Source organism: Rhodococcus sp. BL-253-APC-6A1W, assembly GCF_012843405.1.
GTDB lineage: Bacteria > Actinomycetota > Actinomycetes > Mycobacteriales > Mycobacteriaceae > Rhodococcus.
The window spans coordinates 229,552-344,894 of sequence record NZ_JABAFB010000001.1 but is presented as its reverse complement, the minus strand read 5'-3'; the positions used below and the strand labels follow the sequence as shown (position 1 = coordinate 344,894).

102 protein-coding genes, 3 pseudogenes and 2 riboswitches (2 of these 107 only partly in view) are annotated in these 115,343 nt (G+C 67.1%); of the genes and pseudogenes, 45 read left to right on the top strand and 60 right to left on the bottom strand.

Annotated features, from left to right (window positions below; all coding sequences use genetic code 11):
- The 3 genes from metE to aceA all read right to left on the bottom strand — a co-directional run.
- A protein-coding gene (gene metE / locus HF877_RS01455; RefSeq protein ID WP_169619315.1) for a 5-methyltetrahydropteroyltriglutamate--homocysteine S-methyltransferase crosses the window boundary here: on the bottom strand, positions 1 to 1,048 show its start. It extends 1,244 nt beyond the left edge of the window; 1,048 of the gene's 2,292 nt are visible here — the first part of the coding sequence; its start codon is at positions 1,046 to 1,048; the stop codon falls past the left edge of the window.
- Positions 1,049 to 1,155: 107 nt separating this feature from the next.
- The gene (locus HF877_RS01450; RefSeq protein ID WP_169619314.1) at positions 1,156 to 2,052 is read right to left on the bottom strand and encodes a 3-hydroxybutyryl-CoA dehydrogenase; all 897 of its coding nucleotides are present in this window, start codon (positions 2,050 to 2,052) and stop codon (positions 1,156 to 1,158) included.
- 120 nt (positions 2,053 to 2,172) lie between these two features.
- Positions 2,173 to 3,462: an isocitrate lyase gene (gene aceA, locus HF877_RS01445; RefSeq protein WP_169619312.1), complete on the bottom strand. Its 1,290-nt coding sequence runs from the start codon at positions 3,460 to 3,462 to the stop codon at positions 2,173 to 2,175.
- Positions 3,463 to 3,922: 460 nt separating this feature from the next.
- On the opposite strand from aceA, the gene ramB reads away from it, so the two are divergent.
- From ramB to atzF, 11 genes are all read left to right on the top strand, one after another.
- Entirely contained in the window at positions 3,923 to 5,335 is a 1,413-nt protein-coding gene (ramB, locus tag HF877_RS01440; protein WP_169619310.1) for an acetate metabolism transcriptional regulator RamB, read from the top strand.
- A gap of 195 nt (positions 5,336 to 5,530) precedes the next feature.
- Positions 5,531 to 6,811: an urea ABC transporter substrate-binding protein gene (gene urtA, locus HF877_RS01435; RefSeq protein ID WP_169619308.1), complete on the top strand. Its 1,281-nt coding sequence runs from the start codon at positions 5,531 to 5,533 to the stop codon at positions 6,809 to 6,811.
- A 34-nt stretch (positions 6,812 to 6,845) separates the two neighbouring features.
- The gene (gene urtB, locus HF877_RS01430) at positions 6,846 to 7,721 is read left to right on the top strand and encodes an urea ABC transporter permease subunit UrtB (protein ID WP_169619306.1); all 876 of its coding nucleotides are present in this window, start codon (positions 6,846 to 6,848) and stop codon (positions 7,719 to 7,721) included.
- Positions 7,721 to 8,848: an urea ABC transporter permease subunit UrtC gene (gene urtC, locus HF877_RS01425; RefSeq protein WP_169619304.1), complete on the top strand. Its 1,128-nt coding sequence runs from the start codon at positions 7,721 to 7,723 to the stop codon at positions 8,846 to 8,848. Before urtB ends, urtC begins: the two co-directional genes overlap by 1 nt.
- Positions 8,845 to 9,651 (top strand): urea ABC transporter ATP-binding protein UrtD, encoded by an 807-nt coding sequence (gene urtD, locus HF877_RS01420; RefSeq protein WP_169619302.1) that lies wholly within the window; start codon positions 8,845 to 8,847, stop codon positions 9,649 to 9,651. Before urtC ends, urtD begins: the two co-directional genes overlap by 4 nt.
- Positions 9,651 to 10,343: an urea ABC transporter ATP-binding subunit UrtE gene (gene urtE / locus HF877_RS01415; RefSeq protein WP_169619603.1), complete on the top strand. Its 693-nt coding sequence runs from the start codon at positions 9,651 to 9,653 to the stop codon at positions 10,341 to 10,343. The genes urtD and urtE overlap by 1 nt, the downstream gene beginning before the upstream one ends.
- Positions 10,343 to 11,032, top strand: a complete 690-nt coding sequence (locus HF877_RS01410; protein ID WP_169619301.1) for a GntR family transcriptional regulator — start codon at positions 10,343 to 10,345, stop codon at positions 11,030 to 11,032. Before urtE ends, HF877_RS01410 begins: the two co-directional genes overlap by 1 nt.
- 19 nt (positions 11,033 to 11,051) lie before the next feature.
- Positions 11,052 to 11,585: a carboxymuconolactone decarboxylase family protein gene (locus HF877_RS01405; RefSeq protein WP_169619299.1), complete on the top strand. Its 534-nt coding sequence runs from the start codon at positions 11,052 to 11,054 to the stop codon at positions 11,583 to 11,585.
- Positions 11,586 to 11,684: 99 nt separating this feature from the next.
- Positions 11,685 to 12,380, top strand: coding sequence for a GntR family transcriptional regulator (locus HF877_RS01400; protein WP_169619297.1), 696 nt, complete (start codon positions 11,685 to 11,687; stop codon positions 12,378 to 12,380).
- 37 nt (positions 12,381 to 12,417) lie between these two features.
- Entirely contained in the window at positions 12,418 to 16,026 is a 3,609-nt protein-coding gene (gene uca / locus HF877_RS01395) for an urea carboxylase (RefSeq protein ID WP_169619295.1), read from the top strand.
- Positions 16,023 to 17,777, top strand: a complete 1,755-nt coding sequence (atzF, locus tag HF877_RS01390; protein ID WP_169619293.1) for an allophanate hydrolase — start codon at positions 16,023 to 16,025, stop codon at positions 17,775 to 17,777. Before uca ends, atzF begins: the two co-directional genes overlap by 4 nt.
- Positions 17,778 to 17,789: 12 nt before the next feature.
- Here atzF and HF877_RS01385 read toward each other — a convergent pair.
- Positions 17,790 to 18,889 (bottom strand): annotated as a pseudogene (locus HF877_RS01385) (acyl-CoA desaturase).
- A gap of 507 nt (positions 18,890 to 19,396) precedes the next feature.
- Between HF877_RS01385 and HF877_RS01380 the strand changes: the two are divergent.
- The 3 genes from HF877_RS01380 (at position 19,397) to HF877_RS01370 (ending at position 22,037) form a co-directional block, all read left to right on the top strand.
- On the top strand, positions 19,397 to 20,011 hold the full coding sequence (locus HF877_RS01380; RefSeq protein ID WP_169619291.1) for a TetR/AcrR family transcriptional regulator: 615 nt from the start codon (positions 19,397 to 19,399) through the stop codon (positions 20,009 to 20,011).
- Positions 19,995 to 20,678 (top strand): hypothetical protein, encoded by a 684-nt coding sequence (locus tag HF877_RS01375; protein WP_169619289.1) that lies wholly within the window; start codon positions 19,995 to 19,997, stop codon positions 20,676 to 20,678. The genes HF877_RS01380 and HF877_RS01375 overlap by 17 nt, the downstream gene beginning before the upstream one ends.
- Positions 20,679 to 20,948: 270 nt before the next feature.
- On the top strand, positions 20,949 to 22,037 hold the full coding sequence (locus HF877_RS01370) for a hypothetical protein (RefSeq protein ID WP_206036427.1): 1,089 nt from the start codon (positions 20,949 to 20,951) through the stop codon (positions 22,035 to 22,037).
- Between the two features lie 789 nt (positions 22,038 to 22,826).
- Here HF877_RS01370 and HF877_RS01365 read toward each other — a convergent pair.
- The 13 genes and pseudogenes from HF877_RS01365 to HF877_RS01300 all read right to left on the bottom strand — a co-directional run bounded on the left by HF877_RS01365 (position 22,827) and on the right by HF877_RS01300 (position 35,963).
- Positions 22,827 to 23,864, bottom strand: coding sequence for a hypothetical protein (locus tag HF877_RS01365; RefSeq protein ID WP_169619287.1), 1,038 nt, complete (start codon positions 23,862 to 23,864; stop codon positions 22,827 to 22,829).
- Between the two features lie 1,193 nt (positions 23,865 to 25,057).
- Entirely contained in the window at positions 25,058 to 25,402 is a 345-nt protein-coding gene (locus HF877_RS01360; protein ID WP_169619285.1) for a helix-turn-helix transcriptional regulator, read from the bottom strand.
- Complete coding sequence (locus tag HF877_RS01355; protein WP_169619283.1) at positions 25,399 to 26,589, bottom strand: site-specific integrase; 1,191 nt, start codon at positions 26,587 to 26,589, stop codon at positions 25,399 to 25,401. The genes HF877_RS01360 and HF877_RS01355 overlap by 4 nt, the downstream gene beginning before the upstream one ends.
- Before the next feature lie 151 nt (positions 26,590 to 26,740).
- Positions 26,741 to 27,028: pseudogene (locus HF877_RS01350) on the bottom strand (acyl-CoA desaturase); the annotation flags it as partial.
- A 40-nt stretch (positions 27,029 to 27,068) separates the two neighbouring features.
- Positions 27,069 to 27,856: pseudogene (locus HF877_RS01345) on the bottom strand (iron-sulfur cluster-binding domain-containing protein).
- Between the two features lie 102 nt (positions 27,857 to 27,958).
- Positions 27,959 to 28,294, bottom strand: a complete 336-nt coding sequence (locus tag HF877_RS01340) for a cupin (RefSeq protein ID WP_169619281.1) — start codon at positions 28,292 to 28,294, stop codon at positions 27,959 to 27,961.
- A 190-nt stretch (positions 28,295 to 28,484) separates the two neighbouring features.
- The gene (gene lpdA / locus HF877_RS01330) at positions 28,485 to 29,888 is read right to left on the bottom strand and encodes a dihydrolipoyl dehydrogenase (RefSeq protein WP_169619279.1); all 1,404 of its coding nucleotides are present in this window, start codon (positions 29,886 to 29,888) and stop codon (positions 28,485 to 28,487) included.
- Between the two features lie 79 nt (positions 29,889 to 29,967).
- Positions 29,968 to 30,603, bottom strand: a complete 636-nt coding sequence (locus HF877_RS01325) for a response regulator transcription factor (RefSeq protein WP_169619277.1) — start codon at positions 30,601 to 30,603, stop codon at positions 29,968 to 29,970.
- The gene (locus HF877_RS01320) at positions 30,600 to 31,835 is read right to left on the bottom strand and encodes a sensor histidine kinase (protein WP_346765031.1); all 1,236 of its coding nucleotides are present in this window, start codon (positions 31,833 to 31,835) and stop codon (positions 30,600 to 30,602) included. Before HF877_RS01320 ends, HF877_RS01325 begins: the two co-directional genes overlap by 4 nt.
- A 99-nt stretch (positions 31,836 to 31,934) precedes the next feature.
- Positions 31,935 to 32,690 carry an ABC transporter permease gene (locus HF877_RS01315; RefSeq protein WP_169619273.1) on the bottom strand — a complete coding sequence of 252 codons (756 nt, stop codon included), beginning with the start codon at positions 32,688 to 32,690 and terminating at the stop codon, positions 31,935 to 31,937.
- Positions 32,687 to 33,595, bottom strand: coding sequence for an ABC transporter ATP-binding protein (locus HF877_RS01310; protein ID WP_169619271.1), 909 nt, complete (start codon positions 33,593 to 33,595; stop codon positions 32,687 to 32,689). Before HF877_RS01310 ends, HF877_RS01315 begins: the two co-directional genes overlap by 4 nt.
- 80 nt (positions 33,596 to 33,675) lie before the next feature.
- Positions 33,676 to 34,536 (bottom strand): SDR family oxidoreductase, encoded by an 861-nt coding sequence (locus tag HF877_RS01305; RefSeq protein ID WP_169619269.1) that lies wholly within the window; start codon positions 34,534 to 34,536, stop codon positions 33,676 to 33,678.
- 89 nt (positions 34,537 to 34,625) lie between these two features.
- Positions 34,626 to 35,963, bottom strand: a complete 1,338-nt coding sequence (locus HF877_RS01300) for a wax ester/triacylglycerol synthase domain-containing protein (protein ID WP_169619267.1) — start codon at positions 35,961 to 35,963, stop codon at positions 34,626 to 34,628.
- 33 nt (positions 35,964 to 35,996) lie between these two features.
- Between HF877_RS01300 and HF877_RS01295 the strand changes: the two genes are divergently transcribed.
- The gene (locus tag HF877_RS01295; protein WP_169619265.1) at positions 35,997 to 38,009 is read left to right on the top strand and encodes a prolyl oligopeptidase family serine peptidase; all 2,013 of its coding nucleotides are present in this window, start codon (positions 35,997 to 35,999) and stop codon (positions 38,007 to 38,009) included.
- A gap of 1 nt (position 38,010) precedes the next feature.
- On the opposite strand, the gene HF877_RS01290 is transcribed toward HF877_RS01295, so the two are convergent.
- The gene (locus HF877_RS01290; protein ID WP_169619263.1) at positions 38,011 to 38,868 is read right to left on the bottom strand and encodes an alpha/beta fold hydrolase; all 858 of its coding nucleotides are present in this window, start codon (positions 38,866 to 38,868) and stop codon (positions 38,011 to 38,013) included.
- Positions 38,869 to 38,877: 9 nt separating this feature from the next.
- Entirely contained in the window at positions 38,878 to 39,918 is a 1,041-nt protein-coding gene (locus HF877_RS01285; protein WP_169619261.1) for a patatin-like phospholipase family protein, read from the bottom strand.
- Between the two features lie 166 nt (positions 39,919 to 40,084).
- Here HF877_RS01285 and HF877_RS01280 point away from each other — a divergent pair, with 166 nt between their 5' ends.
- Positions 40,085 to 40,405 (top strand): hypothetical protein, encoded by a 321-nt coding sequence (locus HF877_RS01280; RefSeq protein WP_169619259.1) that lies wholly within the window; start codon positions 40,085 to 40,087, stop codon positions 40,403 to 40,405.
- A gap of 21 nt (positions 40,406 to 40,426) precedes the next feature.
- Here the strand turns inward: HF877_RS01280 and HF877_RS01275 are convergent, their stop codons facing one another.
- Complete coding sequence (locus tag HF877_RS01275; protein ID WP_169619257.1) at positions 40,427 to 41,281, bottom strand: nitroreductase family protein; 855 nt, start codon at positions 41,279 to 41,281, stop codon at positions 40,427 to 40,429.
- Between the two features lie 181 nt (positions 41,282 to 41,462).
- Between HF877_RS01275 and HF877_RS01270 the strand changes: the two genes are divergently transcribed.
- Complete coding sequence (locus HF877_RS01270) at positions 41,463 to 41,663, top strand: PspC domain-containing protein (protein ID WP_169619255.1); 201 nt, start codon at positions 41,463 to 41,465, stop codon at positions 41,661 to 41,663.
- On the opposite strand, the gene HF877_RS01265 is transcribed toward HF877_RS01270, so the two are convergent.
- Positions 41,630 to 42,538, bottom strand: coding sequence for a LysR family transcriptional regulator (locus HF877_RS01265; protein WP_169619253.1), 909 nt, complete (start codon positions 42,536 to 42,538; stop codon positions 41,630 to 41,632). The two genes, HF877_RS01270 and HF877_RS01265, sit on opposite strands and share 34 nt — an antisense overlap.
- 84 nt (positions 42,539 to 42,622) lie before the next feature.
- Between HF877_RS01265 and HF877_RS01260 the strand changes: the two genes are divergently transcribed.
- A complete protein-coding gene (locus HF877_RS01260) occupies positions 42,623 to 43,612 on the top strand; it encodes a bile acid:sodium symporter family protein (protein ID WP_169619252.1) in 990 nt (329 codons plus the stop codon).
- A 613-nt stretch (positions 43,613 to 44,225) separates the two neighbouring features.
- Here HF877_RS01260 and HF877_RS01255 read toward each other — a convergent pair.
- From HF877_RS01255 to HF877_RS01220, 8 genes are all read right to left on the bottom strand, one after another.
- Complete coding sequence (locus tag HF877_RS01255) at positions 44,226 to 45,227, bottom strand: alpha/beta hydrolase family protein (RefSeq protein ID WP_346765030.1); 1,002 nt, start codon at positions 45,225 to 45,227, stop codon at positions 44,226 to 44,228.
- A gap of 313 nt (positions 45,228 to 45,540) precedes the next feature.
- Complete coding sequence (locus HF877_RS01250) at positions 45,541 to 46,575, bottom strand: alpha/beta hydrolase family protein (RefSeq protein WP_240951855.1); 1,035 nt, start codon at positions 46,573 to 46,575, stop codon at positions 45,541 to 45,543.
- 338 nt (positions 46,576 to 46,913) lie between these two features.
- Positions 46,914 to 48,539 (bottom strand): chaperonin GroEL, encoded by a 1,626-nt coding sequence (gene groL / locus HF877_RS01245; RefSeq protein ID WP_169619250.1) that lies wholly within the window; start codon positions 48,537 to 48,539, stop codon positions 46,914 to 46,916.
- A 222-nt stretch (positions 48,540 to 48,761) separates the two neighbouring features.
- The gene (locus HF877_RS01240) at positions 48,762 to 49,274 is read right to left on the bottom strand and encodes a DUF6764 family protein (RefSeq protein WP_169619248.1); all 513 of its coding nucleotides are present in this window, start codon (positions 49,272 to 49,274) and stop codon (positions 48,762 to 48,764) included.
- Positions 49,275 to 49,394: 120 nt separating this feature from the next.
- Entirely contained in the window at positions 49,395 to 50,171 is a 777-nt protein-coding gene (locus tag HF877_RS01235; RefSeq protein ID WP_169619246.1) for an HAD-IIA family hydrolase, read from the bottom strand.
- Positions 50,172 to 50,298: 127 nt separating this feature from the next.
- Positions 50,299 to 52,224 carry a molecular chaperone HtpG gene (gene htpG / locus HF877_RS01230; RefSeq protein ID WP_169619244.1) on the bottom strand — a complete coding sequence of 642 codons (1,926 nt, stop codon included), beginning with the start codon at positions 52,222 to 52,224 and terminating at the stop codon, positions 50,299 to 50,301.
- 49 nt (positions 52,225 to 52,273) lie between these two features.
- Positions 52,274 to 53,527, bottom strand: coding sequence for a formamidase (fmdA, locus tag HF877_RS01225; protein ID WP_169619242.1), 1,254 nt, complete (start codon positions 53,525 to 53,527; stop codon positions 52,274 to 52,276).
- A 64-nt stretch (positions 53,528 to 53,591) separates the two neighbouring features.
- On the bottom strand, positions 53,592 to 53,882 hold the full coding sequence (locus HF877_RS01220; RefSeq protein ID WP_169619240.1) for a zinc ribbon domain-containing protein: 291 nt from the start codon (positions 53,880 to 53,882) through the stop codon (positions 53,592 to 53,594).
- Positions 53,883 to 54,060: 178 nt separating this feature from the next.
- Here HF877_RS01220 and HF877_RS01215 point away from each other — a divergent pair, with 178 nt between their 5' ends.
- Positions 54,061 to 55,299, top strand: coding sequence for an FAD-dependent oxidoreductase (locus tag HF877_RS01215; protein WP_169619238.1), 1,239 nt, complete (start codon positions 54,061 to 54,063; stop codon positions 55,297 to 55,299).
- Here HF877_RS01215 and HF877_RS01210 read toward each other — a convergent pair.
- Positions 55,250 to 55,819: a PadR family transcriptional regulator gene (locus HF877_RS01210; RefSeq protein ID WP_169619236.1), complete on the bottom strand. Its 570-nt coding sequence runs from the start codon at positions 55,817 to 55,819 to the stop codon at positions 55,250 to 55,252. The genes HF877_RS01215 and HF877_RS01210 overlap by 50 nt on opposite strands.
- A gap of 107 nt (positions 55,820 to 55,926) precedes the next feature.
- On the opposite strand from HF877_RS01210, the gene HF877_RS01205 reads away from it, so the two are divergent.
- Positions 55,927 to 56,421, top strand: a complete 495-nt coding sequence (locus HF877_RS01205) for a DUF1707 domain-containing protein (protein ID WP_169619234.1) — start codon at positions 55,927 to 55,929, stop codon at positions 56,419 to 56,421.
- Here HF877_RS01205 and HF877_RS01200 read toward each other — a convergent pair.
- On the bottom strand, positions 56,366 to 56,800 hold the full coding sequence (locus HF877_RS01200; RefSeq protein ID WP_169619599.1) for a pyridoxamine 5'-phosphate oxidase family protein: 435 nt from the start codon (positions 56,798 to 56,800) through the stop codon (positions 56,366 to 56,368). The two genes, HF877_RS01205 and HF877_RS01200, sit on opposite strands and share 56 nt — an antisense overlap.
- A 179-nt stretch (positions 56,801 to 56,979) precedes the next feature.
- Here HF877_RS01200 and HF877_RS01195 point away from each other — a divergent pair, with 179 nt between their 5' ends.
- The 12 genes from HF877_RS01195 to mnhG all read left to right on the top strand — a co-directional run bounded on the left by HF877_RS01195 (position 56,980) and on the right by mnhG (position 72,670).
- A complete protein-coding gene (locus HF877_RS01195; RefSeq protein ID WP_169619232.1) occupies positions 56,980 to 60,459 on the top strand; it encodes a bifunctional RecB family nuclease/DEAD/DEAH box helicase in 3,480 nt (1,159 codons plus the stop codon).
- Positions 60,460 to 60,563: 104 nt separating this feature from the next.
- Positions 60,564 to 61,028 (top strand): SRPBCC family protein, encoded by a 465-nt coding sequence (locus tag HF877_RS01190; protein WP_169619230.1) that lies wholly within the window; start codon positions 60,564 to 60,566, stop codon positions 61,026 to 61,028.
- 123 nt (positions 61,029 to 61,151) lie between these two features.
- Positions 61,152 to 61,880 carry a phosphatidylserine decarboxylase gene (locus HF877_RS01185; RefSeq protein WP_169619229.1) on the top strand — a complete coding sequence of 243 codons (729 nt, stop codon included), beginning with the start codon at positions 61,152 to 61,154 and terminating at the stop codon, positions 61,878 to 61,880.
- A gap of 59 nt (positions 61,881 to 61,939) precedes the next feature.
- Positions 61,940 to 62,794: a phosphatidylcholine/phosphatidylserine synthase gene (locus HF877_RS01180; protein ID WP_296550311.1), complete on the top strand. Its 855-nt coding sequence runs from the start codon at positions 61,940 to 61,942 to the stop codon at positions 62,792 to 62,794.
- A 20-nt stretch (positions 62,795 to 62,814) separates the two neighbouring features.
- Positions 62,815 to 65,004 carry an AAA family ATPase gene (locus HF877_RS01175; RefSeq protein ID WP_169619226.1) on the top strand — a complete coding sequence of 730 codons (2,190 nt, stop codon included), beginning with the start codon at positions 62,815 to 62,817 and terminating at the stop codon, positions 65,002 to 65,004.
- Between the two features lies 1 nt (position 65,005).
- On the top strand, positions 65,006 to 66,187 hold the full coding sequence (locus HF877_RS01170; RefSeq protein WP_169619224.1) for a hypothetical protein: 1,182 nt from the start codon (positions 65,006 to 65,008) through the stop codon (positions 66,185 to 66,187).
- A gap of 281 nt (positions 66,188 to 66,468) precedes the next feature.
- Entirely contained in the window at positions 66,469 to 69,306 is a 2,838-nt protein-coding gene (locus HF877_RS01165; protein ID WP_169619222.1) for a Na+/H+ antiporter subunit A, read from the top strand.
- Positions 69,306 to 69,950, top strand: coding sequence for a Na(+)/H(+) antiporter subunit C (locus HF877_RS01160; RefSeq protein ID WP_169619598.1), 645 nt, complete (start codon positions 69,306 to 69,308; stop codon positions 69,948 to 69,950). The genes HF877_RS01165 and HF877_RS01160 overlap by 1 nt, the downstream gene beginning before the upstream one ends.
- A complete protein-coding gene (locus HF877_RS01155) occupies positions 69,947 to 71,536 on the top strand; it encodes a Na+/H+ antiporter subunit D (protein WP_169619220.1) in 1,590 nt (529 codons plus the stop codon). The genes HF877_RS01160 and HF877_RS01155 overlap by 4 nt, the downstream gene beginning before the upstream one ends.
- Positions 71,536 to 72,081: a Na+/H+ antiporter subunit E gene (locus tag HF877_RS01150; RefSeq protein WP_169619597.1), complete on the top strand. Its 546-nt coding sequence runs from the start codon at positions 71,536 to 71,538 to the stop codon at positions 72,079 to 72,081. Before HF877_RS01155 ends, HF877_RS01150 begins: the two co-directional genes overlap by 1 nt.
- Positions 72,081 to 72,341: a monovalent cation/H+ antiporter complex subunit F gene (locus HF877_RS01145; protein WP_169619218.1), complete on the top strand. Its 261-nt coding sequence runs from the start codon at positions 72,081 to 72,083 to the stop codon at positions 72,339 to 72,341. Before HF877_RS01150 ends, HF877_RS01145 begins: the two co-directional genes overlap by 1 nt.
- Positions 72,338 to 72,670, top strand: a complete 333-nt coding sequence (mnhG, locus tag HF877_RS01140; protein ID WP_169619210.1) for a monovalent cation/H(+) antiporter subunit G — start codon at positions 72,338 to 72,340, stop codon at positions 72,668 to 72,670. The genes HF877_RS01145 and mnhG overlap by 4 nt, the downstream gene beginning before the upstream one ends.
- Before the next feature lie 13 nt (positions 72,671 to 72,683).
- On the opposite strand, the gene HF877_RS01135 is transcribed toward mnhG, so the two are convergent.
- From HF877_RS01135 to HF877_RS01120, 4 genes are all read right to left on the bottom strand, one after another.
- Entirely contained in the window at positions 72,684 to 73,805 is a 1,122-nt protein-coding gene (locus HF877_RS01135) for a glutamate--cysteine ligase (RefSeq protein WP_169619208.1), read from the bottom strand.
- A gap of 91 nt (positions 73,806 to 73,896) precedes the next feature.
- Complete coding sequence (locus HF877_RS01130) at positions 73,897 to 74,553, bottom strand: superoxide dismutase family protein (protein ID WP_169619207.1); 657 nt, start codon at positions 74,551 to 74,553, stop codon at positions 73,897 to 73,899.
- A 115-nt stretch (positions 74,554 to 74,668) separates the two neighbouring features.
- Positions 74,669 to 75,268 (bottom strand): LytR C-terminal domain-containing protein, encoded by a 600-nt coding sequence (locus HF877_RS01125; protein ID WP_169619205.1) that lies wholly within the window; start codon positions 75,266 to 75,268, stop codon positions 74,669 to 74,671.
- Between the two features lie 32 nt (positions 75,269 to 75,300).
- Positions 75,301 to 75,660: a DUF3263 domain-containing protein gene (locus tag HF877_RS01120; RefSeq protein ID WP_169619203.1), complete on the bottom strand. Its 360-nt coding sequence runs from the start codon at positions 75,658 to 75,660 to the stop codon at positions 75,301 to 75,303.
- A gap of 129 nt (positions 75,661 to 75,789) precedes the next feature.
- Between HF877_RS01120 and HF877_RS01115 the strand changes: the two genes are divergently transcribed.
- From HF877_RS01115 to HF877_RS01105, 3 genes are read left to right on the top strand one after another with little or no spacing between them, the layout of a single operon-like run.
- A complete protein-coding gene (locus HF877_RS01115) occupies positions 75,790 to 76,386 on the top strand; it encodes a peptide deformylase (RefSeq protein WP_169619201.1) in 597 nt (198 codons plus the stop codon).
- Positions 76,376 to 77,365 (top strand): GNAT family N-acetyltransferase, encoded by a 990-nt coding sequence (locus tag HF877_RS01110; protein WP_169619199.1) that lies wholly within the window; start codon positions 76,376 to 76,378, stop codon positions 77,363 to 77,365. The genes HF877_RS01115 and HF877_RS01110 overlap by 11 nt, the downstream gene beginning before the upstream one ends.
- Before the next feature lie 34 nt (positions 77,366 to 77,399).
- The gene (locus HF877_RS01105; protein WP_169619197.1) at positions 77,400 to 78,212 is read left to right on the top strand and encodes an exodeoxyribonuclease III; all 813 of its coding nucleotides are present in this window, start codon (positions 77,400 to 77,402) and stop codon (positions 78,210 to 78,212) included.
- A 78-nt stretch (positions 78,213 to 78,290) separates the two neighbouring features.
- On the opposite strand, the gene HF877_RS01100 is transcribed toward HF877_RS01105, so the two are convergent.
- A complete protein-coding gene (locus tag HF877_RS01100) occupies positions 78,291 to 78,653 on the bottom strand; it encodes a GNAT family N-acetyltransferase (protein ID WP_206036473.1) in 363 nt (120 codons plus the stop codon).
- Between the two features lie 151 nt (positions 78,654 to 78,804).
- Between HF877_RS01100 and thiD the strand changes: the two genes are divergently transcribed.
- Positions 78,805 to 79,650: a bifunctional hydroxymethylpyrimidine kinase/phosphomethylpyrimidine kinase gene (thiD, locus tag HF877_RS01095; protein WP_169619195.1), complete on the top strand. Its 846-nt coding sequence runs from the start codon at positions 78,805 to 78,807 to the stop codon at positions 79,648 to 79,650.
- Between the two features lie 16 nt (positions 79,651 to 79,666).
- On the opposite strand, the gene HF877_RS01090 is transcribed toward thiD, so the two are convergent.
- From HF877_RS01090 to thiO, 6 genes are all read right to left on the bottom strand, one after another.
- The gene (locus tag HF877_RS01090; protein WP_169619193.1) at positions 79,667 to 81,190 is read right to left on the bottom strand and encodes a M20/M25/M40 family metallo-hydrolase; all 1,524 of its coding nucleotides are present in this window, start codon (positions 81,188 to 81,190) and stop codon (positions 79,667 to 79,669) included.
- A 40-nt stretch (positions 81,191 to 81,230) separates the two neighbouring features.
- Positions 81,231 to 82,013 (bottom strand): ABC transporter permease, encoded by a 783-nt coding sequence (locus HF877_RS01085; protein WP_169619191.1) that lies wholly within the window; start codon positions 82,011 to 82,013, stop codon positions 81,231 to 81,233.
- Positions 82,013 to 82,942, bottom strand: a complete 930-nt coding sequence (locus HF877_RS01080) for an ABC transporter ATP-binding protein (protein WP_169619189.1) — start codon at positions 82,940 to 82,942, stop codon at positions 82,013 to 82,015. Before HF877_RS01080 ends, HF877_RS01085 begins: the two co-directional genes overlap by 1 nt.
- A 50-nt stretch (positions 82,943 to 82,992) precedes the next feature.
- Positions 82,993 to 83,793 carry a thiazole synthase gene (locus HF877_RS01075; protein WP_296550902.1) on the bottom strand — a complete coding sequence of 267 codons (801 nt, stop codon included), beginning with the start codon at positions 83,791 to 83,793 and terminating at the stop codon, positions 82,993 to 82,995.
- A complete protein-coding gene (gene thiS / locus HF877_RS01070) occupies positions 83,786 to 84,016 on the bottom strand; it encodes a sulfur carrier protein ThiS (RefSeq protein WP_169619187.1) in 231 nt (76 codons plus the stop codon). Before thiS ends, HF877_RS01075 begins: the two co-directional genes overlap by 8 nt.
- A complete protein-coding gene (thiO, locus tag HF877_RS01065) occupies positions 84,013 to 85,077 on the bottom strand; it encodes a glycine oxidase ThiO (RefSeq protein WP_169619185.1) in 1,065 nt (354 codons plus the stop codon). Before thiO ends, thiS begins: the two co-directional genes overlap by 4 nt.
- Positions 85,072 to 85,186, bottom strand: a riboswitch (TPP riboswitch). (Overlaps the previous gene by 6 nt.)
- A gap of 28 nt (positions 85,187 to 85,214) precedes the next feature.
- Here thiO and thiE point away from each other — a divergent pair.
- Complete coding sequence (gene thiE / locus HF877_RS01060; protein ID WP_169619183.1) at positions 85,215 to 85,907, top strand: thiamine phosphate synthase; 693 nt, start codon at positions 85,215 to 85,217, stop codon at positions 85,905 to 85,907.
- 10 nt (positions 85,908 to 85,917) lie between these two features.
- Here thiE and HF877_RS01055 read toward each other — a convergent pair whose 3' ends face one another.
- On the bottom strand, positions 85,918 to 86,772 hold the full coding sequence (locus tag HF877_RS01055) for an NUDIX hydrolase (RefSeq protein WP_169619181.1): 855 nt from the start codon (positions 86,770 to 86,772) through the stop codon (positions 85,918 to 85,920).
- 133 nt (positions 86,773 to 86,905) lie between these two features.
- Here HF877_RS01055 and HF877_RS01050 point away from each other — a divergent pair, with 133 nt between their 5' ends.
- The 3 genes from HF877_RS01050 to HF877_RS01040 are packed head-to-tail and all read left to right on the top strand — an operon-like array spanning position 86,906 to position 91,519.
- Entirely contained in the window at positions 86,906 to 88,261 is a 1,356-nt protein-coding gene (locus tag HF877_RS01050) for a hypothetical protein (RefSeq protein ID WP_169619180.1), read from the top strand.
- The gene (locus tag HF877_RS01045; RefSeq protein WP_169619178.1) at positions 88,258 to 89,229 is read left to right on the top strand and encodes a glutamate ABC transporter substrate-binding protein; all 972 of its coding nucleotides are present in this window, start codon (positions 88,258 to 88,260) and stop codon (positions 89,227 to 89,229) included. The genes HF877_RS01050 and HF877_RS01045 overlap by 4 nt, the downstream gene beginning before the upstream one ends.
- Before the next feature lie 7 nt (positions 89,230 to 89,236).
- Positions 89,237 to 91,519: a serine/threonine-protein kinase gene (locus tag HF877_RS01040; protein ID WP_240951854.1), complete on the top strand. Its 2,283-nt coding sequence runs from the start codon at positions 89,237 to 89,239 to the stop codon at positions 91,517 to 91,519.
- Between the two features lie 53 nt (positions 91,520 to 91,572).
- Here HF877_RS01040 and HF877_RS01035 read toward each other — a convergent pair whose 3' ends face one another.
- The 3 genes from HF877_RS01035 to fgd all read right to left on the bottom strand — a co-directional run bounded on the left by HF877_RS01035 (position 91,573) and on the right by fgd (position 95,944).
- The gene (locus HF877_RS01035) at positions 91,573 to 92,763 is read right to left on the bottom strand and encodes an acetate kinase (RefSeq protein ID WP_169619594.1); all 1,191 of its coding nucleotides are present in this window, start codon (positions 92,761 to 92,763) and stop codon (positions 91,573 to 91,575) included.
- Positions 92,764 to 92,777: 14 nt separating this feature from the next.
- Positions 92,778 to 94,862, bottom strand: coding sequence for a phosphate acetyltransferase (gene pta / locus HF877_RS01030; RefSeq protein WP_169619174.1), 2,085 nt, complete (start codon positions 94,860 to 94,862; stop codon positions 92,778 to 92,780).
- Positions 94,863 to 94,930: 68 nt separating this feature from the next.
- A complete protein-coding gene (gene fgd / locus HF877_RS01025; RefSeq protein ID WP_169619172.1) occupies positions 94,931 to 95,944 on the bottom strand; it encodes a glucose-6-phosphate dehydrogenase (coenzyme-F420) in 1,014 nt (337 codons plus the stop codon).
- 518 nt (positions 95,945 to 96,462) lie between these two features.
- On the opposite strand from fgd, the gene HF877_RS01020 reads away from it, so the two are divergent.
- Together HF877_RS01020 and HF877_RS01015 are read left to right on the top strand one after the other, a co-directional pair.
- Positions 96,463 to 97,110 carry a DUF998 domain-containing protein gene (locus HF877_RS01020; protein ID WP_169619170.1) on the top strand — a complete coding sequence of 216 codons (648 nt, stop codon included), beginning with the start codon at positions 96,463 to 96,465 and terminating at the stop codon, positions 97,108 to 97,110.
- Positions 97,111 to 97,163: 53 nt separating this feature from the next.
- Positions 97,164 to 97,937: a sulfite exporter TauE/SafE family protein gene (locus tag HF877_RS01015; protein ID WP_169619168.1), complete on the top strand. Its 774-nt coding sequence runs from the start codon at positions 97,164 to 97,166 to the stop codon at positions 97,935 to 97,937.
- 22 nt (positions 97,938 to 97,959) lie between these two features.
- Here the strand turns inward: HF877_RS01015 and cobU are convergent, their stop codons facing one another.
- From cobU to HF877_RS00980, 7 genes are all read right to left on the bottom strand, one after another.
- Positions 97,960 to 99,297 carry a bifunctional adenosylcobinamide kinase/adenosylcobinamide-phosphate guanylyltransferase gene (gene cobU, locus HF877_RS01010; protein ID WP_169619593.1) on the bottom strand — a complete coding sequence of 446 codons (1,338 nt, stop codon included), beginning with the start codon at positions 99,295 to 99,297 and terminating at the stop codon, positions 97,960 to 97,962.
- Complete coding sequence (locus tag HF877_RS01005; protein WP_169619166.1) at positions 99,297 to 100,109, bottom strand: ABC transporter ATP-binding protein; 813 nt, start codon at positions 100,107 to 100,109, stop codon at positions 99,297 to 99,299. Before HF877_RS01005 ends, cobU begins: the two co-directional genes overlap by 1 nt.
- Positions 100,109 to 101,068, bottom strand: coding sequence for an iron ABC transporter permease (locus tag HF877_RS01000; RefSeq protein ID WP_240951912.1), 960 nt, complete (start codon positions 101,066 to 101,068; stop codon positions 100,109 to 100,111). The genes HF877_RS01005 and HF877_RS01000 overlap by 1 nt, the downstream gene beginning before the upstream one ends.
- Before the next feature lie 62 nt (positions 101,069 to 101,130).
- Positions 101,131 to 102,024, bottom strand: a complete 894-nt coding sequence (locus tag HF877_RS00995; RefSeq protein ID WP_169619164.1) for an ABC transporter substrate-binding protein — start codon at positions 102,022 to 102,024, stop codon at positions 101,131 to 101,133.
- An 87-nt stretch (positions 102,025 to 102,111) separates the two neighbouring features.
- A riboswitch (cobalamin riboswitch) is annotated at positions 102,112 to 102,262 on the bottom strand.
- A gap of 28 nt (positions 102,263 to 102,290) precedes the next feature.
- Positions 102,291 to 103,514 (bottom strand): O-succinylhomoserine sulfhydrylase, encoded by a 1,224-nt coding sequence (locus HF877_RS00990; RefSeq protein WP_169619162.1) that lies wholly within the window; start codon positions 103,512 to 103,514, stop codon positions 102,291 to 102,293.
- A complete protein-coding gene (locus HF877_RS00985) occupies positions 103,511 to 103,921 on the bottom strand; it encodes a rhodanese-like domain-containing protein (RefSeq protein ID WP_169619159.1) in 411 nt (136 codons plus the stop codon). The genes HF877_RS00990 and HF877_RS00985 overlap by 4 nt, the downstream gene beginning before the upstream one ends.
- Positions 103,922 to 103,969: 48 nt before the next feature.
- The gene (locus HF877_RS00980) at positions 103,970 to 104,404 is read right to left on the bottom strand and encodes a hypothetical protein (RefSeq protein ID WP_169619157.1); all 435 of its coding nucleotides are present in this window, start codon (positions 104,402 to 104,404) and stop codon (positions 103,970 to 103,972) included.
- A gap of 290 nt (positions 104,405 to 104,694) precedes the next feature.
- Between HF877_RS00980 and HF877_RS00975 the strand changes: the two genes are divergently transcribed.
- Positions 104,695 to 106,092, top strand: coding sequence for an FAD-dependent oxidoreductase (locus HF877_RS00975; RefSeq protein WP_169619156.1), 1,398 nt, complete (start codon positions 104,695 to 104,697; stop codon positions 106,090 to 106,092).
- A gap of 188 nt (positions 106,093 to 106,280) precedes the next feature.
- Complete coding sequence (locus HF877_RS00970; protein WP_169619154.1) at positions 106,281 to 107,357, top strand: alkene reductase; 1,077 nt, start codon at positions 106,281 to 106,283, stop codon at positions 107,355 to 107,357.
- Positions 107,358 to 107,399: 42 nt separating this feature from the next.
- Here HF877_RS00970 and HF877_RS00965 read toward each other — a convergent pair whose 3' ends face one another.
- The 7 genes from HF877_RS00965 to purT all read right to left on the bottom strand — a co-directional run bounded on the left by HF877_RS00965 (position 107,400) and on the right by purT (position 113,530).
- Positions 107,400 to 108,455: an ABC transporter substrate-binding protein gene (locus tag HF877_RS00965; protein ID WP_169619152.1), complete on the bottom strand. Its 1,056-nt coding sequence runs from the start codon at positions 108,453 to 108,455 to the stop codon at positions 107,400 to 107,402.
- 40 nt (positions 108,456 to 108,495) lie between these two features.
- Complete coding sequence (locus tag HF877_RS00960; protein WP_169619150.1) at positions 108,496 to 109,242, bottom strand: ABC transporter permease subunit; 747 nt, start codon at positions 109,240 to 109,242, stop codon at positions 108,496 to 108,498.
- Positions 109,239 to 110,009: an ABC transporter permease subunit gene (locus HF877_RS00955; protein WP_346765029.1), complete on the bottom strand. Its 771-nt coding sequence runs from the start codon at positions 110,007 to 110,009 to the stop codon at positions 109,239 to 109,241. Before HF877_RS00955 ends, HF877_RS00960 begins: the two co-directional genes overlap by 4 nt.
- Positions 110,006 to 110,842 carry an ABC transporter ATP-binding protein gene (locus HF877_RS00950; protein WP_169619148.1) on the bottom strand — a complete coding sequence of 279 codons (837 nt, stop codon included), beginning with the start codon at positions 110,840 to 110,842 and terminating at the stop codon, positions 110,006 to 110,008. Before HF877_RS00950 ends, HF877_RS00955 begins: the two co-directional genes overlap by 4 nt.
- 8 nt (positions 110,843 to 110,850) lie before the next feature.
- Positions 110,851 to 111,681 carry a TauD/TfdA family dioxygenase gene (locus HF877_RS00945; RefSeq protein ID WP_240951852.1) on the bottom strand — a complete coding sequence of 277 codons (831 nt, stop codon included), beginning with the start codon at positions 111,679 to 111,681 and terminating at the stop codon, positions 110,851 to 110,853.
- Between the two features lie 164 nt (positions 111,682 to 111,845).
- The gene (locus tag HF877_RS00940) at positions 111,846 to 112,328 is read right to left on the bottom strand and encodes a DUF456 domain-containing protein (RefSeq protein ID WP_169619144.1); all 483 of its coding nucleotides are present in this window, start codon (positions 112,326 to 112,328) and stop codon (positions 111,846 to 111,848) included.
- Complete coding sequence (purT, locus tag HF877_RS00935; RefSeq protein WP_169619142.1) at positions 112,325 to 113,530, bottom strand: formate-dependent phosphoribosylglycinamide formyltransferase; 1,206 nt, start codon at positions 113,528 to 113,530, stop codon at positions 112,325 to 112,327. The genes HF877_RS00940 and purT overlap by 4 nt, the downstream gene beginning before the upstream one ends.
- Positions 113,531 to 113,575: 45 nt before the next feature.
- On the opposite strand from purT, the gene HF877_RS00930 reads away from it, so the two are divergent.
- Positions 113,576 to 115,343: the 5' portion of a vitamin B12-dependent ribonucleotide reductase gene (locus HF877_RS00930; protein WP_169619140.1), read on the top strand. The gene runs 1,001 nt beyond the window's last position; 1,768 of the gene's 2,769 nt are visible here — the first part of the coding sequence; its start codon is at positions 113,576 to 113,578; its stop codon lies beyond the right edge, outside the window.

Below are 115,343 nucleotides of genomic sequence, written 5' to 3'. Positions count from 1 at the left end.
GGATGTCGTACTCGACGAGCAGGTCGTACGGAACGTGCAGCAACGAGCACGACGTCGAGACGACGAGGTCCGGTGCAACCGCCGCGATCGACTGGATGTATTCGAGAGTGCGACGCCGATCCGTCTTCCAGACGTTGCGTCCGTCGACGACACCCGCGTAGATCCGCTTCCGCTTGAGACCGGGCACAGCCGCGAACTCGTCGGCGCTCATCCTGCCGTTGACGAGATCGAGACCGATCGCCTCGACCTTCGACGACGCCAGGATGGGGAGCGCTTCACCGAACGAGCCGTACGGTCCTGTGACCAGGATGCGCGGACGCAGTGGGGCATGCGCCAGCACGTCGTATGCGCGGCGCAGCGCGGCCAGTTCGTCGTCGCTGCGATCCTCGGTGAACGACGGCTCGTCGAGCTGGACGCACGTGGCGCCGGCGCGCGCGAGCTGCTCGAACAGCTTCTCGTACTGCGGGAGCAGCGAATCGAGAAGGTCGAGGGTCCGGAAACCGTCTCGAGCGGAGGTCGGCGCGACCTTGGACAGCAGCAACAGCGACACCGGGCCGAGCACGACGGGCCGGAGTTCGATGCCGTCGGCCTTCGCCCGTTCGAACTCGTCGAGAACCGCTGCCGAATTCAGCTCGAAGACCGTGTTCTCGTCGAGTTCCGGCTGGCGGTAGTGATAGTTGCTGCCGAACCAGCGCACGAGCTCGAGGGGCGGGAAATCCTCACGCCCGCGGCACATCGTGAAGTAGAAATCGAGCGGGTCGAGTTCACCCAGCAGTGGGCGGAACCGCTCGGGGACCGCGCCGAACAACAGGGCGTTGTCGAGCACATGGTCGTAGTAGGAGAACGTGTTTCCGGGGACCTGGGTCAGGCCGGTCGCCGCGAGCTCGCGCCAGGTGTCTTCCTGGATGTCGCGAGCGACGGCGACGAGTTCGTCGCGCGTGCTCGTGCCGTGCCAGTAGGACTCGAGAGCACGCTTGAGTTCACGGCGGGGCCCGATACGCGGATACCCGAGGATGCTTGACCCGTATCCGTCGGCAGGAGTTGCCATGTCGGAGTCGACCTTTCCCTCATGCACTTCGCGCCCGTGCACCGGCAGCCGGTGCGTGAAGCACTGCTGTCGGAGCACGGGCGCCGAAGTACGGTGGTGCTGACTGGCTAGCTGGCCTTCTTGATCGCGCGGCCCTTGTCGGCGTATTCGTAGAAGCCGGCGCCCGACTTCTTTCCGACGAGCCCTGCCTCGACCATCCGCTGCAGCAGCGGCGGTGCGGAGTACAGGGGCTCCTTGAACTCCTCGTACATCGAGTCGGCAATCGCCTTCACCGTGTCGAGTCCGACAAGGTCGGTCAGTGCGAGGGGGCCCATCGGGTGAGCACAGCCCAGCACCATCGTCTTGTCGATATCGTCCTTGGTTGCGAACCCGGATTCGACCATCCGGATCGCCGACAGCAGGTACGGCACGAGCAGCGCGTTCGCGATGAAGCCGGCACGATCCGACGAACGGACGACCTGCTTACCGAGTACATCCGCAGCGAACGCCTCCGCGCGCCGAGCGACCGTGGAGCCGGTCTTCAGCGTGGTGACCAGCTCGACGAGCGGGAGCACGGGCACCGGGTTGAAGAAGTGCATCCCGATGACTCGCTCGGGAGCCGCGGTCGCGATGCCGAGCTTCATGATCGGGATCGACGACGTGTTGGATGCCAGCACCGCGTGGGGATCGGTGACGATCTTGTCGAGTTCGGCGAAGATTTCACTCTTCACCTTCTCGTCCTCGACGACGGCCTCCACGACGAGCTGACGGTCGGCGAAGTCACCGAGGTCGGAGGTGAAGCGCAACCGCCATGCAGCCTGCTCCCGCTCGCGTTCGGTGATCTTGCCGGTGCTCACCCCACGGTCGAGCGACCGGAGGATGCGGGCGCGTCCGGCTGCCGCGAGTTCGCGGGTCTGCTCGAACACGAGTACGTCGACATGAGCGCGTGCGCACACCTCGGCGATACCTGCGCCCATGATGCCGGCGCCGATCACGCCGACGCGCTGAATCTTTTCGCTGGTCACGTCAGCTCCTTCTCGTTTGTGGGGTCGTGAGAGGTCGTCGCTGGATGCGCGCGCACCCCGCGGCGGGATATCGGGGACCTGAGGGATCCCGCCGCGGGGTGGACCTGGGTGGCGCTGTTCCTAGTGGAACTGGCCTTCCTCGGTGGAGCCCTTCAGGGCAGCCGTGGAGGTGTTGGGATCGACGGTGGTGGCGATCGAATCGAAGTAGCCGGCGCCGACCTCACGCTGGTGCTTGATGGCGGTGAAGCCACGCTCTGCAGCAGCCTTGAACTCGCGCTCCTGCAGGTCGACGAAGGCGGTCATGCCCTCGCGGGCGTAGCCGTGCGCCAGGTCGAACATGCCGTAGTTGAGCGAGTGGAAGCCCGCCAGCGTGATGAACTGGAACTTGAAGCCCATCGCGCCGAGCTCCTTCTGGAACTTCGCGATGGTCGCGTCGTCCAGGTGTGCCTTCCAGTTGAAGGACGGGGAGCAGTTGTAGGCGAGCAGCTGGTCCGGGAACTCGCTGCGGACGGCCTCGGCGAACTTCTTCGCAACCTCGAGGTCCGGCACGCCGGTCTCCATCCAGATGAGGTCGGAGTACGGGGCGTAGGCCTTGGCGCGAGCGATGCAGGGCTCGATGCCGTTCTTGATGCCGTAGAAGCCTTCGGCGGTACGGGTGCCGTCGAGGAACTCGCGGTCGCGCTCGTCCACATCGGAGGTGATCAGCGTGGCTGCCTCCGCGTCGGTACGGGCGATGACGACCGTCGGGACGTCGGCGACGTCGGCTGCGAGGCGAGCCGAGGTCAGGGTGCGGATGTGCTGCTGGGTGGGGATGAGCACCTTGCCACCGAGGTGGCCGCACTTCTTCTCGGAAGCGAGCTGGTCCTCCCAGTGGGAACCGGCAACGCCGGCCGCGATCATGGCCTTCTGCAGCTCGTAGACGTTGAGCGCGCCACCGAAGCCGGCTTCGCCGTCGGCGACGATCGGTGCCAGCCAGTTCTCGACCGAGGTGTCACCCTCGACCTTGGCGATCTCGTCGGCGCGCAGCAGTGCGTTGTTGATACGGCGCACGACCTGCGGGACCGAGTTCGCCGGGTACAGCGACTGGTCCGGGTAGGTGTGACCCGACAGGTTCGCGTCGCCGGCAACCTGCCAACCGGACAGGTAGATGGCCTTGAGGCCGGCGCGGACCTGCTGCACAGCCTGGTTGCCGGTGAGGGCGCCCAGGGAGTTGATGTAGTCCTCGTTGTTGACGAGATCCCAGAGGATCTCGGAGCCGCGACGCGCGAGGGTGGCCTCTTCGACGACGGTGCCCTGCAGCTTCGCGACCTGCTCGGCCGTGTAGTTACGGGTAACCCCGTTCCAGCGGGGGTTGGTGTCCCAGTCCTTCTGAATTTCCTCAGCGGTCCTCGGGGTGCCGGTAGTCGACATCAAAAAGCTCCACTCTCTCGATCTGAATCCGCTATGAACGCTCAGCAGTACATACGTACGGCTTCACATCCTTTGCGTTCCTTTCGGATGTACTCCATGACAATGACACAGCCGAAAAACCCCGTCTACCTGTTGCTAATGCCAATCTTGGCTAGGTTCGAACCGGCCCTTGCAAAGGTTGCTAATAAGTGGCCTCGCCAACGACCGGGTTTTTTACCCTTTGGTTACCCGCCGGTAGGTTCCTACCTCGGCTTATGCCGGAAAAGTAATGTGGCGACGACCGGAGCCGGAGGACGCGCCACCGAGCCCGGCACTCACCACCGAACCCGCGCCTCTGTGAGCGCACTCACAGGACCGGCACCGGCCGGGTCCGCCTCCCCGGCGCTCAACCGACGCCTTCTCTTAACAACCTGCGAACAACACATTGCGAAGCACCCCGACCGGGCTTTACCCTGGGCGAATGGCCAAGACCTTCGTCGGCGCCCGCTTGCGCCAGCTACGCACCGAGCGGGGACTGAGCCAGGCCGCGCTTGCCAAGACGCTCGAGATCTCCGCCAGCTACCTGAACCAGATCGAACACGACGTCCGGCCTCTCACCGTGCCGGTACTCCTGCGCATCAGCGAAGTGTTCGGCGTCGACACCACGTTCTTCTCCTCCCAGGACGACACCCGGCTCATCGCAGAGATGCGTGAGGTCGCGCTCGACCAGGAGATGGGCATCGACACCGACGCCCAGGAGATCGCGGAGATGGTCGCGGCGCATCCCAACCTGGCGCGCGCCATGGTCAACATGCACCGCCGGTTCCGGAACACCACCGCGCAACTCGCCGCGGCCACCGAAGACCGCTACAGCGACGGCAGCGGCAGCGGCGCCATCACCATGCCGCACGAAGAAGTGCGCGACTACTTCTATCAGCGCCACAACTACCTGCACGATCTCGACACGGCAGCGGAGGAACTCGCCAACCGGATCCGATTCCACCGTGGCGACGTGGGCGGGGAGATCGCCAAGCGCATGCAGACCGCGCACGACGTCCAGATCGTCAAGCGCATCGACCTCGGCGAGAACATCCTCCACCGCTACGACCCGGAGACCCGGATCCTCGAGGTAGCGCCCCAGTTGTCGGGTGGCCAGCAGGTGTTCAAACTCGCCATCGAGCTGGCGTACCTCGAATGCGGAGACCTCATCGACCGCCTCGTCGACGAAGGTGCGTTCACGAGCGACGCGTCGCGCACTCTCGCCCGCTTGGGCCTGGCCAACTACTGGGCAGCCGCACTGCTCCTGCCGTACACGCAGTTCCACGAGATCTCCGAGAACTTCCGGTACGACATCGAGCGGCTCTCCGCTTTCTACGGCGTGAGCTACGAGACGATCACCCACCGCCTCTCCACACTGCAGCGGCCCAAGCTGCGTGGCGTCCCGTTCTCCTTCGTCCGGGTCGACCGCGCCGGCAACATGTCGAAACGACAGTCGGCGACCGGATTCCACTTCTCGACGAGCGGTGGCACCTGTCCGCTCTGGAACGTGTACGAGACGTTCGCCTACCCCGGCAAGATCATGACGCAGATCGCACAGATGCCCGACGGCCGGCGCTACCTCTGGGTTGCCCGCACCGTCGAGCGCCGCGCGGCTCGCTACGGGCAGCCGTCCAAGACCTTCGCGATCGGGCTGGGCTGCGAACTGCGCCACGCCCACCGTCTCGTCTACGCCGACGGTCTCGACCTCGACGAAAGCAATCCCGGCACCCCGATCGGGTCGGGCTGCCGCGTGTGCGAGCGCGTGAACTGCCCGCAGCGGGCGTTCCCGCCCCTCGGCAAGGAGATCGACATCAACGAGCACCGCAGTTCGGTGTCTCCGTATCTCGTCCGCTGACGACGCGTCACCGACTCGCACACAGCGCTGTAAGGACGATGTAACACACTCGTCACCCGCGTCACACAACTGTGACCGGGAGATATTCTGGCGCAACAACGCCCTTCTAGTGTTTGGCCTCGCGGATACAGAGTTGTATACGCCGCCGGATACACCGGTCCTCTCCGGTCCCACCTTCGAAGGAAGGGCACCTTCATGTCAGTTGCCAGGTCCAAGTTCGCCACTCGCGCCATCGCGGCGCCTGCAGCGCTGGTCGCCGTCGGTCTCGTCCTGACCGCCTGTGGAAGCCGCGCGGGAGACACGCCCGACTCGTCGGCGGGCGCCTCCGGTGGCACGTCCTGTGTCGACACCTCGGGCGACACCATCAAGGTCGGTTCGCTGAACTCGCTCTCGGGCACGATGGCGATCTCCGAGGTCACCGTGCGTGACTCGATCGCCCTCGCCGTGGAAGAGATCAACGCGGACGGCGGCGTCCTCGGAAAGCAGATCCAGGTCGTCGCGGAAGACGGTGCGTCGGAGCCGACGGTCTTCGCCGAGAAGGCCGAGAAGCTCATCAGCTCCGATTGTGTCGCAGCGGTATTCGGAGGATGGACATCGTCCAGCCGCAAGGCGATGCTCCCGGTGTTCGAGGATCGCAACGCATTGCTGTACTACCCGGTCCAGTACGAGGGCCTCGAATCGTCGTCGAACATCTTCTACACCGGTGCGACCACCAACCAGCAGATCGTGCCGGCGCTGGACTACCTCAAGGAACAGGGCGTGAAGTCCTTGTACCTGGTGGGCAGCGACTACGTGTTCCCGCAGACCGCGAACCGGATCATCAAGGCCTACGCCGAGGCGAACGGCATCGAGATCAAGGGCGAGGACTACACCCCGCTCGGGTCGACCGACTTCTCCACCATCGTCAACAAGGTCCGCACCGCCGACGCGGACGCCGTATTCAACACGCTGAACGGCGATTCCAACGTCGCGTTCTTCCGTGAGTACACCAACGCGGGTCTCGACGCGAAGGACATGCCGGTCGTCTCGGTGTCCATCGCCGAGGAAGAGGTCGTGGGTATCGGCGCGCAGAACATCGAAGGCCAGCTCACCGCGTGGAACTACTACCAGACCGTCGAGTCCCCCGAGAACGCGTCGTTCGTCGAGGCGTACAAGGCGAAGTACGGCGCGAACAAGCCGACGTCCGACCCGATGGAAGCTGCTTACACCTCGGTCTACCTGTGGAAGAACAGCGTCGAGAAGGCCGAGTCGTTTGCGGTCGAGGACGTCGTGAAAGCTTCCGACGGAGTCTCTTTCGACGCTCCTGAAGGCACCGTGACGATCGACGGCGACAACCACCACATCACCAAGACCGCCCGTATCGGTGAAATCCGCGGCGACGGCCTGATCTACACCGTGTGGGAGTCGGACGGCGCCGTCGATCCCGATCCGTACCTCGAGTCCTACGACTGGGCTGCCGGACTCTCCGGAAACTGACGCTCACGACCGGGAAGCCGACCAGGGAGGCACCATGGATGTCCTTGTAGGACAGTTGTTCACAGGATTGAGTATAGGTTCGATCCTGCTGCTGGCGGCACTGGGCCTGTCGCTGACCTTCGGGCAGATGGGCGTGATCAACATGGCCCACGGCGAATTCATCATGGCCGGCAGCTACACCGCCTTCGTGGTCCAGCAGGTGATCTCGTCCGCGGGTGTGTCCCTGTTCGTCTCGCTGCTCGTCGGCTTCCTGGTCGGTGGGGCGATGGGTGTCCTGCTCGAGCTCACCCTCATCCGCCGCATGTACCACCGGCCCCTCGACACCCTGCTCGTCACGTTCGGTGTGGGCCTGCTGCTCCAGCAGGCCGCCCGCGACATCTTCGGCGCACCCGCCGTCAACGTCGTGGCCCCGGCCTGGCTGTCGGGCGGTGTCGAGATCCTGGGCGCGGTGGTACCGAAAACCCGCCTGTTCATCTTGGCGCTGTCGGTGATCTGCGTGATCGCACTCATCGCCTCGATGAAGTACACCCCGATGGGCCGCCGGATCCGCGCGGTCGTGCAGAACCGCGACCTCGCGGAAACCGTCGGGATCTCCTCGCGCCGCACCGATATCACCACGTTCTTCCTCGGTTCGGGCCTCGCGGGCCTTGCCGGCGTGGCGCTGACGCTGATCGGCTCGACCATCGGGCAGGCGTACCTGATCGACGCGTTCCTCGTCGTCGTCATCGGCGGCCTCGGCAGGATCGAAGGCGCCGTGCTCGCCGCCGTCGCCCTGGGTCTGCTCAATTCGTTCATCGAATACTCCACCACCGCTTCGATCGCGAAGGTGATCGTCTTCGTGATCATCGTGATCTTCCTGCAGGTCCGTCCCCAAGGCCTGTTCGCCGTCAAGACGAGGAGCCTGGTCTGATGTCTGTGACGTTCTCCCCCCGGTCCCTGACACAACCCGGACCCGTCCGCACCGCAGCAGGATTCGCGCTCGCCGCGCTCGTGTTGTTCGGCATCGCGCCGGCGTTCCTGTCCGACTTCCGGCTGGGCCTGCTCGGCAAGTTCCTGTGCTTCGCGATCGTCGCCGTCGGAATCGGGCTCGCATGGGGGCGCGGCGGCATGCTGACCCTCGGGCAGGGCGTGTTCTTCGGGCTCGGCGCATACATCATGGCAATGCATCTCAAAATTGCCGACGCACAGTTGCGTGAGGACTCCGTCCCCGACTTCATGCAGATCGCGGGAATCCGTGAGCTACCGGCATATTGGGTGCCGTTCACCTCACCGTTCGTCGCGATCCTGGCGATCCTCATCGTCCCGGCGCTCGTCGCGGCACTGCTCGGGCTCGGTGTGTTCAAGCGACGTGTGAAAGGCGCCTACTTCGCGATCCTGTCCCAGGCCCTCGCCGCCGCCTTCGCCATCCTGCTCGTCGGTCAGCAGTCCACCGGCGGTTCCAACGGCCTCAACCGGTTCCGCACCTTCTTCGGCTTCGAACTCTCCGATCCCGTCAACAAGCGGATGCTGTTCTTCATCGTGGCGGCCATCCTGCTGCTCGTCGTCGCCGCAACCCGGCAGTTGATGCAGTCCCGCTACGGTGAACTACTCGTCGCGGTGCGCGACCAGGAGGAACGCGTCCGGTTCCTCGGCTACGACCCCGCCAACATCAAGGTGGTGGCCTACACCGTCGCCGCGTTCTTCGCCGGCATCGCCGGAGCGATGTTCGTTCCCATCGTCGGCATCATCTCCCCCGCCGACATCGGCATCGTTCCGTCCATCGCCTTCCTCATCGGCGTCGCCATCGGAGGCCGCAGCACCCTGCTCGGGCCGGTCCTCGGCGCGATCGGAGTCGCGTGGGCCCAGACCGCGCTGTCGGAGAACTTCCCCTCGGCCTGGACCTACGCTCAGGGACTGCTGTTCATCGTGGTGGTCGGCTTCTTCCCCGCCGGCCTGGCCGGACTCGCCACCGTATGGCGCCGGCGCCGCCGGTCCCGGCCCGCACCACCCGCCGACGACGTACCCGCAGCGACGACCGAATTGGAGCCGGCACGATGAACGCACCCGTCTACGGCGGCAACGCCGGCATGGCCAGCGACTACCTCGAAATCCGCGATCTGCGAGTCACCTTCGACGGCTTCCACGCCGTCGACGGAGTGAACCTCACACTCCTGCAGGGAGACCTGCGCTTCCTGATCGGACCCAACGGCGCGGGCAAGACCACCCTCGTCGACGCGGTCACGGGCCTGGTCCCCGCAACCGGTTCCATCACCAAGTCCGGAATCGAACTCGTCGGCAAGAAGACGCACAAGATCGCCCGCCTCGGCGTCGGCCGGACGTTCCAGACCGCGTCGGTGTTCGAGGAACTGTCGGTGCTCCAGAATCTCGATATCGCCGCAGGTGCCGGGCGCTCCCCGTGGCAACTACTGCGCCGCCGTAAAGATGTGCTGCCCGAAATCGAGGAAGCCCTCGAGACGATCGGCTTGTCCGCCCACCGCGACACGCCGGCAGGCATCCTCGCGCACGGCCAGAAGCAGTGGCTCGAGATCGGAATGCTCCTCGTCCAGAACGCCGACGTGTTGCTGCTCGACGAGCCGGTCGCGGGCATGAGCGGCGACGAACGCGAGGAAACCGGCCGGCTGCTGCGCCGTATCGGCGCGCAGCGCACCGTCGTGGTGGTCGAACACGACATGGACTTCATGCGTGCGTTCGCGACCTCCGTGACCGTGCTGGCCCGCGGCAAGGTCATCGCGGACGGCACCGTCGAAGAGGTGCAGAACGATCCGCAGGTCCAAGAGGTCTACCTCGGCACCGCAGCTGCGGTCGGTTCCGACGGCACCGACACGTTCCAGGAGGCATGATGCTCGAACTCGTCGACGTGCGAGCCGGTTACGGCCGCACCGAAGTCATCCACGGTGTCTCGGTCACCGTTCCCTCCGACGGAGTCGCCGCCGTGATGGGCCACAACGGCGCCGGCAAGACCACGCTGCTGCGCGCCGCCGTCGGCCTGCTTCCGATCTCCTCGGGCAAGATCCTGTTCGACGGGCACGACATCAGCGGGCTCCGGCCGGCAGCACGCGTGGCCCGGGGACTCGCCTACGTGCCGCAGGGCCAGCAGTCGTTCGGGCAGCTCACCTGTAGCGAAAACCTGCAGGTCGTCGCGGACGGCCGCAAGAACGGCAAGAAGCTCGTCGCCGATATGCTCGACCTGTTCCCCGCGCTCGTCCCACTGCTCGACCGTCGCGCGGGGCTGCTCTCCGGCGGCCAGCGTCAGCAACTCGCGATCGCGCGCGCTCTGATCACCGAGCCGCGCATGCTCATCCTCGACGAACCGACCGAAGGCATCCAGCCCTCGGTGGTCGCCGAGATCGAGAACACCATCGTCGAACTCAGTCGCGGCGGAAACCTCGGTGTCCTGCTCGTCGAACAGCACATCGGCTTCGCCCTCGACAACGCGCGCCACTACTACGTGCTCGAATCCGGGCGCGTCACCTCCACCGGAGAGGGTGGCGCGGACGCCGCGACAACCGTCCGCGCGGCGATGGCGATCTGATGCGTCCCGGCGTCACCCGGCGAGAGCAGGTCTACCGGGCCTTGCGCACCGACCTGATGTCCGGCGACCTCACCCCCGACGAACGCCTCAGTGAGGAACGGCTCGCCGAGCACTACGGGGTGTCGCGCACCCCGGTGCGCGAGGCGCTGGCTCGCCTCGTGTCCGACGGTCTCGTCGAACGTCGCGAGTACGGGTTGTTTCCGTATCGCCCGCGCCTCGAAGATCTCGCGGGCCTCTACGAACTCCGGATCACCCTGGAACTTCGCGGAATCCGGCGCGCGCAGGACGACGACTCCATCCGGCACGACCCCGACATTCTCGGTCCCGAACTCGACCGCTGGTACGGCATCCGCCGAAATCTTCCGGAACCCGACGCAGGATTTGTGACCCTCGACGAGCAATTCCATCTCACGATGCTGGCGGCGTCCGGAAACCGTGCGCTGTGCGACGCACTTGCCGTGGTCAATCAGAAAGTGCGGCCGGTGCGCATGTTCGACTACCTCACCCCGGACCGGATCTCCGACACGGTCGACGAGCACATCGCCGTCGCGGAACTCGTCCTGGACAACAGACTCGACGACGCGCACCGCATGCTCCTCGAACACATCGGCACCTCCCGGACCGTAGTCGTACGGCGCTCGGAGGAAGCCCTGAACGTGGCGCGGCTTGCCCGGGCGGTCCGTGAGTGATCGTGCGACACTGGCGGGTATGACGCCCCGCATCCGGCCCGGACGTTTCAGGGAACTCGGTCCTCTCAACTGGGCCGCATGGAAAGCGCTCTCCGCGGCGGCGGGGACCACCGACGCCCATCTGTTCAGCACGCTCGGACGGACGGGGCGGTTGTTCCGGGGATGGCTGCACTATTCCGGCATGTTGATGCCCTTCGGCAGGCTCGGCCGCTTCGAGGGCGAGATGATCATCCTGCGGGTCGCGCACTTGCGGGGCAGCGCATACGAGACCGACCATCACACCCGGCTGGGCCGGCGCGCCGGCATCACCGACGACCTCCGTGCGCGCATCGTCGCCGGGCCGGACGCCGAGGGCTGGAGCCCCCGTCACCGCGCGATCCTCGGCGCCGTCGACGAACTGGTCGCGACGAAAGATCTCTCGGACGAGACGTGGTCGACGCTCGCGGATCACCTCGACGATCGAAAGCTCATCGAATTCTGCTTGCTGGTCACCCAATACGACGGTCTGGCCACCACGATCGGCACTCTCCGCCTCGAACGCGACTTCGGTTAGTCACCGGCACCTGCTCACACGGTGAACGTGAGCATCCTCTAACCCGGCCGTAACACGGCGTCACAACGGTGTCATCGCAGGTCAATAGCGTATACAGCTATGTCGACAGAAACGGACACAGGGACACCGGAGCCGCTGCGGCTCCAGGTCTACCGCCAGTTGCGTGACGATGTGATGAACGGGTCGGTCCGTGTCGGCGACCGTATGACGGAGCCGAAACTCGCTGCACGGTTCGGTATCTCACGCACTCCGGTACGCGAAGCACTCGCGATGCTCGTCTCCGACGGTCTGATTCGCAGAGAAGACTACGGATTCTCACCCCAGCCGCCGAGCATTCCGCGCATCCGGAATCTGTACGAACTGCGAATCACCCTGGAATTGCAGGGCATCACCCGCGCACTCGACGATCCGGCCGTGCGGCACGACCGGACGGCACTCGAATCCGAACGTACGCGGTGGCGGGCACTTGCCGACGACCCGCCGGCGCAGGAACCGGGCTTCGTCGTCGCCGACGAGGAGTTCCATGTAGCGCTGCTGGCGTCGTCCGGGAACACCGAACTCGTGAGCGCGCTCGAGTCCGTCAACTCCCGGATTCGCCATGTACGGATGTACGACTTCATGGTCAACAGCCGCATCGAAACGTCGATCGCAGAGCATCTCGGCATCCTCGACGCCGTCCTCGACGACGACCTTCCTACCGCTCGCACCCTGCTCCACCGCCATATCGGCGAATCTCTCTCCGTTGTTCTCGACAGGGTGACCCGCGCGGTCACCGCGATGTCGCTGGCCGACTGACAGCGCTGCCGTCCCGCCCCTATCCGAGGAGCTCGCCTTGACCTACGCCTTCGATACCCTGCTCGTCGCCAACCGCGGCGAGATCGCCTGTCGCATCATGCGTTCGGCTCATCTGCTCGGCCTCAAGACCGTCGCCGTGTACTCCGATGCCGACGCCTCTGCCGCACACGTCGAACTCGCCGACGTGGCCGTGCGACTCGGCCCGGCCCCCGCAGCCGAGTCGTATCTGCGCGCCGATCTGGTGATCGAGGCCGCCCAGGCGACCGGCGCCGGGGCGATCCATCCGGGCTACGGATTCCTCTCCGAGAACGCCGATTTCGCTGCCGCGTGCGAGGCGGCGGGTATCGCGTTCGTCGGGCCGACTCCCGAGCAGTTACGCGTGTTCGGTGACAAACACACCGCGCGAGAGGCCGCGCGCGCCGTGGGAGTTCCGCTCGTGGCGGGCAGCGGACTACTCGGCTCGCTCGACGACGCCCTCGTCGCGGCCGAGGACATCGGATATCCGGTCATGCTCAAAGCAGTCGGTGGCGGTGGGGGCATCGGCATGCAGGCGTGCTTCGGTCCCGACGATCTCCGCTCCGCCTACGAACGGGTGCTGCGCCTCGCGTCGGCCAATTTCTCCTCGTCCGGTGTGTTCCTCGAACGATTCGTGGCACATGCGCGACACATCGAAGTGCAGGTGTTCGGCGACGGGCACGGCCGCACTCTCAGCCTCGGCACCCGCGACTGCTCCCTGCAGCGCCGCAATCAGAAGGTCGTCGAGGAAGCACCCGCTCCGAACCTGCCCGACGAGATCGTCGAACAGTTGCTGTCGTCTTCCCGCGCGCTCGCGGACTCCGTGCACTATCGGTCTGCGGGAACGGTGGAGTTCGTCTACGACATCGACCGAGGTGAGGCATCCTTCCTCGAAATGAACACCCGGCTCCAGGTGGAACATCCTGTGACCGAAGAGGTCACAGGCGTCGACCTCGTCGAATGGATGCTCCGGCTCGCGCGCGGCGAGACCGACATGCTCGACGCGCTGCCCGACACCGGACCCGCGATCAGCGGCCACGCAGTGGAAGCGCGGGTGTACGCCGAGGACCCCGGACACGACTACCGGCCGAGCGCGGGCCTGCTCACCCAGGTGGAGTTCCCCGCACACACCCGGATCGAGACGTGGGTGGACACCGGGACCGAGGTCAGCTCGTTCTACGACCCGATGCTCGCCAAGGTGATCGTGCACGGCGAGTCCCGCCGCACCGCCTTCGCGGCATTGGCCGACGCGCTCGACGACACCCATCTCTACGGGGTCCAGACGAACCTGCCCCAGCTTCGCCGTATCTGCACGGCCCCTTCGGTTCTGGCCGCCGAGCACGCCACCTCCACCCTGGCGGGACTGCGCGCGACCGGGCACCGTATCGACGTGGTGCGGGCGGGCACGATGACCACCGTCCAGGACTTTCCCGGCCGTACCGGGTTGTGGGAGGTGGGAATCCCGCCGTCCGGGCCGATGGACGACCTGTCGTTGCGTGCGGCGAACGTGGCCGTCGGAAATCCCGAGGGCGCTCCCGGACTCGAATGCACGCTGCAGGGCCCGCGCCTCGAGTTCTCCGACGCCACGTTCGTGTGTGTCACCGGCGCCCCGGCCGAGGTGACGCTGGACGGCGAGCCGGTGCCGATGTGGGAGCCGATCGAGGTTCCCGCCGGTGCGGTGCTCGACGTGGGTGCCCCCGCCGACACCGGCCTGCGCACCTACGTCGCTGTGCGCGGTGGCCTGGACGTACCGCTGTACCACGGCAGCGCGTCGACCTTCACGCTCGGCGGCTTCGGTGGCGTCACCGGGCGGGCCGTGGCCACCGGCGATGTCCTGGGCGTCGCCGACACCGCCACCGACCGCGAGCCCGCTCCCGTGCCGGCCGAGGGGCGGCCGGAGTTCACGCACACCTGGCACCTCGCGGTCACCGAAGGTCCGCAACCGGCACCCGACTACTTCACCCCCGAAGACATCAGCCAGTTCTACGACACCACCTGGACGGTGCAGAGCCACGCCAACCGGACCGGTATCCGGCTCGACGGCCCGAAACCCACCTGGTCTCGCACCGATGGTGGCGACGCCGGTCTCCACCCGTCGAACCTGCACGACAATCCGTACAGCGTCGGCGCTCTCAACGTCTCGGGTGACACCCCGATCCTGCTCGGTCCCGACGGTCCCAGCCTCGGCGGGTTCGCGTGCCCGCTCACCGTCGTGTCCGGTCACCGCTGGAAGCTGGGACAGATCCGGCCGGGTGACTCGTTGCGGTTCGTCCCGGTGACCGACGCCGGTGCGGCCGCCTTGCGCACCGCCACCGTCCGCGGAGCGGACCTTCCGCCGGTGGAACGGCAGACCACGTCCGACGGCGGCCGACTGGGCCGGACGGAGGCCGTCCTCGACCGTCCCGAGGCCGTCTATCTGCGCGGCGGCGACGACAACATCCTCGTCGAGTACGGGGACATGGTGCTCGACCTGGGGCTGCGCATGCGCGTGCACGCACTCTCCGAGGCTCTCGCAGCGACAGGTCTTCCGGGAATCGTGGACGTGACGCCCGGCGTGCGGTCGCTGCACATCCACTTCGATCCTGATGTGCTGCCGGCCTACCGCCTGCTCGGTGTGCTGCAGGATCTCGAGACCGAACTCCCCGCGACACGCGACCTCGTGGTTCCGAGCCGCACCGTGCGTCTTCCGCTCTCGTTCGACGACCCGTCGATCTCCGAGGCGATCTCCCGGTACCGGAGCGGTGTCCGCGACGAGGCGCCCTGGCTGCCGTCGAACATCGAATTCATCCGGCGCATCAACGGATTGGAGTCCGTCGACCAGGTGCGTGACGCCGTCTTCGACGCCGAGTATCTCGTCCTCGGACTCGGCGACGTGTATCTCGGTGCTCCCCTTGCGGTTCCCCTCGATCCCCGGCACCGCCTCGTGACCACCAAGTACAACCCGGCGCGCACCTGGACCCCGTCCGACGCCGTCGGTATCGGTGGCAAATATCTGTGTGTCTACGGCATGGAGTCGCCGGGCGGGTACCAGTTGGTCGGCCGGACCGTCCCCATCTGGTCCGGCTACCGGCAGACCGGGCCGTTCGAACAGGGCAAGCCGTGGCTGTTCCGGTTCTTCGACCGCATCGTCTGGGAGCCGGTGACACCGGAGCAGTTGCTCGAGTACCGGGCCGCGTCGAAGGCCGGCCGGTTCGACGCCGACGTCTCGGACGGCACGTTCGTTCTCGCCGACCATCTCCGATTCCTCGAAGACAATGCCGAGTCGATCGCAGCGTTCGACGAGAAACAATCCGTGGCGTTCGAAGTCGAGAAGCGCGCGTGGCACGCCGCCGGTGAGTTCGACCGCGTCGATGCCGAACCCGTCGAGGTGTCCGCACCCGTCGACCCCCTCGCCGGAATGCCTGCGGGCGCGACGGTCGTGGAGGCACCGATGGTCGGCAACGTCTGGCGGGTCGAGGTGACCGAAGGTGACCACGTGGCCTCCGGTACCACCGCAGTTATTCTCGAAGCGATGAAGCTCGAGATGCCCGTCCTCACCGACGCGGCGGGAACAGTTCTGAAAGTCCTCGTGGAACCCGGTAGCAAAGTGGCGCCCGGTACCCCACTCCTCGTGATCGGAGCAGCAGCATGACCGTGAGTACCGGCAGCGCAACGAACGACAGTGCGGCGCTCGCCCCGGGCAGCGCGATCACCGCCACCGAACGAGCCCGGAATGCATTGCGCCGCATCGAGGAAGTGGATCGGCCCGAGGTGTGGATCACCCTCCGCGACGCCACCGGTATTCTCGCCGACGCCGCAGCGGTCGACGCACGCGTCGCCGCGGGTGAGAGCCTGCCCCTCGCGGGCCTGCTCGTGGCCGTGAAGGACAACGTGGACGTCGCGGAGCTACCCACGACCTCGGGGTGCCCCGAATTCGCCTATACCCCCGAGACCACCGCCACCGGCGTCGCGCGACTCGTCGAGGCCGGTGCCGTGGTGCTCGGCAAGACGAACCTCGACCAGTTCGCGACCGGGCTGGTGGGTTCCCGCAGTCCGTACGGTGCAGTGCGGAGTGCGTGGGACCCGGAGCGCGTCTCGGGCGGATCCAGTTCGGGTTCGGCCGTCGCGGTGGGCCTGGGCATTGCCGACATCGGGATCGGCACGGACACAGCCGGATCCGGAAGGGTGCCCGCAGCGTTGAACGGCATCGTCGGCATCAAAGCCACGCTCGGTGTCATCCCGACGTACGGAGTCGTTCCTGCCTGTATCGATTACGACTGCTTGACCGTGCTCGCGCGAGACCTCGATCTCGCCACAGCCGCGGCGGCGGTGATGGCGGGCCCGGACCCTCGCGATGCACGCAGCCGTTCCTGGCCCGCCGACGTCCGACTGGCCGCGTCGTCGGCGATTCGCCTGGCCGTGCCGCGGCCGGAGGACCTCGACGCACTGTGCGACGAGTATCGCGAAGCGTTCGCCCTCACGGTGGTCGCGGCCCAGCAGCGCGGAATCGACGTCGACGAGGTGGACATCTCCCCTCTCCTCGACGCGGCAACTCTGCTCTACGACGGCGCGGTGGTCGCCGAGCGCTACGCCGCGGTGGGCGAGTTCCTCTCCGCCGCGCCGGCCGGTGCGGACCCGACGGTCGCCGCTATCGTCGCCGGCGCGAGAAAGCCTGCCGCGCACGAACTCGTCGCGGACCTCGACACCCTCACCCGTACGAAGGCTCAGGCGGTGCGTCTCCTCGAAGGGTTCGACGGACTGCTACTGCCCACGACGACCGAACATCCGACTATCGCTGCGGTACAGGCGGATCCACTCGGAATCAACCGCCGCATGGGGACGTACACGAATTTCTGCAACCTGCTGGATATGGCGGCGGTGGCGGTGCCCGGACAACCCACGGCCGCGGGCAACCCGTTCGGCGTCATGGTGGTCGTACCGGCGTTCCACGACCAGATCGCGATCGACGTCGCGGCGGCACTGACGGGCGGCACGGCTCCGCTCTTCGTGGATTCCGGCGTGGACCTCGCCGTGTTCGGAGCACACCTGCGTGGGCAACCGCTCCACTTCCAGCTCGAGAATCTCGGAGCGCGCTTCACGGAAGAGATCCGCACGTCCGATGCGTATCGCCTGATGGCACTGGACACCACACCGCCGAAGCCGGGCTTGGTGCGCCACGGTGCCGGAGCAGGGGCCTCGATCGCGGGCGAACTGTTCCGCATCTCCGAAGCGGGACTGGGCCGTTTTCTGGCGGCCCTGCCCGCCCCGATGACGCTGACGAGTGTGGAACTGTCGGACGGTCGCGCCGTCGTCGGGTTCGGGTGCACGCACGACGCAGCCGCCGACGCGGTGGACATCACCGAGTTCGGCGGCTGGGTCGCCTACCGCCAGTCGGGGCGGTAGAAGACGGACGGGTCAGCGGGGCGGCGGATCGACGGCGACGCCGCCGCCCTCGTGCTCCGGGCCTGCGGCGGGGTGGTCCGACGGCATCCGCCGACGGAAACGGGCCGCCTCGCTCGGGGCGGCTTCTCCCGTCGGATCAGCGGAACTGCGGTAGGGGCCGGGCTTCGGGCGTGCCTTGCCGCCGGGGAACGCGAGACGTGCGATGGTGCGGTGCACCATCCACCACTGCTGCCCGAACCGCCCGGTGTTGTACGGCAGGTCGTAGCGCTCACAGATGTCCTTGATCTTGGGCGCCACCTCGGAGTACCGGGTGCTCGGCATGTCGGGGAACACGTGATGTTCCACCTGATAGCCGAGGTTGCCGCTGATGACGTGGAACAGCGGACTTCCCTCGATGTTCGCCGAACCCACGAGCTGGCGGACATACCAGCCGCCGCGCGACTCGTTCTCGACTTCCTTCTTGGAGAACGTGTACGTCTGGTCCGGGAAATGGCCGCAGAAGATGATGGCATGCGCCCACACGTTGCGGATGATGTTGGCGGTGACGTCCGCGGCCAGGGTCGACAGGAACGTCTTCTCGACGCCGGGCAGCCACCGGTCGGCGATGTCGGCGCCGGCGCCCCACCTACCGGATCGGCGTAGCCATCCGCCACGCGGGACGTCTTCGGCTGCGGCAGCTTTCCGCGCATCGCGACCTGCGCCAGACCGAACACCGCGGCGCTGACGAGCGGCCACCCCACATAGTCCTTCACGAATTGGGCCTTCGCCTTTCCGGCGATGCCCTTGAGCTCTTCGAGTACCTGCGTGGGCGACTTCTCGCCCGCCCAGAGCGCCTCGAGATCCAGGTCGTGCAGGGCGACGCCCCATTCGAACAGCACGGTGAGCAGGGCGTTGTAGAACGGTTGGGCGAGGTAGACCGGTTGCCACCGCTGTTTCGGGTCGATCCGCATGATCTCGTATCCGAGATCCTTGTCCAGGCCCCGAATGTTGGTGTACGTGTGATGGACGTAGTTGTGCGAGTGCTTCCACGCTTCAGCCGTGGACGCGGTGTCCCAGTCCCACACGGAGGAGTGGATGTCCGGGTCGTTCATCCAGTCCCACTGGCCGTGCATGACGTTGTGTCCGATTTCCAAAAGAGAACGGGTTCGCCGATTCCTGAGGCCCTTGTCACCGGAACCCGACACCAATCGGTGACGGAAGTTGCCAACGTGAGCATGTTTCTCCGGCTGCCACTTGGACTGCACGGCCACCTTGTTCGTCCCGATCAGTAGGTTTCCGTGATCAAGACGTGTCCTATGTGTGCCGTTGATGAGGTTTGTCGTTCGTTTCGGCTACTACTTCCTGTTGCCGTGCCTATCGCCAGGAGGAAGCCGGTGATAGGCACGGTGCGACTTCCGGGACGATCCGCCTGCCGATCCCGGCCATTGGTTCTGAACGCTCTTTCGGTCACACCCGATGTCCCACCCGGAGCGATCGTCGGCCGGGACGCCGTTCGTGAGGCCCGGTTCGCCACCACCGATCGGCGGTCCGCTCTCGGCCGCAGCCGAAATGGAGGTGAGAGCCGCGACAGCCCCGATCATTAATTGACTAATCGATCGGTTAATGATTGACTGGGGGTCATGGCGAGAACCGTCGATCCCCAACGTGTGGCAGAGCGTCGCGCCGCTATCCTCACCGCCGCGGCATCCCTGTTCGCCTCGAATGGGTTCGAGGGCACGACCATCGCGGCCGTCGCTCGAAAGGCCGGGATGAGTCCAGGGAACGTCTTTCACTATTTCCCAGACAAGGCGGCACTGTTCCGGGGATTGTTCGAGCAATCAATCGTCGAATTCGCGGAGTTGGTGGAGCAGCATGCGCACCGTCCGGATCCGGTGCCGGCGCTGCTCGATCTCATCGAAGCGCAGGTCGGCGAAGCCCTGGATCCCGTTGCCCCCGGCTTGATGGTCGAGGTGCTGCGCAGGGTGGGTCACGATGACGAACTCACCCGCCTGGTGACAGCCGAGGAAGAACTAGCATTCACCACCTACCGGGCGCTGCTCGAGCGCGCCGATGCAGCCGGAGACATCGATTCTGGCTTCGATCTCGACGCCACCGCCCGCTGGCTCATCGCCATCGTCGACGCTGCGTTCCTTCACGCCGATCCGGACAACTCTGCCGATCCGCGCCCCCTGGTGCGTCTGACCATCACCCGCCTTCTCACCGCAAGGACAGAATTCAATGACCAACACCGCTGACATCGAGCTTCGTCCGCGTCACGGATGGACCATCGGATTTGTGCTGATCGGCCTGCTTCTCGGGTGCGGTGTCGGATTCATCCTGAACCCGGTCGGCTCATGGGTCCTCGAGCTTCTCGGAGGTGTTCCCGCACCGGTCCGTATCGCTATGACGTTGCCGCTGGTGTGGCAGGTTCCGGTTCTCGGCATTCTCGGTGCCTTGCTGGGGCTGTTCATTGCCGCCGAAGGCGAGAAGGAGGCGTTGAAGTTGACCGTGTCCGATGACCGCCTGATCCTCGACCAACACGGCCATACCCGTGTGGTCCCCCGCGGGGCGATTTCTGCGATCTTCGCGGACGGGAAGGATTTTGTCGTCGACGGCGCCGAGGGCAGACAGATCGTGCGGTACAAAGCGACCGATATCTCGATCGACGCCGCTGCGGACGCACTTCGCGCTCATCGATACCCGTGGATAGGGGCAACAGACCCGCACGCGCACAAGTACTCGCCCTGGATCGACGGCAACGGAGATTCCACCGACGACGAGGACCACGCCTTCCGCGCCCGGCGGCGTGCTCTCGAGAAGAAGGACCGACAGGAGGCAGAGGCGGCCCTCGAACGCCTTCAATCCTTCGGCCTCGTCGTGCGCGATCGCCAAGGCGGCCAGGAGTTTCGACGCTTGGACTAGGAGTAGGTCGATACACCTTTGCCTGGACCGCGAGCAGCGCGAGACATGCTCGACACCTGATGCAGGTGCGGCACGCGTAAACGAGTAACGATGCCCAACACGCAGTATCGCCGCTACCCGAACGCAGTTGTCTGCCGCGACACAACATTCGCACGTGCATTCGGTTCAACCGCAACGCATCGCCTGTCCTGTGCCGCGCCTCGCGGCGGGAGTCGACGTGGCGTCGTGAGCTGCCGGGGCTACCAACGACCGTTGAAGGAGTGACACACCATGTGCGAACAACCGCCCGCATCGACACCACACCACCGCGGCCTCGTCGCGGCGTCCGCCGAGGAGCCTGGGACAAGGCGCCGTCTGCGCGGGGTGGTTCAGGTCGGTGGATGTGTCGTGCTCAGCGCGGTAAGCGCCGAACTGCTTGCAGCGTATGCGGACAACACCGGAAGACTAGGCCCCATCATGTTCGCAGTGGTCTTCTTCACTGCGCTTTACGGCGCACCGGCCCTGCTCGTGCGCGAGATCACCCGCCGGGCCGGCTGGGGCTGGGATTCGATGCTGCTACTAATGTTGAGCTTGGCGATCGCGCAGGCCTGTCTCATCGACCAGTCCCTCTTCAGCGAGGACTACCAGAACTACGACGGCTGGACCGAAACCTATCAGGCCACACTCATCCCGGCCGTCGGGGTGAGCGTCTACAACGCGTTCAACTTCATCCTCGGGCACGTGATCTACAGCTTCGGTGCGCCCATTGCCTTGGCAGAAGCATGGAAGCCGCACAAGGCCGAGGACCCGTGGCTCAAGGCGCCCGGACTGATCCTCGCCGCCGCCGCATACTTCGTTGCCGCCGGCCTGATCATCAGCGATCCGGAATCACAGAATGCGTCGGTTTCCCAACTGCTTGGGGCGAGCCTCCTGGTGATTGCCTGTGTGGGATGTGCATACGCTTTGGGCAAGCGCCACCAGAAGAAGGCAAGTCACGGCGCCGACGAGGGCGCGTCGGCGCCGGCAGTCGCCACCGTGTTCGCCGTGATGTTGGCACTTGCCTGCCTACTCAACCTCACAGGAGAAGACTGGTGGGGAGTAGCTATGGCCGTCGCAGTCACCACAGTGGGGGGAGCACTCATCGTTGTGAGTGCCCGGCGGAGAGGGTGGGGGCTTCGCCACGTAGCTGCGGTGGCGCTCGCATTCCTTGTCAGCCGTGGCGTTCTGGCGTTCACCTACGAGCCGCTGACAGGCACGGTGGCGGCATGGTCGAAGTACACCCACAACGCCGTCATGCTCTCACTTGTTCTGGTGGCCGGATGGTGTGCCCTCAAAATCCCAGGACCGTCCTCAACGCCCGGCCGGTCCGCCTCCGCGTGACTTCTTCCGCCGTGGATGCCGTAGCTCTCCGCCGTGATCCCGCCGCACCCGATCGGCGCGGCGGCTCTCGTCGCGCCCTGGCTAAAGCCGACGATCAGCCCGCTGCGCGGCTGATGCGAATCGCCAGGGAGCGGGAGTCATCTCACCACTCTGATGGCTCGGGCCGATGCGTTGACCAGCGGTCCGCGACGCGGGATCGAGATGAAGCCGCCATCGGCGCCCCGGCCCGGCCCGCTAACCGGGACCGAACCGGTATGCACGGGTCGTTGTCGCGTTTGCGAGCAGCTGCGGATGCGTGCTCGGGCCGCCGCGGCGGCGACCGACTCCGTGCGCGGCGGTGCTGACCCCGCCGGGGAGAAGGGCTGTGCAGGTGCGGGCTTGCCGGCCAGAGGGCTCAATCGGCAATCAGCGACTGCGCCGAGTATCGAGGCCGGATCGGCATTCCTGTGCCCTCGTCCCGGCTCGCACTGCCGCGAGGTTCTGCAGGGCCTTCCGGGGGGCGACAACGCTAGTGGTCCACGCTCATCCCGTACCCCTCCCCGATCTAACACAGAACCTCGCGAATGAGGGGCCAAACGAATAGGAATTTCTGGCTCTCGTGGTGCGGATGGAGCACGTCGAGAACCTGTTCGCTCCGATCTGCCCAGACCCAGTGTGGATGCGTAGCGCAACGCCCGCGACATCCAGATACGTGACCGATGAACCCTTCGGCCTCGGGAATTTCATGACCGCTGACATTTGATGATGGCCGAGCTTGACCTCCATCTGACGATGCCGTCAGACCATCGACTATCGGGTGGGTGTTGTGCGGTGCGGGTGTGCTGCCTGTAAGTAGCGCATGGCGGTGGGAACGGTGATGCCGAACAGGCTGATGAGCAGGACTGGGTCCTCGGTTGTGGTTGCTTCGTGCAGGATTCGGTCGCTCCGGACGCGGCGGGACTGCAGACCCAGCCGCCGGAAGGTATTCGTGATGGTGAGGGCGGCGAGGGGTGGGGTGTTGGCCGCGTGCGCGCCGTGTGAGGAGATCAGCAAGTGAGGGTTCGGGCTGGCCGGCCACAAGGCGTGGCGGTGGCGGAGCCACCTGACGATCAGTGTTCGAGTGAGTTCGTCGAGATAGAGGATTCGGGTGCGGCCTCGTGGCCGCACGACGGTGAGGGTGCCTGCGCGGTTGTCGAGCGAGTCGGTTCGCAGTGCACGGACCTCTTCGACGTTGAGGGCGTGAACCGCGACGAGGGCGACGATCAGCTGCGCTCGTGGATCCTCGGCGCGTTCTATAAGGCCGCGGAGTTGATCATCTCGCAGCGGGGTGGGAAGCGGAAGTGCGCGGGAGTTCGCGATGCCGCGGGTCGGGTCGTGGGGCAGGATCCGTTCTGACTTCAGCATTCCGAAGATGCTGCGAAGGCCGGCCAGGTGGTGGTGTGCGGCTGATCCGGTGACCTCGCGAACTCCATCGCGGATGTGGTCTTCGGTGACGTCGCGGAGGCTCCGGTGCCGGGCACTCCAGGTGTCGAGCAGTGGTCGAACTGCGTAGAGGTGGTTCTGGATCAGCTTCCACGAGCGGGGCTTCCGTCTGCGCCGCCCTAAGCCCCGCATCGCCTGGACCCACACGCGGATCTCGGTGGCGATATGGTCGGGATACTGGTCGACGTGAGTGATGACCCAGCGTTCGGTGGACGTAATCGAGGACTCTGGCGCGAGTAGGCCGTGGGCGGAGAGGAAGGCCAGGGCACGGTTGCCGGTCCCCTTGTAGAGCGTGCGGCGCAGAGCTCGGATGTCAGCTTCACGGATGGGCATCTCGGCGCCGATCCAGCTCAGGAGCACCGTCAACGTCCGCACACTCAGCGTCGTTGTGGTTGGGTCCCACCGTCGCTCACGCGCGAAGACACACATGGCCTCGATCAGGACCTGCGATTGGTCTGTCAGGGCCGGCAAGGTCTCGCCGGCGGGAAGGCGCGTCCAGTCCCGCTCGCAGTCGAACAGGCACAGCTGATCTGCTCGAACCAGGTGCTCAGAGACAGAGCGTGGAGGTATTGCCACTCTTGCACGCTGGTTGACCTCAGCCCTCAATGTGAGTCGCGGGCCAAGCACGCCACCGAAAGTGAGCTGAATGGGCGCGAGGTCGTCGCGGCTGTCGGTTCGGTGTTGTCGTGCTATGACGCACATCCGACACAACGAGATGCCGGTCCTCTCGGCGATGGCGATCGGCTCACGCCGGCACCAGGCGCAGCGCCCGGCCTGGTGTTTGAGTCGCCAGGATCGGCACGGCGCGCACACGGGTTCGTTTCCCCAGCTCAAGCAGTCCGGACAGGACCGGGGGGCAGTGTTGACGAACCTCCCTGGTCCGGGGTCGACGAGCCCGAAGGGAGCCAGGACTGCGTAGGCATCGGTTCCGCGGGGTGCGGTCCTGATCCAGGACCGTGGTACTCGTTCCAGCCCGTCCGCGCGGGCGGCGGCGAGAAGCAGGTTCGCCATCCGCCTGGTGCCCTGGCGCCTGATCGTGTCGTGGCCGAGCTCGCGGGCCCGCCGCTTGACCTCGGCGGCAACGATCTCGAACCCGGGCGCCCACCGTCCGTCGATCCGCTCCCCGAGTGAGTGCAAGAAGCGGCGCGGTGGTCGGACCAGCATCAACTGGCCCGGTTCCAGCGGCGGGCAGATCGACTCGTCATCGACGGGAGGGGTGGTCGATGACCATACCCATGGTGGCCGTGGATGGCGAAAGGCGGACCGCTCGGGTCGGCCGACACCCGGAAGGATCAGAATCAGTTGTGCGGGCGGCAAAGACCGTCGATCGCGACGAGCATCGACATTGTTGACGAGGTAGCACAGCCGACAGACATGATGAGGGTTGACTGTCTCAGTGAATCCACACCGATTGCATTGTCCAATAATCGAATTCGTTCGAGCCCAGACCTTGCACGGAGGGCATCGACCGTCTGCACCGACCGGTCCCCATCCGTGACAGACCAGGCATTCGCCGACGGCGCGTTCTCTTCCCACCCTCGTCCCCAGCCGGTCGCAGGTCAGTTGGGCGGCAAGGCGCGGGGTCCGCGCTTGTCGCGTTGGGGCGTCGGCCGAACAGGATGGGATCCGGCGCCTGGTGTCGAGTGATTGTCTCCGCCGCTGACAGCTCGCTCCTCACCGACTCGGGCTACGGGTTCGGGCTCGAGAAGGTCCGAGATGCTGCACTCCAACGCGGCACAGATCAGGTCGAGCTCGTCGAGGCGCAACGAGATCGGCTTCTTGCTCCACAGCTGCGCCACCTTGCTCAACGACGGCTCGAACCCGACCTGCCTGAACGCGACCAACAATTCGCTGGGGCGCCAGATGTCGCGCCGGGCGGCCGCCCATCGTAGATTCCATTTCATCCCAACCTCCCAGGATCGATCATCAGTCGCTGGACCGCCCGACCGGACGACGCCAGGCTGGCCTGCTCAGGGTCGGCTCGGGCAGTAGACAGGTATCCGACCGTCGTCGTCGCCCGCTCATGACCGAGCAGGCGCTGTACCTCCCACAGTCCCATCCCACGTTCGTAGTTGTGGGTCGCACAGGCATGACGCAGCAGGTGTGGGTGCAGCCTCGGCACTGGCCCCGTCAGAAACTGTGTACTCGCTCGATGCAGAGCGCGGCGGAACGTCGCCGACGTCACCGGGGACGCCGCGGTAACAGCACCGGTCGTGCTCAGCGCTGTCGGTATCCGCTCGGAGGGAAACAGGGGCGCGCGGGGGTCGTCGGGGTCGTCGCTGAACTCGCCGCGGACCTGCTCGACATACCACCACAGCAATTCTCGCCCGACCTCGAAGAGGTAGGCGAATCGATCGCGCGGTCCCGAGCCATGGGAACCCTTCCCGTGCACCATGATCCGACCCCACTGCCCCAACTCCCAGTGCACGTCGGTGATCCTCATCGCGCACAGCTCGGCCGAACGGACACCTGATATGTATGCCAGTCGGGCCATCACATAGTCACGGCAGGAAACGGACCACTTTCGGGCCGAGGCCAGGGACTCACGCCATCGGGCGAAGAACTCACGCATCGCCCGCTGCGACGGCGGCACACGCAGACCGAAGTCACCCCGGTGCACCGGCCGGTTGAACTCGTCGACCGGCGACTCGACCACCACACCGAACCGGCTGCTGATCTCCGCCCCGTAGCGTTGTTCGAGGAACGCGAAGTAGCCGTCGATGCGGCTCATCTTTAACCTGACGGTGCTCGTGGCCCTCTTCCCCGGCCCTGAAAAGTATTGATCCAACTGCCGAGGCGATAGCCGCCACGGCACGTCGTTGAAGTACTCACACACCTCGACTACCGGCTTCACCAGCTGGTCGAGCGTGCTGCGAGCCAAACCCGCAGCATCACGTGCCCATTGATATTCCGCGACCGTGTCGACGAAGAACCGGTGTTCCAGGTCGCCAGCAGATCCGCCGGGCCGCGGCTGGTGGAGCGCCACCACCTCGGCCAACGCAGTGGTGTCGCCGATCAACTCGGGCTCGTCGAGACGCAATTCCTGGACATCCAACACCGCACTCAGGTGTCGACTATCGGAATCCGTCATGAAGCGGCAGATTACTGCAGTAACTCTTGGATTTCATGACTTTCGGGCGAAATTCAATGCCCACAACCTGGCGGCCGGTGCGGCCTTCCTACCTGGCAGAAGCCTTCGGACACCTCATCAGGACGCCGGAAGGAACCTGCACGTACTCCGATATGTTCTCGAGGATCTTCGCCATCCCGAGGCATGCCGTCCCGGCCACCCAGGCGGGCTTCGACGAGGACGCGAACAAAATGACTCTGCCGGCCACGACGAGCTGGCGCTGCGCTGCGATGACGGACTTGATGTACTTGCGGTCCTTCTCGCCGAGGCTTGCGTACACCTCGTCGTGGATCGCATCGAATTCTTCGGCCAGACGATCGAGTGTCTCTGCGCTCAGATGGCCGAGCGGGCTATCCACTTCCGGAGACGCGGGTGCGGTCGCCTCTTCGGTGTTCGTCATACGTGCCCCATTCGTCGGGAGCTGTCGCAGCCCTCGCCGCTCACAGCTCTATTTCGATGTCACCCTCCACGGTGTGGATGCAGGTACGCACCGAAGCCCCGGTGGGTTCGCTCACCTCGTCGGTTCGCAGGTCCCGGAGTTGCCCGGAACGCAACGTGCCCACGCAGGTGTGGCAGATACCGATACGGCAGCCGTACGGCAACTTGAGGCCGGCGTTCTCGCCCGCGACCAGGATCGGGGTTCCCCCGTCGCACTCGACGTCCTGTTCGCTGTCGAGGAAGTGGATGGTGCCGCCCTCGCCGCTTCCCGCATTCCCCCCGATAACGGGCTGGAAACGGGCGTGATGCCGCTGCCCGCGCTGATGAACAGCAGCTGGGCCGGGACCGGATCGGGGAGGGTGAAGACACCTTCCACCTCGCCGAGGCGCACGATCTCGCCCGGGGCGATCTTCCGTACGAGGTAGGGCGACACGACCCCGCCCTCGACGACTTTCGGCGTGACGCTGATGAGTCCGTCCCGGGGGTCCGGATCGGACGTCAGGGAGTAGGCCCGCCAGTGGTAGACGCCGTCGATGATGACTCCGAGCCGGACGTACTGGCCCGGTTCGTGCCCGGGCCACTCGTACGCGGGCCGAATGAGGACCGAGGCGGTGTCCTCGCTCTCCGGCACCACCCGCTCCACCCGTCCGCGGAGCTCACGGGTGGACCAAAGTGGGTTGATCATCTCGAGGTAGTGGTCCGGTTCGAGAGGTGTGAACAGTCGCCGCACCGCGTGCAACAGCCACTTGCGAACCGGGTGTACATGGGGCCGAGCTCCGCGTTCCGCCATTTCGTCACCTTAACGCGCGGTGCCGCCGGCTCTGCGACAAACCGGACGGCTCCGCCGCGTCGTCACCTGGAGATCACGGACATCACCGCGGGATCGTCGACATCACCGCAAGATCGTCAGCATCACTACCGAGTCGATATTCGCGTAGAGACGGTGCACGATGCCCGCGTCGACGTGAACGGCGGTGCCGGGCACCAGCGAGACGGTCTGCTCCTCGGTCCCGAAGGAAATGTCGCCGACGACCGTCTGCACCACGATGGGAAACATCGCCTGATGATCCGCCATCGTCTGCCCCGCGGTGAAGCTGATACGGATCACCGTGGCGCCCGTCCCCGACGCCAGTTTCTCGATGCGCGGGGTGTCGCCGGTCTGAGGGTTGAGGGTCGCGAGACCTTCGATGACGGTGAGCTTGCCGTCCTTACCGTTCGTTGTCGTCATGCCGCCTTCTTTCGTGCGATGACCTCGATCGCCACGAGGTTCTTCGTGTACTTCGTGAACGTGGAGCGTATCTGCAGCACCCGGGCGCGGGCATCCCTCGAAGCGACGTCAGCCCGGGACGACGGTCGAGTCGCCCCGGGCTGAGCCGGTACATCCGAACGGGTCCGCCCGACCGGAAGGTTTCGAAAGATCAGAAGTTGATCATGTGCCCTGCGAGACCGTGAATGGCCTCCTGCAGCGCCTCGCTGAGCGTCGGGTGCGTGTGGACGTTGCGCGCCAGTTCGTTGACGGTCAGATCCCACTTCTGGGCGAGGGTCAGCTCGGGGAGCAGCTCCGAGACGTCGGGGCCGATGAGGTGGCCGCCGAGAAGTTCACCGTGGGTCTTGTCGGCGATGAGCTTGACGAAACCGGTGGGGTCGGCGAGTCCGTGCGCCTTGCCGTTCGCGGTGAACGGGAAGGTCGCGACCTTGACGTCGTAGCCTTCGTCCTTCGCCTGCTGCTCGGTGAGTCCGAAGGACGCGACCTGCGGCTGGCAGAACGTCGCGCGGGGCATCATCCGGTAATCGCCGAGCTCGAGGGTCTCGGCACCACCGATGGTCTCGGCAGCGACGACGGCCTGAGCCTCGGCGACGTGGGCGAGCTGGAGCTTTGCGGTGACGTCGCCGATGGCGTAGATGCCGTCGACGTTGGTGCGCATCCGTTCGTCGATGGCGATGGCGCCGCGATCGGTGAGCTCGACTCCGGTCTTCTCGAGGCCGTAGCCTTCGACGCGCGGGGCGAATCCCACCGACTGCATGACCTTGTCGACGGTCATCGTCTCGACGTTGCCGGACTTGTTGTCCTTGATCTCGACGGTGACGTCCGAGCCGTTGTCGGAGATCTTCTGGACCGCGGCACCGGTCTTGATGGTGATGCCGAGCTTCTTGTAGGCCTTGGCAATCTCCTTGGAGACGTCCGCGTCCTCGTTGGGCAGTGCCCGGTCGAGGAACTCGACGATGGTGACGTCGACCCCGTAGTTCTTCAGGACGTAGCCGAACTCCATGCCGATGGCACCGGCACCGACGATGACGATCGATCCGGGAAGGTCGCGGGTGAGGATCTGCTCCTCGTACGTGACGACGTTCTCGCTGAGTTCGGTTCCCGGCAGGAGCTTGGTGACCGAACCCGTCGCAATGATGACGTTGTCGAAGGTCACCTGCTCGGTTCCGCCCTTGCTGAGCGAAACCTCGATGGTCTTGGCGTCGACGAACGAGCCCTTACCGTCGTACTCGGTGATCTTGTTCTTCTTCATCAGGAAGTGCACGCCCTTGACGCGACCGTCGGCTACCTTGCGGCTGCGGTCGTAGGCGGCACCGAAGTCGAAGGACACGTCTCCCGACATACCGAAGGTCTTGGCCTCTTTGGTGAAGAGATGTGCCAGTTCGGCATTTCGGAGAAGTGCCTTCGAGGGGATGCAGCCGACGTTCAGGCAGACACCGCCCCAGTACTTCTGCTCGATGATGGCGGTGCTCAATCCCAGCTGTGCCGCGCGGATAGCAGCGACGTACCCACCGGGACCGGCTCCGAGGACAACGACGTCATAGTGTGAGGTCACAGCCATACAGGGTAGTCCTGCCCCATTCGGCTGTCTGCCGATGGTCCGGTTACCCACCGGTAGGTACGAAGCGGACGCTTCAGCCCAGGATGCCGCGGTCGTACGCGGTCGCCACCGCCGCGGCGCGATCCGCCACCTCGAGCTTCCCGAAGATGTGGGTCAGATGCGTCTTGACCGTCGCCTCGCTGATGAACAGTTCCTGCGCGATCGCGCGGTTCGACGTGCCCTTCGCCACCAGGGTCAGTACCTCACGCTCCCGCGCGCTGAGCGTCCTCGATGCGGCCGGGGCGCGCACGCGCGACAGCAGTCGCGACGCCACCACCGGCGAGAGGACGGTGCGTCCCTCCGCGACAGCGCGCACCGCCGCGAACAGTTCGTCACGGGGCGTGTCCTTGAGCAGGTAGCCGATCGCTCCGGCCTCGATAGCCGAGAAAGCGTCGGCGTCGGTGTCGTATGTCGTGAGGACGAGTACGCGGCTCCGGACCTTGCGGGCGGTGAGTTCGGCGATCGCCTCGACTCCCCCGCCCCTCGGCATCCGTAGGTCCATCAGCACCACATCCGGATCCAGCGCCACAGTCACCACCACAGCCTCCGGTCCGGACGACGCCTCTCCTACGACCGCGAATTCGGTTGACGCGGCGAACATCCCACGCAGGCCGTCGCGGACGACCGGATGATCGTCGGCGATCAGCACTGTGATCGCGTCGGCGCTCATTCCGCTGCTCCCACCCGCACCAGCGGAACCCGCACCGAGACCGCCGTCCCGGCACCGCGCTCCGACTCGACAGTCACTTCGCCGGCAACGCGGGCCGCCCGGGACTGCATGCCCCTCAAGCCGAACCCGCGAACCGATCCTGCGGACGGATCGAAACCGCATCCGTCGTCTCGCACATCCACGCTCACCTCGTCCTCCATATACGAGACCGTGACGCCGACACGTCCCGCCCCCGCATGCTTGCTCACGTTGGCGAGTGCCTCCTCGGTGATGCGCAGGAGCGTCGCGCCGATGTCGTCGTGCAACGGCTCGGCTGTGCCGGTCACGGTGAATACGGCGGCTACCCCGGAGTCCGCCTCCCACATCTTCACCACTCGGCCCAGCACCTCGTCGAGTGTGCCGTGCTCGAGCGCCTGCGGGAGCAGATTCTGCACGGAGCGACGGGCTTCGGACAGGCTACGGCGAGCAAGTGCCGCGGCCCGCTCCACATGCCCCCCGGCCACGACCGGGTCGACGGTGTTCTGCGCCGCCTGCAATTGCGTGACGATCCCCGTGAGACCCTGCGCCAGGGTGTCGTGGATCTCGGCGGCGAGACGTCGCCGCTCGTCGTCGATGCCGGCCTCCCGCGCGCGCAGCACGAGCTGCGCGTGGAGTGCCTCGTTTTCGGAGAGAGCCTGTTCCAGACGGTGATTCGTGCGTTCGAGTTCCGCGATCGCGTCGATCCGTTCCTGCGTCAGCGTCTCCTCTCGCGCACTGATTCGGAGCATCATCATCACGATCGAGGAGTTGATGACGAACAACGCACCGAACGCGATCCACATGGTGAGGCCCGACGGCGGGAGACCCCCGCTCTGGGATCCCGCCATCGTCACCGCTGTCGAGAGCAGCCCCACTCGCATCCAACGCTCGGGGAGCAACCGCTCTGCGTCGAAGTACCCGATGAAGGCGTAAAACGCGAAAAACGGATTGAGCCAGGTCAGGACGAACGCAAGAACAGTGCGCCCGGTGAAGTACACAGCGTCCTTGTCGCGACGCCACCACCAGCGCTCCCAGCACACTGCGGCGCCAACCAGCACCAGAGCCGAAACACGTTCTGCCGGCGTCATGAGCAGGTTCGCGGAGGCCAGGGACAGGATCGTCCCGACCGCGAGCAGCACCCACGGTCCCCACCTGTAGATACGCTCCCAGTACTCGTCTGTCGGGGGCGCTGCCATCGCGGTGTCCGTCGCCACGTTGTTCAGCATGACGGGTGCCGCCGTCGTTGCCAACGGAATGTCGTCGTTGCCAACGGAATGTCACTGCCGACCGGTGTCACTGCCGCGGACCGATCTCTACTGCCAGCGAAACCAGCGTGCCGCTGCGGCCGTCAATGCCACCGCCCACAACGCCACCACCATCAGACCACCCGCACTGGGCCACTCCCCTCGGGCCGCCTGGTCGAGGATCTGCGAGGCCGCACCGAAGGGCGTCACCTCGACGATCCGCTGCAGCAGATCCGGCATGGTCTGGACCGGGAGCCACACCCCGGCACAGAACATCATCGGAAAGAAGACGATGGTGCCGATCGTCTGCGCGATCCGTGTGGTCCCCGAGACGGCGGCAATCGCAGCGCCCATGCTCAGCGCCGCCGCAAGCGTGAGGAGCACCGCCAGCGCGTAGCCCCACGGCTGCTCCGGGAATGCCACTCCGAACACACCACGGCCGACGAGCAGGGCGAGCACGACCGACCCGGCCACGGCCACGGCGTGAACCACGATCTGCGCCAGCAGAAGTGTCACCGGCCGGGCCGGGGTCACCGACAGCCGGCGCAGGATTCCGCGTTCGCGGTACGACGACAGCACAGCAGGCATCGTCTGGATACCCGCGACGATCATCGACAGCAACACCACGGTCGGAACGTAGAGATCGATCACCCGGCGTCCCCCGAGACTCGCGTCCGCCTCCCGGAAGGCAGGGATGAGGCCGAGAATCGTCAGCAGGACGACAGGGAAGGCGAGGATCCAGAACATCGCGCCGGGTTCGCGGACGAACAGGCGCGCTTCGGTGCGCACTACCGCGGTCACGGGATTCGTATCGGTCGTCGTCATGGCCGTTTCTCCGGGGTCGTGATATCGAGGAATGCGTCGTCGAGCGTGGCTTCCGTGATGCGGAGCCGTCGAGCGGAGATGCCGTCGCGGGCGAGGAGCGCGAGCACCGCATCGACCGAGTCGTCGTTGCCTTCCACGACCAGCCGGTCGTGGTCGTGACGCACTGCCAGGACTCCGGGCAATGCCGTCAGGGCGTCCGGATCGAGCGGAGCCGACGGGCGGAACGAGACGACGACCGCTGTCGAGGTGCGGGCGATGAGTTCCGAGGGCGTGCCCAGCGCCTTGATCCTGCCGGTATCGAATACCGCGACCCGGTCGCACAACCGCTGCGCCTCTTCCATGAAATGGGTGACCAGCAGCACCGTGACCCCCGAGTCCCGGATCTCTTCGATCAGCGACCATGTCTCGCGGCGGCCACGCGGATCCAAGCCCGTGGTGAGTTCGTCCAGCACTACCACCCGCGGCGATCCGATCAGCGCGAGCGCGATGAAGAGGCGCTGTTGCTGTCCCCCCGACAACTTCGCGAACCGGGTGTCGAGCACGTGCTCGAGGCCGAGCCGTTCGGCCAGCGCCGTCCCGTCCGCGGGACGCGGGTAGAACGATGCGTAGAGGTCGAGAGCCTCCTGCACGGTCAGCTTCGGCTGGAGTTCGCTCTGCTGTAGCTGAGCCCCGAGCAGTTCCGTCAGCACGCGGCGGTCGGCGACCGGGTCGAGCCCGGCGACGCGTACGGTCCCTTCGTCCGGTGCCCGCAAGCCGGAAACGCATTCGGCCGTGGTGGTCTTCCCAGCCCCGTTGGAGCCGAGAATTCCGAATATCTCTCCTTCTCGGACATCGAAACTCACGCCGTCGACGGCGGCGCGGTCGCCGTACCGTTTGTACAGGCCTTTCACTTCTACGATGGGCATGGTCCGAGCTTGCCCGGCGGGGGCGGGCCGCCACATCGCCCGACGGTCTCAGACGGCATCAACCGATCGGGGGATGCGGGTCAGTCGCCCGAGGTACCGGTTCTGCGAGCGAAAGAGCGCATCCGGCGCAGGTATCCGGGTATCGACCGGAACGGCACGCGAACCGGCCAGTCGTCCGGCCGGAAGTATGCCTCGGTGCCACCGTCGACAACCACCACGCTGCCGGCCATGAAGTCGGCGGCCGGGGACACCATGAACTCGACCCACTGCGCGATCTGTTCGGCGTCGCCGAATCCGCCGAGCGGAACAGGGAAGCTCTCGACCGCCCTCTTCAACGGACTGTCGAGTTGTGCGTCGAGCAGTGGTGTGGAGATGGCACCCGGCGCGAGCACGTTGAGGCGGATGCCGGAGCCCGCCCATTCCGGCGTCACCGCTGTGCGGCGAACCCAGCGTGTCACCGCGATCTTGGACGCTGCGTAGGTGAACGGCGGCCCCGATTTGGCGATCCTGGTGGCCCGCGCGACGCCCTTGTCCATGTCGCCCGCGAGAAACGCCTTCACCGCAGAATTCGGTACGCCCGGCGTGGTCGTCGTGGAGTTGGAGCCGAAGACCACCACCTTGCTGTTTCCGGCCGCGGCGAGTGCCGGGCGCCAGCCCACGAGCAGATCGATCACACCTCGCACGTTGACCTGGGCGATGAGCGGTTCCCTACCGGGAGTGGGGCCGAGGCCGGCGGCGAGAACCGCACCGTCGAGCGTGGCTCCGGCCCGATCGAGGGTGCCGCGGATGGCGTCGGACCGCCCCTGCGGAGTCGAGAGGTCGGCCACCACATCGGCGTCCCGGATGTCCACACCGATCACGGTGTGGCCTGCGGCGCGCAGTCTTTCCGCGCTCGCCCTGCCCATACCCGACGCTGATCCCGTTACTACGTATACGCCCATGACCGTGCTGCCCCCGCCTCGCCGATTCGATTGCTCCCCTGCACGGTACATGCGCGGGACCGCAGCGGCCGGTGCTATTCCACCGGCGCTCATCTCGCCGGGGAGAGCGCCGCGCCGACCTCGGCGACGGCGTCGCGCACCATCTGCTCGTACGCATCGAGATCGGGAATCACCCGACTGCCCGCGGCCACACCGATCGTGACCGTCTCTCCGAGTCCGTATACACCGTGGGTCAACGCCATGGCCGGCGACAGTGCCGGGAATCCGGCGCTGAACACCACCGGCCCACCGGCGAGGGCGAGGTCGGCAGAACCACGGAAGACGCTCGACACCACGGTGTTTCCCGTGACGGTGACGGGACGCGGCGACGCGTACCGAACGATCCCGAACCGCGACAGAGGGGCCGGAACATGCTCGGCTGCCGCGTCGCGCTGCGCGAACAGCGGATCGGTCACTCTCTCACGACGCGCACCCAGATCGGCAGCGATGCGGGCAGCCCGGACACCCAGGTCGGATTCGGTGACGAACAGGTCGACGCCGACATTGCGATAGTTGTTGTTCGCGGAACCCACGGCCCCGACCGCCACGGTGACCTCCACACCTAGCCTGTCCGGCACGCTCTCGCCGCGCGTCTCGAGAAACCTGGACAGCGCCACCGAGATCGCCGTCAATGCGACGACGGTGACGGTATGTCCACCACCGCGGAAGGCAGCGGACCTGAACACCACGGCGCGGACGCTGCGCTCGGTACCCGGATCGCAGTTGACGCCGACGAGTGGCCGCCCGGCGGCCGGTGCCGGTATCTCACCTGCCGCGGTCGCGGCGTCGAGAGCGCGTGCCGCAGCGGCCGCACGCCGACCCGACCGCGCCAGGCGAACGACCTGCGCGGGAAACCGGGCGGCGGCACGAACGACCATCTCCCACGCGACGGGCCCTCGATCCGGACGCGGGGACGCCGGTGGCTCGTCCGCACCGAACAGCGCCCTGGCCAGGGCGGTGGCCCCACGGCCGTCCGCGAACGCGTGCGAGACCTGCCAGACGACCACCAGGGCGGCACCGTCACACAGGGGCGCGCCGCGCACTCCGGTGAATACGTGCAGGCGCCACGGGCTCACCCGAGCATCGAGCACCGTCGCAACGAGCGCCCCCAGTGCGTTCTGCACGTTCCCCCACGACGGATCGTCGAGCCGGTACTCGGCGACGAGGTCGTCGCCGAAAGGTCTCGGACACCAATACGGGTAGTCCAGATGCCGGGGAACGTCCCGGACGCGGCACAGCAACTTCCCCATGACGTCGGTACGCCTGCGCACCGCCTCGCGCACCTCGTCCACACCGGCGTCGGTAGCGAAGCAGAAGAGCAGGAACTGGTCGTTCGGCATTCGATCGGAGAGCCAGTACATCTGCGCGTCCGCGGGGGTGAGCTGCACCTCGGCAGCGTAATGCCGGGTAGAAATGAAGTCATGAGCGACACCACCACCGACCCGTACCTCTGGCTCGAGGACGTCACGGGCGAGAAGCAGCTCGACTGGGTCCGCGCCCACAACGACCGCACGGTCGACGCCTATACCCGCAGCACCGGTTTCGGCACACTCGAAAGCCGGATCCGCGAAGTTCTCGACACCGACGCTCGCATTCCGTATGCCCGGCGCCGCGGCGAGTACCTCTACAACTACTGGCGTGACGCCACTCATGTGCGCGGGCTGTGGCGACGCACCACGATGGACCAGTACGTACGCGACAACCCGGAGTGGGACGTCCTGGTCGACCTCGATGCCGTGGCCGAAGAGGAAGGCGAGAACTGGGTGTGGTCGGGTGCCCAGGTCCTGCGTCCGGACCAGACGCGCGCGCTCATCAGCCTCTCGCGCGGCGGTGCCGACGCCACGGTCGTTCGCGAGTTCGACCTCGTCACGCGGCAGTTCGTCTCCGGACCGGACAGCTTCGAAGTGCCGGAGGCGAAGACCGACATCGGGTGGATCGATGCCGATACCGTCTATGTGGGAACAGATTTCGGCGAGGGATCACTGACCGACTCCGGATATCCCCGCATCGCCGCGCGCTGGCGGCGCGGGACGAGGCTGGCCGACGCGGACACGGTCTTCGAGGGCGAAGCGGGCGATGTCGCGGTGTCCGCGTGGTACGACGACACCCCCGGTTACGAGCGCAGTTTCGTCGATCGTGCTCTCGACTTCTACCGGGCCCGGCGGTTCGAACTGACGGCGACCGGCAAATTCGTCGAACTCGAAGTTCCACACGACGCGCGGGTGAGTGTGTACCGCGATCACCTGCTGATCCGTACCCGCTCCGAATGGCTGGGGCACCCCGCCGGCGCGTTGCTCGCTGCCGACTATCCCTCGTTCCTGTCGGGCTCGCGGGACCTGACGGTGTTGTTCACTCCCGACGAGCACACATCGCTCGAACAGTACGCGTGGACGCAGAACCATCTGCTCGTCGTCACGTTGCGCGATGTGCAGACCCAGATGCGGGTGCTCACCCCCGGCGCCGACGGCTGGTCGGACGAGGAATTGCCCGGGGTGCCGGACGCGACGTCGACATCGATCATCGACGTGGATCCGCTCACCGGCGACGACTTCTTCCTCAATTCGAGCGGTTTCACGATCCCGGCGACACTGCTGTCCGGCACGGTGGGTGGCCGGATCGAGCCGATCAAGTCCGCGCCGTCCTTCTTCGACGCCACCGGCATTTCGGTGGTGCAGCATTTCGCGACATCCGACGACGGCACACAGATTCCGTACTTCGTGGTGGGACGCAATACCACGAGCCCGTCACCCACCCTGCTGTACGGCTACGGCGGATTCGAGAACTCGATGGTGCCCGCCTACAGCGGAGGTATCGGCCGCGCGTGGCTCGAGAAGGGCTACACGTACGTGATCGCCAACATCCGCGGCGGTGGCGAGTACGGTCCGGGCTGGCACACCCAAGCGCTCAAGGAGAACCGGCACAAAGTCTTCGAGGACTTCGCCGCCGTTGCGAAAGACCTTGTGGCGCGGGGTATCACCACGGCAGAGCAGCTCGGCGCGCAGGGAGGCAGCAACGGTGGACTCCTGATGGGCGTGATGCTCACCCGGTACCCGCAGTTGTTCGGCGCGATCGTGTGCCAGGTGCCGTTGCTCGACATGAAGCGCTACCACCTGCTGCTCGCCGGTGCTTCCTGGATGGCCGAGTACGGCGACCCCGACAAGCCCGAAGAATGGGAGTTCCTCAGCGGATACTCGCCGTACCAGAACACCGACCCGGATGCGACGTACCCGCCGATCCTGGTGACGACCTCCACTCGCGACGATCGCGTCCACCCCGGCCATGCCCGCAAGATGGTCGCCCGCCTCGAGGAGGAGGGTCACGAAGTCTGGTACTACGAGAACATCGAAGGTGGACACGGCGGTGCAGCCGACAATGCGCAGGCGGCATTCAAGTCGGCGCTGACCTTCACATTCCTGGCGGACAAACTCACGTGACCTAGCGGTCGCGTAACCACGCGGCGACCTTCGCCGCCGTGTCGGCGTTGTCGCGGATCCAGCCGTTGTGCCCGAGCTTCCGGGGGTTGTGCCACGTCGTGATGTCCGCGGCGGACAGTTTGCCCAGCAGGTGGCGGGCCGACTCCACCGGCGTCAGCTCGTCGCCCTCGATGGTGATCGACAGGACCGGCAGGGTGAGGCGGGCAAGCCGCTCCTCGTAGTCGATGTCGGCGCCGGCCGGATCGAACCGGCCTCCGCGCGCGAGCCGCGCCCAGTCGGAAATCAGGACGCGGGACTGCCGGCCGAATCCTGCCACGTCGATCCGGTCGCCCGGCCAGAAACCCGCGACGCTCGATGTCAACGACATCGCCGCCGAGCCCAGCAGGAGTCCGGGGCGGCGGGCACCGCGGTAGTGCCGGTAATACGGGGTGCCCGCAGCGACGAGAATCAGCCCGCCGAGCCGGCCACGGATCCGCGACGCGTAGAGCACGCCGAGTTGGCCTCCCATCGAATGCCCGAGCAGATAGGGCGTCGAATCCGGAAAGCGCTCCCGCACCACCTCGAACACGGCGGGCAGATGCACGGCGACGATGTCGTGGTAGCCGTAGGTGCTCTCCGGTCCGGGCCGGGGGCGGCTGTCCCCCTGCCCCGCCAGTTCGCAGATCGCCGCATCGAACCCGTACCCGGTCAGCGCCTCGGCGAACGATTCGTAGTATCCGGCGGGAACGCCGAGTCCCGGCACGATCACGACCACTGCGCGTGACGAATCGCGACGGGATTCGTGCTCGTGATCGGGGCCCGCGAACAACCGCACCGGTGTCGTGGTGCCGTCGGGTAACTGGATCGGTACGGTCTGCACCGGCTCAGACTAGGCCGATCCGGGCTCGTCGTTCGCCGGTTCGGGCGCGACCTCCCGCGTGGCGGGGTCCGGGATGCCGGCGTCGTCGAGCGCCGCCGCGGTGAGCGCTCTTCCCAGAGCGATCATGTCCGCGGCCCTGTGGAAATCGAGACTCCGGCACGCGGTTCGCGGGACCTCGACGAACACGTCCGGCGGATAGGCGGCGAGCTGGAACCGCGACAGGGCCGACTGCATGATGTCGAGCGACCGGTTCATCACCGCAACGCGTCCGAACTTCGGCGTCGGCGCGTCGTGCGTTCCGGTATCCGCCTCGGGGACCGTCGTGTCCGCGAACGAGTCGTCGTTGTCTACGCTGCTCGCGGAGAACCGGTTGACCACCGATCGCACGATGTCGGTTTCGAGCACCGAGGCAGCGCTACGACGGAAACGTCCCATCCATTCCTCGGCAGGCCGCGGTTCCGAACTCGCGTTCTCGGGTGAGTGCGGCCGACCGCCGTCCTCTCCGGCGAGACTGACGCCGATCGTGAGATCAGCGTGCATTCCGACGGTCGGGGCGATCGGCAACGGCGACAGTGTGCCTCCGTCGGTGAGGACCCTGCCGTTGAGCACCACGGGAGTGATGACGCCGGGAATTGCGATCGACGCTCGGATCGCCGCGTCGACGGGACCCCGCTGGAACCACACCGCGCGTCCCGCCGCGAGGTCGGTGGCAACGGCCGTGAACGGGATCGGCAGATCCTCGATCGAGACCTCTCCGAGTATGTCGCGCATCTTCGACAGGATCCGCTCGGCGTGGATGGCGCCGGGAGCCGACACCGACACGTCGAGCAGCCGCACGACATCCATCTGGGACAGGCTCAGCGCCCACTGCGTGTACGGCTCGAGTTTGCCCGCCGCGTAGACACCCCCGACCAGCGCACCCATCGAAGCGCCTGCCACGCCGACGATTTCGAGGCCGCGTTCCTCGATCACCTGGATCGCGCCGATATGCGCATACCCCCTGGCGCCCCCGCTCCCCAGCGCAAGCGCCACCCGTGTCCGTCCCGCCATGGACCCGATCGTACGCAGACCCACCCGCATCGCACCCCGGATTCCGCTCGACCCCGAGGTCGAGTTCAGGGTCGAGATGGGGGACGCGCCCGGATGTGTTCGGGTGCATGTCCGGCGCACGATAGACGTGTTCGTTTTCGCGGGTCACTCACCATCGGGAGAATTCATGCGCACCAGGGTCATTGCAGCACTCTTCGCCGGCGCGGCGGCCGTCGCTCTCGGAACAGGCACTGCCACAGCACAAACCATTCCCGTCGTCGTCGGCATGAGCCAGCAGTCGGCGGTCGAGCTTCTCACCGAACGCAACATTCCTCATTCGATCACGAACCGGTCGGGCAATCTGTCGGGTCATTGCGTCGTCACCGAGCAACGCGACAAGGGAAACCGCGTCGAGGTCGACTACGAATACGACCACGAGGACGGGGCCTTCGAGCGCGTCGAAACCGAGGTCTGGCGCGGAATCGGACTCACCGTCGTCTGCCGTTGAGCACTGCCCACGGACGAGTCCTCACTCGAATCCGAACCCTCGCTGCAACAACGCTTGCCGCAGACCTTCCCTGTGCCCCAGCGCACCCGGTGCGGCAAAACGACCGAGGACGCGCTCGCTCCAACTGTCCGGTAAGCCCTGGCTCCGGTAGAACTGCGCAATGGCGTCCTCGTACGCGGCTACCCCTTCGTCCTCCGCATCCTGCGCGCCGGACCCGTACTGCTCTCGGTGCAGCACGACGTCCTGACCGAGCCGCGGCTTGACCTCCGGATACTCGGCCGGGTCGGGACGGCCCACCACCAGCCCGACCACGGCGAAACTGTGGTCGGGCAAGGCCAGTTCGGAAGCAAGGTCGGTCGGGTGGTCACGGAGCGCCCCGATGAATACCGTGCCGAGCCCGAGTGATTCCGCGGCGAGTGCGGCGTTCTGCGCAGCCAGGGTCGTGTCGACGATCCCGAGCACTGCCGATTCGAGATAGCCCGCGTTGACGAGCTCTCTGCCACGCCTCGTCGCCAACCGAGCCGCACGCGCCAGATCCGCGACCCACACCAGGAGAAGAGGCGCGCTGCGCACCGACTCCTGGTTGCCGGCGAGTTCCGCTATGCGGCCGAGGCGCTCACTATCGGTCACCGCGATCACACTCCACAACTGCAGGTTGCTGGAACTGGCAGCCGACGAAGCCGCCGCGACGATCGCACGGAGGTGGTCTTCGGACACCTTCTCGGGCAGGAACTTCCGTACCGACCGGTGCGCGAGCTGAACCGCAAGAACGTCGTTCCACAACAATGGGTCGATGCGGGCGCCTACACGTTCGGCTTCATCGGCGCCGTAGCGGCGAAGCAAGGCGACGAGACGACGATCGCTGACGGTGTCCATGGTCGGGAACTCCTTTCTCGAAAACATGACGAACACCGAGTCTGCTCTTCCCGATCACGACCGGCGATACTTGGCCTCATCCTGATCCTGGGTCTCGCTCGCACCCCCGAGAGAAAGATCAGGGTAGAGATCCGGGTTCGTCCCCGATGTGCGGAAGGCTCACAACCGGCACGATCGAATCATGACATTCGAGAACAACACCCCCCGTCCCTTCGCCCGCTCCTCGTCGCAGCGCATGCTCGGTGGCGTCTGCGGAGGCCTCGCCGAATACTTCGGCCTGGACGTCAATCTCGTCCGCGCGGGCGCGGTGCTCGCAGCGTTCGTCACCGGTGGCACGGCAGTGCTTCTCTACCTCGCCCTGTGGATGCTGCTGCCGGAATGAGGGTCGGTGTCGTGGGTATCGCGCACCAGCCGGTCGGCGTTGGCCAGAATCGCTGCACGGAGCGCACGCTCCGGCTCACTGAGCACGCTTCGGCGGGCGACGAGCACGAAATCGAGATGACCGGCATCGGGTAACCGGCGGGTTGCGGACCGAACAGGAACGAGACCCGCCGGTGGGAGCCGGCTCGCATGCAGAACGACACCCAGCCCCGCCAGTGCTGCAGCGCTCAACCCGATGAGACTGTCGGCGACGCATGTCACCCGCGCTCCGTATCCGCACCGCTGGAGCACGTCGAGCGCGATCTCCCGGGTCAGCGACGGGTGGGGATAGGTGACGAGCGGTATCGGTCCCTCCGGGTCCGGCACGAAGCCGGGTGCGCCGAGGAACTCGAGCTTGTCACGGAAGATCAGTTCGCCGTGACGCTCGCCGGGCCGGCGCTTTCCGAACATGAGATCGAGATCGCCGTCCTCCAGGCTGCGGTGCAGGTTCTCACTGAGTCCGACGGTGAGTTCGAAATCCACACGCGGATGCCCCCGCCGGAACTCGGCGAGGATCGCGGGGAGTTCGTGGAGCACCAGATCGTCGGACGCGCCGAACCGCACGCGCCCACTGACGGTGGATTCGGTGAAGTAACGCTGGGCGGCGTGGTGACGCTCGAGGATCTCGCGGGCGAATCCGAGCATCGCGCTTCCGTCGGCGGTCGGCTCGACGGTGTGGGTGTCGCGCACGAACAGCCGACGACCCGCAGTCGCCTCGAGTTTGGCGACGTGCTGACTCACGGTGGATTGCCGCAGGCCCAGGCGCCGCGCCGCCGCCGTGAAACTGCGTTCGCTTTCGACGGCCAGGAAACTACGGAGGTGGACGGGATCGAACACCCCTGCATTCAATCACAATCTGTGATCACAGTGATCGCGGTAATCGGCTTCTCGAATCAGCCCACCATGGCCTAGCGTCGAACCATGCTGGCGAAGATCCCGTTTCTCAATCGACTCGACCCGTTCCTTGTCGGAATCGTGCTGACAGTTGCCGTCGCCGCGGCCCTGCCCGCACACGGCGTCGGGCTCGATGTCTTCACATGGGCATCGAAGATCGCGATCGGCCTTCTCTTCTTCCTGTACGGCGCGCGCCTGTCTACCGCCGAAGCCGTGGCGGGCCTGAGACATTGGCGGCTGCACGCGACCATTCTCGCGGTCACCTTCGTGATCTTCCCGCTCCTCGGCCTTGCTGCCAAGGTCTTCGTTCCGTGGCTGCTCACCGAGCCGCTCTATCTGGGTGTGTTGTACCTGTGCCTGCTGCCCTCGACAGTGCAGTCCTCGATCGCACTGGTCTCCGTTGCTCGCGGCAATATCCCCGGCGCGGTCGTCTCGGCATCTGCCTCGAGCCTGCTCGGAATCCTGTTCACCCCGGCACTCGTCGCAGTGACGATGAGTACGCAAGGAGTGACCTTCAGTTCCGCGGCAGTGCTGGACATCGTGCTCATGTTGCTGGTCCCCTTCGTCGCGGGCCAGGTCATGCGCCGCTGGATCGGGGGCTGGGTCACGGCACACGGCAAGCCCCTCAAGCTCGTCGACCGCGGTTCCATTCTGCTCGTCGTCTATGTCGCGTTCAGTCGCGGCATGAACGAGGGCATCTGGACCCAGTTGTCTGTTCTGCGTCTGCTTGCACTCGCCGGAGTGTGCATACTCCTGCTGGCGATCGTGCTGGCGCTCACCTGGTACGCGCCCGCCAAACTCGGATTCTCGTACGAGGACCGGACGGCCATCCTCTTCTGCGGTTCCACCAAGTCGCTCGCCACCGGCCTGCCGATGGCCACGGTTCTGTTTCCCGGAGAACCCATCGGACTGATCATTCTTCCCCTCATGCTGTTTCACCAGATTCAGCTGCTGGTGTGTGCAGCGATCGCCGCCCGACTCGCGAAGCAATCGGCCGAGCCGGCGCTGCAAAGCTGATCAGGCCGGAGGGAACCGGCGGTCCGGCGCTGACGAACGCGCCCACGAAACGGAAGAGGCCGTGAGCCCCGAACCTCGGGACTCACGGCCTCATAATCCACTCTTTACAGCGAGCCGGTCAGCAGTACCGGCGCGATCACCAGGATCAGTTCGACGAACTGGCTGATGGCTTCGAAACCACTCGAGATGCTACCCATGTTTCCTCCAGATTCCTGCCGGAGACGTCATGCCCCCGGGCGTCGGATAGAGCGACGATCGACGGTCAGGTACAACCAGCGATCGGGTACAGCGGCGATCGGGTTATGCGGCGATCAGCTGATGAACTGCGCGGTCTGCAGGAGCAGCGAGAAGAAGAAGTTGATGATCTCGGTGATCGTTGTGCTACCCATGTGTCCTCCTGGAGACGATGAAACAGATCGGTTGCGGCACAGTAAATTTCGGATCCGAGCGGGTGCCGTGGGGCCAACCATACTGTCCGGTACTTAAAGCGTCAATGGTTTTTGTGGAGAAGTCGTGAGCGCTAATGATTCGCTAATCCGCTGCGCATCAACATAATTCGCACGGTAGATCGCGGTGCGCCCATAACAGGTGAGCGCACCCGACTGTGCAAATATCAGCGCGTCTCCATAGCCCTCGCAAGCATGGGCCACGAGTTGTGCAAGTCGTCTTCCCAGTAGCCCCAGGAATGCGTTCCGGTCGGGCGGAACTCGAAAACAGCGGGTATATCCAGCTCTTCGAGCCTGGCTGCGAGACGCCGTGTGCAGTCGTCGACCGCAGCCTCGATCACGCCGCCCATCACCACCTGGTTCAACAGCAGAGCCGGGTCGTTCCCGACCGAACGGGCGCCGAGGTGCTCATGCTTGCCCGGGAGTCCGGTAGCCGAGGAGACATAGAGGTCGATACCTCGCAACTTCTCGGCGTTGACGTACGGGTCGTTCTCGACCCATCCGGGACCGTCGAGCGGGCCCCACATGTTTTCCACATCGGCTCCTCCGCGGCTTTCGACCACGGTCCGGATATAGAGTTGCCCGAGTTCTGTACTCGTTTCGGCACATCCGCTGTAGGCGCCTACCGCCCGGTACAACGTCGGCTTCGCGATGGCGAGGCCCAACACCGACGTCCCCGACATCGACAGCCCCGCGATGGCATTCACACCCGTCGTACCGAAGGCGGCATCGATGACCGGAGGAAGCTCACGCGTGAGGAAGGTGGTCCACTTGTTGCGGCCGAGTACCGGATCGTCCCGTCGCCAGTCGGTGTAGTAGCTGAATGATCCGTCCAGCGGAGTCACGACGTTGACGTTCTTGTCGGCGAAGAATTCGTCGATGTCCGTCTGCTCGTCCCAGGTGGCCACCCCCTGCCCTCCGCCGGCCCCGTTCAGCAGATAGAGCGTGGGGGCGGCGTGACTCGTGTCGGCCGGTGTGCGCACACGAAGCGGCACGACCCGGTCCATCGCCGCGGAGTACACGTGGGCCACCACCGCGCGTTCGTTCTCGACAACGATGTGGGACAGATACGAAACATTCTGTGCGGACGCAATATTCGGCAGCGCGACGAGAACCGTCGCCGCTACCCCCACCACCGCAAGTATCCGCTGGAACAACGCCGAGATCACTCGACCCTCCCTGATGCTTCGTCGACGCACGCGGCGACGCCCGATGACCGCCTCCGAATAGTCCGGAGACGCATCAATAGATACACCACGAGAAGGAGGAATAGTGCGAAACGGACATTCCGGTGGGAGCCAGCCCAGTTTCCCAGGCGTGCACCTGGGGTCCGGCCACATCGGACCCACCCGGTCATCCGTCGACAGCGACGCCAACGACGGATTTTGTCCGCTGCCGCGAACCGCCGTATACGACGAACCGGTCATCACCATCGAAGGTGATGACCGGTTCGTCAAGTGCGCGCACCGGGTCGGTGTCGTCTCAGCTCACCTCGAGTGCGTTCGCAAGCATGGGCCACGAGTTGTGCAGATCGTCTTGCCAATAACCCCAGGAATGCGTTCCCGCCGGACGGAAGTCGAACACAGCGGGAATTTCCAGCTCCTCCAGGCGCGCAGCCAACCGGCGCGTGCAGTTGTCGACCGCCGCCTCGATCACGCCTCCGACAACCACCTGGTTCGCCAGCAGGCCCGGATCGTCGCCGACCCAGGTAGAGCCGAGACGATCATGCTCACCCGGCAGCCCGGTGGCCGAGGAGATGTAGAGATCGATGCCCCGCAACTTCTCGGCGTTGACGAATGGATCGTTCTGGACCCAACCGGGGCCGCCGTACGGGCCCCACATGTTCTCCGCGTTCGCTTCTCCGCGACTCTCCACCACTGCCCGGACATAAAGTTGCCCGAGTTCGGTGCTCGTTTCGGCACAGCCGCTGTAGGCACCCACCGCTTTGTACAGTGTCGGCTCCGCGATCGCGAGACTCAGAACCGAAGTCCCCGACATCGACAATCCCGCGATCGCATTCGTGCCGGTCGTGCCGAATTCGGCATCGATGATCGGCGGCAGTTCACGAGTGAGGAACGTCGTCCACTTGTTCCGGCCCAGAATCGGGTCGTCCTCGAGCCAATCGGTGTAATAGGTGAACGAGCCGTCCAACGGAGTGACCACGTTGACGTTCTTGTCGGCGAAGAACTCGTCCATGTTCGTCCGCGCATCCCAGGTGGCTACCCCTTGCCCGCCACTGGCGCCGTTGAGCAGATAGAGCGTCGGACTCGGCACGCTCGTGTCCGCCGGCGTGTACACGCGCAGCGCCACTTCACGATCCATCGCTGCGGAGTACACGTGGGCCACCACGACGCGATCGCTCTTGACCTCGACGCGGGACAGATGCGAAACAGGCTCGGCGGAAGCAATGCCCGGTGCTCCGAGGAGAACCAGCACCCCTATCCCTACAGTGGCGATCGCTCGCCGGAACAACGCCGAGATCACTCGACCGACCTCCCGTGTGCTTTCGTCAGCCAAACGGCGACGCTGAGTTACCGCCCTGAATAATCGAGGGCTCTGTCAATTGATACACCATAGACCTCCCAATGGGAATGGATCGGACATCGGGTTCGGCGGTGGGATTTCGGGTCTCGAAGGTCAGGGTCGCGGCCGGAAGGACGGGGCCGGGCCGTGTACGCACCCCGGGCACTCAGCGGCCGCGAGTTACGCAGGTCGTCCGCTCGGTAATCCCGGGAATGCGTTCCTGCCGAACGCATCAGGAACAACGAGGCTCCCCGGACATGCCGCGAGGCCCGAACCCATCGAGATGGGTTCGGGCCTCGCGGAGGACTACCTGGCGTATGCCGGGGGCTGGATCAGAAGTCCATGCCGCCCATGCCGCCGGTCGGATCGCCGGCCGGAGCAGAAGACTTCTCCGGCTTGTCGGCGACAACGGCCTCGGTGGTCAGGAACAGAGCCGCGATGGACGCTGCGTTCTGCAGCGCCGAGCGGGTGACCTTGACCGGGTCGTTGATGCCTGCAGCGAGCAGGTCGCCGTACTCGTTGGTCGCGGCGTTGAGGCCGTGGCCCGCGGGCAGGTTGCGAACCTTCTCGGCAACGACGCCGGGCTCGAGGCCGGCGTTGAAGGCGATCTGCTTCAGCGGTGCTTCGAGAGCAACGCGGACGATGTTCGCACCGGTCGCCTCGTCGCCCTCGAGCTTGAGCTCGTCCAGAGCCGGAGCGGCCTGCAGAAGTGCAACGCCACCGCCGGCGACGATGCCCTCTTCGACTGCTGCCTTGGCGTTACGCACGGCATCTTCGATGCGGTGCTTGCGCTCCTTGAGCTCGACCTCGGTCGCAGCGCCGGCCTTGATGACGGCGACGCCACCGGCCAGCTTGGCCAGGCGCTCCTGCAGCTTCTCGCGGTCGTAGTCCGAATCCGACGCCTCGATCTCGGCGCGGATCTGGTTGACGCGACCGGCGATGGAGTCGGGATCGCCCGCACCCTCGACGATGGTGGTCTCGTCCTTGGTGACGACGACCTTGCGTGCCTGGCCGAGGAGCTCGACGCCGGCGGTCTCGAGCGAGAGGCCGACCTCTTCGCTGATGACCTCGCCACCGGTGAGGATGGCGATGTCGGCGAGCTGAGCCTTACGGCGATCGCCGAAGCCCGGAGCCTTGACGGCGACGGACTTGAAGGTGCCGCGGATCTTGTTCAGCACCAGGGTCGACAGGGCTTCGCCCTCGACATCCTCGGCGATGATCAGCAGCGGCTTGCCCGACTGGATGACCTTCTCGAGCAGCGGCAGCAGGTCCTTGACCGTGGAGATCTTGGAGCTGACGAGCAGGATGTAGGGATCCTCGAGCACTGCCTCCTGACGCTCTGCGTCAGTGGCGAAGTAGAGGGAGATGTAGCCCTTGTCGAAGCGCATGCCCTCGGTCAGCTCGAGCTGAAGGCCGAAGGTATTCGACTCCTCGACGGTGATGACGCCTTCTTTGCCCACCTTGTCGATGGCCTCGGCGATGAGCTCACCGATCGCGGGGTCACCGGCGGAGATGCCGGCGGTAGCAGCGATCTGCTCCTTGGTCTCGACCTCCTTGGCGGTGTCGAGCAGCCGGGCCGTGACAGCCTCGACGGCCTTCTCGATGCCGCGCTTGAGGCCGAGCGGGTTCGCTCCTGCTGCAACATTGCGCAGACCCTCGCGCACCAGCGCCTGGGCGAGAACGGTGGCGGTGGTGGTGCCGTCACCCGCAACGTCGTCGGTCTTCTTGGCGACTTCCTTGACCAGCTCGGCGCCGATCTTCTCGTACGGGTCCTCGAGCTCGATCTCCTTGGCGATGGACACACCATCGTTGGTGATCGTGGGAGCGCCCCACTTCTTCTCGAGAACGACGTTGCGACCCTTGGGGCCCAACGTCACCTTGACTGCGTCGGCGAGGCTGTTGAGGCCCCGTTCGAGGCCGCGACGAGCCTCTTCGTCGAACGCGATGATCTTGGCCATTGCGAAGTGATCCTCCGGGTATGGGGGTGACACGCTTGCCGGCCGGGTTCAGTGCCCGCGACGGACGACCAGGGAGTGTCGTTATTCCCGGTCTCACCGTCCCGACCTGGCACTCACGTGTTGCGAGTGCTAAGTGCATTCTTAGCACTCGGGGGTGGTGAGTGCAAGATTACAGACACTCACCACCCCCGTCACAGTGCAGCGGAAAAACGCGGAAGAAAGTTATCGACCCACGGCGCACCACTGACCGGTCGCCGTGTTGACCGCGAACGACTGGGCACCCACGCAGGTCACGCCGGTCGTATCGGCGGTCGCACCCGAGCCCCAGCCCGCGACCGACACCGTCATGGCCGGTCCCTCGGCCCACGAATGACTCAGCCCGCCGCCGAGCGCGTACGCGTAGGAGCGGCCTCCGTCGGCGGCCCCGCTGAGCGCAGTGCCGAATCCGGTTGCGTGGGACTCGGCAGCTCCCCCTCGCTCCGCGACGGACACCGCGGTGCCGCTGTCGGCAGCCGACGCGCGCGCCGTGGCGCCCGGAGCGGCCGTCGCGCCGCAACTCGCGGCGTCCGAGACGAGGATCTGGTTTGCGGACGGCGGAGACAGACACGTCACCGGAGCGGCCGCCGCGGTCCCGGTCCCCATGAAAGCGGCCGACGCCACGCCGAGGGCGACGAGCACACCGGCGCGTGCGACACGGCGGCCGGAGAGAACGGAACGGAAGGATCGAATGGACAAAGAGCACTCCTCTGCGCTGGATTGCCTCTACAGGAGACGGTGAGGGCTGATCCCCCGGCGGTAGGGTACCGATCACACCGGACGGGCGCGAGGAACCACCTCACAGGTGGACGGGCCTCCTCAGAGGGCGTCGAGCAGTGCCGGCAGATCGGCCACCGAGTCGATCACATGGTCGGGCTCGTCCACCGAGAGATCGAGCACCGACTGGCGAAACTTCCCGGTACGTACCAGAACTCCGGTCATACCGAGTCGCTGACCGGGAACCACCTCACCCGCGAGGTCGTCACCGACCACGACGATGGAGTCGGGTTCCGCGCCCATCAGGTCCGCCGCGACGAGGAACCCGCGCATCGAGGGCTTGCCTACCGTCACCGCGGTCCGGCCGGTCAACTCCTCGAGCCCGGCGAGGTACGACCCGGTGTCGAGGCGCAACCCGTCGTCCGTCTGCCACGACATCGCCCGGTGCATCGCAACGACAGGCACTCCGCCGAGCATCAGGTCCGCGACCCTGCTCAGCGAGCGGTGGTCGTAATGACGACCTGCTCCACCCAGGACGACGACCTCGGGATCGACGTCGTCCTGCACGATGCCCTCGAGATCGTCCTCGATATCACCGTCGTTCAGTACCCAGCAGCGGCGACCCGGGTAGGTCTGCCGGACGTATTCCGCGGTGAGTCCCGCGGCCGTCACTATTTCGTGCGGATCGACCGGCATTCCCAGATCGGTGAGCGAGCGCGCGATCGCGGAGCGCGTGCGCGAAGTGGTGTTGGTGAGAAATGCCCGGGTCACGCCGTCCTCGCGCAACCGGGCCAGCACGTCGGCGGCCCCCGGCACCGGCTTCCACGAGGTGACGATCACGCCCTCGATGTCGAACAGAACTCCACCCACGTCACTCATGAACCGACCCTATCGATGACGTGGCGGGCAGAGCCAGGGGGGCGGAAGCGGACGTCGGTTCCGCACCGCCCCCCGGGCCCGATCACACCGCCCCCCGGGCCCGATCACACCGCCCCCCTGGGCCCGACTACACCGTGCGGGCGAGGCGGTCGGCGAGGAGCCGTGTGAAGCGCGCCGGGTCCTCGACCTCACCGCCTTCGGCGATCAGCGCCATCCCGTACAGCAGTTCCGCGGTCTCGGCGAGCGCGGGATCGTCGTTGCGTTCCGCGTGCGCCGTGCGAAGACCCGAGACGAGCGGATGTCCGGCGTTGAGTTCGAGGATGCGCTTGGTTCGCGGGATCGGCTGGCCCGATGCCCGGTACATGCGTTCGAGCGCCGGCGACATGCTGAAGGTGTCGCCGACGATGCAGGCGGGCGATGTCGTGAGGCGCGACGAGAGCCGTACCTCCTTGACGTGTTCGTCGAGGGTGTCCTTCATCCACGTCAGGAGGTCGCCGAACTCTTTCTCCTGCTCCTCGCGTTCGGCTTCGGCTGCCTTCTTCTCGTCGTCGGTGTCGAGATCGACCTCGCCCTTGGCGACGGAGCGGAACGGCTTGCCGTCGTACTCGGGAACCGACGTCACCCACATCTCGTCGACCGGGTCGGTCAGCAACAGCACCTCGATGCCCTTCGCCGCGAACGCCTCCATGTGCGGGGAGCTTTCGAGCAGCTGCCGGGACTCGCCGGTGATGTAGTAGATCTCGTCCTGGCCGTCCTTCATGCGTTCGACGTATCCGGCGAGCGTCGTCTGCTCGTCGTCACTCGCCGTCGAGTCGAAGGACGCGATCTCGAGAAGCGTGTCGCGGTTGTCGGTATCGGAGATCAGGCCTTCCTTGAGGACGCGGCCGAACTCGTTCCAGAAGGTCCGGTACTTCTCGGCGTCCTGCGTCGCCATGTCCTTGACCGTCGACAGGACCTTCTTCGTGAGCCGGCGGCGGATCGCGCGGATCTGCCGGTCCTGCTGCAGGATCTCGCGGGAGACGTTGAGCGAGAGGTCCTGCGCGTCGACCACACCCTTGACGAACCGCAGGTACTCGGGAACGAGATCCTCGCAGTCGTCCATGATGAAGACGCGCTTGACGTAGAGCTGGATGCCTGTCGTCCGCTCCCGGGCGAACAGGTCGAACGGCGCATGGCTCGGAATGAAGAGCAGCGCCTGGTACTCGAAGGTCCCCTCCGCGCGCATGGGAATGATCTCGAGGGGTTCGTCCCATGCGTGCGCGACGTGCTTGTAGAACTCGGTGTACTCCTCGTCGGACACCTCGTCCCGCGAGCGCGCCCACAGTGCCTTCTGCGAATTGAGCGTCTTGGTCTCGACGCCGACCTCGTCGGTACCGTCCTCACCCTTGGTGGTGCGCGTGACCTCCATACGGATCGGCCAGGCGATGAAGTCGGAGTACTTCTTGACGATCTCCTCGAGCTTCCACTGCGAGGTGTAGTCGAAGAGGTGGTCGTCGGCATCCTCCGGCTTGAGGTGGAGGGTGACGGACGTGCCCTGCGGGGCGTCGTCCACGGTCTCGATCGTGTAGGTGGATTCTCCGCTCGATTCCCACCTGGTTCCCGAGGCTTCGCCCGCCTTGCGGGTGACCAGCGTGACCTTGTCGGCGACCATGAACGAGGCGTAGAAACCGATGCCGAACTGGCCGATCAGTTCCTGGGATGCGGCGGCGTCCTTGGCTTCGCGCAACTTCTGCCGCAGTTCACCGGTGCCCGAACGCGCGAGCGTGCCGATCAGATCGACGACTTCGTCGCGCGTCATGCCGATGCCGTTGTCCCGGACCGTGAGGGTGCGGGCCTCCTTGTCGACCGCGAGTTCGATGTGCAGGTCGGACGTGTCGACCTGCAGATCCTTGTCGCGGAAGGACTCGAGCCGGAGCTTGTCCAGCGCATCGGAGGCGTTGGAGATCAACTCACGAAGGAACGTGTCCTTGTTGGAGTAGATCGAGTGGATCATCAGATCGAGCAGTTGGCGCGTCTCGGCCTGGAACTCACGCTGTTCGACGTGTGTGCTCATTCTTGTCCCCTTCGGCAGCAGAACTTTCGAACGGGATCTTAGGACGTGTTTACGCCGGCGAGCGGGGCGCCCCCGCACCCGGATCGATCCGGAACGGGCCGTCGGCGCTCGGGCTGACGGGGAAGTCGAAAATCGACGTCGGGATATAGACCGTGGCGCACGAGTTCGGGATGTCGACCACGCCCGACAGCCGACCCTCGATGGGCGCGGCGCCGAGCAGAAGGTAGGCCTGCTCCGGGCTGTAACCGAACTTGGTGAGGTAGTCGATCGCGTGCAGGCACGCGCGCTGGTACGCCAGTTGCGAGTCCAGATAGCGCTGCTCACCGTCGAGCGTCACCGAGGTTCCGGAGAACGCCAGCCACTCCGAGAACTGTGGGTCGGTGTTGCCCGGCATGAAGATCGCGTTCTCACTCACCCCGTAGGTCGTCATCCCGCCAGGAATGAGATCGACGCGGAGATCGATGAACCCGCCCATCTCGATGGCGCCGCAGAACGTGATCTCGCCGTCGCCCTGCGAGAAATGCAGGTCGCCGACCGAGAGGTTCGCGCCGTCGACGAAGACGGGGTAGAAGATACGGCTGCCCTTGGTGAGGTTCTTGATGTCCTGGTTGCCGCCGTTCTCGCGCGGCGGTGCGGTACGAGCGCCCTCCCCCGCGACCCGATCGAACTCGGGGCCTGTCAGAGCGCCGAGAATCGCCCCGTTCGGCTCCGGCGGAAGTGCCAGCGGCGGAACACGATCCGGGTCCGTCGCGATCAGCGCGGCCTCACGGGTGTTCCATGTCGAGAGCAGGTCGTGCGACGGGGCCGTGCCCATCAGTCCCGGGTGCACGATGCCCGTGAAAGACACGTGCGGAATATGCCGGCTCGTTGCCGTCTGACCGGAGAAATCCCAGACCGCCTTGTACGCGTCGGGGAACTGGTCGGTGAGGAACCCGCCGCCGTTCGGCTTGGCGAAGATGCCGGTGTACCCCCAGCCCTGTCCGGCCAACGGCCCGGAATCCTCCTGCGGGATCGGCCCGAGGTCGAGGATGTCGACGATCAGCAGATCCCCGGGTTTCGCACCTTCCACCGCGAACGGCCCGGACAACGCGTGCACGGTGTGCAGCGGAGCATTGCGGATGTCGTCGGCGCTGTCGTCGTTGTGGATCTCCCCGTCGAACCACTCGCGGCAGTGCACCCGGAACGAGTCTCCCGGCTTGACCGTCGCGACGGGCGGAATGTCGGGGTGCCAACGGTTGTGGCCGATCTTCTCCTGCTCGGTGAACTTGCGAGTGGAGTCGAGCGGGAAGATGACGTCGGGCAAGGGAACCTCCTGGAGTGAGCACCGGGGGCTGAGCGACCGGGGGTGCGAGCCGTATTTCGGCCGGTCAGGGCCGGGGAAGCATTCGATGACGAGGATCGGTGGTGACCGGACGCGGCGGCGTGCGCGGACGACCGGGTATCGCACCCGACACCACAGCGGGTTCGGACGCGGTGCGCGCGGTGGAATCGAGCACGCGCATCGCCGCCGTGCGGCCGCGCCCGAGTCGTGGCGCGGTCACCGCGCGCGGTGACTCGGCGGCACACGCGGGGCACGCGGTGGTGGGGCGGACGGCGCTCATCGGAGCGGATACGTCGAACGGACCGCAGTCGACGCAGCGGTATTCGTAGAGCGGCATCGGCAACAACCCTTCGCGCATGGGACTGCGCCGACCGTAACCGACAATCCCCCGCGACACCGGTCTCCGGCGAAACTCGTTACCTGGCAGTAACACTCCCGTTGCTCACCGCGATTCGCGGCGCGCGCCGCCGGGGTCCATCATGGTGGCGGGGTCACTCGAACGACGGGAGTGCGTCATGGCAGTTCGTCGGGTGGTGGTTGTCGGCGCGGGCATGGTCGGGCTGTCGACGGCGTGGTTCCTCCAGGAACACGACCTCGAGGTGACGGTGCTGGACCGTACCGGCGTGGCAGCCGACGCCTCGTGGGGCAATGCCGGTTGGCTCGCCCCGGCACTGACATTGCCGCTGCCGGAACCGTCCGTGCTGAGGTACGGGCTTCGTTCGGTGCTCACGCCGTCATCGCCGGTATACGTGCCTTTCACCACGGACCTGCGGCTTCTGCGGTTTCTCGCGGATTTCGCCCGGCACTGCACCACGCGGCGCTGGAAGCGCTCGGCGGAGATCTTCGCCCGCACCGACCGGATCGCAACCGAGGCGTACGACGTCCTCGCAGCCGGCGGCGTGGCCGAACGGACACGGCAGGCAGACCCGTTCCTCGCCGCGTTCACGAGCGAATCCGACCGCGACCACCTGATAACGGAGTTGGACCACTCACGGGCAGCAGGCGGAGAGGTCGACTTCGATCTGCTGGATGCGGACAGCCTGCACGCGCTGGCCCCGGCGCTCGGCGACCCGGTGTGCGCGGGGTTGCGCATCCGGGGGCAGCGGTTCCTCGATCCGCCCCGCTTCATGTCGGCGCTCGCCGAGTCCGTTCGCGTCCGGGGCGGAGAGGTGGTGGCGGGCTACGAGGTGACGGCGGTACGCGACTCGGGTGGCACGGTCGAGGTCGTCTCGGCGGACGGGCGGCGGGCGGCCGCCGATGCCGTCGTGCTCGCAACCGGAGCGCGGCTCGATGCGCTCGCGCGTCCGTTCGGTGTCCGCACGCGAGTGCAGGCCGGGCGCGGTTACAGCTTCACCGTTCGTCCGGAGGAGCCACTCGACCATCCCGTCTACTTCCCTGCCCAGCGCGTGGCGTGCACGCCGCTGCACGACCGGCTCCGCATCGCCGGAATGATGGAGTTCCGCAGTCCCGACGCCCCGCTCGATCCGCGGCGGATCACGGCGATCGTCGACGCGACCCGTCCGCTCCTGCCGCGGATCGACTGGGACCGGCGGCACGAGGAGTGGGTGGGGTCGAGACCCTGCACCGCCGACGGCCTGCCCCTGATCGGAGGCACACGTTCACCTCGGGTCTTCGTTGCGGGCGGGCACGGCATGTGGGGCGTCGCGCTGGGACCGATGACGGGCCGGATGCTGGCGAATGCGATTACCGGACATCAGGATCCGTTGTCGGCGTATTTCGATCCGCTGCGTTGACCCCTCCGCCGAGTCGCTCGTCCATGCCGCGAAGCCAGCTCAGGACCGCGCGCTCGTACGCGATGCCGAATTCGACGGTAGCGGCCGGATAGTCCGGCAGTACGTGGCTTGCCAGCAACTGTTCGTACTCGGAGAGTTGCCGTTCGTGCTCGGCCCGATAGTGGGCGAGGATCTCGACCAGCCTGTGCGCCGGCAGATGCTCGGCGAAAGCCACGGTGAGCAGAAGAGGATGCCGGATGTTCTCCGGCCCGGGATCACGCTCGAGCCAGTCGGCGAACGCGCGCCGGCCGTCGTCGGTGAGAGCGTAGGGCTTGCGGGCTCGCGGTCCCGTCTCTCCCGCTTCGATCAGGCCGTCGCGTTCCATCGCCGAGAGTTCTCGATAGACCTGGCTGGTGGTGAGCGACCAGAACTTCCCGATTCGCTCCTGCGCCGTGGTGACAAGGTCCCAACCCGTTTTGGGGCCTTCGTGGAGAAACCCCAGGAGGGACGCCGCTGTGGCGTTGAGGGGACGTCCGGCCATGCGTTTTTCCTGTCGTCGAGGGGTTGACATTCCACTGTGGCATATCCACCATGGACACACCGACATTCCACAATGGAATCTCCCTCGGAATCCTCCTGGAGGACCCCATGTCCACCGAGAATCTGCGGATATCAGAACCCGAGCGCGCGCGGTACGTCGACGAACTCGTCCGTCATGTCGGCGCCGGTCGCCTGACGGTCGACGAATTCGACCGGCGAGCAGCCCGTATCTACGCGTCCGACACCGTCGCCGAAGCACGCGAACAGTTCACCGGCCTTCCGGTGAGCATGTCGCCGGAACGCCCCTCGGCGGCCGGCCGCTCCCGCCGCCGGCTTTCGGCACACCAGCGCATCGAGTGGTCCATATGGGCGAGTGTGGGCGCGATCAACGTCCTGGTCTGGGTACTCGTCTCGCTCGCCACGACCTCGCTGGTCTACCCGTGGCCGATCTGGGTGATCGGACCGTGGGGACTCGTACTCCTCACCCGAACGGTGCTCGGCATCGAGAGCCCGTCGCACGCGCACGCCCTGCGGCACGTACGCGCTCTCAGTGGCCCCGGCGGAACTTACGGAAGTCCCAGCTGGCGATCGACTCGGGGGTGACCCGGAGCCAGGCATGCCGCCCGTCGGCAACGAATTCGTCTCTGCCCGTGTATTTCCGGGCGAACGCCAGTTCGACCCCGTGAAGCGTGCCGTCCGGATCCGTTCCGCGGGGCACATCACCGACAGCCCGTACGGCGCCTCGGATCTCCACTCCCCGCAGGTCTCCGAACTCGACCCCGCCGTCGACGACGACGGCAATACGCGGATCGCGCTCGAGATCGGTCCACCGCTGGCTTCGCACCACCGAATTGAGCCAGACGAAAGTCCCGTCCCACACGAACCACAGCGGAGCCACATGCGGACTGCCGTCCTTACCGACGGTCGCGACCCGGCACGTCCTCTCTTCCGAGAGAAAGGCGTCGATCTCCTCTGCGGTCATGGCGATCGCCCGACCCCGCCGCTGCTGCCGGACCACTCCGTCAGACGTCACACGAGCCTCCCAAGAATCGTATTCTCCATTTTGGGATAGATGCTCTCACCGCAACGGCGCCGACACAACGGCAACCGTGTCGGCGGTCTCTGCGATAGTCGGTGACATCACACGGGGGAGGCGGCGCGATGTTCCTGCTCGACAACGTACTGGTCTACAGTGCCCGCGATCTCGCTGCCGCAGCCTCGTGCGAGTTCGCCGTGCTCTGCGAACTCGACGCCGTTCTCGGGCTCGCGCAGCAGGCCCCGGCTGCCGACGATCCGATGCTCGAACGCACCGCGCGACTCGGCAGTCGTCACGAACAGCGGATACTTGCCGACTTCCGTGCCGAACACGGGTCGGGCGTCGTCGAGATCCCCCGCCCCGAGTACACGACAGGTGGGCTGGCCGAGGCTGCCCATGCCACCCTCTCGGCCGTCCGCGACGGTGCCCCCGTCGTCTACCAGGGCGCGTTCTTCGACGGGCGCCTCGTCGGGTTCTGCGATTTCCTCGTCCGGGAAGGCGACGCCTACGCGGTATACGACACCAAGCTCTCCCGGCACGCCAAGGTCGAGGCGCTGCTGCAACTCGCCGCGTACGCCGATGCACTCGAGGGCAGCGGGGCGCCCGTCGCCACGCACACCCGTCTGATTCTCGGTCAAGGAATCGTGTCCTCCCACTCGTACGCCGATATCGCCCCGGTATACAAGCGTCGGCGTGCCCATCTGGAGACACTCGTCGACGAGCACCGCCGCGTCGGCGCACCCGCCCGGTGGGAAGCGGGGCACCACACTGCCTGCGGACGATGCGACACGTGCCGCTCACATCTCCGGACGCACCGCGACCTCCTGCTCGTCGCGGGGATGCGGGCCACCCAGCGCGCACGCCTGCGCACCGGCGGGGTGTCGACCATCGACGACCTCGCCGCGCGGAGCGAGCCGGTGGAAGGGTTGTCGCACCGGGCATTCGGATCGCTGCGTGCGCAAGCCAGGGCACAGCTCACGCAAGAGCGGACGGGTACCCCGTTCGCCGAGGTATTCGACGCCGCTCCTCTCGGCTCGCTTCCCGCACCCGACGACGGCGACATCTTCTTCGACTTCGAAGGCGATCCGCTGTGGTGCGAGGACGGCAACCCGGACTGGGGGCTCGAGTATCTGTTCGGAGTCGTCGAAGGCCGCGCAGGAACCCTTGCCTTCCGCCCGTTCTGGGCGCACAACCGCAGCGACGAGCGACGGGCGCTGCTCGACTTTCTCGAATACGTCGCCGAACGCCGCCGGAAACACCCGAGAATGCACGTCTACCACTACGCGGCATACGAGAAGTCTGCGTTGCTCCGACTGGCCGGGCGGCACGGAGCCGGAGAAGACGCGGTCGACCAACTCCTACGTGACGGCGTACTCGTCGACCTGTATCCCCTTGTGCGCGGGTCGATCCGGATCGGAGCATCGTCGTACAGCATCAAGAAGCTCGAACCGCTGTACATGGACGGCCGCGGAGGAGACGTGGTCGATGCCGGTGCCTCGATCGTCGCGTACGCCGACTACTGCGACCTGCGCGACGCAGGACTGTCGGATCGGGCGCAGCAGATGCTCGACTCCATTGCCGCATACAACGAGGCCGATTGCGTCTCCACGGTGAAATTGCGGAACTGGCTGCTCGACCGGGCCCGCGAACACGGCATCGCGCCGACGGGCGCTGTCCACGATGAAGCGAGGCCGGAAGCCGAACCGCGCCCGGAGGAAACGCGTCTTTTCGCCTACGCGGGTGACGCAACGACGGGCAATCGCACCCACGACCAGCAAGCGGCCGCGCTCATGGCGGCCTCGCTCGGATACCACCGCCGTGAGCGGAAACCGTTCTGGTGGGCGCATTTCGATCGGCTGGCGGCGCCGGCGGACGAATGGGCCGACACCGGCGACACCCTGATCGCGTCGTCGGTCACGCTCGACGCCGACTGGCACAAGGCCACGCCGCGACAGCGGAAATTGCGACGGCGTGTGCGTCTCGTCGGCGATTTCGATACCGGAAGCACACTGCGGCCGAAGGACAAGGTGTTCCTGCTGTACGAGTCTCCCGGCCCGGAGGGACTGCCCAGCGGAGGCGCGGGCACTCGGTCGTGGTCGAGCGCCGAGGTGGTGGAACGGACGGTCGACCCGCATTTCCACGATGTGCTCGTCGTCGAGGAACTGCTGCAGGGCGACGAGCACTCGTCGCTGCCGATGGCGGTGACGCCCGGAAGCCCGATCCCGTCGACCAGCCTCGAGGCTGCGATCGAATCGGCCGCCTCGGCAATGTGCGACCAACTGCCCACACTCCCCCGCACGGCGGCCGTGGACGTGCTGCGCCGCATCCCGCCGCGTACCCGGTCGGGGGCCGGGCTGCCCGAGGTCGAGGACGCCGATTTCGCGGCAGCGATCACCGCCGCGGTTCTCGACCTCGACGAGTCGCACCTGGCGGTGCAGGGCCCACCGGGCACCGGAAAGACCTACACCGGATCGCGGGTCGTCGCAGCGCTGGTGCGCGAACACGGATGGCGCATCGGCGTGGTCGCCCAATCGCACTCGGTGGTCGAGAACATGCTGGACGGCATCGTCGCTGCCGGGGTCCCCGGAGACCGGGTGGTGAAGGCCAAAACCAAGACCGCCGACCCGGCGTGGACCGCGGTGCCCGATGCCCGGAGTGTGGCCTCGTACCTGAACGCGAGCGAGGGTGGATGCGTCGTCGGCGGTACGGCATGGGATTTCACCAACCCGCAGTGCATCGAGCCCGGCAGTCTCGATCTGCTCGTCGTCGACGAGGCGGGACAGTTCTGCCTGGCGAACACGGTTGCGGTCGCTCGCGCCGCACAGAACCTGCTGCTCCTCGGCGACCCCCAGCAGTTGCCCCAGGTCAGCCAGGGGACACATCCGGAAGCGGTGGACGAATCCGCTCTCGGGTGGCTCGCGGAAGGACACGGCGCACTCCCCGCGGAGCGCGGTTACTTCCTGTCGCTGACATGGCGCATGCATCCGGACCTCTGCGCGCGAGTGTCCGACCTGTCGTACGACGGCAGACTGCTGTCCAAGACAGAGGTGACGTCCGCGCGGGCACTCGACGGGGTGCTGCCCGGCGTCCACACGGTCCGGGTCGACCATCGGGGCAACGCCACCTGCTCCGAGGAGGAGAGCACAGAAATCGTCAGACAGGTCGACAAGTTGCTGGGTGCTGCATGGACGGGCGACCCCGATATGCCGGCGCGTCCCCTCGACGAGGCCGACATCCTCGTCGTGGCGCCGTACAACGCGCAGGTCGCCTCCATCCGCACGGCACTGTCCGCTGCCGGTCTCGAGCGCGTCCCCGTCGGAACCGTCGACAAATTCCAAGGGCGACAAGCGGCGGTGGTCCTGGTATCGATGACCGCGTCTGCGCTCGAGGACGTTCCTCGGGGCATGTCGTTTCTGTTGTCGAGGAACAGGCTGAACGTGGCCCTGTCGCGTGGGCAGTGGTGCGCGATCGTCGTGCAATCGGGAGTTCTGACCGACTACCTTCCGACAACTCCCGACGCGCTCGCCGAACTCGGCGCATTCCTTCGCCTCACCGGCGGTTGCGATGACCCGGCTACGTCGCCACGCCCGGAGGCGCGCCGGTGACCCGCGACACAATGTCCGCTACGATCGACGCACATCTGTAACCGGAAGTATCAGATATCGGCGCCGGTAGACCGGAACCGAACCGACGAGCACAGGAGTCCCCCGTGTCCCAGACCCTCGAAGCCACCGTCGACATCGCCGCATCACCCGAGCGTGTATGGAGTGTGATCTCCGACCTGAAGCGCATGGGCGAGTGGAGCCCTCAGTGCCGAAAAATGATCATTCGGGGTGGCACCGTCGCGCGCGGCACCAAAACGATCAACATCAACAAGAAGGGCCTGCTCGTGTGGCCCACCACCTCGAAGGTCATCGCCTTCGAACCCGGACGCGAACTGCGGTTCCGCATCAACGAGAACCGGTCGATCTGGTCGTTCACCCTGGAGCCCACGGCGACCGGAACGCGGATCGTGCAGCGTCGCGAAGCACCGCAGGGCACCAGCAAGGTGTCGCAGACCCTCATCAAATACGTTCTGGGGGGCAGCGAACCGTTCGACGACGACATGATCCAGGGAATGAACGCGACCCTCGCACGCATCAAGAACGAGGTCGAAGCCGGAGCCACCGTCTGACGCTTCGGCTCCGCGCATCCCCGACGTCGCTCACGTACCCTGTGGTAGCCCAAGGCCTTGCGGCCGGGTAGCCCGCGGCCCCCGGCCGTGGCGACACACCGAACGCGACACATAAGAGGAGCCGTGGCACGTAAGCCGTCCCCCGCCGGAGAACCCCCCACCAGCGGTATAGCCCACGTCGTCGATCTGGTCCGGCACGTGATTCCGCCGCTCCACCCCGGAGGCGTCCCGTTCGTCGCCGCGCCCCTGGCGGTAGCCGCTCTCGGCCGCCGCCACAAGTGGGTGCGGCGCGCCGGCCTGGCGTCTGCGGCTGCCACAGCCACCTTTTTCCGGCATCCGCATCGGGTACCGCCGAACCGGGTCGGCGTCGTCGTCGCTCCCGCCGACGGCGAGGTCGCGCTCGTCGATACCGCAGCGCCTCCCGCCGAACTCGGCCTCGGCACAGAGCCCCGCCCGCGGGTGAGCATCTTCCTGTCGGTGCTGGACGTGCATGTACAGCGCAGCCCCGTCGGCGGCACCGTACGAAAGGTCGTGCACACGCCGGGCAAGTTCCTCTCCGCCGACCTCGCCGATGCGAGCGAAGTGAACGAGCGCAACAGCATGCTGCTCGAAACACGGGACGGGTGCGAGGTCGCGGTCGTGCAGATCGCCGGCCTGCTCGCCCGCCGGATCGTGTGCGACGCACAGATCGGCGACACCCTTCCGATCGGCGACACGTACGGCCTCATCCGCTTCGGGTCGCGCGTCGATACCTACTTCCCGCCCGGGAGCACACTGCTCGTCGAGCGCGGCCAGCGCACAATCGGCGCCGAGACGGTGATCGCGCAGTTGCCGACTACGCCGCTGTCGTGAATCCTCCCGGTCCGGCAGTCCGCCCGGCCCCGGTTCGGAAGACCCGTAACCGGCCGCAGGTGGTCCGCCTACTCCCCAGTGTCATCACGATTCTCGCGTTGTCGGCGGGTCTGTCGGCGGTGAAGTTCGCACTCGACGGACAACTCGGCACCGCCATCGGACTTGTCGGCGCTGCCGCCGTCCTCGATTCGCTGGACGGCCGCATCGCGCGCATGCTCGATGCGACCAGCAAGATCGGCGCCGAACTCGATTCGTTGTCCGACGCCATCGCCTTCGGTGTCGCGCCCGCACTCGTCCTGTACGTGACGCTGCTCGACGGCAGCGCGTTCGGCTGGATCGTCGCGTTGCTGTACGCAGTGAGCATCGTGCTGCGACTGGCCCGATTCAACACACTGCTCGAAGACGACAGCGTGCCGGCGTACGCGCGCGAGTACTTCGTGGGCGTGCCGTCCCCTGCGGGCGCGCTCGTCGCGCTCGCTCCGGTCGCCGCCTACATCCAGTGGGGTGACGGCTGGTGGTCGTCGATGCCGCTCGTCGCGGTGTGGACCTTGATATCGGCGGCCCTGATCGTCAGCCGGGTACCCACCCTCGCGATGAAGTCCGCATCGGTGCCCGCGCGGCTGGCCGTGCTGCTCCTCGCCCTCGTCGCCGTCGCGGCTGCTGCGCTCGTCACCTACCCGTTCGTCCTGATGATCGTGCTCGTGGGCGTCTACCTGCTGCACATCCCCTTCGCCATCCGATCCAAGCGTTGGGTCGCGGCGCGGCCCGAGACATGGGACATCAAACCGGCGGAACGACGCGCGATCCGTGCCCGAACCCGTGCCGCTCGGCCACACCGCGCGGGCGCCCGCCGGGTGACCACGACAGCACGGTCGGCGACGCGCCTGGGCCTGCGTCGTCCCCGCGGGGAGTGAGCACGTTCTAGGCTCGGCGCGTGACCTCTCCACAACTCGCGCTGACCGTCCGACTCAACACCTCCGCGGCCGACGCGCGCCGCGGCGTCGTCCGCCTCCACGCGGAGGCTCTCGCCGCTCTGGGGATCCGGGAATGGGACGCGATCGCGCTGGTGGGGGCACGGCGCACCGCCGCGGTCGCGGGGCTCGCGCCACCCGGGACACCCACCGGCACGATCCTGCTCGACGACGTGACGCTGTCGAACACCGGACTCCGTGAGGACGCCACGGTCGTCGTCGAATCCGTCACCGTGTACGGCGCCCGCACCGTGACGGTCACCGGATCTGCACTCGCGCGACAGTCGATTTCCGACGCCACGTTGCGACAGGCGCTGCTCGGCAAGGTCCTCACCGTCGGTGACGCGGTCTCGCTTCTCCCCCGTGACCTCGGTCCGGGAACGAGCAGTGCCGACACGACGCGGACGCTGTCCCGGACGTTCGGGGTCGCGTGGACGTCGGAACTGCTCACCGTGACCACGGTCGATCCTCAGGGTCCGGTGAGCGTGCAGCCCAACAGCGCGGTCACGTGGCGAAGTGGCGCCGGAACCGGTGGGGGCACCGCTCCCGCCGTCGTCCACGACGCGGGGATCACCCGCACTCCCGACCCGGCCCCCGCTCCTCCGCCGCCTCCGGTGGAAGACCTCGTCGGCGTACAGCCGCAGGTCGCCAAGCTCAGCGAATGGCTCACCCTCGCGCTCGACGAACCCGAACTGCTCCGGACGCTCGGTGCGTCGCCGCACCTGGGCGTACTGGTGACCGGCCCCGCCGGCGTCGGCAAAGCGACGTTCGTGCGCTCGGTCCTCGCGAGCAGGCGGGTCTTCGAACTCGACGGTCCCGGCATCGGCGCGCTCGCGGCCGACGAGCGCCTGCGCCGCGTCGCCGCCGCCGCACAGGACGTCCGCAGTGGTGGCGTCCTGCTGGTCACCGATGCCGATGCGCTTCTTCCCTCCGACGCCGAGCCCGTCGCCACGCTGATCCTGGAGGAACTCCGGCGCGCGGTGGACACCCCCGGTGTCGCACTCGTCGTCACGACCGCCCATCCCGACGACCTCGACGCCCGGGTCCGCGCGCCCGAAATCTGCGATCGTGAGCTGTCGCTGCCACTACCCGACGGCACCACGCGACGCGCGTTGCTCGAGGTGCTGCTGCGCACGGTTCCGTCGGCAGACCTCGACCTGCCGGCAGTCGCCGGCCGTACCCCGGGTTTCGTCGTCGCGGACCTCGCCGCACTGTGCCGCGAGGCCGCACTCCGCGCGGCCTCCCGCGCGAGCCGCGCCGCGGACGAGCCGAAACTCACCCAGGACGACCTGATCGGTGCCCTCGAGGTCATCCGCCCGCTGTCGCGATCGGGAACCGAGGAGCTCGCGATCGGCAGCGTCAGCCTCGACGACGTCGGTGACATGGTCGAAACCAAGCAGGCACTGACGGAAGCCGTGCTGTGGCCGTTGCAGCATCCCGATTCGTTCGCCCGGCTCGGGGTCGATCCGCCGCGAGGTGTGCTGCTCTACGGGCCGCCCGGCTGTGGGAAGACCTACCTGGTCCGGGCACTCGCCGGCACCGGACAGCTGAGTGTGCACGCGGTCAAGGGCGCCGAGCTGATGGACAAGTGGGTCGGTGCGTCGGAGAAGGCCGTGCGCGAACTCTTCCAGCGTGCCCGCAACTCCGCCCCGGCGCTCGTGTTCCTCGACGAGGTCGACGCACTCGCACCGCGGCGCGGGCAGAGTTCGGATTCGGGTGTCGTGGATCGGGTCGTCGCGGCACTGCTGACCGAGCTCGACGGCGTGGAACCGCTCCGGGACGTCGTCGTGGTGGCCGCGACGAACCGTCCGGATCTCATCGATCCGGCACTGCTGCGTCCCGGCAGGCTCGAACGGCTGGTGTTCGTACCGCCGCCCGACGCCGAGGCCCGCGCCGCCATCCTCGAAACGGCCGGCCGGTCCGTCCCGCTGGCCGACGACGTGAACCTTGGGGACCTCGCCCGGCAACTCGACGGGTATTCGGCGGCGGATTGTTCCGCACTGTTGCGTGAGGCCGCGCTCGCCGCGATGCGCCGCAACGTGGATGCCGCGGTGGTGACCTCCGAGGACATGGCCGTGGCGCGCGACAAGGTGCGTCCGTCACTCGACCCGGTGCAGGTCGAGCACCTGCGCACGTACGCCGAGGGTCGCTGACGTGTCTCCCGCCTCGACGGCCGTGCGGCTCGCCGATCCGGTGTCCACGCTCGCCGCGGTCGCTGCTGCGGCGGCGGCCGTCATGGTGCTCGCCGTCGGTGACTCCGTCCTGCCCGCGGGTACGAGCAACGACTACACGCCGGTGATCACCGCGGTGCTCGCGGCGCTGGCCGCGACCGGGCTGCAGCGTTCGGGTTCGCGGCGGACCGCGTGGGCGATCGGGGCGGGTGCCGTTCTGGTGCTCGGCTCGGTGCGGTACATCGTTCCGGTCGACGCATCGTCCGAGACGCTCGCCGTCGTGGGATTCGTGGCGGCCGCGACCACCGGTGTGCTGCTCGGCTCGGCGGCCGCCGGGGCGTGGGGTTCGGCGAGCGGCCAGTGGGCGCTCGTCGCCGGGGCCTGGTCGGCTTTTCTCACGGCAGCGGCCGTGGGTGCGGTGGTGCCGGTCGCGGTGATGCGCTGGACTGTGCCGCAGTGGCTGCTGGTGCTCGCACTCGTCACGCTGGTCGGCGCCGCGATTACCGCCCGGCCCGGGATGCGCGTGCAACGGCTGGACCCACGGGTGTCCGTCATCGCGGTCGTGGCCGCCGGTGTCCTCACGCTCGGCTACCGGCTTCTCGGTGATCTCGTCACGTCGCAGGCGGCCGAAACCGCCGTGCGGATGTGGCTCGTCGTGGTTGTGGCCCTCCTTGCGATCGTGATCGCAGCCGAGATCACCGCCCGCCTCCTCCCGCCGGGCAACGACCGGTTCGTGCTCGCCGCCACCGGGGCGGTCGCTGCGGGATATCCGATCGTTGTCGAACTGTGGGCGGGCGCATCTCGGTGGGTTCTCCTGGTCACGGTCGGTGCCGTACTCGTGGGGGTTCGTCTCGCCCGGTACTTCCCCAGCCCACTCGCCGGATTCGCGGTCGCGATGGTCGTGTCCGTGGCCGCGGTCTGGTTTCCCGAAGAGATCGGCGAGGGAATTCCGCTCGTGGTGCGTGCCGCGCTCGTCGCCGCCGGGACCGCTCTCGCCCTCGCCGCGTCACTGCCGGGATCGGCATCGATCGCGGCGCTGGGGCTCGCGCTCCCCGTGCCGGCCGCGGCAGTGATCGGAGCGGTGTGGGTGTTGCCGGCCGACCCACGGTGGATCGTGCTCGCGCTCGCCGCGACCGTCGGCGCGTGTGCGTGGCAGGTGCGGTAGCCCGATCGGCCTATCGGGTGCCCGGGCGACTCTCCAATTCGATGACAGGTACATCCAATTCGGCGAACCGCGCAGGCACGTGATGCGAAGGGCGTTTCCACCCGATTCGCAAGCGTGCGAAGCCAACCGTTAAGATGGACTCATTCCGTTTCGCCTACTAGAGGCAGAACGAACGCATGTCGGGGCGTCCCGCGTTTCGGCATTGTGCCGTATTTCTTGACAAACGTGTTACGCCGCACAGTCAGACACCGCCGCCTGGCTCGACCCCGACGGAGTGCCTTTTGCTCGCCATACTCTTCGCTCACGCGGTTGCCGCTCTGCTGGCGCCGTCTCTGGTCAGAGTCATGGGGAGAAACGCCTTCCTGCCGCTGGCACTCGTGCCGCTGGGCAGTCTGGGCTGGGTCATCGCGAACTGGGGAACCGAGCAGCGGGTGCAGATCCCGTGGGCGACCTCGCTGTCGATGGATATCGACCTCCGGTTCGATGCGCTCGCCTCGATCATGTGCCTGCTGGTGCTCGGCATCGGATCGCTGATCCTGCTCTACTGCTCCCGCTACTTCGACGACGACGAACCTCGGCTCGGGCTGTTCGCCGCGGAGATGGTCGCCTTCGCCGGAGTGATGTTCGGCCTGGTCGTCAGCGACAACATGCTGCTGCTCTACACCTTCTGGGAACTGACGACCGTGTTGTCGTTCCTGCTGGTCGGCCACTACGCGGAGCGAGCATCGAGCCGCCGTGCGGCGACGCAGGCACTCCTGGTCACGACCGCCGGCGGTCTCGCAATGCTCGTCGGCATCATCATCCTCGGGCAGATGGTGGGCAGCTACAACCTGTCGGCGGTCGTGGAGGCTGCTCCGCACGGTTGGCTGGCGGGGGTTGCCATCGTGCTCGTCCTCATCGGCGCGCTGTCGAAGTCGGCCGTGGTCCCCCTGCACTTCTGGCTGCCCGGCGCGATGGCGGCACCCACCCCGGTGTCCGGTTACCTGCATGCCGCCGCCATGGTCAAGGCCGGCATCTACCTCGTCGCAAGGCTGGCGCCCGGCTTCGCGGACAGCGCCGCATGGCGACCGATCGTCATCGGACTCGGTCTCGCCTCGATGATCCTCGCCGGCTGGCGAGCGTTCCGGGCCTTCGACCTCAAACTGATCCTCGCGTTCGGCACGGTCAGTCAGCTCGGCTTCCTCACCGCACTCGTCGGGATCGGCAGTCGTGAAGCGGCACTGGCCGGGCTCACCATGGTGATTGCGCACGCGATGTTCAAGGCATGCCTGTTCATGGTCGTGGGCGTCATCGACCACTCGACGGGCACCCGCGACATCCGCAAGCTCGCCCACCTCGGCAAGGCGACGCCGCTGCTCGCCGGAGTCGCGGTACTGGCCGCTGCCAGCATGGCCGGGCTACCACCGCTCATCGGCTTCGTCGCGAAGGAAGCTGCGCTCGAGGGCGCACTCGTCGCCGACGTCCTGCCCGAGTGGGCGAGGGTGGCCACCACCGCCGGCATCGTGGTCGGTTCGATCCTCACGCTCGCCTACAGCATCCGGTTCATCTGGGGCGCGTTCGGCCGCAAGCAACTCAAGCGCCCGAGTCCGGCGGTGCAGAACGTGCACGCCCCCGGGTGGCTGCTGATGTCGGCGCCCACCGCGCTTGCCGTCGCCGGTCTCGCCGCCGGGTTCGGCGCGTCGTGGATCGACGGGCTGGTCACCCCCTACGCCGACACGCTCCCGTCCGGGCTCTCGAAGACCTACCATCTCGCGCTGTGGCACGGGCCGACGTTGCCGCTGGGTCTCACGGCAGTGGTGATCGCGGGCGGTACGGCACTGTTCCTCGCGCACCGCACCATCGCGCGACTCAAGTTCGAGCATCCGCCCCTCGGCAACGCCGACCGGATGTACGACGCGACGCTGCGCGGCATGGACCTGTTGTCGCTGCGGCTCACCGGCTTCCTCCAGCGGGGTTCGCTGCCGCTCACCCAGGCGACGATCCTCGTCACGCTCACGTTGCTCCCGACCATTCTCATGTTCGTGTTCGGGGTGGGCACCATGCCGGAGACGCGCCTCTGGGACACCCCGTGGGAGCTGGCGGTCGGCGTGATCGTCGCCGGTGCCGCGATCACCGCAACCGTGCTGCGCAACCGCCTCGGCGGCGTTCTGGTCGTCGGCGTCACCGGCTACGGCCTCGGTCTGCTCTTCGCGATGCACGGAGCGCCCGACCTCGCCTTGACGCAGTTCCTCGTCGAGACCGTCACCCTCGTGATGTTCGTGTTGGTGCTGCGGAAGCTGCCTCCCGAGTCCGACCCGGCAACCGATGCCCAGAGCAGGCTGCCGCGGGCACTGCTCGGCATCGCCGTCGGCCTGGTCGTGACGGGTATCGGTGTCTACGCGGTCGCCGCGCGCAGCGCCGACCCCATCTCGTTGCTGCTTCCCGACGCCGCGTACAACATGGGCGACGGCAAGAACGTCGTCAATGTGCTCCTCGTCGACATCCGTGCCTGGGACACCCTCGGTGAGATCTCGGTGCTGCTGGTCGCCGCGACGGGCGTCGCCAGCCTGGTGTTCCGAACCCGCCGCTTCGGCACCGCACCCCGCGTGTCGGATGCGCCCGCCGCGCAGCTCGATGCGGCATCGGCAAACAACGACACGACGTGGCTGCTGGGCGGTGACCTCATCGATCCGCGATACCGGTCGCTGGTCCTCGAGGTCACGACCCGTCTGGTGTTTCCCACCATGATGGTGCTGTCGGTGTACTTCTACTTCTCCGGGCACAACGCCCCCGGTGGCGGTTTCGCCGGCGGGCTCGTCGCAGGCTTGGCGCTCGTGCTGCGTTACCTGGCCGGAGGACGCTACGAGCTCGGAGAGGCGGTTCCCATCGACGCCGGAAAGATCCTCGGTCTCGGTCTCACCATCGCCGCCGGCACGGCCCTGGTGTCCGTGCTGCTCGGCGCCCCGGCGCTGTCGTCGGCGACCCTGCAGTTCACCCTGCCGGTGCTCGGCGACATCAAGATCGTGACCGCCCTGTTCTTCGATCTCGGCGTGTACCTGATCGTCGTCGGACTGATCCTCGACGTGCTGCGCAGTCTCGGCGCGCGACTCGACGCCGAGGTCGTGGGGGCAAAGCGATGATGACCGCGAACCTCACCCTGATGGGCGTCGTCGGCGTGTTCGCCGCGTGCGGTGTCTACATGCTCCTCGAACGCAGCATCATCAAGATGCTGCTGGGGCTGCTCCTCATCGGCAACGCCATCAATCTGCTGATCCTCACGCTCTCCGGCCCGTCGGGCAAAGCCCCGATCGTCGGCACGGAGAGCGACTTGCACGAGGACATGGCCGACCCGCTGGCCCAGGCGATGATCCTGACGTCCATCGTGATCACGATGGGTATCGCGGCGTTCGTGCTGGCCCTGACGTACCGGTCGTACACCTTCCGTGCTCGCGACGAGATCGAGAACGACCCCGAAGACACCTTGGTGTCGCGGCGGCGCAGTCCGGCGGAAGCGCCGGTGCGCGACCGCTCCGACGACCCGCTCACCGGCGAGCCCAGCAAAAGCGGCGACGCCTTCGACGCCGAAGGCAACCCGATTCCCCTCGAGGCACTCACCAACATCGAGGACCTCGAGGTGTACGAAGACCTGCACGACGGCGATTTCGACGACCCCACCGACTCCGCGTACGACCCGATCCACAGCGGTGCGGAACCGCACACCAGCGGTTCGGGCGAGGACAGCGACCGGCACGACGACACGCACGGAGAGGGTGACCGCCGATGATATTGACCTCGGCCGCCCTCATCCCGCTGCCCGTCCTCATCCCGCTGCTCGCAGCCGCCGTCACCCTGATCCTCGGCCGCCGGCCGCGTGCCCAGCGCGGAATCACCGTGTTCGCGTTGGTCGCGACGCTCGTCGTCGCGGTTGCGCTGCTGTACTTCGCCGACCGTGACGGCATCGAAGTGATGCAGGTCGGCGGGTGGGAAGCGCCCATCGGTATCTCCCTGGTGGTCGACCGTCTCGCCGCGCTGATGCTCGTCGTGTCGGCGATCGTCTTGCTGTCGGTGATGCTCTTCGCGGTCGGGCAGGGCATCCACGACGGCGACGAACAACAGCCGGTCTCCATCTTCCTGCCGACCTACCTCGCTCTCACCGCGGGCGTGAACATCGCGTTCCTCGCCGGTGACCTCTTCAATCTGTTCGTCGGATTCGAGGTACTTCTCGCGGCATCGTTTGTGCTGTTGACCATCGGGGCGAGCGCCGACCGCGTCCGGGCCGGTGTCTCGTACGTGATGGTGTCGATGGTGTCGTCGATGGTGTTCCTCGCCGGCATGGGGTTCGCCTACGCCGCGACGGGCACCTTGAACCTCGCCCAGATGGCGGTCCGGATGGACGACGTGCCCGAAGGCACCCGTGCGGCGATCTTCGGCGTCCTGCTCGTCGCGTTCGGCATCAAGGCGGCGGTGTTCCCGTTGTCGTCGTGGCTTCCCGACTCGTACCCCACCGCTCCCGCACCCGTCACCGCCGTGTTCGCCGGGCTGCTCACGAAAGTGGGTGTCTACGCGATCATCCGTGCCCACACCCTGCTGTTCCCCGGGGGTGAACTCGACGGGGTGCTGATGGTTGCGGGCCTGCTGACGATGGTCGTCGGCATTCTCGGCGCGATCGCCCAGAACGACATCAAACGTCTGCTGTCGTTCACCCTGGTCAGCCACATCGGCTACATGGTGTTCGGTATCGCGCTGTCTTCCGAGACGGGCCTGGCCGGCGCGGTGTTCTACGTGGGCCACCACATTCTCGTGCAGACGACCCTGTTCCTCGTCGTCGGCCTGATCGAGCGGCAGGCCGGTTCGGCATCGCTGCGCCGCCTCGGCGGGCTCGCCCTCGCCAGCCCGCTGCTCGCAGTGTTGTTCCTGATCCCGGCGCTCAATCTCGGCGGCATCCCGCCGTTCTCCGGATTCATCGGCAAGGTCGCGTTGCTGCAGGCCGGCGCCGAGGACGGCTCGGTTCTCGCGTGGCTGCTCGTCGGCGGCAGCGTGCTGACCAGTCTTCTCACCTTGTACGTCGTGGCGCGGATCTGGACGAAGGCGTTCTGGCGGGCCCGCGCCGACGCTCCCGAGGGCGAACTCGCCGACATCGGTCCCTCCGCGCTCATCGACGAATCCGAAACGGACATCCTTCTCGAGGAGCGCGAGGACGTGGGCAAGATGCCCCGCGCGATGCTCGTGCCGACCATCTGGCTCGTGACGATCGGCGTGTCGCTGACGGTGTTCGCGGGTCCGCTTCTCGACATCAGCCACCGCGCCGCCGAGAACCTGCTGGACCGCTCGGTGTACATCGAAGCCGTGCTGGGAGGTGACGGACGATGATGAAACGCGCCAACGTCGTCAGGCTGTTCGTGCTCGGCTGGATGACCTTCGTGTGGGTGCTGCTGTGGGGCACCTTCAGTATCGCCAACATCCTCGGCGGACTGGTCGTGTCGATCATCGTCATGGTGCTGCTACCGCTCCCGCGCGTTCCCGTCGAAGGCAGAGTGCACCTGTTGTCGGCAGTCCGGCTGGGCATGTACATCTTCATCGAATCGATGCGCTCGACGGTGTCCGTGGGCTGGCTCGCGATCCGTCCGGCGCCACCTCCGGTGACCGGTGTCCTGCGCTGCCGCCTGACCATCAAGTCCGACCTGGTGCTCACACTGTGGACGGACATCATGAACAACATCCCCGGCACCATGGTTCTGGAGATCGACCAGGTGCGCCGCATCGTGTACGTCCACGTCCTGGACGTGAGCACCGACCGCGCGGTGTCGGACTTCTACCGTTCGGCACGACTGATCGAACGCCTCCTGATCAGGACGTTCGAGCGCGATTCCGAATGGCAGCCGAGCCCCTGGCGAAGCGGAACGGAGAGTATCTGATGACCGTGCTGCTGGTGATCTCCGGCGTGCTCTTGTTCGTGTCGGCGGTCCTGATCTGTTACCGGGCCTTCGGCGGCCCCAATTCGCTCGACCGGTTGGTCGGTGTCGACGCCCTGCTGGCGATCGCGATCTGCGGGCTCGCCGTCTGGGCGGTCTACAGTCGCGACACCACCGTCGCGCCCGCGATCGTCGCGCTGGCGCTCGTCGGATTCATCGGGTCGGTATCCATCGCCCGCTTCCGGGTGCGTGACGAACAATGAGCACAGTTCTCGACCTGATCGGCCACATCCTGATTCTCATCGGGGCAGTCATCTCGTTCACCGCGGCGATCGGGGTGGTGCGCTTCCGCGACACCCTCTCGCGGATGCACCCCGCGACGAAGCCGCAGGTGATCGGGCTCCTCTTCGTGCTCGGCGGGGCGATGCTGATCCTGCGCGGGTCGGTGGATATCTGGATGATGGCGCTCGCCGGCATGTTCATGGTGCTGACCGCACCGGTGATCGCGCACCGGGTGGGACGCATCGCCTACCGGGAACAGCTCGGCCGGGACGGACTGCTCGAAGAGGAGTTCCCCGGCGACGGAACCTGACCGGCGGGGGCGTTCAGGCCCGTAGTTCGTCGACCAGCGAGTCCACCACGGCCACGAGATCGCCTCCCGTAGCCTCCGCGAGACGTCGCTGCCGTTGATACGACGCTCCGCGCACCGGGATGTCGGCGACCCGCGCCAGTTCGTCGGCGCACCCGAGCCGGGCAGCGGTCGGTGTGATCTGCTCGAGCAGGTCGTGCAGGTCGTCGGTGACGAGGCGTTCGTGACACTCGGGGTCCAGGATCACCTCCGCCTCCAGCCCGTACCGTGCCGCGCGCCACTTGTTCTCCTTGACGTGCCACGGCTGCAGAATCGGAAGGTCTTCACCGCGCTCGAGACACTCGTCGAAGTAGACGACGAGCGAGTGGACGAACGCGACGAGTGCGGCCAGTTCGGCGCGGTTGGTGATGCCGTCGAAGACCCGCACTTCGATCGTGCCCCATTTGGGAGCGGGCCGGATGTCCCAGTGCATCCCTCCGGGAGTGTTGATGACCCCGGATTTGAGTTGATCCTCGATGAAGCGTTCGTACTGCGCCCAGTCGGAGAAGTGGTAGGGCAGACCGGCGGTGGGCAACTGCTGGAACATCAGTGCCCGGTTGCTGGCGTAACCGGTGTCGTATCCCGCCCAGATCGGCGACGACGCCGACAACGCGAGCATGTGCGGATACTTCACGAGCAGGGCGTTGAGGATCGGAATGACCTTGTGCGGCGACGACACGCCGACATGGACGTGCACCCCCCAGATCAGCATCTGCCGGCCCCACCAGCGGGTGCGATCGATCATTTCGTCGTAGTGCGGGGCGCTGGTGACGATCTGGTCCGTCCACTGCGCGAACGGGTGGGTGCCCGCGCACATCAGATCGACACCGTGCGGGTCCGCGGCGCGGCGCAACAGCGACAGCGATTCGGAGAGGTCGTCGACCGCTTCGCCCACCGTGTCGTGGACGTCGGTGACGAGTTCGACCGTATTCCGCAGGAACTCCTTCGTCAGACGCGGTGTCTCACCTGCGATCCTGCCGACGGAGTCGAACACGTCCGCTGCACTGTTCGACAGATCGCGGGTGGTCTTGTCGACCAGGGCGATCTCCCACTCCACGCCTACTGTCGGACGGGGAGAACCCGGAAACTCGACTGCCACGATTCGATCCAACCACAAGGGCCCCGCGAACCGATCATGCCCGCGAGGCCCTGTGAGTGGAATTACCGCGTGTGCGGTCTCCGGGGAAACGTCACTCGATTACGCCGCACGCTTGGCGGGCGCCGAGGTTGTCCTCGTGCACGACCACCGAGGTACCTTCTTCACCCTGCAGATCCTCGAGGGTGAACGCGTTCGTGGTCACGGTCGTGGTCGCCGTTCCGTCTTCGTGGACGACGACCGACACCAGGTCACCGCTCTCCGGGACGGAGGTGCTGCCTTCGACCTGCAGGTGCGGGCCGGCGGACAGGAATGCTCCCGGTGCGCCACCCGTGGGAGCGACCGACTCGGGTTCGCACTTGCCGACCGCGTGGACGTGGACACCGTGGTAGCCGGGCGCGAGTCCCTCCACGTCGATCGTGACCTGCACGCCACCGTCCTGTTCGGCGAAGGACACGGTGCCTGCATCAGCGCCGTCGACCGCCTTCAGGCCGGCGGTCAGAGTGGCCGCACCTGCGGCGCCGCCGCCCTGCGCGCTGCCGGCCTGCGCTCCGCCTGCTCCGGATTCGCTGCCGTGGGAGTCCCCGTGGGAGTCGCCGGGGGCAGCGGAACCGGTCCACACCGGCGGTGTCGTACCCGGCACGTCGGTCGGTTCCTCGTTGTTCGAGCATGCGGTCAGGCCGACGGCAGCGATCGCGACAATCGGGGCCAGAGCACGCCAAGACATGCGACGGGTGGAACTGGAGACCATCAAACCGCTCCTTCGAAGTGCCGAAAAGTAAACCGATCATAGCCGGGACCCCGCGCGCCGCTCCTGCCCTGCTACCGGAAAGCCCGGTCGGTCGCGTGCGGCACCGTCGGTCCGTCTACGACGCAGCGACGATGACGATCACGCCTGGGGCTTCGTCGGCAAGTCCCGGAAGGCGAGGTTGCGCGGAGACGCCGAGCGCGTCGGCGACCTCGAGTGCGGTTTCCTCCTCGCCGGGTGTCGTCCCGTAGTACACGGTGGTCATACCGACGGTGCCGTTGCTGTAGTTGCCCGTGTCCTCGATCGTGAAGCCTTCGTCCTCGAGCAGACTTGCCGTCTGGGCGGCGAGGCCGGCGACGTTGCTGTTGTTGAGGACGCGGACGGGCGCCGGAGTTGCGGGCGCTGCCGCCGCCGACGATTCGGGGGTGGTGGCGGCCGGGGCAGCCGACGTCGCAGCGGGTGGCTGCGCTGCGTTGGGTGCCGCCGATGCCGCGCCGCCGAACGCACTCGCGGCCGACGCCGACGGAGCGGCCTCGGAGGGTTCGCTGCTCGCGGTGGTGGTCGCCTCGTCGTCGGAGCCGCCGAGTGACGCCATCCCGATCCCGGCGAACAGAATTGCGAGGGAGATCAACACCATCGCGAAGGCCCGGAGGGGTGGCCCCGACGACGAGGGTGCTCGGTTGGGTTTCTCGGCGGTTCTGCTCACGCGTTCGACCATAGTTGGCCGACGGTTCACGCGCTGACGCTCGGCTAACGCGTCGTTTCGAATCCGAGGCGTCGTGCGGCGCGTGCCTTCTGGCGGCTCGCCCGGAGCCGACGGAGCCGTTTGACCAGCATGGGATCGGCGGCAAGAGCTTCCGGCCGGTCGACGAGCGCGTTGAGCACTTGGTAATAGCGGGTCGCGGAGAGGCCGAACAGTTCCTTGATGGCTTCTTCCTTGGCGCCGGCGTACTTCCACCACTGCCGCTCGAAAGCCAGAATGTCGTGGTCGCGCCGGCTCAGGCCGTCGTCTCCGATTGCATTCGGATCAGCCGCGCCGGCGATCTCGTCGTCACTGCGCTGGGGCTCTGCACCGGACCGGCCCCCATCGTGCGCTGCTGCGCCGTCCATGTCACTCCTCGAAGCCCGGATCACTCGGGCGACAATTACACCTGTGTGTTTCCGACCGTAATTCAACCACGCGGTTCCGACACGTACCGGCCCGACGAGCACCTCGGACGCGCACTATCCTGTTCCACCATGGCCATTCTTCCGATCGTCATCGTCGGCGACCCCGTCCTGCACAACCCGACCGAACCGGTGACGGAATCCCCCGCCGAGCTCGCTCAGTTGATCGCCGACATGTACGAGACGATGGATGCCGCGAACGGGGTCGGGCTCGCCGCCAACCAGGTCGGCGTCGCCAAGCGCCTGTTCGTCTACGACTGCCCCGACCGGGACGAATCCGGGCACGTCGCGCGCCGCCGGGGAGTTGTCGTCAACCCGGTACTCGAGACGTCCGAGATCCCCGAGACGATGCCGGACCCGGAGGACGACCTCGAAGGGTGCCTGTCCGTGCCCGGCGAGAACTTCCCGACCGGCCGCGCCGAGTGGGCGAAGGTCACCGGAACGGACGCCGACGGCAACCCCGTCGAGATCGAGGGCCACGGCTTCTTCGCGCGCATGCTGCAACACGAGGTCGGCCACCTCGACGGGTACCTCTACGTCGACGTGCTGATCGGCCGCAACGCGCGCGCAGCCAAGAAGACCATCAAGCGTGCCGGATGGGGAACTCCCGGTCTGACGTGGATGCCCGGAACGGTCGAGGACCCGTTCGGGCACGACGATGACGACTGACGAACCTGCCGTACCCGCAGTACCGCTCGGCAGCCGTGTGGTGCTGCGCTATCGCCTCCCCGCGGGATACAGCCATCCCATGACCGATGTGATCGGCGAACTCGTCTCGATGGAACCGGTCGTGGCGGTGCGCACCGCGGACAAGCGACTTGTGCAGGTCTCGCCGAGCGCCGTGGTGGCCGTGAAGCAGATCGCCGCACGACCGATCCGGACCTCCGAGATCCGGTCGCTCGAACATGCCGCCGCAGCCGGATGGCCAGGCCTGGAGCAAGCGTGGATCGACGGCTGGTTCCTGCGGGCGGGCGGCGGTTTCACCGGCCGCGCCAACTCGGCGACCCCGATCGGGGCTCCCGGCACCGTCGCGGACCCTGCCGATCCCGAGGTGCGGGCACGCCTGCGTGACTGGTTCGCCGCGCGTGGCCTTCCGCTGCGTCTCCTCGTCCCCGACCGGCTGGCCCGGATTCCGCAGGGCTGGCCCACCGGCGACAGAGTGGTCGTGATGGGTGCGGACCTCGAGAACGTGCCGCTGCCGGAGGGGCCGGTACCCGTCGAGGTCGCCGGGGAACCGGACGAGGAATGGTTGTCGCTGTACCGGAACGGCACGGTTCCCCCGGTCGGGCAGGCCGTGCTCGGCGCCGTCGCCGCCGGAACCCTCGGATTCGGCCGGATCGGAGCGCCCGGGCAACCGCCCCTCGCCATCGGGCGGGCCGCGGTGACCCATGCCCCGGACGGTCGCCGCTGGGTGGGACTCTCCGCGGTGGAGGTCGCCCCGGAGCACCGGCGCCGCGGCCTCGGGACCCTGCTGTGCGGGTCGCTGCTCGCCTGGGCCCGCGACGCCGGAGCCACCCATGCCTATCTTCAGGTCCACGACGAGAACGTGGCCGCGCGCACGATGTACCGGGAACTCGGGTTCGTCGACCATCACCACTACACGTACGCGACCGAACCCCCGGCTCCGTCGTCCGCCGATCGCGCGTAGTCGTCGCGTCGTACCCCTGGCCTAGAGTGTGGGCGTGCGATTGGCAACGTGGAATGTGAACTCGGTCCGGGCCCGGACCGACCGGATCGTCGACTGGATGCAGCGGACAGGCACCGATGTGCTCGCCATGCAGGAGACGAAGTGCAAGGACGAGCAGTTCCCGACGGAGCGGTTCGAAGAACTGGGCTACGAGGTCGCGCACGTCGGGTTGAGCCAGTGGAACGGCGTCGCCATCGTTTCCCGTGTCGGCCTAGAGGACGTGCAGGTCGGTTTCGAAGACCAGCCCGGCTTCTCCAAGGATCCCGAGATCTCTCCCGCGCTCGAAGCCCGCGCGATCGGCGCGACGTGCGGCGGTGTGCGGGTGTGGAGCCTGTACGTGCCCAACGGCCGCGACCTCAACGATCCGCACTACGCCTACAAACTCGACTGGCTGGCGAAGCTGCGGGCCGACGCGCAGGCGTGGCTCTCCGCCGATCCCCATCAGCAGATCGCCCTCGTCGGCGACTGGAATGTCGCACCCACCGACGACGACGTCTGGGACCCCGCATTCTTCGAAGGCAAGACGCACACCTCGCAGCCCGAGCGCGACGCCTTCCATGCGTTCGCCGACGCCGGGTTCACCGACGTGGTGCGCCCGCATGCGCCGGGCCCCGGGGTGTACACGTACTGGGATTACACGCAGTTGCGGTTCCCCAAGAAGCAGGGCATGCGGATCGACTTCGTGCTCGGTTCTCCCGCGTTTGCCGCACGGGTCACGGGCGCCGAGATCGACCGCAACGAGCGCAAGGGCAAGGGCGCGAGCGACCACGCTCCGGTCATCGTCGATCTGGCGGACGAACCCGCGTAGCGAAGGTTGGTGTCCCGGAGTTCGGCGTCTCGGAGTTCCGTGGCAGGGAGCCGGGCTGTGAGTCCGGCTGCGAGGAGGTCAGGCACCCCGCCTGCGCGCGACCGGACCGGGCGAGACCACGACGTTCTCGTAACCGCCGTGTGAGTCGAGGTAGCGCTGGACATAGGTGCAGATCGGCCGGACCCGCCAGCCGCGTTTCCGTGCGATATCGAGGGAGCCGCCCACCAGGACGGCCGCGAGTCCGCGGTGACCGAAGTCTTCCACGATCACGGTGTGCATGAAGTCCACGATCGGATCGCAGGGCCCGGGCACTCCGGACGGGCAGTTGGTGTCGTAGTAGCCGAGTATGCCGACGAGATCTCCGTTGAGCCGCAGTTCGAAGCGGTTCTGGTCGGCGTTGTCGGACACATCGGCGCTCGGCGTACTGGTGTCCAAGAGCATCTCCAAGCGGTGTTTTCCTGATCGAACTGTGACCTGGACCACTATAGAACACGTTCCTGCAAGAACCTCCGGGCTCCCATTCTTTCGTGACGGGCCCGCCGTGGAGCCGCTGCCGAGGGTGAGCCCCCACAGCCTCGGTAGGGTGAGCGCCGTGGAACTTCTGCCCTTGTCAGCTGCCGGTGAAACGCCGGTTCGCGCCCTCACCATCGCCGGCACCGACTCCGGCGGCGGCGCCGGCATCCAAGCCGACACCCGGACCATGGCGATGTGCGGTGTGCACGCGTGCGTCGCGGTCGCCGCGGTCACGGTGCAGAACTCGGTGGGAGTAGAGGGGTTCCACGAGATTCCTGCCGAGACCGTCGCCGCACAGGTTCGGTGCGTCGTCGACGACATCGGCATCTCGGCTGCCAAGACCGGAATGCTCCCGTCCACCTCGATCATCGAAGCCGTCGCCGCAGTGTGCACCGAGATGGGCATCGGCCGCGATCTGCCGGTGCCGCTCGTCGTCGACCCGGTGTGCGCATCGATGCACGGCGACCCGCTGGTCCATGCCGATGCACTCGACGCGATCCGTTCGGTGTTGATCCCGCGGGCCACCGTCGTCACCCCGAATCTGGACGAGATCCGTCTCATCACGGGCATCGACGTGGTGGACGACCCGTCGGCGCGGCGCGCGGCCGAGGCCCTGCACGCTCTCGGTGCGCAATGGGCCATCGTCAAGGGCGGGCATCTGCGCACGTCGTCGTCGAGCACCGATTTGTTGTTCGACGGGGATCGGTTCCTCGAATTCACCACCCCCCGGATCGACACGGGCAACGATCACGGCGGCGGCGACACCCTGGCCGCCGCGATCGCCTCGGCTCTCGCACACGGCCGGTCGGTGCCCGACGCGGTGGCGTTCGCGAAGGAGTGGATCACCAAGTGCCTCGAATGGTCGTACGACCTGGGGCGCGGACACGGACCGGTCAACCCGTTGTGGCGGCTACAGGAGAAGTGACCGCAGCCGGTGCGGGTTACTCGGTGAACGCCTCGCGTGCCTGCACTCGTGCGTCGCCGACGGGCACCCCGTCCGGCCCATCCACCGACAACGCGTAGAACGCCGTGCCGTACCCGACGGCCGCCGCGGCTGCGGCGAGCGCGTCGCGGTCCACGTTCGCGACGTCGTCCTCGGCGGTGTGGTAGTTCGGGTCGAATGCCTTACCGCCGGTACCGCCCCACAGCTCCGCCTGTTCGGCGGTCTTCACATCGTCTGCACCGCTGAACACCCCACCGGCGGGAATGCCGACGGCGACGAACGGTCCGTAATCGGACCTGCCGTCGAAATCGGTGCCCGACACGGTGATGCCGCGCTCCGCGAAGAATTGTGCGAACGTCCGCTCGATCCCCGCCGATCCCTCCGGCCCGGGACCTTCCCCTTCGCCGTCGGAGTCGTCTCCGTCGAAGACGAGGTACCCGGGGTTCGGGGAGCCGAGCATGTCGAAGTTGAGATACAGCGCGATGTCGCGGCGTTCGTCGTCGGACAATCCGTCGATATAACGAGCGGATCCGACGAGCCCGGCTTCTTCCGCTCCCCAGAATGCGAAGCGCACCTTGTTGGCAACATCCGGTTCCGCGCCGAGTTGCAGTGCGGTTTCGAGCACGGAGGCGACTCCCGTGCCGTTGTCGTTGACGCCGGGCCCCTCCGGGACGCTGTCGAGATGTGCGCCGACGACCACCACATTGTCGGCCGCGCCGGTGGAGGTCTCGGCGATCACGTTGCGCGAACGCTGCCTCTCGGTCGTGGTGTCGAGAGTCAGATTCACCGAGGATGCCCCTGCGACCGTGTCGGCGTCCTGCCGGGCGAGTCCTCCGACAGGTATCCGGGGTTTCTCGTCTTCGGCGAGTCCCGCATCGGACAGCGGCCCGTCCTCGTTGTTGACGACCAGCACTGCGGCCGCTCCCCGATCCGCGGCGACCTGCTCCTTCACCGAGAACGTGCACGCACCGCGGTCGACGAGTACCGCCGATCCGGAGACGTCGAGGCCGTCGTAGTCGGTGGGCTCACAGCCCGGCGTCTCGTCGGCCGGAACCCGCACGGGGCGCACGGTGAGTCCGTCCGGCCCGGTCGAGGGCGAGAAGCCCAGCGCGCGCACGCCCAAGGGGGTGCCGTCGATGTCGAGGGCCTCGGTCTCAACGTCGAACCCGGTCACGTCGAATTCCGGTGTCTGCACGTCGAACCCGGCGTCGCGCAACCGGCCGGCGACGTAGTCGACACTCGCGTCGTATCCGGGGGTGCCGAGCGCGCGGTTGCCGTCGTTCTCGCCGGCGATGCGTTCGAGTTCGCTCAGATGTGCCGTGACCGCCTCGATCTGCACCCGGTCGGCGATCGCGTACGGGTCGAGCGACGGCGGTGCCTGCCCGCTGGGGGAATCGACGCTGCCGGAACCCCCGCTGCCGGAACCACCGCCCTCGGTACTGTCGTCGGCCGCGCATCCCGCGACCGACAGGACCGCTACCGCGATCGACAACCCCGCCCGTCCCCACCGTCCGCGCGCCATGGGCAGAGCGTAATCGACCGGTGGGGTCCGCGCGTGGTGCTCAGGCGTCCCGCTTGTTCACCACGACCAGTGACACAGCGAACACCACAGCCGTGAAAACCGCGAAATACACGAGGGAACCCCATGCACCCCAGTGGAATTCGATGCCCTGCTCCATGCTGAGGAAGTTGTTGGCGTTGGCGAAGGGCAGGAACGGCTGGATTTCACGTCCGACCGATCCGAACAATCCGAACAGCGACTCGATGAGCAGTGGCCACAGCAGCAGCAGCGCGATCGTCCCGGCGGACTGGCGCAGCAGCGTACCGACACCGATCGCGAGCACCACACAGAGGAACGCGTAGAGCGGAATTCCGTAGATCGCCCGCCACGCCGGCTCGCCGCTGAGTACGAGATCTCGTCCGGCATCCGGTCCCGCCAGCATCTTCGCGAGAAGGAACGACGCGAGACCGAGCACGCCGGTGAGAATCGCGCCGAGCACACCGATGAGCGCGGCCTTGACCGTCAGGAGGAGCGTCCGGTTGGGCGTGGCCTGGAAGGTCGTGCGGATGACGCCGAACCGGTATTCGCTGGTGACCGACAGTGCTGCCAGGATCATCAGCACCAACACGCCGAATCCCGTGACACCGCTGACGGCGACGTCGACGGTGGGATAGAACTGCATCACTTCGTCGTCCGCGGTGAGCGAACTGCGCGCGACCGAACCGAGAACCGCGGCCAGGCCCAGCCCGAGCGCGACGATCACCACCGTGCACCACAACGGCGACTGCACCGAGGTGAGTTTGATCCGTTCGGCCCGCAGCGTGTCGAGCACGGTCCCCGCCATCACAGTCCGCCTTTCATGACGTCGTCGGTTCCGGTGCCGTGGAATTCCACGTGGCCCCCGGTGAGTTTCATGAATGCGTCTTCGAGCGACGCGTTACGGCTGGACAGTTCGTGCAGCACGAGTGATCGCGACGCGGCGAGTTCACCGACCTCGGCAATGCCCACGTTCGGCACCAGCAGCGCCCCGTCCTCTTCGCGGACGGTGTACCCCCGCTCGGTGAGGGCGCTGCGCAGCTCGCCGGCAGAAGGACTGCGCACCACGACGACCGATTCGGAGGCCCGGTCCACGAAGTCCTTCACCGACGTGTCGGCGATCAGGCGTCCCCGCCCGATGACGATCAGATGGTCGGCGGTCTGTGCCATCTCCGACAGCAGGTGGCTCGACACCAGCACGGTGCGACCCTCTGCCGCAAGGGCGTGCATGAAGCGCCGGATCCACATGATGCCCTCCGGGTCGAGCCCGTTGACGGGCTCGTCGAAGAGCAGCACCTGCGGGTCGCCGAGCAGCGCCCCGGCGAGACCGAGCCGCTGCGACATGCCGAGAGAGAACCCACCGGCGCGCTTCCCGGCGACTTCGGTGAGACCGACCTGGCGCAGCACCTCGTCCACGCGGGAGGCCGGCAGGCCGTTGGACGCCGCGAGCCACCGAAGGTGCGCACGCGCCGTCCTGTTGGGGTGCACCCACTTCGCGTCGAGGAGCGCTCCCACCGTCTGGAGCGGCCGTGTCAGGCTGCGATACGGCTTGCCTCCGATGAGCGCGCTGCCCGAGGTCGGGCGGTCCAGGCCCAGGATCATGCGCATCGTCGTCGACTTCCCGGCGCCGTTGGGGCCGAGAAACCCGGTGACGATGCCGGGGCGGACCGTGAACGTCACATCGTCGACCGCGGTCGTGGACCCGAAGGTCTTGGTCAGTCCGGTCACTTCGATCATGGGCCATACTCTGCACGATCGGGACCGCGCGCGCAGCTACCGCACCGTCATCAGGGTTCGAGAGGCGACGACGCCTGCGCCCAGAACCGTTTCGGAATCCGTCCGGCATGGCGTGCGCGGAATCCCGCTTCGACCGCGTGCCGCATCGCCGAGGCCATCAACGCGGGTTCTTTCGCGCGCGTGACCGCGGTTGCGAGCAGCACTGCGTCGCAACCGAGTTCCATTGCGAGCGCGGCGTCGGATGCGGTGCCGATTCCGGCGTCCAGGATCACCGGCACCCCGGCCGCCTCGACGATCATCTCGATGTGATGCGGGTTCGCAATGCCCAGGCCCGTCCCGATGGGCGAGCCGAGCGGCATGACCGCGGCACAGCCGATGTCCTCGAGCCGGCGCGCGAGCACGGGATCGTCCGTCGTGTACGGCAGGACCACGAACCCGTCGTCGACCAATTGCTCGGCAGCCGCGACCAGTTCGATCGCGTCGGGGAGCAGTGTCCGCTCGTCGGCGATGACTTCGAGTTTGACCCAGTCGGTCTCGAGCGCCTCACGTCCGAGTTGCGCGGTGAGCACGGCTTCCTTCGCGCCACGGCAACCGGCGGTGTTCGGCAGCAGCGCGATCCCCAGCCGGCGCACCAGATCGAGGACACCGGTGCCCGATGTCGGATCGACGCGGCGCATCGCGACGGTCGTCAGTTCGGTTCCGGACGCGACCAGCGCGTCTTCCAGCGCAGCGAGACTCGCCGCTCCGCCCGTTCCGGTGATCAGCCGGGACCCGAAGGTGCGACCGGCGATGGTCAACGGCGGCAGGTCCGCGGCCGGGTCGCCGGAAGGGCCGTCGAGGAATTCAGCCACCCTGGACCGCCGTGAGAATCTCGATCTGTGCGCCCGCGGCGACCCGCTCGCTCCAGCGGCTGCGGGGGAACACCACGCCGTCGACTGCGACGGCGAGGCCCTTCTCGGGCAGCCCCATGCCTGCCAGCAGTTCCGACATCGTCGGTGCCACCGCGAAGTCTTTGTCCTCACCGTTGACGGTGACGCCCACCTGAGTTCGGTTCGACCCGGTTCCGTTGGTCATTGCGCTACCACTTCCGTAAATCGTTGAGGGGAAGCATGCTTCACCTCGGACAAGGGATCTTCGGACAATTCTGCGAGCACCGCGTCGACGGTCAGGGGTGTGAGCAGCACGCCGTTGCGGCCGTGTCCCGTCGCGGCGATCACGCGTTCCGACAACCGCCCGATGAGCGGAAGGTTGTCCGGTGTCATGGGGCGCAGTCCCGCGCTCGCCTCGTGGAGTTCGTACTCGCCGATCGCCGGCAGCAGTGCCTCCGCATCGGCGATCAGGTCGCGCACCCCCGCGACGGTCACCTGCGTATCCGCCGCCTCGTACTGGGTGGCACCGACCACGAGACCGTCACGGCGGGGTACCAGGTAGGCGGGTCTGCCGTGGACGTTGCCCCGGATGGTGCGCTCCGGAAGCGGCGTCGCTCCGGGGCGCATCCGTAACCGCAGGATCTCGCCCTTGACGGGCCGTACCGGCAGGGCCGGCCACAACCGGGAGGAGGCGGAACCGGCCGCGAGCACCACGCGATCGGCGGCGAGGTCGGCGAGGTCGGCGACCGGCGCCTCGGAGAATCGGACACCGGCATCGACAGCGGCACGACGCAGGGCGACGACGAGCGCCCGGTTGTCCACGGACAATTCCGCCGACGCGAGCAAACCGAGACGGATGCGAGGCCCGAGGGACGGTTCGAGGTCTCGCACCTCCGCACGGGAGAGCACCCGCATCTCGTGGCCCTGCGCCTGAACCCACTCGGCGACCGTGCGCAGGTCCGCGGCGTCTGCGGCGTCGAGAGCCACCGTCATCGACGCGGTGGAGGTCACCAGGTCGATGCCGGTCCCGGACCGGAGGAGTGCCGCGAACTCGGGCCAGCGCTGCAGCGACGCGGCACCGAGTTCGAGGACGTGGCCTTCGCCGGGCCACCCTTCGGACAACGGGGCGAGCATTCCGCCTGCCACCCAGGACGCACCCGAACCGGGATCCGGATCGTGGACGGTGACGACATACCCCGAGCGGGCCGCGCGCCACGCGATCGACAGACCGATCACTCCGCCACCCACGACTGCCACTGTTGTCATCGGTCCACCTCACTCCCTGCGCCGGCATGATCCGGTTCAGGTCATAACGGTCGGGGCCGGCAGGCCCCCTCTCAGCCCCGTGTACCTCGGGACTCCCGTGTCGTATCTCGTCTACCCGAGAGGTTACCGTCTTGACCGTGACCACCTACCGCGGCAACCATCCCGACCCCCGTGGGCGTCTCGCGACCGCCCGGCTGTACCTGTGCACCGACGCGCGCCGCGACACCGGCGACCTCGCCCGTTTCATCGACGAGGCGCTGACCGGCGGTGTCGACATCGTTCAGCTGCGCGACAAGGGTTCGGCGGGTGAGAAGAAGTACGGCCGGCTCGAGGCGCGTGACGAACTCGCAGCCCTGTCCATCCTGGCCGACGCATGCGCGCGCCACGGTGCGTTGCTGGCGGTCAACGACCGAGCCGACATCGCCCTTGCCGCGGGTGCCGACATCCTCCACCTCGGCCAGGGCGACCTGCCGGTCGAGCATGCGCGAAGCATCCTCGGCGACGACATCGTGATCGGCCGGTCGACCGGCACCCGCGGGCAGGCGTCGCTCGCCGACATCGAAGAGGGAGTCGACTATTTCGCGTCGGGTCCGGTGTGGGACACCCCGACCAAACCGGGTCGTCCGGCAGCGGGTCTGAGCGTGCTGCGAGAGGTCCACAAGTCGCATCCGCGCAGGCCGTGGTTCGCGATCGGCGGGATCGATCTCGAGCGGCTGCCTCAGGTCCTCGACGCGGGCGCCACCCGGATCGCCGTCGTGCGGGCCATCACCGAAGCCGCCGATCCGCGCGCCGCCGCCGCAGCGCTGAAAGCCGCGCTGCCCACACCGTGAACGGCGCGCTCTAGAGCCACGCCAGGACAGCGGACGGGGGCAGTGTCACCGCGTTGCCGGGAAGCCGGTCACGAAGTCCGCGGTCGGCGGTGACCACGACCGTGACCCCCGGGTCGACCGCGGTCGCAGTACTTGCCGCGAGGCGGGCCAGTTCGTCGTCTCCGCTCCCCTCCGCGGTGTGCACGGGAATGCGGGCGTCGTCCGTCGCCGCACCGCGGGCAGCTCCTTCGAGGACCGCCTCGACCTGCGGCACCCACCCGAACAGGCCGTCCGGAAGCTCGACGGTCCGGGGAAGGACGGCGGCGAGATTCGCGAGCAGAGCACTCGTCGCGCCCGGACGATCCCGCCACCAGCCCGTCGGCCCGGTCGAGCCGAGGACATTCGCGGTGTCGAGCAGCATCCGTACCGGGCGGGTGCGCAGGGCGGGCCACGCCTCCGCGAAACCCGCGTGCAACGGCATCTCGCCGACCTGCTCTTCGGGCACCCAGCGGAGTTCGGTGCTCTCACCGTTGAGCGTGGTGTCGAGCGGAGCAGCAGCGTCGGCGACGACCGTGGTGTAGGTCCACCCGCCCACCGACCCGGAGGTGACCCGCACGGCACGCACGGCGAGTGCCGTCACCTCGATCCCGGCCTCCTCGTGCGCTTCGCGGACCGCCGCGTCGACGGTGCTTTCGTGCGAGTCGCGAGCGCCGCCGGGCAGTGCCCACGTTCCGCCCTGATGACTCCACGCCGCCCGGTGCTGCAGGAGAACAGCGGGAGTCCCGTCCGGAAGCGGCGCGCGCAGGAGCAATCCGGCGGCACCGTGCCGTCCCCACCGCTTGTCACCGTCCGGCCCGACGGCCCAGCCGTCCCCGTCACCGCGCATCCTGTCCGCTCCCTGGTCCCAGCCGTCACGGAAGTGCTCGGGCGAGGAGATCCCGTGTCCGTGGTCGGCACATTCTTTCGCGTGCTGCTTATATGCTCCACAAAACCGGCAACCTGAGAAGGGGGGTTATGCGGTGGATATTCGCCTGACCCCTACTGTTCTACCGGTCGAGAACCACAACCAGCGTACCGAGGATCCCAAAAACCCGGTTGTACGCGCTGCCCGCCGACGCGGCAGCACGTTGCAGTCCACTCCCGTGCTCTTCGCGGTCCTCGCGGGTGTGCTCGCCGTCCTGCTCGTCGCGTCGTGCGTGGTGACGGTGCAACTCGTGGGCGCACGGCAGGACACGCACGGCCGGCTCCTCGCGACGACCGAACCGCTCGCGAACGCTTCCCAAAACCTGTACAGCGCGCTGTCCGTCGCGGACGCCGCCGCGGTGACAGGATTCATCTCCGGGGGCATAGAGCCTCCCGAGGTTCGGGAGCGTTATCTCGACGCCCTCGCCGAGGCCTCCGACCATCTCGTGATCGCCGCGGCCGGTCTCACCGCGGACCAGGCCCACAGCACCCGCAACCTCACCGAGATCGGACGCCTGCTGCCCGTCTACACCGGGCTGATCGAGACCGCGCGCGCCAATTCGCGCGTCGGCAATCCCGTCGCCTCCGCCTACCTCGGGGAAGCGTCGTACATGATGCAGTCCGTGTTGCTTCCCGCGGCGCAGGAACTGCAGTCGGAAGGGATCTCCGCGGTCGAGGCCACGCAGCGTGCCGCGGTGCGGCCACCATGGCCGGCGATCGGACTGCTGCTCGTCACCGTCGCCGCGCTCGTCGCGGTTCACATGCTGGTCAGCCGCAAAACCCGCCGCACGTTCAATCTCGGTCTGCTGGTGGCCATCGCCGCGGCCGGGTCGCTGCTCGCCTGGCTTCTCGTCGCGGGACTGGTGTCCTCCGACGCCACCGAACGCGCCCTCGAACAGGGCGCCGAACCACTGGCGGTCCTCACGGAGAGCAGAATCCTCGCCCAGCAGTCACGCACCGCCGAAACGCTGCTGCTGGCGCAACGCCACTCCACCGGCGCGTACGACGGAACGTACGGCGAGCGGATCACCCGGCTCGGGGAACTTCTCGAACGGTACGGCGGCGCCGACCCGACCGAAGCCGGGGCCGAAGCGGTACAGCGTGCGCAGGCAGCCCGCGACGCGTGGATCAATTCTCATGCGCGCACGACGGACGCTCTCGAACGCGGCGACTACGAGGCCGCCGTCGTCCTGGTGATCGGACCCGGCCCGGACGAATCCACCGCACAGTTCACAACACTCGACGGTGCCCTCTCGACCGCCATCGCAGAATCACGTACCGAACTACGCGACAACGAGTCCCGTGCCTCCCGCACATTGTCGGGGCTCGTTCCGGCCGCCGTGATCCTCGTCGTCATCGCGCTCACGGGAAGCGGCATCGGACTGTGGCGACGGATCAGGGAGTACCAATGAGATCGCGCCGCACCTCCGCCTTCGCCGCTGCACTGTGTGCCACTGCTGCTCTCGTATCCTCTTGCGGCACACAGCCTTCCCCTGGTCCATCCGTCGTCGAGACCGCCGAGAGAACCTTCCCGCTTCCGGAAGGCGCCAGGATCGCCGAACCGTCCGGGCCGACATCCGCCTCACCGGAATGCGGTGACCCCACCGCGAGCCTGCGCCCGAACGGCGCCGACTCCGGACCGACCCTCGACGCGATCCGCGCCCGGGGCCGCCTGATCGTCGGACTCGACGCCGGGAGCAATCTGCTGAGTTATCGCGACCCCACCACCGGTGACATCACCGGCTTCGATGTCGACATCGCTCGTGAAATCGCCCGTGATCTCCTCGGCAGTCCCGAATCGGTCGATTTCCGGATTCTCAGTTCCGCCGAGCGCGAGGAGGCGCTGCAGACTTCGACGGTGGACATCGTGGCGAAGACGATGAGCATCACGTGCGCGCGTCGCGAACTCGTGGACTTTTCCACAACCTATCTGCGCGCCGAGCAACGTGTGCTCGTGGTCAGAAATTCCGGGATCCGCAACGTCTCCGACCTCGTGGGGCGACGCGTGTGCATCGTCGACGGCACCACTTCGCTCGAGCGGATGCGCGAGGTACAGCCGTCCGCGTCGATTCTGACGGTCCCGTCCTGGGCGGACTGCCTGGTGGTGCTCCAGCAACGGCAGGTCGACGCCGTGAGCACCGACGACACGATCCTGGCGGGCTTCGCCGCCCAGGACCCGTACGTCGAAGTCGTCGGGGACTCGCTGCGCACGGAACCGTACGGAATCGGGATCACCCGGGGCAACGACGACCTGGTTCGGTTCGTCAACCGCACACTGGAACGTATCCGCTCGGACGGCACCTGGACCGCACTCTACGACAGGTACCTTTCGGTACTGGGGCCCGCGCCGGAGCCACCGGCACCCACGTATGTGGATTGAGGAAGTGATGTCCGCCAACCGCACGCCCGACGACGCAGATTCCGCTTCCGCGAGCGCGCAGAGCGAGACCGCGCCGGGGCAGGGAACGCAGCGGGCCCCGCTCCCGGCCACGGGTCCGTCCGAGCGTTCGATGCCTTCTCAGCGTTCCTCGAGCCGGCGTACCCGGCCGCGCGGAGCGGGCCGTCGCCGGATCGCAGGACTGGTCGATGTACCGGTCGCTGCGCCACAGGACCCGATGCACGCCGTGCTGCGCACGCCGCATGTCGCGGAGGGGAAACGGTTCTGCTGGAAGTGCGGCGAACCGGTCGGGCGCAGCACACCGTCCGGCCCGGGACCGACAGCGGGCACCTGCCCGCGGTGCGGGTCGCCCTACTCCTTCACCCCTGTCCTGCAGCGCGGAGACCTCGTGGCGGGCCAGTACGAGATCCAAGGGTGCCTCGCGCACGGCGGGCTCGGCTGGATCTACCTCGCTGTGGACCGCAATGTCAGCGATCGGTGGGTTGTCCTCAAGGGTCTGCTGCACTCGGGTGATGCGGAGGCGCAAGCCGTCGCGGTCGCCGAGCAGCAATTCCTCGCGGAAGTCAGCCACCCGAGCATCGTGCGCATCTACAACTTCGTCGAGCACCCACTCCCCGACGGCACGCCGATGGGTTACATCGTCATGGAGTACGTCGGCGGGCACACGCTGAGGGAAGTCCTCGACACGTACTCGAAGCCACAACGGATGCCGGTGGAGCAGGCCATCGCCTACATGCTGGAAGTTCTTCCGGCGCTGCAGTATCTGCACGAGATCGGTCTCGTCTACAACGACCTCAAACCCGAGAACATCATGGTGACCGACGAGCAACTCGAACTGATCGACCTCGGCGCCGTGGCAGGCATCGAGGACTACGGGTACCTGTACGGCACCCCCGGATATCAAGCTCCCGAAATCGTGCGGACGGGTCCCACCGTCGCCAGCGACATCTACACCGTGGGCCGCACGCTCGCGGTACTCACCTTGGAAATGCCCTCGGAGAAGGGCCGGTACCTCGACGGACTGCCCACACCGGCAAAGGCTCCGTTGCTCGCCGAATTCGACTCGTTCCACCGCCTGCTCCTGCGCGCGACGAACGCGGATCCAGCCCTGCGGTTCTCGTCGGCCGACGAGGTTGCCGGCCAGCTCACCGGAGTGCTCCGTGAAATCCTGTCGCAGCAGACCCGCACCGAACATCCCGGGTTCTCCACGATGTTCAGCCCGCAACGCACGACCTTCGGCACCGACGAGGATGTGGCTCGCACCGACGCGCTCGCCGACGGAGTCGATCGTACGGTGGTGCTCTCCCCTCGCGCCGTCACAGCGGCGCTGCCCGTGCCGCTGCTCGACCCCGCGGATCCGAGTGCCGCCCTTCTCACCGCAGCCGTGCACAGCGAACCCCAGCAGACCCTCGACTCGTTGCGGCACGCCCGAGACAACGGACTCGAGCGCGTGTCCGGAACCACCGACGCCGCGTTCTCCCGCGAGATCACTCTCGCCGAAGTGCGGGCCAATGTGGATCTGGGGCGCGGCGAACAAGCCATCGAGATCCTCACCCGGCTCGAACGAGAGACCGGCGCCGATTGGCGTATCGACTGGTACGCCGGTAACGCTGCCCTGCTACAAGAAGACTACGAAGGCGCATTCGCCCGCTTCGATCGGGTGCTGCAGGCATTGCCGGGTGAACTCGCACCCAAACTCGCGCTGGCCGCCACCGCGGAATTGACGCTCGAACACTGGGAGAGCGATGATCCCGCGTCCTGGCGTGCCTTCTGCGAGAACTTCTACCGCACGGTGTGGCGCACCGACCACAGCGTGGTCAGTGCCGCCTTCGGCCTCGCCCGCCAACTCGCGGGCAGCGGCAGGACCGGCGACGCGGTCGACGTCCTCGACCAGGTTCCCCACACGTCACGACACCACAACGTCGCGAACATGACCGCAGCGCTGATCTTGCTGCGTCACGGCAACATCGACGAGCTGACCGATGCCGACCTCTTCGACGCCGCGAAGCGTGTGTCGTCGTTGCCCGCCGACGAGGGCCGCGCCCTGCAGATGCGTGCCCTGGTTCTCGGCACCGCCCTCGAATGGATCCGGGCCGGGCGATCCCCCCGGCGTGACCACGGCCGGATCCTCGACAGCCGGTTCACGGAGAACGGTCTGCGCCGCGGCACCGAAGCCGCCCTTCGGGAACTCGCCCGCAAGTGCCCCGAGCGCGCGCATCGCTACGTCCTGGTCGATCTCGCGAACGCCATCCGTCCCCGCAGCCTGATCTGACAGCGTTGTTGATCCGACACCGCTGTTGATCCGACGCCGCTGCTGGGCCTCCGTTACGCGAATTCCGCAGCGGCGCGGGCGATCGCGAGTTCCTCGTTCGTGGGGATGACCAAGACCTCGACCTCCGACTCGTCTGCGGAGATCCGCCGCTCCCCCTTACCGGGGGCTGCGTTGCGTTCGAGGTCGACGACGATGCCGAGCCGTTCCAGGCCCGCGAGCGCGTCACGCCGGACATCGACATTGTTCTCGCCTACGCCGGCGGTGAAGATGATCTGATCGGCGCCACCCAACTCGAAGACGTACGCACCGATGTACTTCCGCAACCGGTGCACATAGACGTCGTACGCGATCTTCGCGTCTTCGTCGCCTTCGTCGATGAGGTTCAGCAGCGCGCGAAAGTCGTTGACACCGGAGAGACCGCGGAGTCCGGAGCGCCGGTTGAGCAGGTCGTCGATCGCGTCGACCTTCATTCCCGCGACCCGATTGAGGTGCATGACGACGCCGGCGTCGATATCGCCCGTTCGCGTACCCATGACGAGGCCCTCGAGAGGAGTCAGCCCCATCGACGTATCGATGGGACGGCCACCTTCGATGGCCGACGCGGATGCGCCGTTGCCGAGATGCAGCACGATCTGGTTCAGTTCGGCCTGGTTGCGACCGGTGAACGCTGCCGCGCGCTGTGAGACGTATTCGTGCGACGTCCCGTGGAATCCGTATCTCCGGATGTCGTGCTCGCGAGCGATGTTTCGCTCGAGTGCGTACGTTGCGGCTGCCGCGGGCAGCGCGTGGAAGAACGCGGTGTCGAAGACCGCGACGTGCGGGATGTCGGGCAGTTCCTCGCGCGCGACCTCCATCCCGATGGCGTTCGCCGGATTGTGCAGGGGCGCGAGGATGGACAACTCGGCCACGGCCTTCACCACGTCGTCGTCGACGAGGGCAGGTTCGTGGAACACTGTGCCGCCGTGAACAACCCGATGCCCGACGGCTGCGATACCGGCTTCCTGCAGCGGCCTGCCCAGCGTCTCGAGCATGTCCAGCACCGTGCGTAAGCCGGCCCGATGGTCGCGGATCTCGCCCACCCGCTCCTCGGTTCCGGTGGTGTGGTGGAAGATGATCCGCCCCTCCGGCTCGCCGATGCGCTCGATGAGTCCGTGCGCTACAGCTTCACCGCTTTCGGGGTGAATGAGCTGGAACTTGATCGACGACGAACCCGAATTGAGTACCAAGACGGTCCCCTCGGTCAACGAGGTGGATGTGCTCACGATTCTTCTCCCTGCGCCTGAATTGCCGTGATCGCGATGGTGTTGACGATGTCCTGGACCAACGCCCCGCGCGACAGATCGTTGACCGGCTTGTTCAGCCCCTGCAGCACCGGCCCGATCGCGACGGCTCCGGCACTGCGTTGCACCGCCTTGTAGGTGTTGTTGCCGGTATTGAGGTCAGGGAAGATGAACACCGTGGCTCGCCCGGCTACCTCCGAATCGGGAAGCTTCGCGCTCGCGACGGTCGGTTCGATCGCCGCGTCGTACTGGATCGGCCCTTCCACCGCGAGGTCCGGGCGGCGCTCCCGGACGAGGGCCGTGGCGGTGCGCACCTTGTCGACATCCGCGCCCGAACCCGATTCTCCGGTCGAATACGACAGCATTGCGATACGTGGTTCGATTCCGAATTTCGCCGCCGTCGCCGACGACGAGATGGCGATGTCCGCAAGCTGGTCGGCGGTGGGCGCGGGTACGACCGCACAGTCGCCGTACGCGAGGACCCGGTCGGACAGGCACATCAGGAAGATGCTCGACACCGTCGACACTCCGGGCTCGGTCTTGATGATCTCGAACGACGGGCGGATGGTGTGCGCGGTGGTGTGCGCGGCGCCGGACACCATTCCGTCGGCCAGTCCGAAATGCACCATCATCGTTCCGAAATACGAGACGTCCCGCATGATTTCGGTCGCGCGGTCGAGAGTCATGCCCTTGTGCTGACGAAGCTTGTGGTACTCCTCGGCGAAGCGTTCGCCGAGTTCGGATGTGCGCGGATCGATAATCTGTGCACCGGAAATGTCCACTCCGAGCTGGGCAGCGCGCTGCCGGACCGCGGGCTCGTCACCGAGAATCGTGAGATCCGCGATGTGCCGTTGCAGTACCCGCCCCGCAGCCCGCAGGATGCGGTCGTCCTCGCCTTCGGGAAGCACGATGTGCCGTGGTGCACTGCGGGCACGGTCGATGAGCTGATACTCGAACATCTGCGGAGTGGTGACCGACAGCCGGGGCAGCCGCAACCGTTCCAGCAGCGCGGCAGTGTCGACGTGCTGTTCGACGAGAGCGAGCGCGGTGTCGATCTTGCGCTGCGCGCCGAGCGCCATGCGTCCTCGGGTGCGGTCCGCTGCCGAAGCGGTATCGAAGGTTCCGAGGTCGGTGGTGAGGATCGGCAGATTCGAGCCGAGACCGGACAGGAGCTGGGCGATGGCGGGGTGCGGAAGCAGTCCGCCGTTCATGATGATGCCCGACAGCGTCGGAAAGCCATCTGCCGCATTGGCGTTGACGAGCGTCAGGATGACGTCCGAGCGGTCCGCCGGTGCGATGACGACGACACCCTCGGTGATGCGTTCGAGAATGCGTTCGGCGGTCATGCCGCCGACCATGATGCGTAGTGCTTCCCGCTGCAGCAGGTCGGGGTCGCCGCTGTAGAGCTTGCCGCCGATCGCGGTCTGCAGTTCGGCGACGGTCGGTGCGTTGAGAATCGGCACTTCCGGCAGGGTCCATACCGGTTCCTTCCGGCCGCCGAGTGCGGCAGCGACCTCCTCGAGCGCCTCCGGTGGACACCGGTTCACGACGATGGCGCTCAGGTGCGCGTGGTGGAACGCGAGTTCGCTCGCGCACAGGTCGGCGAGGTGTGCGATCTCCTCGGGGGTGCGGCGCGCGCCGCGGAGCACCAACAGCACGGGCGCGTCGAGGTTGGCGGCGATGCGTGCGTTGTAGGCGAGTTCGCTGGGGTTGGCGATTTCGGTGAAGTCGCTGCCGACGACCACCACGGCGTCGCACCGGTCGGCGACGGCGTGGTACTTGGTCACGATGTCGCCGAGCGCCGCCTCGGGGTTGGCGTGCACTTCGTCGTAGGTCACGCCGACGCAGTCGTCGTAGCTGAGATCCGCGGTGGTGCGCTCGAGCAGCAGTTCCAGGATGTGGTCGGTGTCGCTGTCGGATCGAGCGATGGGCCGGAAGACGCCGACACGGGCGGTGGAAGCACACAATGTCTGCAGCAAGCCCAGGGCCACCGTCGACTTCCCGGTGTCGCCTTCCGGGGCTGCGATGTAGATGCTCGATACGGAATCTTCAGCAGCACTCATGGTTGCCACCCTAGTGCGGGGTGTCCCCGGAGAGAGGACACCCCGCGTCTACTCGCGTGGGAAACCGGTCAGGCGAGTGCGCGCAACCGCGGCGCCAAATCCCGCTCGAACAACTCCAAAAACCGCTTCTGATCATGACCCGGCGCATGAAACACCAGATGATTCAACCCCGCATCCACATACGACCGCACCAACTCCACCGCCTCATCCGGATCCGACGCCACAATCCACCGCTTCGCGACCTGCTCGATCGGCAACGCATCCGCTGCCGCCTCCATCTCCATCGGATCATCGATGCTGTGCTTCTGCTCCGGCGTCAACGACAACGGCGCCCAAAACCGGGTGTTCTCCAACGCCAACTCCGGATCGGTGTCGTACGAAATCTTGATCTCGATCATCTTGTCGATCCCCACCACATCACGCCCGGCCTTCGCCGCACCCTCCGCCACCGCCGGCAACAACTTCTCCGTATACAACTCCATGCCCTTACCCGACGTGCAGATGAACCCATCCCCCGCCCGGCCCGCATACCGCGCCACCACCGGACCACCCGCCGCCACATACACCGGAACCCCACCCTCGGGCACGTCGTAGATCGACGCGCCCTTCGTCGAATAGAACTCCCCCTCGAAATCGACCCGATCTCCCAGCCACAACTGCCGCATCAACGCCACCGACTCCCGAAGCCGCGCGAACCGCTCCTTGAACTCCGGCCACTGCCCGGCATAGCCGGTGGCGATCTCGTTGAGTGCTTCACCGGTCCCCACGCCCAAGAACACCCGCCCCGGATACAGACACCCCATCGTCGCGAACGCCTGCGCGATCACCGCCGGGTTGTACCGGAACGTCGGAGTCAGCACCGACGTCCCCAACTGCAACCGCTCGGTGCGCTCGCCCACCGCGGTCATCCACGCCAGCGAGAACGGGGCATGCCCACCGTTGTGCCGCCACGGCTGGAAATGATCCGACACCGTCGCCGAATCCATCCCGTGCGCCTCGGCGAGCACGCCGAGTTCGACCAGCTCACGCGGCCCGAACTGCTCCGCCGACGCCTTGTATCCCAGCTTCAGTTCCTGTGCCACCGAAATCCTCCGACCGTCGTAGTGCAACTTCCCCCGAGTATGCCCCTCCGGTCGAGACCGGTGCGGTGCCCGAAACGCCCCGTGGAAGCCGAGTGCCGGTCAGGCGGCGCGGTGAGGCGGTGCGGGAAAGCGCGAGGATCCCGTCAACCCTGGCGTCGAAGCCCGGAGCCTGCACTCCCGGTTGCTGCACACCGCGACTCGAGGCGAGCCGTACGGCACGGGCAGCGTCGCCGGAGCGAGACAACGGTCGATGGGAACATGCTGTGGTAGCAAGCTTTACGGCGAGCACGCTGTGCGACAGCGAGAAAGGGCCGGCGTCCGGGCCGCGAGGTTGCCGCCCGGTACGACCCGAGACGATCAGGAGGAACTGGGGTGCTCGTGCCGCTCGGCACCGCGCTGTTTCCTTCGCACCCAGTCGTTCGGCGAGCACCGCCGTATCGACGGCTTGGCGATTTCGAGCCTCGCGGAACATTCCAATCCGGCGCCGCGGAAGCCGCTGGTGCGCAACGATGGAGCACGTGGGCAGCGTCGAACGAGTATCGATCACCGCGTCCGGGCCGAGCCGCGTGTATCGCGGGGCACCCTGGTGGGCAGTGGCTTCGGCCGTGCTCGCCCCCGTTGCACTGACCGCGGGCTGGGTGGTCGCGGGCACGGTACAACCCCCGGAGTACAGCGCTGTGCGGCAGAGCCTGAGCGCGCTCGCCGGGCACGGTGGAGCCGAACGCTGGATCATGACGACATCGCTGTTCGTGCTCGGCGCGTGCCATGTGATCACTGCGCTCGGACTGAGTGCCTTGCGTCCCGCCGCACGACTGGTCCTCGGCGGCGCGGGGATCTCCGGGATCGCTCTCGCGGCACTTCCGCAACCGGCGAACGGGTCTGCCACGTCGCACGTGGTCAGTGTCGTCATCGGCTCGATCCTGATCGCGACATTCCCCGCGTTCGTCGGGTCTCGCAGCCGTCCGCAGTCGTTCGCATTGAGCGTCCGCGGATCGGCGATCGCGACCGCGGTGTTCGTGGCCCTGACCGTGGCGTTCCTGATCTCGGCGCAGGGCGGGCAGTATTTCGGGCTGGTCGAGCGGGTGGGCTTGACGCCCGAGACGATATGGCCCCTTGTCGTCGTCCTCGCCTTGCGGCGTAGTGCGCGCCAGGATGCAGGCACCTAGAGCGACCGGAAGCCGCCTCGACCCTGTCCCGGGGTCTCCGTAGACTCCGAGCAGTGACGCCGCTGGAGTTGTTTCTCGTTGCCCTCGCCGGACTCGGCGCCGGTGCGATCAACTCGCTGGTCGGCTCCGGAACCCTCATCACCTTCCCGACCCTCGTTGCGTTCGGCGTGCCGCCCGTCACCGCGACGATGTCGAACGCGATCGGACTCGTCGCGGGCGGTGTGTCGGGAACGTGGGGTTATCGGCGCGAGTTACGCGGCCAGTGGCCGACGTTGCGATGGCAGATCCCCGCGTCGGTCAGCGGCGCGCTGATCGGGTCGTGGCTTCTGCTGCATCTGCCGGAGACGGTGTTCGAGACCGTCGTTCCGGTCCTGCTGGTCCTGGCACTCGTCCTCGTCGTGCTGCAACCGCAGATCCAGAAGTGGGTACTGCGGCGAACCGACGCCGACCCGGAAGCCCGGATCGGTCCGGTGCGGATGAGTCTGCTCGTGGCGGGCACTTTCGCTGTCGGCATCTACGGCGGATACTTCACCGCCGCGCAGGGAATTCTGCTGATGGGCTTGTTCGGCGCTCTGCTCACCGAACACATCCAACGGCAGAACGCCGCGAAGAATCTGCTCTCGCTGCTCGTCAACATCGTCGCGGCCACCGCATACATTCTCGTGGCGTTCGAGCGCATCGACTGGACGGTGGTCGTATTGATCGCCGTGGGTTCGCTGATCGGCGGAGACCTCGGTGCCCGGTACGGTCGGCGTATGTCCCCCACCGTGTTACGGGCGGTCATCGTCGCAGTGGGGCTCATCGGCCTGTACCGGTTGCTCGCCTGAGGCACAGGCCCGGTCGCGGGGATCAGCGCAACGTCAGCGGTATCCCGGCCACGACGAGCGTGACACTGTCCGAGACTGCCGCCACCGCGGCATTGAGACGCCCGAGAGTGTCGCGGAACAGCCGTCCCGAGGCACTGGCCGGGACCACACCACTGCCCACCTCGTTGCTCACGGCGACCACCGGCACCCGGCATCGCCGCCACGCGTCGAGGAGTTCGGCGATGTCGGCGTCGACCGCCCCCATGTCGCCGCCGTTCCATACGTCGTGCAGATCCATTCGTGCGGTGAGCCAGGTGCCGAGGCAGTCGACCAACAGCGGATCGGTAGCCGCGCGCAGCACGCCGCTCACATCGGATGTCTCCACCGTCGACCACGATTCGGGCCGCCGCTCGCGATGCAGGGCAACCCGTTGCGCCCATTCCTCGTCGCCTGCGCGGGTCCCGCCGGTCGCGACGTAGGTGACGGCGGCGTGCGAAGCGAACAGTTCTTCCGCGTGCCGTGACTTTCCGGAGCGCACGCCCCCGAGCACCAGGGTCCGGTGCGGCGGCGCGGTGGCGTCCCCCACGCGCACCTCCTCGCCGTCGATACCGGGCCTGGCCCCATACTCCCGCAACCGCTTGCGCAGGGCGGTGATCGGCGGGTTGTGGTGGCCGAGGTGCACCGCCACCACGTCCGTCGCGTCGGTCACGGCATCGCACCTGCGCAGAGCCGCGACGGTGTCCCGGAATTCGGGCAGTCCGTGGTGCCCTTGCCCCAACTCCGATCGGTCACCGAATGTTTCTTCGAGGAAGACGGCATCGAACCGCGCACCGCGCACCGCGTCGAACCAGCCGTCCGGGAGCGGGCCGGTGTCGCACGCCCACAGGATGCGGGAACCGTCCGGACCGGTGACGTCGTAGAGCACCGCATCACCGTCGCGGAACACGTGATGTCGTGCGGGAAGAACCCGCACCGCATACCCGCCGACGGTGAGCGCGTCGCCCGCCCGGACCGGTACGAAGCGCACCGGATCGTCCGGGCCCGCCCACTGCCGGCACGTGTCGACCGCGTCCGCCGGTCCCACGACCTCGAGCACGTGACCCGCATCGACCCACGAGCGGAACAACAGTGCCTGCGGCCCGAGGTGGTCGGTGTGCGCGTGGGTGAGCAGGATGTGACGCACACCCGCCAAGGTCCTGCCGAAACGTACTGCGGCGCGGGGAGCTTCGGGTCCGCAGTCGAGCATGAGCACGTCGTCGATGAGCGCGGCCGTTTGGCCGCGGATCTCACCGCGGCGTGCGGCATCCGTGCAGGACTCGCAGGCACAGAAAGGATTCGGCCAGCCGTCCGCGGCACCGGTGCCCAGCAGCAGTACGTCCATCATGCGTCCTTCCACGGATCACGAAGCGGGAGAACGGCGCGGCCGGCCGGACGGTCGAGGACCTCGACCCGCGCCCCGTAGACCTGGCCGATCCGGTCGACCGTGAGCACCTCGGCGGGCGGCCCGTCGGCGACGACCCGGCCGCGGTCGAGAAGGACGAGCCTGTCACCGTACTGCGCCGCCGAGGTCAGATCGTGCATGGCGGCGATCACCGTCAGCTCGCCTTCGGTGCGCATGGAGTCCACGAGTTCGAGTACCTGCTGTTGGTGCCCGATGTCGAGCGCGCTGGTGGGTTCGTCGAGCAGCAGCACCTGTGGTTCCTGTGCCAGTGCGCGAGCGAGGACCACGCGCTGGAGTTCACCCCCGGACAGATCCGTCGCGAATCGGCGTGTGAACGGCTCGAGTTCGAGGCGCTCGATGACCCGGTCCACCACCGCGCGGTCGTGTCCCGTTTCCGAGCCGAACCGTGCGATGTGCGGTGTGCGGCCGAGCCGGACGAGTTCTACGACGGTGACACCCTCGGGAACCACGGGGCGCTGGGGCATCAGCGCGACCGCGCGCGCCGTTGCGCGCCGGCCGCCCCGGCCGGGCGTCACGGACGCCACCCGCACGTGCCCCGTCGAGGGAACGAGTCCCGCGAGAACGTGCAACAACGTGGTCTTACCGGACCCGTTGGGTCCGACGAGCGACACCCACGCGCCGGTCGCCACGGTGAGATCGACGTCGTGGAGCACGTCCACGCCGCCGCGTGCAGCCCCGACACCGCGGCACGTGACGGCGGTGGACGCGAGCGATTCGAGATCGGCGGGCATCATGCACCTCGGCTTCGTCTGAGTACGACGAGGAAGAACGGCGCACCGATCGCGGCGGTGACCACGCCGATGGGCAGTTCCGACGGCGACATGACGCTGCGGGCGAGCACATCGGCGAGGACGAGGAACGTCGCCCCGACCATCAATGACAACGGCAGCAGCATGCGGTGACCGGGGCCGACGAGCAACCGGACCGCGTGCGGCACCACGATGCCGACGAACCCGATCAGTCCGCTCGCCGACACCACGGCGGCGGTGCCGAGTGTCGCGACGCAGACCAGCAACAGCCGGACACGAGCCGGATGGATCCCGAGGCTGGCGGCCTCGACGTCGCCGACCGCCATGACGTCGAGGGTGCGCCGGTGCAGCGCGATGACGGCGACCGCGACCACCACGTACGGCAGGACCACGACGACATCGGACCACCCGTCGGTGGACAACCGCCCGAGCATCCAGGAGTACACCTGACGCAAGGTGTCGTCGTGCAGTTGCATGAAGAACGTCTGGATGGCATTCGCGAACGCGGCGACCGCCACGCCCGCGAGGATGATGACGACTTCGGAACGCACCCCGCCGACCGAGCGGCCGAGGGCATACGTCGCACCGACCGCCAGCAGGCCGCCGGCGAACGCTGCGATCGGAACCCCGGCAAACCCTGCGGCGCCTCCGACCACGATCGCGAGTGTCGCGCCGAGGCCCGCCCCGCTCGACACCCCGAGCAGGTAGGGGTCGGCCAGGGGATTGCGGAAGACGCCCTGGTACGCCGCTCCGGCGACGGCGAGCATGGCTCCGACGAGAACCCCCAGCACCACGCGCGGCATGCGGATGTTCCAGAGGATCGCCTGTTGCCGCGTCGAGAGCCCGGAATCGACGTCGACGAACGGCAACCGGTCGGCGATGTCGAGAAGGACCGCCTGTGGCGTGAGTCCCGCCGGACCGACGAGGATGCTCACCAGCATGGCGGCGAGGAGAACGACCGCCGCGCCACCCAGCACGAGGGCGCGACGACGCGGGGTCGTGATCAAGACGCGGGCTGGGCCGCTGGGATCCCGGTGACGATCCGGGCGACATCCCGCATCAAGTCCACGACGCGCGGCCCCCAGCGGCTGGCGATGTCCTCGTCGAGGACGTAGACGTGCCCGTCACGGACCGCCGTGAGCTCGCCCCATCCTGCTCGCTCCGCCACATTCTCGGGCGTGACGCCGCAGCACTGGCCGTCGGCGAGGAAGACGATGTCGGGGTTCTCTTCGAGGATGAACTCGGCCGACAGTTGCGGATACCCGTTGCCGCCGGTCGCGATCGAGGTGAGACCGAGCATGGAAAAGATCTCGCCGATGTAGGTGTCGTCCGTGACGGAGTAGTAGGTGTTGTCGAGTTCGTGGTAATAGCGAAGCGGGACTTGACGTTCGGGCAGTCCGGCGAGGATCTCGTCGACCTCGCTCCTCATCTGCGCGACCAGTTCGGCCGCGTCTGCGACGTGCCCGGTGGCCGCACCGACCTGCTCGAGCTGGGCGTAGGTGTCGTCGAGGGTGAGCGCCGCGGGCAGAATCAGGGTCTCGACGCCGGCCTGCTCGAGTCCGGCGACGAGATCCGCGGTGTCCGCGTTGGCGACCACCAGATCGGGTTCGTAACCGAGGATCGCCTCGACGTTCGGGGTGTACCCGGACAGATCGGTGACCGGTACGCCGGCCGGATGGTCGGATTGGTCGTCGACGGCGATCACCTGGTCGCCGGCGCCGACGGCGTACAGCATTTCGGTACTGACGGGACTCAGGGACACGATCGCCTGGGGACTTCCGGCTCCGGCGGTGTCGTGGTTGTCATGGTTGGCGGCGTCGTCGGCGCCGCACGCCGTGGCCAGCAGAGCGCACGCGGTGATTCCGGCAGCGAGCAGCCGGTGGGATACGAGGGGCACAGCCATCCTCCGTAACTCGGAGGACGAAAACAGTACGGCTGCAACATCGTCAGTTGCGGCACGAGACCGTCCTTCGTCCGAGGACCAGTACGTGCCCGCTGCGCCGGCTGACCTGGCTTCCCCGGCACGATCGCCGGAGTTCACAGTTGCGGGGACAGCGCCGGATTTTCACCGGCTTCACCGTAACGCTGCGGGTGCCCTGCCCGACTGGCAGAGCACCCGCAGCGTAACCCACAGCGTTTCCGGGCCGGAAGAGTGCTCTCGGGTCAGGAGAGCGCCTGCTCGAGGTCTTCGAGCAGATCCTCGGGGTCTTCGAGTCCCACCGAGAGGCGCACGACCCCGTCGGACAGGCCGATCGCGGCGCGCCCCTCCGGGCCCATCGCCCGGTGGGTGGTGGTCGCGGGGTGGGTGATGAGGGACTTGGAATCGCCGAGGTTGTTCGAGATGTCCACGATGCGCAGCTTGTTGAGCAGCTCGAACGCGCGCTTCTTGCCTTCGCCCTCGGGAGCGTCGAGCTCGAACGTGAGGATCGTGCCACCGCCACTCATCTGCGACCGCGCGAGGTCGTGCTGCGGATGCGACTCCAGGTACGGGTACTTGACCCAGCGCACCTTGTCCTGCGTCTCGAGGAACTGGCCCAGGCGCAGCGCCGAATCGACCGCGGCGCGCACCCGGACCGGCATCGTTTCCAGGCCTTTGAGCAGCGTCCACGCATTGAACGGGCTCAGCGCCGGACCGGTGTGACGAATGAGCTTCTGCACGGGTCCGTCGATGTAGTCCGCGGGTCCGAGGATGGCACCGCCGAGCACTCTGCCCTGGCCGTCGATGTGCTTGGTGCCCGAGTAGACCACGATGTCGGCACCGAGATCGATGCTGCGTTGCAGGAGAGGAGTGGCGAATACGTTGTCCAGCACCACTTTTGCCCCGGCAGCGTGCGCCATCTCGGAGACGGCCCGCACGTCGACGAGGGTCTGCATCGGGTTCGAGGGAGTCTCGAAGAACACCGCGGTCGTGGGGACGGACAATGCCTGTTCCCATTGATCGAGGTCTTCGCCGTCGACGAACACCGTCTCCACACCCCATCGGGGCAGGATCTCGTTGCACACGACGAAGCAGGATCCGAAAAGGCTGCGGGCGGCGACGAGCCGATCCCCCTTGCCCAGAAGAGCCGCGAGTGCGGTGAAGACGGCGGACATGCCCGACGCCGTGGCGTAGGCGCCTTCGGCACCGTCGAGCAGTCGTAGCCGCTCCTCGAACATCTTCACGGTCGGATTGCCGTACCGCGAGTACACGAAGTGGTCGACCTCGCCGGTGAACGCCGCTTCGGCGGCCTCCGCCGATTCGTACACGAATCCGGAGTTGAGGTAGAGCGCCTCGGACGTCTCCTCGAACCCCGAACGCAGGGTGCCACCCCGCACGCCCAGCGTGGCAGGACGCACGTTGTCGGGAAGCCGGCGCTCGAATGCGCCGCCCTTGGGGATGGAGCTCACGATTGCCTCCACGGCAGGCCCACTGCCCGCCAGCCCTGAGCTCCGCGATGCCCGTCGGCGTCGAGCGCTCCCTCGAATCCGTCGAGGATGTTGTACGCGGGGGTCACGCCCGCCGCGGTAGCCGCCTCGGCGGCACCTATCGAGCGTTGCCCCGAGCGACACAGGAATATCACCGGACCGCCGGAGACGCCGGCTTTCGCCAGGTCGTCCACGAACGTTCGGTTCGGGGCACCGTCGGGATAGCGAACCCATTCGACGAAGACGGTTCGGCGGCCGATGGGCGAGGTCTCGGGGACCCCGACGTACTTCCACTCGGCGTCGGTACGAACATCGACGAGCACGGCATCCGGGTTTTCCCGCAGGAGCTCCCAAGCTTCCTGCGGCGTTATATCACCTGCGTAGCTCACCACGACATGTTTTCACAGGTCACGGCGTGGCGCGCAAGCGGGAGGCTGTCAGAACTCGCAGACCCGCCACACCGAGTCGACCTGGACGACCTGCCAGGTCTCGATCCGGGACTCACCGTCGACGGTCGCGCGGACGTCGACCGTCGCGCGGTCACCTTCCACGGCGACGTCCTGGGTCGCCTGCAACTCCACAGTGCCCTCGACGTCGGAGAGCGGCGCCTCCGCCTCCGGCAGCTCTTCACAGCGCAGACGCGCGAGAATGTCCCGGTCGTTCTCGTTGTGAGCCCTGACGTAGTCCGCCACCGTGCGATCGATCCGTTCGTCCACGCTCAGCTCGTCCTGCGCGGGCGAGAGCAGTTGCGCACCCATCACGGCCAGAATGAGCAGCACGACAACCAGCAGTGCCCCCATGAACGGCCAGGGTGTACCGCTGGCGGGTTCGTCGGCCGAGGGATCGGGATCGGGTGCTTGACGCTGTGCCATATGGGCGATCCTATCCCCGACCAGGTCGGAGCCGGTCACGGCGCATTTGCCGAATAAACCCTCTCGAGGTAGGAATTGTGACGTGGCCACTACTCAGCTCGTTCGACGCCTCGCCGTCGACCTGTGTCGCATGAGTGCCCACATGTGTTGTCGCTGAAGCGATTCTCTCGACGGTTCTCTCATTCTTCTCACACCGTCCTTCCCCGCGCCCTGCGCCCCGCCCGCTGAGGGCAGCCTTAATTTAAGCTGGGTATGTCCGTCCGCTCACCGAAGAGGTAGTTGATCCCCTGATGACCGATCAGACTCGTCCCCTTCGCGTCGCGATCGTCGGTGCCGGTCCCGCCGGTATCTACGCCGCCGATGCGCTCATGAAGTCCGACACCGCGCAGGATCCGGGAGTCAGCATCGACCTGTTCGAACGGATGCCTGCACCGTTCGGTCTGATCCGCTACGGAGTCGCGCCGGACCACCCGCGCATCAAGGGCATCGTCACGGCCCTGCACAAGGTGCTCGACAAGCCGAACATCCGGCTTCTCGGCAACCTCGACTACGGGACCGACTTCACGCTCGACGACCTGAACCGCTTCTACGACGCGGTGATCTTCTCGACCGGTGCCAACGCCGACCGCGCGCTGGACATCCCCGGCATCGACCTCGACGGCAGTTACGGCGCCGCCGACTTCGTGTCCTGGTACGACGGCCACCCGGACGTGCCGCGCGAGTGGCCGCTCGAGGCCGAGAAGGTCGCCGTCCTCGGCGTCGGAAACGTCGCGCTCGACGTTGCGCGTGTGCTCGCCAAGACGGGCGACGAACTGCTGCCGACCGAGATCCCGCCGAACGTCTACGAGGGCCTCAAGAACAACAAGGCCGTCGAGGTGCACGTCTTCGGGCGTCGCGGTCCGGCCCAGGCCAAGTTCACGCCCCTCGAACTGCGCGAACTCGATCACTCCCCGACCATCGAAGTGATCGTGGACCCGGAGGACATCGACTACGACCAGGGCTCCGAGCAGGCGCGCCGCGCGTCCAAGCAGGTCGACATGGTCGCCAACACGCTGCAGGACTGGGCGATCCGCGACGTGGGCAACCGTCCGCACAAGTTGTTCCTCCACTTCTTCGAGTCTCCGCACGAGATCCTCGGGGAGGACGGCAAGGTCGTGGGCCTGCGTACCGAGCGCACCGAACTCGACGGCACCGGCAACGTTCGCGGGACCGGCAAGTACCGCGATTGGGACGTCCAGGCCGTCTACCGCGCCGTCGGTTACCTGTCGCAGAACATCGCTCAGCTGCCGTTCGACGAGCAGGCGGGCACCGTGCCCAACGAAGCCGGTCGCGTCCTCGGCGACGAGTCCGTCGAGGGCCCGGAGCGGTTCATGCCGCACACCTACGTCACCGGCTGGATCAAGCGCGGCCCCGTCGGCCTGATCGGCCACACGAAGGGCGACGCGAACGAGACGGTCGCGAACCTGCTCGAGGATCGCTCGGCGGGCCGCCTGAACTCTCCCGAGGAGCCGTCCGAGGATGCCGTCGTGCAGTTCCTCGAAGGCAAGCAGCTGCCGTACACCACGTGGCAGGGCTGGTACCGGCTCGATGCGCACGAGCGCAGCCTCGGCGAAGCCGAAGGCCGTGAGCGCGTCAAGGTCGTCGAACGCGAGGACATGTTCCGCGCGTCGGAGCCGCACAAGGCCTGATCACCGGCCCATCTCCGCCCGGTGGACGCCTCGCGTCCCCCGGGCGGAGCCGTCTCTGCGCTGTCCTGCGGGGATGCGCACACGGAGCGACGGGACGACACCGAGGGGACCTCGGGTCCCGCGGTGACACTTTTCATAGCGGGCACCACATCGGGAATCCCGGCCCCGGAGATCCTGTTGCGCCACGAATGGATCTGTTCACACCAGTCACACTCGGCGACCTCCAACTCGGCAACCGCATCGTCATGGCTCCCCTGACCCGCCTGCGCGGCGGACCGGACGGGATTCCCGGCGACCTGATCGCCGAGCACTATCGGCAGCGGGCCGGCGTCGGCCTGATCATCGCCGAGGGAACCTACGTCAACTTCGAGTCGCAGGCGTTCGTCGGACAGCCGGGAATCGCCACCGACGAGCAGGCCGAGGGCTGGCGCCGGGTCGCGGACGCCGTACACGGACGCGGCGGCCGCATCGTGCTGCAGTTGATGCACGGCGGACGAGTGACCCACCCGGATGTGAACGGCGGACGGCGCGTCGTCGCCCCGAGCGCCGTCGCGATCGACGGTGAGGTGCACACCGCCAAGGGCAAGCAGCCGTACCCGGTACCGCACGCGCTCACGACCGACGAGGTGGCCGCTGCTGTCGCCGACATCGTCGCCGCAGCCCGGCGCTCGATCGACGCGGGGCTGGACGGTGTGGAGATCCACAGTGCCAACGGCTACCTGCTGCACGAGTTCCTGTCGCCGGCCTCGAACCGGCGCACCGACGAGTACGGCGGCTCGGTGGAGAACCGGATCCGTCTCGTCGTCGAGGCGGTCACGGCCGTGGCGGACGCCGTCGGTGCGGGCCGGGTCGGACTGCGTATCTCCCCCGAACACAACATCCAGGACGCGCTCGAGACCGACCGCGAAGATGTGCGCGCTGTCTACGGCGCCCTCGTCGACCGGTTGCGTCCCGTCGGCCTGGCGTATCTGTCGGTCCTGCACCAGGAACCTGCCGGTGAGCTGGTGCAGGAACTGCGTGCACGCTTCGGTGGGAAGGTGATCGCCAACAGCGGCTTCGCGTCCCCGACCACGCGTGAGGAAGCCGTTCGCCTCATCGAAGAAGCCCATGCCGACGCGGTGGCCGTCGGTCGCGCGGTGCTCGCCAACCCCGATCTCGTCGAACGGTGGCGGGGCGAACACCGCGAGAACGACTTGCGCCCGGAACTGTTCTACGGACCAGGCGCCGAGGGATATACGGATTACCCTCGCCTGCAAGAGGTGTGACCCCGGCGTCGTCGTGACCTTCCGGCGGAGGCACACTACGTCTCACCGAGGCGAACGTGCCTCCGCCAGCACACCGAGGTCGACGAAGGAGGCCGGCGCGGGCAGGTTCTCGTACCCGCCCGATGCCAGCGCCTGCCACATGGGTCCCTCCATGGCGGTGACGTCCATCGCGAACAGGCCGCTCGGGCTTTCGATCAGGGGAACCTGGAGTTCCGCCTGCCGGGTCTGCTGCGCCATCTCCAGTCCGAGGTCGACGCCGTACTTGTCCACCGCCAATGCCGCTGCGGCGTGCGGGTCGGCAAGGTAGTCGTCCCAGCCGCGCATCGTGGCACGCATGAACCGCACCAGCCTGTCGCGATTCTCCGCAAGGGCGGTGCGGTCCACGAACACGACATCGGCGTATTGCGCCGAACCGAGATCGGCGAACGTGACCACCTCGTAGCCGTCGCCTCGTCGCAAGCCGTATTGCTGTTCGAGCGTGATCGGCTGGTTGGTGACGAAGCAGGTGTAGCAGTCGCCCTGGCCCTCGACGAGCGGGCTCGGGTCGAAGCCGACCGGAGTGAAGTCGTACGCCGGGTCGAGACCCGCGCCGACGAGCACCGCGTCGAGGGTGGTCTGCATGCCTTCCTGGCCGAGGATGCGCGCGCTCGCGAGTTCGCGCGGGGTGCGGATCGGTCGTGCCGACAACGACAGCAGTCCGGCGGGTGAGACCTGGAACTGGGCGCCGAGCGCCACGAAATCGTTGCCCTGCCCGATCGCGGTGTACAGGTCGGGCGCGCCGGCCGCGATACCGATGTCCGCCGATCCCGCGGCGACCGCCTGCATCGGCGTGGGGGCGTTCGGGCCACCGCCCTGGAATTCGACGGTGAGTCCTTCCTCGGCGTAATAACCTTTGTCCTCGGCGACGTAGTACCCACCGAACTCGGTGTTGAGGATCCAGCCGAAAGCGACCCGGAGCGTGTCGGACTCCGCACCGGATTCGCCGGAACCACACGCAGCGAGAGTGCCGGCCGCGGCGATTCCCAGAGCCCCGGCCGCGGTTCCCCGCAGAAAAGTGCGCCGGCTCAGGCTCGGACCGGTGAAGGGGCGTGCGGGCATGGAGCCTCCTGGTGATGATCGGTGAGAAAGCAGTGGGTGGTCAGGTCAAGCGCGCGGCGGCACGATCCGCGACCGCACGTGCCGCGAAGAAAAGGCCGGTGGACACAGCGGTCGCGACCACCGCCACACCCCAGGCCTGCTGGTTCTGGCTGTAGGTGATCGAGGTGGAGAACATCTTTCCGAGGCCCCCGGCGCCCATGAGGTACTGGCCGAGCAGGACGGCCAGGACCGCGGTGGGGGCGCTGACCCGCAGAGCGACGAGGAACCCGGGCAGGGCATGGGGCAGCAGAAGTCTCCTCAGCCGCACTCCCCTGCCCGCCCCGAGCACCGTGTAGACGTCTCCGAGTGACGCAGGCGGGGCGGCGAGCCGGGCGCCGACGAAAACGAACGCGGGCAGGAAACAGATGATGGCGGTGACCACGAACACCGTGGTCTGCCCGTACCCGAGCACCCGCGCGAGCACCGGGATCATCGCCACGACGGGAACGGAGTTGAGCAGCAACGCCATCGGGGTCAGCACTCCCGCGACGATCCGGGAGGACCATACGAGCACCGCGCACACGCCGCCGGCCGTCAAGCCCGCGGCCAGTCCGCCCAGCGACAGCGCGAGGGTCGGAACGAGCGCGGTCACGTACTCGTGTCGCTCGCGGACGATCGCGACGAGAACATCCTGGGGGTACGGCATGACGATCTGGTTGAAGTCGTTGAGGGCGACCACCGCCCACCACCCGCCGAGCAGCGCGAGCAGCACCCAGTACCGCGTGACGGCGCCGCGCACGACAGTCATGAGAATCTCCGATGCACGGGTACGGCGAGTACACGGACCAGCAGGTACGCCGTCAGGGACAGCACCACGCATCCGGCGGCGGCGGACCACAGCAGCGGGATCTGATAGTTGTTCATCGCGCTGACCAGCAGCACACCGAGCCCCTTCGGGGCGCCGAACCACTCCCCGAGAACAGCCCCGAGGACGGCCGAAGTCACCGCGAGGCCCGCCGCGTCCGTGACGAGCGGCACCGTGTGCGGGAGTTGCAGGAAACGAAGACGCGACCAACGCGACGATCCGAGCGCCGTGTGCACGTCGGACTGCGCCGCCGGTGCCGACGCCAGCCCCGCCGACGTGGCAACGAAGACGGCGAAACCCGCGCCCATCGCTGCGACGACGGTCGGAGCGGTCGTGCGCCCGACCGTGGTCACCAGCAGCGGCGCGATCGCGATGAGAGGTATCGCGTGCACGATCGTCGCCAGCCGGTCGAGTCCCGGTGCGGTCCATCGGGCCACGACGGTGACGCATGCGAGCGCTCCGCCCACGACGGTGCCCAGCACGAATCCCCACAGCGCCGAGGTGGCGGTCGCACCGAATGCCCGTGTCAAGGTGGCCTGCACGGCGTCGTTGCCGGCGACGTACGTGACGACCTCCGTCAGCGGGGGCCAGTTCTTCCCGAACACCTGCGCCCTGCCGACGACCTCGAACATCGCGAGCAACAGGGCGGCGCCGAGAATGTTCGACGCGAACGGCGGGATGGTGACGGGTCGCGGAAGAACCGCGGTCACGTCGCGGGCCCGTCGAGCAAGCCGGTGAGCCGGTCGACGATGCTGTGGAATCTCGGGTCGCGGGTGATCTCCGCCGATCGCGGCCGGGGCAGCGCCACGTTCTCGATGTGCCGTACCCGGCCCGGCCGGCCGGTGAGCACGACGATCCGGTCCGCGAGCAGCACAGCCTCGTCGACGTCGTGTGTCACCAGCACGGTCGTCGACCCCGCGTCGCCCCAGATCCGGGCGAGTTCGAAGTTCATGCGCCGGCGGGTCACCGCATCGAGCGCGCCGAAGGGTTCGTCGAGCAGCAGAACGTCCGGTTCGAGTGCGAGCGCCCGCGCGATGGCCACACGCTGCCGCATGCCACCGGACAGTTGTCGCGGTCGTGCTTTCTCGAAGCCCGACAACCCCACGAGTTCGACGAGTTCTTCGACGCGACCGGAGTCGACCGTCCGCCCGGCGATGCGGAAGGGCAGCGCGATGTTGTGCCACACATCCGACCACGGCATCAGGGCGTGTTCCTGGAACGCGACGCCGAGCCGGCGCGAGGCCACCAGGTCGGCGGGTCCGCCTCCCTCGATGCGGACCGTTCCCGCCGTGGGTTCCTCGAGGCCCGCGAGCAGGCGCAGCACGGTGGACTTGCCACAACCGGACGGGCCGAGAAGCGCGACGAACTCGCCACGAGCGACGGTCAGATCGAACGAGTCGACGGCGGTCAGTTCGCCGCGTCGGCGGCCGAGCGGATACGCCTTCGCGACACCCTTCATGTCGATGGCCGGAACGTGCTCCTCGCCGGCGGGTCCGGTCGCGGCCCCTGCGGCGGGCGCTCCCCGGGACAGGACGGTATTCATCGCGCGGCTCAGCCGGTCAGTCCGGCGAGGTCCGGCTCGACGATGTCGAGTTGCTGCACGGGCACGGCGACCGCATCGGTCGTCCACCCCCAGATCGAGTACAGCTCGCGCGCCGGATCGGTGTATCCGTCGCGGCCGTGGAGCAACCGGTAGTTGTCGACACAGATCATCTCGCCGGCTTCCGCCTGGAACATCGGCCCGGTGTCCCGCACATGCAGCACCGTGTCGTTCCAGCGCGCGAGCATGTCGGCGTCGGCGGGACGAGTCGAGCCCGGGACCGGCGCCAGGTAGGGGTGGTACCGCGCCTGTACGCGCCCGCTGGGCACGACCCGCACGATAGGCGCGTACGTACTCTGCGCGAAGTTAGGTTCCGAATGATCGATGTCGACGGTCCGGCAGAACTCCGCGAGGTCGGCGGTCGCGGGATCGGCGGCGAGTAGTTCGGTGAGCTTCCACGCGTCGACGAGGAACGAGTCACCGCCGGATTCGGCGGGCCGCTTGCACCACAGGAACAGGTGGTCCGGCGCGTAGTCCCCGAACGCGAATCCGTCGTTGTGTGCGGTCATCCGTTCGCCCGGTTTTCCGAACGAGCGCTTTCGTCCTCGCTCGTCGACGGGCTGAGCGTCGACGACGGCAGCTTCCCGCTGATGGTTGCGCATACTCGCCTCGAACTGCCGACCGAGCCGGATGCACTTGTCTCCCAGCACTTCCGCCGCAAAAGCCAGGGCATCTTCCTCGGTGTGCAGTCCGCGGGCAACCGCGGCACCGCGGGAGGAGATGGCTGCGCGTGCCTCCTGCGGGGTGTCTATCCGCTCGGGAACCACACTGGCTTCTGTCAATCGTGACGTGAACATCCCACCTCCGGGTGGCAGCGAGTGACGGCCGGTGGTTCGACGCTGAACCGATCGTTGGGGACGACGTTAGGCCGCTGCGCATTTCAACGGCGTAACCATTCGGATCGGGCGGGTAAACAACGACGGCGCTGCCGGCCGGTCGACCGGAGCTACCAGAACACCACCGCACCGAGCCACGCGCCGGCTGCGATCAGGGCGCCGAACAGTTCCACCAGGATCGACAGGCCCGCCGCCTTGGTAGCGGCCACCGTGGACCGCCACGCTCCCGCATGTGTGCGATGGCGCTGGATCTCCGAGACGTACATGCCGAGAAGGAATCCGAGCACGAGGCCGATCACGGGCACGACGAAGAACCCGACGATCCCGACCAGACCACCGATGATCAGCGACCGGTTCGGCACACCCGCCTGCTGGAGTCGCTTTCCGGGCCAGGTGTATTTCACGATCGCGGTGACCACGAGGGCCAGTGCGGCGATTGCGAACACCGTCCATGCCACCGCGCCCCCGGTGACCACCGACCACACCGCGATCGCTCCGAAGATGAGCAGCGTGCCCGGCAGGATCGGGAGCACGATACCGAGCAGCCCGACACAGATGACGAGGCCGACGAGGACCTCCGCGCCGGTGCTCACAGTGCGATCGGGTGCACGCGTGACGCGGCATCGGTCGCGCGGGCACGGGCGGTCGCGACGTCCGTCGCGGTCGACACGGCCACACCCATCCGGCGGCGACGGTACGACTCGGGCTTGCCGAACAGGCGCAGGTCGGTTTCGGGGACGCGCAGAGCGTCGGCCACACCGTCGAAGGCGATCCCGGGGGCGTCGACCCCTCCGTAGATCACGGCGGATGCGCCGGGGGTGATCATGGCCGTGTCGACCGGCAACCCGAGGATCGCGCGTGCGTGTAGCTCGAATTCCGAGTAGCGCTGGGTGCGCAGGGTGACCAGGCCCGTGTCGTGCGGGCGCGGGCTGACCTCGGAAAAGTACACGTCATCACCCTTGACGAACAGTTCCACGCCGAACACGCCGCGACCACCGAGCGCACCCGTGACCGCACCGGCGACCTCCCGGGCGCGGGCGAGCGCGGTGGGGCTCATCGGTTGCGGCTGCCAGGATTCGACGTAGTCACCGTCTTGCTGCAGATGCCCGATCGGATCGCAGAAGTACGTCTCGACCTCGCCCGACTCGCCGATGGCGCGCACGGTGAGCTGAGTGATCTCGTAATCGAAGTCGACGAAGCCCTCCACGATGACGGTGCCGTGGTTGATGCGGCCCCCGGCCAGTGCGTGATCCCACGCGGCGGACAGGTCGGCGGCGGAACGCACCGTCGACTGGCCCTTCCCCGACGAGGACATCACGGGTTTGACGACGCACGGAAAACCGACCTGCTCGGCGGCGGCGCGGACCTCGTCGAGCGACTGCGCGAACCGGTAGGGAGAGGTGGGCAGACCCAGATCCTCGGCCGCGAGGCGGCGAATCCCCTCGCGGTTCATGGTGAGCTGCGTGGCGCGGGCGGTGGGGATGACCTCGGCGAGCCCGCGTTCTTCGACCACGGCCAGCGCGTCGGTGGCGATGGCTTCGATCTCCGGCACGACCAGATGTGGACGCTCTGCCTCGATGATCGCCAGGAGCGCGTCGGGGTCTCCCATGTCGACGGTATGAGCACGATGCGCAACCTGATGACCTGGGGCGTTGGAGTAGCGATCGACGGCGATGACCTCCACGCCGAGTCGCTGCAGGGCGATGATCACCTCCTTGCCGAGTTCGCCGGAGCCGAGCAGAAGTACACGGGTGGCAGTCGGAGACAGCGGAGTACCGAGACGCGGTGAGACCATGGTGGGACTATATGTGGCATCGATCGCCGTCCCTGGAGGAAAGCGATGTGCAGTGCAGTGCCTCACAGCAGCGCCCGGCAGTCGCCTGCCGGCTCTCCCACCGACGCGCGCGCCGATACCCGGTTCTTCACGCGGGCCGGCGTCGATCCGGCCGACGAAGTGGACTGGCAGCGCCGCGACGCGCGCATCGTCCACCACGGCACCGGCAAGGTGGTGTTCGAGCAGACCGGAGTCGAGTTTCCGGCTTTCTGGTCGCAGAACGCCACCGACATCGTCACGCAGAAGTATTTCCGGGGACAGATCGGCACCGACCAGCGTGAACACTCCTTGCGCGACGTCGTGGCCCGGATCGTCGACACCGTCACGGCGTGGGGTAGGGCCGACGGGCACCTCGACGATCCGGAGGCGTTCGCGGCCGAACTGACCTTCCTGTTGCTCCACCAGCGGGCGTCGTTCAACAGCCCCGTGTGGTTCAACATCGGTGTGCCGGACAAACCGCAGCAGGCGAGCGCGTGTTTCATCCTCTCGGTCGACGACAGCATCGATTCGATTCTGGAGTGGTACCGGCAGGAAGCGCTGATCTTCAAGGGCGGGTCGGGCGCGGGGGTGAATCTGTCGCACATCCGGTCGTCCGCCGAACCTCTCACCGGCGGAGGCAGGGCGTCGGGACCGGTGAGCTTCATGCGCGGCGCCGACGCCTCCGCGGGCACCATCAGGTCGGGCGGAAAAACCCGCCGAGCCGCGAAGATGGTGATCCTCGACGTGAGCCATCCCGATATCGAGGAATTCATCGACTGCAAGGCGATCGAGGAGCGCAAGGCACGGGTCCTCGCCGAGGCGGGGTTCGACATGAGTCTCGACGGCGCCGACACCTATTCGGTCCAGTATCAGAACGCCAACAACTCTGTGCGGGTGACCGACGAGTTCATGCGCGCCGTGGTGGACGACGCCGAGTGGCCGCTGCGTGCGGTCCGCACCGGCGAGGTGGTGCGGACCGTCCGCGCCCGCGACCTCCTGCAACGCATCGCCGCCGCGACCTGGGAATGCGCCGACCCGGGGATGCAGTACGACTCGACCATCAACGCCTGGCACACCGCGCCGGCGACGGGCCGGATCAATGCCTCGAACCCGTGCTCGGAGTACATGCACCTCGACGATTCGGCCTGCAACCTCGCGAGCCTCAATCTGCTGACCTTCCTTCGCGAGGACGGTGTGTTCGACGTCGACGGATTCCGGCACGCCGTCGCGGTGATGCTCACCGCGCAGGAGATCCTCGTGGGCCGCGCCGACTACCCCACCGACAGGATCGGGGAGACGTCACGGCGCTTCCGGCAACTGGGGCTCGGATACGCGAACCTCGGTGCGCTGCTGATGGCCTCGGGTATCCCCTACGACAGCGATGCGGGCCGTGCGTGGGCCGCATCCGTCACCGCGCTGATGACGGGAGCCGCGTACGAGGTCTCCGCGCAGCTCGCGCAGCGCCTCGGACCGTTCGACGGTTTCGCCGAGAATCGCGAGCCGATGCTCGGGGTGCTCGCCAAACACCGTGGCGCGCTCGACGACATCGACGCCGACCTCGCGGCACCGGAGGTTCTCACCGCGGCCCGCGAGTCGTGGGACCGTGCGGTGGCCGACGGCGCCGCACACGGTGTGCGCAACAGCCAGGTGTCGGTGCTCGCCCCGACCGGCACGATCGGCTTGGCGATGGATTGCGACACCACCGGAATCGAACCGGATCTCGCGCTCGTCAAAACGAAGAAGCTCGTCGGTGGAGGGTCGCTCTCCATCGTCAATCGCACTGTGCCGCGGGCAC

Coding starts and splice junctions, on each gene's coding strand:
- atzF (WP_169619293.1), top strand. CDS start 16,023: ATGACCGTGAGTACCGGCAGCGCAACGAACGACAGTGCGGCGCTCGCC.
- HF877_RS01110 (WP_169619199.1), top strand. CDS start 76,376: ATGACGACTGACGAACCTGCCGTACCCGCAGTACCGCTCGGCAGCCGT.
- pta (WP_169619174.1), bottom strand. CDS start 94,862: ATGAGTGCTGCTGAAGATTCCGTATCGAGCATCTACATCGCAGCCCCG.
- htpG (WP_169619244.1), bottom strand. CDS start 52,224: ATGAGCACACACGTCGAACAGCGTGAGTTCCAGGCCGAGACGCGCCAA.
- HF877_RS01400 (WP_169619297.1), top strand. CDS start 11,685: ATGTCGACAGAAACGGACACAGGGACACCGGAGCCGCTGCGGCTCCAG.
- HF877_RS01150 (WP_169619597.1), top strand. CDS start 71,536: ATGAAACGCGCCAACGTCGTCAGGCTGTTCGTGCTCGGCTGGATGACC.
- HF877_RS01305 (WP_169619269.1), bottom strand. CDS start 34,536: ATGGGCGTATACGTAGTAACGGGATCAGCGTCGGGTATGGGCAGGGCG.
- HF877_RS01145 (WP_169619218.1), top strand. CDS start 72,081: ATGACCGTGCTGCTGGTGATCTCCGGCGTGCTCTTGTTCGTGTCGGCG.
- HF877_RS01410 (WP_169619301.1), top strand. CDS start 10,343: ATGCGTCCCGGCGTCACCCGGCGAGAGCAGGTCTACCGGGCCTTGCGC.
- HF877_RS01000 (WP_240951912.1), bottom strand. CDS start 101,068: ATGCTGGTGAGCATCCTCGTCGGTCCGGCGGGACTCACGCCACAGGCG.
- HF877_RS01100 (WP_206036473.1), bottom strand. CDS start 78,653: ATGCTCTTGGACACCAGTACGCCGAGCGCCGATGTGTCCGACAACGCC.
- HF877_RS01090 (WP_169619193.1), bottom strand. CDS start 81,190: ATGGCGCGCGGACGGTGGGGACGGGCGGGGTTGTCGATCGCGGTAGCG.
- HF877_RS01280 (WP_169619259.1), top strand. CDS start 40,085: ATGCGCACCAGGGTCATTGCAGCACTCTTCGCCGGCGCGGCGGCCGTC.
- HF877_RS01315 (WP_169619273.1), bottom strand. CDS start 32,690: ATGACGACGACCGATACGAATCCCGTGACCGCGGTAGTGCGCACCGAA.
- HF877_RS01115 (WP_169619201.1), top strand. CDS start 75,790: ATGGCCATTCTTCCGATCGTCATCGTCGGCGACCCCGTCCTGCACAAC.
- HF877_RS01080 (WP_169619189.1), bottom strand. CDS start 82,942: ATGATCGAAGTGACCGGACTGACCAAGACCTTCGGGTCCACGACCGCG.
- HF877_RS01370 (WP_206036427.1), top strand. CDS start 20,949: ATGTGCGAACAACCGCCCGCATCGACACCACACCACCGCGGCCTCGTC.
- groL (WP_169619250.1), bottom strand. CDS start 48,539: ATGGCCAAGATCATCGCGTTCGACGAAGAGGCTCGTCGCGGCCTCGAA.
- HF877_RS00970 (WP_169619154.1), top strand. CDS start 106,281: ATGGATCTGTTCACACCAGTCACACTCGGCGACCTCCAACTCGGCAAC.
- HF877_RS01355 (WP_169619283.1), bottom strand. CDS start 26,589: ATGACGGATTCCGATAGTCGACACCTGAGTGCGGTGTTGGATGTCCAG.
- HF877_RS01310 (WP_169619271.1), bottom strand. CDS start 33,595: ATGCCCATCGTAGAAGTGAAAGGCCTGTACAAACGGTACGGCGACCGC.
- urtC (WP_169619304.1), top strand. CDS start 7,721: ATGTCTGTGACGTTCTCCCCCCGGTCCCTGACACAACCCGGACCCGTC.
- HF877_RS01220 (WP_169619240.1), bottom strand. CDS start 53,882: ATGCCGCTCTACGAATACCGCTGCGTCGACTGCGGTCCGTTCGACGTA.
- HF877_RS01085 (WP_169619191.1), bottom strand. CDS start 82,013: ATGGCGGGGACCGTGCTCGACACGCTGCGGGCCGAACGGATCAAACTC.
- HF877_RS00960 (WP_169619150.1), bottom strand. CDS start 109,242: ATGACTGTCGTGCGCGGCGCCGTCACGCGGTACTGGGTGCTGCTCGCG.
- HF877_RS01405 (WP_169619299.1), top strand. CDS start 11,052: ATGACGCCCCGCATCCGGCCCGGACGTTTCAGGGAACTCGGTCCTCTC.
- HF877_RS01005 (WP_169619166.1), bottom strand. CDS start 100,109: ATGCCCGCCGATCTCGAATCGCTCGCGTCCACCGCCGTCACGTGCCGC.
- HF877_RS01270 (WP_169619255.1), top strand. CDS start 41,463: ATGACATTCGAGAACAACACCCCCCGTCCCTTCGCCCGCTCCTCGTCG.
- mnhG (WP_169619210.1), top strand. CDS start 72,338: ATGAGCACAGTTCTCGACCTGATCGGCCACATCCTGATTCTCATCGGG.
- HF877_RS01215 (WP_169619238.1), top strand. CDS start 54,061: ATGGCAGTTCGTCGGGTGGTGGTTGTCGGCGCGGGCATGGTCGGGCTG.
- ramB (WP_169619310.1), top strand. CDS start 3,923: ATGGCCAAGACCTTCGTCGGCGCCCGCTTGCGCCAGCTACGCACCGAG.
- HF877_RS00980 (WP_169619157.1), bottom strand. CDS start 104,404: ATGGCACAGCGTCAAGCACCCGATCCCGATCCCTCGGCCGACGAACCC.
- thiO (WP_169619185.1), bottom strand. CDS start 85,077: ATGACAACAGTGGCAGTCGTGGGTGGCGGAGTGATCGGTCTGTCGATC.
- purT (WP_169619142.1), bottom strand. CDS start 113,530: ATGGTCTCACCGCGTCTCGGTACTCCGCTGTCTCCGACTGCCACCCGT.
- HF877_RS01195 (WP_169619232.1), top strand. CDS start 56,980: ATGTTCCTGCTCGACAACGTACTGGTCTACAGTGCCCGCGATCTCGCT.
- aceA (WP_169619312.1), bottom strand. CDS start 3,462: ATGTCGACTACCGGCACCCCGAGGACCGCTGAGGAAATTCAGAAGGAC.
- HF877_RS01045 (WP_169619178.1), top strand. CDS start 88,258: ATGAGATCGCGCCGCACCTCCGCCTTCGCCGCTGCACTGTGTGCCACT.
- HF877_RS01160 (WP_169619598.1), top strand. CDS start 69,306: ATGACCGCGAACCTCACCCTGATGGGCGTCGTCGGCGTGTTCGCCGCG.
- HF877_RS00975 (WP_169619156.1), top strand. CDS start 104,695: ATGACCGATCAGACTCGTCCCCTTCGCGTCGCGATCGTCGGTGCCGGT.
- HF877_RS01285 (WP_169619261.1), bottom strand. CDS start 39,918: ATGGCGGGACGGACACGGGTGGCGCTTGCGCTGGGGAGCGGGGGCGCC.
- cobU (WP_169619593.1), bottom strand. CDS start 99,297: ATGGACGTACTGCTGCTGGGCACCGGTGCCGCGGACGGCTGGCCGAAT.
- HF877_RS01325 (WP_169619277.1), bottom strand. CDS start 30,603: ATGAGCGCCGACGCGATCACAGTGCTGATCGCCGACGATCATCCGGTC.
- HF877_RS01235 (WP_169619246.1), bottom strand. CDS start 50,171: ATGAGTGACGTGGGTGGAGTTCTGTTCGACATCGAGGGCGTGATCGTC.
- HF877_RS01210 (WP_169619236.1), bottom strand. CDS start 55,819: ATGGCCGGACGTCCCCTCAACGCCACAGCGGCGTCCCTCCTGGGGTTT.
- HF877_RS01375 (WP_169619289.1), top strand. CDS start 19,995: ATGACCAACACCGCTGACATCGAGCTTCGTCCGCGTCACGGATGGACC.
- urtE (WP_169619603.1), top strand. CDS start 9,651: ATGCTCGAACTCGTCGACGTGCGAGCCGGTTACGGCCGCACCGAAGTC.
- HF877_RS01130 (WP_169619207.1), bottom strand. CDS start 74,553: ATGGTCTCCAGTTCCACCCGTCGCATGTCTTGGCGTGCTCTGGCCCCG.
- urtD (WP_169619302.1), top strand. CDS start 8,845: ATGAACGCACCCGTCTACGGCGGCAACGCCGGCATGGCCAGCGACTAC.
- HF877_RS01275 (WP_169619257.1), bottom strand. CDS start 41,281: ATGGACACCGTCAGCGATCGTCGTCTCGTCGCCTTGCTTCGCCGCTAC.
- urtA (WP_169619308.1), top strand. CDS start 5,531: ATGTCAGTTGCCAGGTCCAAGTTCGCCACTCGCGCCATCGCGGCGCCT.
- urtB (WP_169619306.1), top strand. CDS start 6,846: ATGGATGTCCTTGTAGGACAGTTGTTCACAGGATTGAGTATAGGTTCG.
- HF877_RS01380 (WP_169619291.1), top strand. CDS start 19,397: ATGGCGAGAACCGTCGATCCCCAACGTGTGGCAGAGCGTCGCGCCGCT.
- HF877_RS01205 (WP_169619234.1), top strand. CDS start 55,927: ATGTCCACCGAGAATCTGCGGATATCAGAACCCGAGCGCGCGCGGTAC.
- HF877_RS01040 (WP_240951854.1), top strand. CDS start 89,237: ATGTCCGCCAACCGCACGCCCGACGACGCAGATTCCGCTTCCGCGAGC.
- HF877_RS01200 (WP_169619599.1), bottom strand. CDS start 56,800: ATGACCGCAGAGGAGATCGACGCCTTTCTCTCGGAAGAGAGGACGTGC.
- HF877_RS01295 (WP_169619265.1), top strand. CDS start 35,997: ATGAGCGACACCACCACCGACCCGTACCTCTGGCTCGAGGACGTCACG.
- HF877_RS01125 (WP_169619205.1), bottom strand. CDS start 75,268: ATGGTCGAACGCGTGAGCAGAACCGCCGAGAAACCCAACCGAGCACCC.
- HF877_RS00965 (WP_169619152.1), bottom strand. CDS start 108,455: ATGCCCGCACGCCCCTTCACCGGTCCGAGCCTGAGCCGGCGCACTTTT.
- thiS (WP_169619187.1), bottom strand. CDS start 84,016: ATGACCAACGGAACCGGGTCGAACCGAACTCAGGTGGGCGTCACCGTC.
- HF877_RS01360 (WP_169619285.1), bottom strand. CDS start 25,402: ATGAAATGGAATCTACGATGGGCGGCCGCCCGGCGCGACATCTGGCGC.
- HF877_RS01260 (WP_169619252.1), top strand. CDS start 42,623: ATGCTGGCGAAGATCCCGTTTCTCAATCGACTCGACCCGTTCCTTGTC.
- HF877_RS01120 (WP_169619203.1), bottom strand. CDS start 75,660: ATGGACGGCGCAGCAGCGCACGATGGGGGCCGGTCCGGTGCAGAGCCC.
- HF877_RS01340 (WP_169619281.1), bottom strand. CDS start 28,294: ATGACGACAACGAACGGTAAGGACGGCAAGCTCACCGTCATCGAAGGT.
- HF877_RS00950 (WP_169619148.1), bottom strand. CDS start 110,842: ATGAATACCGTCCTGTCCCGGGGAGCGCCCGCCGCAGGGGCCGCGACC.
- HF877_RS01155 (WP_169619220.1), top strand. CDS start 69,947: ATGATATTGACCTCGGCCGCCCTCATCCCGCTGCCCGTCCTCATCCCG.
- HF877_RS01055 (WP_169619181.1), bottom strand. CDS start 86,772: ATGCGCGGTGACGGGGACGGCTGGGCCGTCGGGCCGGACGGTGACAAG.